At 28.6% G+C, this 115303-nt stretch carries 108 protein-coding genes, 2 rRNA genes, 1 pseudogene, 2 riboswitches and 4 other annotated features (1 of these 117 cut by a window edge); of the genes and pseudogenes, 21 read left to right on the forward strand and 90 right to left on the reverse strand.

All coding sequences use genetic code 11. The features are described 5' to 3' along the window. The 3 genes from ACUSRV_RS05285 to ACUSRV_RS05295 form a co-directional block, all read right to left on the reverse strand. Nucleotides 1-61: the 5' portion of a LemA family protein gene (locus ACUSRV_RS05285; RefSeq protein ID WP_490140882.1), read on the reverse strand. The gene continues 503 nt to the left of window position 1, outside the view; 61 of the gene's 564 nt are visible here — the first part of the coding sequence; the start codon lies at nt 59-61; the stop codon falls past the left edge of the window. Nucleotides 62-241: 180 nt separating this feature from the next. Further along, the gene (locus ACUSRV_RS05290; protein ID WP_490140883.1) at nt 242-1099 is read right to left on the reverse strand and encodes a L,D-transpeptidase family protein; all 858 of its coding nucleotides are present in this window, start codon (nt 1097-1099) and stop codon (nt 242-244) included. Nucleotides 1100-1316: 217 nt separating this feature from the next. Beyond that, a complete protein-coding gene (locus ACUSRV_RS05295) occupies nt 1317-3761 on the reverse strand; it encodes a WG repeat-containing protein (RefSeq protein ID WP_490140884.1) in 2445 nt (814 codons plus the stop codon). Nucleotides 3762-3899: 138 nt separating this feature from the next. On the opposite strand from ACUSRV_RS05295, the gene ACUSRV_RS05300 reads away from it, so the two are divergent. After that, on the forward strand, nt 3900-5417 hold the full coding sequence (locus ACUSRV_RS05300; RefSeq protein WP_490140885.1) for an FAD-dependent oxidoreductase: 1518 nt from the start codon (nt 3900-3902) through the stop codon (nt 5415-5417). Nucleotides 5418-5565: 148 nt separating this feature from the next. After that, complete coding sequence (locus ACUSRV_RS05305; RefSeq protein ID WP_490140886.1) at nt 5566-6012, forward strand: GNAT family N-acetyltransferase; 447 nt, start codon at nt 5566-5568, stop codon at nt 6010-6012. A 101-nt stretch (nt 6013-6113) separates the two neighbouring features. Here the strand turns inward: ACUSRV_RS05305 and ACUSRV_RS05310 are convergent, their stop codons facing one another. Continuing rightward, complete coding sequence (locus ACUSRV_RS05310; RefSeq protein WP_490140887.1) at nt 6114-8084, reverse strand: YgiQ family radical SAM protein; 1971 nt, start codon at nt 8082-8084, stop codon at nt 6114-6116. A 252-nt stretch (nt 8085-8336) separates the two neighbouring features. Between ACUSRV_RS05310 and ACUSRV_RS05315 the strand changes: the two genes are divergently transcribed. Beyond that, nucleotides 8337-8738, forward strand: a complete 402-nt coding sequence (locus ACUSRV_RS05315) for a DUF6762 family protein (protein WP_490140888.1) — start codon at nt 8337-8339, stop codon at nt 8736-8738. A gap of 18 nt (nt 8739-8756) precedes the next feature. On the opposite strand, the gene hisIE is transcribed toward ACUSRV_RS05315, so the two are convergent. The 12 genes from hisIE to ACUSRV_RS05375 form a co-directional block, all read right to left on the reverse strand. After that, nucleotides 8757-9377: a bifunctional phosphoribosyl-AMP cyclohydrolase/phosphoribosyl-ATP diphosphatase HisIE gene (hisIE, locus tag ACUSRV_RS05320; RefSeq protein ID WP_490140889.1), complete on the reverse strand. Its 621-nt coding sequence runs from the start codon at nt 9375-9377 to the stop codon at nt 8757-8759. Nucleotides 9378-9386: 9 nt separating this feature from the next. Continuing rightward, nucleotides 9387-10142, reverse strand: a complete 756-nt coding sequence (hisF, locus tag ACUSRV_RS05325; protein ID WP_490140890.1) for an imidazole glycerol phosphate synthase subunit HisF — start codon at nt 10140-10142, stop codon at nt 9387-9389. Further along, the gene (hisA, locus tag ACUSRV_RS05330) at nt 10124-10843 is read right to left on the reverse strand and encodes a 1-(5-phosphoribosyl)-5-[(5-phosphoribosylamino)methylideneamino]imidazole-4-carboxamide isomerase (protein WP_490140891.1); all 720 of its coding nucleotides are present in this window, start codon (nt 10841-10843) and stop codon (nt 10124-10126) included. Before hisA ends, hisF begins: the two co-directional genes overlap by 19 nt. Continuing rightward, nucleotides 10840-11442, reverse strand: a complete 603-nt coding sequence (gene hisH, locus ACUSRV_RS05335) for an imidazole glycerol phosphate synthase subunit HisH (protein WP_490140892.1) — start codon at nt 11440-11442, stop codon at nt 10840-10842. Before hisH ends, hisA begins: the two co-directional genes overlap by 4 nt. Continuing rightward, on the reverse strand, nt 11443-12021 hold the full coding sequence (gene hisB / locus ACUSRV_RS05340) for an imidazoleglycerol-phosphate dehydratase HisB (RefSeq protein ID WP_490140893.1): 579 nt from the start codon (nt 12019-12021) through the stop codon (nt 11443-11445). It abuts the gene before it with no gap. Beyond that, nucleotides 12008-13048 (reverse strand): histidinol-phosphate transaminase, encoded by a 1041-nt coding sequence (gene hisC, locus ACUSRV_RS05345; RefSeq protein WP_490140894.1) that lies wholly within the window; start codon nt 13046-13048, stop codon nt 12008-12010. Before hisC ends, hisB begins: the two co-directional genes overlap by 14 nt. 11 nt (nt 13049-13059) lie before the next feature. Next, nucleotides 13060-14340, reverse strand: a complete 1281-nt coding sequence (hisD, locus tag ACUSRV_RS05350) for a histidinol dehydrogenase (protein ID WP_490140895.1) — start codon at nt 14338-14340, stop codon at nt 13060-13062. A 1-nt stretch (nt 14341) separates the two neighbouring features. Continuing rightward, the gene (gene hisG, locus ACUSRV_RS05355; RefSeq protein ID WP_490140896.1) at nt 14342-14962 is read right to left on the reverse strand and encodes an ATP phosphoribosyltransferase; all 621 of its coding nucleotides are present in this window, start codon (nt 14960-14962) and stop codon (nt 14342-14344) included. A gap of 13 nt (nt 14963-14975) precedes the next feature. Next, entirely contained in the window at nt 14976-15923 is a 948-nt protein-coding gene (locus ACUSRV_RS05360; protein ID WP_490140897.1) for an ATP phosphoribosyltransferase regulatory subunit, read from the reverse strand. Between the two features lie 351 nt (nt 15924-16274). Next, nucleotides 16275-16637, reverse strand: a complete 363-nt coding sequence (locus tag ACUSRV_RS05365; RefSeq protein WP_490140898.1) for a hypothetical protein — start codon at nt 16635-16637, stop codon at nt 16275-16277. Nucleotides 16638-16855: 218 nt separating this feature from the next. Further along, a complete protein-coding gene (gene uraA / locus ACUSRV_RS05370; protein ID WP_490140899.1) occupies nt 16856-18160 on the reverse strand; it encodes a uracil permease in 1305 nt (434 codons plus the stop codon). Between the two features lie 295 nt (nt 18161-18455). Beyond that, on the reverse strand, nt 18456-20075 hold the full coding sequence (locus ACUSRV_RS05375; protein ID WP_490140900.1) for an ABC-F family ATP-binding cassette domain-containing protein: 1620 nt from the start codon (nt 20073-20075) through the stop codon (nt 18456-18458). A 223-nt stretch (nt 20076-20298) separates the two neighbouring features. On the opposite strand from ACUSRV_RS05375, the gene ACUSRV_RS05380 reads away from it, so the two are divergent. Further along, complete coding sequence (locus tag ACUSRV_RS05380) at nt 20299-20841, forward strand: nitroreductase family protein (protein ID WP_490140901.1); 543 nt, start codon at nt 20299-20301, stop codon at nt 20839-20841. Nucleotides 20842-20995: 154 nt separating this feature from the next. Here the strand turns inward: ACUSRV_RS05380 and ACUSRV_RS05385 are convergent, their stop codons facing one another. Further along, on the reverse strand, nt 20996-21184 hold the full coding sequence (locus ACUSRV_RS05385) for a hypothetical protein (protein ID WP_490140902.1): 189 nt from the start codon (nt 21182-21184) through the stop codon (nt 20996-20998). Nucleotides 21185-21263: 79 nt separating this feature from the next. Then, nucleotides 21264-22313, reverse strand: a complete 1050-nt coding sequence (locus tag ACUSRV_RS05390; RefSeq protein WP_490140903.1) for a lysylphosphatidylglycerol synthase transmembrane domain-containing protein — start codon at nt 22311-22313, stop codon at nt 21264-21266. A 95-nt stretch (nt 22314-22408) separates the two neighbouring features. Between ACUSRV_RS05390 and ACUSRV_RS05395 the strand changes: the two genes are divergently transcribed. Continuing rightward, complete coding sequence (locus tag ACUSRV_RS05395; RefSeq protein ID WP_490140904.1) at nt 22409-22921, forward strand: dihydrofolate reductase; 513 nt, start codon at nt 22409-22411, stop codon at nt 22919-22921. Between the two features lie 252 nt (nt 22922-23173). Here ACUSRV_RS05395 and ACUSRV_RS05400 read toward each other — a convergent pair whose 3' ends face one another. Then, a complete protein-coding gene (locus tag ACUSRV_RS05400) occupies nt 23174-24214 on the reverse strand; it encodes a lysylphosphatidylglycerol synthase transmembrane domain-containing protein (RefSeq protein WP_490140905.1) in 1041 nt (346 codons plus the stop codon). A gap of 152 nt (nt 24215-24366) precedes the next feature. Here ACUSRV_RS05400 and ACUSRV_RS05405 point away from each other — a divergent pair, with 152 nt between their 5' ends. Beyond that, nucleotides 24367-25752: an MATE family efflux transporter gene (locus ACUSRV_RS05405; protein WP_490140906.1), complete on the forward strand. Its 1386-nt coding sequence runs from the start codon at nt 24367-24369 to the stop codon at nt 25750-25752. 25 nt (nt 25753-25777) lie between these two features. On the opposite strand, the gene ACUSRV_RS05410 is transcribed toward ACUSRV_RS05405, so the two are convergent. Both ACUSRV_RS05410 and ACUSRV_RS05415 read right to left on the reverse strand, forming a co-directional pair. Then, entirely contained in the window at nt 25778-26290 is a 513-nt protein-coding gene (locus tag ACUSRV_RS05410) for an MATE family efflux transporter (RefSeq protein ID WP_490140995.1), read from the reverse strand. A 15-nt stretch (nt 26291-26305) separates the two neighbouring features. Then, the gene (locus ACUSRV_RS05415) at nt 26306-27184 is read right to left on the reverse strand and encodes an MATE family efflux transporter (RefSeq protein WP_490140907.1); all 879 of its coding nucleotides are present in this window, start codon (nt 27182-27184) and stop codon (nt 26306-26308) included. A gap of 192 nt (nt 27185-27376) precedes the next feature. On the opposite strand from ACUSRV_RS05415, the gene typA reads away from it, so the two are divergent. After that, a complete protein-coding gene (gene typA, locus ACUSRV_RS05420; protein WP_490140908.1) occupies nt 27377-29200 on the forward strand; it encodes a translational GTPase TypA in 1824 nt (607 codons plus the stop codon). Nucleotides 29201-29252: 52 nt separating this feature from the next. Here the strand turns inward: typA and ACUSRV_RS05425 are convergent, their stop codons facing one another. Both ACUSRV_RS05425 and ACUSRV_RS05430 read right to left on the reverse strand, forming a co-directional pair. After that, nucleotides 29253-30209, reverse strand: coding sequence for a magnesium transporter CorA family protein (locus tag ACUSRV_RS05425; protein ID WP_490140909.1), 957 nt, complete (start codon nt 30207-30209; stop codon nt 29253-29255). A gap of 14 nt (nt 30210-30223) precedes the next feature. After that, nucleotides 30224-31351, reverse strand: a complete 1128-nt coding sequence (locus tag ACUSRV_RS05430) for an aldo/keto reductase (protein ID WP_490140910.1) — start codon at nt 31349-31351, stop codon at nt 30224-30226. A 164-nt stretch (nt 31352-31515) separates the two neighbouring features. Here ACUSRV_RS05430 and ACUSRV_RS05435 point away from each other — a divergent pair, with 164 nt between their 5' ends. Then, nucleotides 31516-31836, forward strand: coding sequence for a hypothetical protein (locus ACUSRV_RS05435; RefSeq protein WP_490140911.1), 321 nt, complete (start codon nt 31516-31518; stop codon nt 31834-31836). A gap of 65 nt (nt 31837-31901) precedes the next feature. Beyond that, nucleotides 31902-32065, forward strand: a riboswitch (M-box (ykoK) riboswitch). A gap of 266 nt (nt 32066-32331) precedes the next feature. Next, nucleotides 32332-33264: a magnesium transporter CorA family protein gene (locus tag ACUSRV_RS05440; RefSeq protein WP_490140912.1), complete on the forward strand. Its 933-nt coding sequence runs from the start codon at nt 32332-32334 to the stop codon at nt 33262-33264. A 33-nt stretch (nt 33265-33297) separates the two neighbouring features. On the opposite strand, the gene ACUSRV_RS05445 is transcribed toward ACUSRV_RS05440, so the two are convergent. Then, nucleotides 33298-34299 (reverse strand): asparaginase, encoded by a 1002-nt coding sequence (locus ACUSRV_RS05445; protein ID WP_490140913.1) that lies wholly within the window; start codon nt 34297-34299, stop codon nt 33298-33300. Between the two features lie 117 nt (nt 34300-34416). Here ACUSRV_RS05445 and ACUSRV_RS05450 point away from each other — a divergent pair, with 117 nt between their 5' ends. Next, nucleotides 34417-34602: a hypothetical protein gene (locus ACUSRV_RS05450; RefSeq protein WP_490140914.1), complete on the forward strand. Its 186-nt coding sequence runs from the start codon at nt 34417-34419 to the stop codon at nt 34600-34602. Between the two features lie 31 nt (nt 34603-34633). On the opposite strand, the gene ACUSRV_RS05455 is transcribed toward ACUSRV_RS05450, so the two are convergent. The 3 genes from ACUSRV_RS05455 to ACUSRV_RS05465 form a co-directional block, all read right to left on the reverse strand. Continuing rightward, on the reverse strand, nt 34634-35668 hold the full coding sequence (locus ACUSRV_RS05455; protein WP_490140915.1) for a M42 family metallopeptidase: 1035 nt from the start codon (nt 35666-35668) through the stop codon (nt 34634-34636). A 67-nt stretch (nt 35669-35735) separates the two neighbouring features. After that, entirely contained in the window at nt 35736-37109 is a 1374-nt protein-coding gene (locus ACUSRV_RS05460; protein WP_490140916.1) for a YjiH family protein, read from the reverse strand. A 152-nt stretch (nt 37110-37261) separates the two neighbouring features. Then, entirely contained in the window at nt 37262-38092 is an 831-nt protein-coding gene (locus ACUSRV_RS05465) for an RMD1 family protein (protein WP_490140917.1), read from the reverse strand. A 161-nt stretch (nt 38093-38253) separates the two neighbouring features. Here ACUSRV_RS05465 and ACUSRV_RS05470 point away from each other — a divergent pair, with 161 nt between their 5' ends. Next, entirely contained in the window at nt 38254-39375 is a 1122-nt protein-coding gene (locus ACUSRV_RS05470; protein ID WP_490140918.1) for an MGDG synthase family glycosyltransferase, read from the forward strand. Nucleotides 39376-39424: 49 nt separating this feature from the next. Here ACUSRV_RS05470 and ACUSRV_RS05475 read toward each other — a convergent pair whose 3' ends face one another. Together ACUSRV_RS05475 and ACUSRV_RS05480 are read right to left on the reverse strand one after the other, a co-directional pair. Continuing rightward, nucleotides 39425-40105, reverse strand: coding sequence for a hypothetical protein (locus ACUSRV_RS05475; RefSeq protein ID WP_490140919.1), 681 nt, complete (start codon nt 40103-40105; stop codon nt 39425-39427). Nucleotides 40106-40297: 192 nt separating this feature from the next. Beyond that, entirely contained in the window at nt 40298-41074 is a 777-nt protein-coding gene (locus tag ACUSRV_RS05480; protein WP_490140920.1) for a sporulation protein, read from the reverse strand. A gap of 418 nt (nt 41075-41492) precedes the next feature. On the opposite strand from ACUSRV_RS05480, the gene ACUSRV_RS05485 reads away from it, so the two are divergent. Continuing rightward, entirely contained in the window at nt 41493-41903 is a 411-nt protein-coding gene (locus tag ACUSRV_RS05485) for a hypothetical protein (RefSeq protein WP_490140921.1), read from the forward strand. A gap of 43 nt (nt 41904-41946) precedes the next feature. Here ACUSRV_RS05485 and ACUSRV_RS05490 read toward each other — a convergent pair whose 3' ends face one another. Continuing rightward, nucleotides 41947-43845: a type I glutamate--ammonia ligase gene (locus ACUSRV_RS05490; protein WP_490140922.1), complete on the reverse strand. Its 1899-nt coding sequence runs from the start codon at nt 43843-43845 to the stop codon at nt 41947-41949. 290 nt (nt 43846-44135) lie between these two features. Here ACUSRV_RS05490 and ACUSRV_RS05495 point away from each other — a divergent pair, with 290 nt between their 5' ends. Continuing rightward, a complete protein-coding gene (locus ACUSRV_RS05495; protein ID WP_490140923.1) occupies nt 44136-44918 on the forward strand; it encodes a 3'-5' exonuclease in 783 nt (260 codons plus the stop codon). A 42-nt stretch (nt 44919-44960) separates the two neighbouring features. Here ACUSRV_RS05495 and ACUSRV_RS05500 read toward each other — a convergent pair whose 3' ends face one another. Next, the gene (locus ACUSRV_RS05500; RefSeq protein WP_490140924.1) at nt 44961-45758 is read right to left on the reverse strand and encodes an MORN repeat-containing protein; all 798 of its coding nucleotides are present in this window, start codon (nt 45756-45758) and stop codon (nt 44961-44963) included. 233 nt (nt 45759-45991) lie between these two features. Here ACUSRV_RS05500 and ACUSRV_RS05505 point away from each other — a divergent pair, with 233 nt between their 5' ends. Then, nucleotides 45992-47086, forward strand: a complete 1095-nt coding sequence (locus ACUSRV_RS05505; protein WP_490140925.1) for a YkvI family membrane protein — start codon at nt 45992-45994, stop codon at nt 47084-47086. Nucleotides 47087-47111: 25 nt separating this feature from the next. On the opposite strand, the gene ACUSRV_RS05510 is transcribed toward ACUSRV_RS05505, so the two are convergent. The 8 genes from ACUSRV_RS05510 to argB form a co-directional block, all read right to left on the reverse strand. Then, nucleotides 47112-47795, reverse strand: coding sequence for a hypothetical protein (locus ACUSRV_RS05510; RefSeq protein ID WP_490140926.1), 684 nt, complete (start codon nt 47793-47795; stop codon nt 47112-47114). Nucleotides 47796-48000: 205 nt separating this feature from the next. Next, nucleotides 48001-48660 carry a hypothetical protein gene (locus ACUSRV_RS05515; protein WP_490140927.1) on the reverse strand — a complete coding sequence of 220 codons (660 nt, stop codon included), beginning with the start codon at nt 48658-48660 and terminating at the stop codon, nt 48001-48003. Between the two features lie 87 nt (nt 48661-48747). Continuing rightward, nucleotides 48748-49614: a YitT family protein gene (locus ACUSRV_RS05520; protein ID WP_490140928.1), complete on the reverse strand. Its 867-nt coding sequence runs from the start codon at nt 49612-49614 to the stop codon at nt 48748-48750. 174 nt (nt 49615-49788) lie between these two features. After that, nucleotides 49789-52983 carry a carbamoyl-phosphate synthase (glutamine-hydrolyzing) large subunit gene (carB, locus tag ACUSRV_RS05525; RefSeq protein ID WP_490140929.1) on the reverse strand — a complete coding sequence of 1065 codons (3195 nt, stop codon included), beginning with the start codon at nt 52981-52983 and terminating at the stop codon, nt 49789-49791. Next, nucleotides 52983-54053 (reverse strand): glutamine-hydrolyzing carbamoyl-phosphate synthase small subunit, encoded by a 1071-nt coding sequence (gene carA / locus ACUSRV_RS05530; protein ID WP_490140930.1) that lies wholly within the window; start codon nt 54051-54053, stop codon nt 52983-52985. The genes carB and carA overlap by 1 nt, the downstream gene beginning before the upstream one ends. 21 nt (nt 54054-54074) lie before the next feature. Next, nucleotides 54075-55247 carry an aspartate aminotransferase family protein gene (locus tag ACUSRV_RS05535; protein ID WP_490140931.1) on the reverse strand — a complete coding sequence of 391 codons (1173 nt, stop codon included), beginning with the start codon at nt 55245-55247 and terminating at the stop codon, nt 54075-54077. A gap of 25 nt (nt 55248-55272) precedes the next feature. Then, nucleotides 55273-56271, reverse strand: a complete 999-nt coding sequence (gene argF, locus ACUSRV_RS05540) for an ornithine carbamoyltransferase (protein WP_490140932.1) — start codon at nt 56269-56271, stop codon at nt 55273-55275. Beyond that, a complete protein-coding gene (gene argB, locus ACUSRV_RS05545; RefSeq protein ID WP_490140933.1) occupies nt 56261-57145 on the reverse strand; it encodes an acetylglutamate kinase in 885 nt (294 codons plus the stop codon). Before argB ends, argF begins: the two co-directional genes overlap by 11 nt. 64 nt (nt 57146-57209) lie before the next feature. Next, nucleotides 57210-57421, reverse strand: a binding site (T-box leader). A gap of 36 nt (nt 57422-57457) precedes the next feature. Next, nucleotides 57458-57668 (reverse strand) — a binding site (T-box leader). 36 nt (nt 57669-57704) lie between these two features. Continuing rightward, nucleotides 57705-57915: a binding site (T-box leader), on the reverse strand. A 379-nt stretch (nt 57916-58294) separates the two neighbouring features. On the opposite strand from argB, the gene argC reads away from it, so the two are divergent. Further along, nucleotides 58295-59332, forward strand: coding sequence for an N-acetyl-gamma-glutamyl-phosphate reductase (gene argC / locus ACUSRV_RS05550; RefSeq protein WP_490140934.1), 1038 nt, complete (start codon nt 58295-58297; stop codon nt 59330-59332). Nucleotides 59333-59335: 3 nt separating this feature from the next. Beyond that, nucleotides 59336-59547 (forward strand) — a binding site (T-box leader). A 121-nt stretch (nt 59548-59668) separates the two neighbouring features. Continuing rightward, a complete protein-coding gene (gene argJ, locus ACUSRV_RS05555; RefSeq protein WP_490140935.1) occupies nt 59669-60883 on the forward strand; it encodes a bifunctional glutamate N-acetyltransferase/amino-acid acetyltransferase ArgJ in 1215 nt (404 codons plus the stop codon). 44 nt (nt 60884-60927) lie between these two features. Here argJ and ACUSRV_RS05560 read toward each other — a convergent pair whose 3' ends face one another. The 4 genes from ACUSRV_RS05560 to ACUSRV_RS05575 form a co-directional block, all read right to left on the reverse strand. Further along, nucleotides 60928-61125, reverse strand: coding sequence for a small, acid-soluble spore protein, H family (locus tag ACUSRV_RS05560; protein ID WP_490140936.1), 198 nt, complete (start codon nt 61123-61125; stop codon nt 60928-60930). Between the two features lie 80 nt (nt 61126-61205). Continuing rightward, nucleotides 61206-62174 carry a WG repeat-containing protein gene (locus ACUSRV_RS05565; protein ID WP_490140937.1) on the reverse strand — a complete coding sequence of 323 codons (969 nt, stop codon included), beginning with the start codon at nt 62172-62174 and terminating at the stop codon, nt 61206-61208. Between the two features lie 122 nt (nt 62175-62296). Continuing rightward, nucleotides 62297-62626, reverse strand: coding sequence for a tRNA-binding protein (locus tag ACUSRV_RS05570; protein WP_490140938.1), 330 nt, complete (start codon nt 62624-62626; stop codon nt 62297-62299). 25 nt (nt 62627-62651) lie between these two features. Next, a complete protein-coding gene (locus ACUSRV_RS05575) occupies nt 62652-64445 on the reverse strand; it encodes an ATP-dependent metallopeptidase FtsH/Yme1/Tma family protein (RefSeq protein ID WP_490140939.1) in 1794 nt (597 codons plus the stop codon). 665 nt (nt 64446-65110) lie between these two features. On the opposite strand from ACUSRV_RS05575, the gene yjeM reads away from it, so the two are divergent. Together yjeM and ACUSRV_RS05585 are read left to right on the forward strand one after the other, a co-directional pair. After that, entirely contained in the window at nt 65111-66610 is a 1500-nt protein-coding gene (gene yjeM / locus ACUSRV_RS05580; RefSeq protein WP_490140940.1) for a glutamate/gamma-aminobutyrate family transporter YjeM, read from the forward strand. Between the two features lie 159 nt (nt 66611-66769). Beyond that, nucleotides 66770-67954 (forward strand): cation diffusion facilitator family transporter, encoded by a 1185-nt coding sequence (locus ACUSRV_RS05585; RefSeq protein WP_490140941.1) that lies wholly within the window; start codon nt 66770-66772, stop codon nt 67952-67954. Between the two features lie 33 nt (nt 67955-67987). On the opposite strand, the gene ACUSRV_RS05590 is transcribed toward ACUSRV_RS05585, so the two are convergent. The 36 genes from ACUSRV_RS05590 to hpdB form a co-directional block, all read right to left on the reverse strand. Continuing rightward, nucleotides 67988-68182, reverse strand: a complete 195-nt coding sequence (locus ACUSRV_RS05590; protein WP_490140942.1) for a YuzB family protein — start codon at nt 68180-68182, stop codon at nt 67988-67990. A 14-nt stretch (nt 68183-68196) separates the two neighbouring features. After that, a complete protein-coding gene (gene ric / locus ACUSRV_RS05595) occupies nt 68197-68895 on the reverse strand; it encodes an iron-sulfur cluster repair di-iron protein (RefSeq protein WP_490140943.1) in 699 nt (232 codons plus the stop codon). A 147-nt stretch (nt 68896-69042) separates the two neighbouring features. Then, on the reverse strand, nt 69043-71688 hold the full coding sequence (locus ACUSRV_RS05600) for a calcium-translocating P-type ATPase, PMCA-type (protein WP_490140944.1): 2646 nt from the start codon (nt 71686-71688) through the stop codon (nt 69043-69045). Between the two features lie 149 nt (nt 71689-71837). After that, the gene (locus ACUSRV_RS05605; RefSeq protein ID WP_490140945.1) at nt 71838-72539 is read right to left on the reverse strand and encodes a Crp/Fnr family transcriptional regulator; all 702 of its coding nucleotides are present in this window, start codon (nt 72537-72539) and stop codon (nt 71838-71840) included. Nucleotides 72540-72706: 167 nt separating this feature from the next. Further along, the gene (locus tag ACUSRV_RS05610) at nt 72707-73918 is read right to left on the reverse strand and encodes an NAD(P)-dependent oxidoreductase (protein ID WP_490140946.1); all 1212 of its coding nucleotides are present in this window, start codon (nt 73916-73918) and stop codon (nt 72707-72709) included. A gap of 181 nt (nt 73919-74099) precedes the next feature. Then, complete coding sequence (locus ACUSRV_RS05615) at nt 74100-75014, reverse strand: DMT family transporter (RefSeq protein WP_490140947.1); 915 nt, start codon at nt 75012-75014, stop codon at nt 74100-74102. A gap of 262 nt (nt 75015-75276) precedes the next feature. Next, nucleotides 75277-75708: a flavodoxin gene (locus ACUSRV_RS05620; protein ID WP_490140948.1), complete on the reverse strand. Its 432-nt coding sequence runs from the start codon at nt 75706-75708 to the stop codon at nt 75277-75279. A 256-nt stretch (nt 75709-75964) separates the two neighbouring features. Beyond that, nucleotides 75965-76396 (reverse strand): flavodoxin, encoded by a 432-nt coding sequence (locus ACUSRV_RS05625; protein WP_490140949.1) that lies wholly within the window; start codon nt 76394-76396, stop codon nt 75965-75967. A 43-nt stretch (nt 76397-76439) separates the two neighbouring features. After that, nucleotides 76440-77036, reverse strand: a complete 597-nt coding sequence (locus ACUSRV_RS05630; RefSeq protein WP_490140950.1) for a DUF3793 family protein — start codon at nt 77034-77036, stop codon at nt 76440-76442. 211 nt (nt 77037-77247) lie between these two features. Beyond that, a complete protein-coding gene (dapD, locus tag ACUSRV_RS05635; protein WP_490140951.1) occupies nt 77248-77955 on the reverse strand; it encodes a 2,3,4,5-tetrahydropyridine-2,6-dicarboxylate N-acetyltransferase in 708 nt (235 codons plus the stop codon). A 19-nt stretch (nt 77956-77974) separates the two neighbouring features. Continuing rightward, nucleotides 77975-78724: a 4-hydroxy-tetrahydrodipicolinate reductase gene (gene dapB / locus ACUSRV_RS05640; protein WP_490140952.1), complete on the reverse strand. Its 750-nt coding sequence runs from the start codon at nt 78722-78724 to the stop codon at nt 77975-77977. 25 nt (nt 78725-78749) lie between these two features. Next, a complete protein-coding gene (dapA, locus tag ACUSRV_RS05645) occupies nt 78750-79631 on the reverse strand; it encodes a 4-hydroxy-tetrahydrodipicolinate synthase (protein WP_490140953.1) in 882 nt (293 codons plus the stop codon). A 14-nt stretch (nt 79632-79645) separates the two neighbouring features. After that, the gene (locus ACUSRV_RS05650) at nt 79646-80644 is read right to left on the reverse strand and encodes an aspartate-semialdehyde dehydrogenase (RefSeq protein ID WP_490140954.1); all 999 of its coding nucleotides are present in this window, start codon (nt 80642-80644) and stop codon (nt 79646-79648) included. Nucleotides 80645-80772: 128 nt separating this feature from the next. Then, a riboswitch (Lysine riboswitch) is annotated at nt 80773-80924 on the reverse strand. Between the two features lie 109 nt (nt 80925-81033). Then, on the reverse strand, nt 81034-81597 hold the full coding sequence (locus ACUSRV_RS05655; protein ID WP_490140955.1) for a flavodoxin family protein: 564 nt from the start codon (nt 81595-81597) through the stop codon (nt 81034-81036). Between the two features lie 11 nt (nt 81598-81608). Continuing rightward, complete coding sequence (locus ACUSRV_RS05660; RefSeq protein WP_490140956.1) at nt 81609-82058, reverse strand: MarR family winged helix-turn-helix transcriptional regulator; 450 nt, start codon at nt 82056-82058, stop codon at nt 81609-81611. Between the two features lie 183 nt (nt 82059-82241). Further along, nucleotides 82242-82403 (reverse strand): DUF1328 domain-containing protein, encoded by a 162-nt coding sequence (locus ACUSRV_RS05665; RefSeq protein ID WP_490140957.1) that lies wholly within the window; start codon nt 82401-82403, stop codon nt 82242-82244. A 179-nt stretch (nt 82404-82582) separates the two neighbouring features. Continuing rightward, nucleotides 82583-83329, reverse strand: a complete 747-nt coding sequence (locus ACUSRV_RS05670) for a DUF438 domain-containing protein (protein ID WP_490140958.1) — start codon at nt 83327-83329, stop codon at nt 82583-82585. Between the two features lie 210 nt (nt 83330-83539). Then, entirely contained in the window at nt 83540-84292 is a 753-nt protein-coding gene (locus ACUSRV_RS05675; RefSeq protein WP_490140959.1) for a 4Fe-4S binding protein, read from the reverse strand. Nucleotides 84293-84313: 21 nt separating this feature from the next. Further along, nucleotides 84314-85027, reverse strand: coding sequence for a CPBP family intramembrane glutamic endopeptidase (locus ACUSRV_RS05680; RefSeq protein WP_490140960.1), 714 nt, complete (start codon nt 85025-85027; stop codon nt 84314-84316). A gap of 208 nt (nt 85028-85235) precedes the next feature. After that, a complete protein-coding gene (locus ACUSRV_RS05685) occupies nt 85236-86144 on the reverse strand; it encodes a CobW family GTP-binding protein (protein WP_490140961.1) in 909 nt (302 codons plus the stop codon). A 45-nt stretch (nt 86145-86189) separates the two neighbouring features. Beyond that, entirely contained in the window at nt 86190-87209 is a 1020-nt protein-coding gene (locus ACUSRV_RS05690) for a methylcobamide:CoM methyltransferase MtbA (RefSeq protein WP_490140962.1), read from the reverse strand. After that, complete coding sequence (locus ACUSRV_RS05695; protein ID WP_490140963.1) at nt 87209-87883, reverse strand: corrinoid protein; 675 nt, start codon at nt 87881-87883, stop codon at nt 87209-87211. Before ACUSRV_RS05695 ends, ACUSRV_RS05690 begins: the two co-directional genes overlap by 1 nt. Nucleotides 87884-87899: 16 nt before the next feature. Then, entirely contained in the window at nt 87900-88973 is a 1074-nt protein-coding gene (locus ACUSRV_RS05700; protein ID WP_490140964.1) for a uroporphyrinogen decarboxylase family protein, read from the reverse strand. 173 nt (nt 88974-89146) lie between these two features. Further along, on the reverse strand, nt 89147-89908 hold the full coding sequence (gene allE / locus ACUSRV_RS05705) for a (S)-ureidoglycine aminohydrolase (RefSeq protein WP_490140965.1): 762 nt from the start codon (nt 89906-89908) through the stop codon (nt 89147-89149). Between the two features lie 76 nt (nt 89909-89984). Continuing rightward, the gene (locus tag ACUSRV_RS05710) at nt 89985-90665 is read right to left on the reverse strand and encodes an alpha/beta hydrolase (RefSeq protein WP_490140966.1); all 681 of its coding nucleotides are present in this window, start codon (nt 90663-90665) and stop codon (nt 89985-89987) included. Between the two features lie 171 nt (nt 90666-90836). Then, the gene (locus tag ACUSRV_RS05715; RefSeq protein WP_490140967.1) at nt 90837-93080 is read right to left on the reverse strand and encodes a PAS domain-containing sensor histidine kinase; all 2244 of its coding nucleotides are present in this window, start codon (nt 93078-93080) and stop codon (nt 90837-90839) included. Between the two features lie 121 nt (nt 93081-93201). Next, complete coding sequence (gene nagE, locus ACUSRV_RS05720; RefSeq protein WP_490140968.1) at nt 93202-94605, reverse strand: N-acetylglucosamine-specific PTS transporter subunit IIBC; 1404 nt, start codon at nt 94603-94605, stop codon at nt 93202-93204. 22 nt (nt 94606-94627) lie between these two features. After that, nucleotides 94628-95377, reverse strand: a complete 750-nt coding sequence (gene nagB, locus ACUSRV_RS05725) for a glucosamine-6-phosphate deaminase (protein ID WP_490140969.1) — start codon at nt 95375-95377, stop codon at nt 94628-94630. 16 nt (nt 95378-95393) lie between these two features. After that, nucleotides 95394-96527 (reverse strand): N-acetylglucosamine-6-phosphate deacetylase, encoded by a 1134-nt coding sequence (gene nagA / locus ACUSRV_RS05730; RefSeq protein WP_490140970.1) that lies wholly within the window; start codon nt 96525-96527, stop codon nt 95394-95396. A gap of 234 nt (nt 96528-96761) precedes the next feature. Beyond that, nucleotides 96762-97571, reverse strand: a complete 810-nt coding sequence (locus tag ACUSRV_RS05735; RefSeq protein ID WP_490140971.1) for a class II aldolase/adducin family protein — start codon at nt 97569-97571, stop codon at nt 96762-96764. A 22-nt stretch (nt 97572-97593) separates the two neighbouring features. Further along, nucleotides 97594-98667, reverse strand: coding sequence for an S-methyl-5-thioribose-1-phosphate isomerase (gene mtnA / locus ACUSRV_RS05740; protein WP_490140972.1), 1074 nt, complete (start codon nt 98665-98667; stop codon nt 97594-97596). A gap of 1 nt (nt 98668) precedes the next feature. Beyond that, nucleotides 98669-99901: an S-methyl-5-thioribose kinase gene (gene mtnK / locus ACUSRV_RS05745; RefSeq protein ID WP_490140973.1), complete on the reverse strand. Its 1233-nt coding sequence runs from the start codon at nt 99899-99901 to the stop codon at nt 98669-98671. Between the two features lie 248 nt (nt 99902-100149). Continuing rightward, nucleotides 100150-100824 carry a Crp/Fnr family transcriptional regulator gene (locus ACUSRV_RS05750; RefSeq protein WP_490140974.1) on the reverse strand — a complete coding sequence of 225 codons (675 nt, stop codon included), beginning with the start codon at nt 100822-100824 and terminating at the stop codon, nt 100150-100152. Nucleotides 100825-100928: 104 nt separating this feature from the next. Next, nucleotides 100929-101867 carry a 4-hydroxyphenylacetate decarboxylase activase gene (gene hpdA / locus ACUSRV_RS05755; protein WP_490140975.1) on the reverse strand — a complete coding sequence of 313 codons (939 nt, stop codon included), beginning with the start codon at nt 101865-101867 and terminating at the stop codon, nt 100929-100931. 4 nt (nt 101868-101871) lie between these two features. Next, nucleotides 101872-102135, reverse strand: a complete 264-nt coding sequence (hpdC, locus tag ACUSRV_RS05760; RefSeq protein ID WP_490140976.1) for a 4-hydroxyphenylacetate decarboxylase small subunit — start codon at nt 102133-102135, stop codon at nt 101872-101874. 3 nt (nt 102136-102138) lie between these two features. Next, nucleotides 102139-104850 carry a 4-hydroxyphenylacetate decarboxylase large subunit gene (gene hpdB, locus ACUSRV_RS05765; protein ID WP_490140977.1) on the reverse strand — a complete coding sequence of 904 codons (2712 nt, stop codon included), beginning with the start codon at nt 104848-104850 and terminating at the stop codon, nt 102139-102141. A 190-nt stretch (nt 104851-105040) separates the two neighbouring features. Here hpdB and ACUSRV_RS05770 point away from each other — a divergent pair, with 190 nt between their 5' ends. Together ACUSRV_RS05770 and ACUSRV_RS05775 are read left to right on the forward strand one after the other, a co-directional pair. Further along, the gene (locus tag ACUSRV_RS05770) at nt 105041-105802 is read left to right on the forward strand and encodes a hypothetical protein (RefSeq protein WP_490140978.1); all 762 of its coding nucleotides are present in this window, start codon (nt 105041-105043) and stop codon (nt 105800-105802) included. 113 nt (nt 105803-105915) lie between these two features. Beyond that, nucleotides 105916-106461: pseudogene (locus ACUSRV_RS05775) on the forward strand (DsbA family oxidoreductase); the annotation flags it as partial. Nucleotides 106462-106506: 45 nt separating this feature from the next. Here the strand turns inward: ACUSRV_RS05775 and ACUSRV_RS05780 are convergent. The 9 genes from ACUSRV_RS05780 to ACUSRV_RS05820 form a co-directional block, all read right to left on the reverse strand. Next, a complete protein-coding gene (locus tag ACUSRV_RS05780) occupies nt 106507-106869 on the reverse strand; it encodes a VOC family protein (RefSeq protein ID WP_490140979.1) in 363 nt (120 codons plus the stop codon). A 12-nt stretch (nt 106870-106881) separates the two neighbouring features. Continuing rightward, nucleotides 106882-107208, reverse strand: a complete 327-nt coding sequence (locus tag ACUSRV_RS05785) for a thioredoxin family protein (protein ID WP_490140980.1) — start codon at nt 107206-107208, stop codon at nt 106882-106884. An 18-nt stretch (nt 107209-107226) separates the two neighbouring features. Next, a complete protein-coding gene (locus ACUSRV_RS05790; RefSeq protein WP_490140981.1) occupies nt 107227-107895 on the reverse strand; it encodes a DNA alkylation repair protein in 669 nt (222 codons plus the stop codon). A gap of 163 nt (nt 107896-108058) precedes the next feature. Beyond that, nucleotides 108059-109276, reverse strand: coding sequence for a 6-phosphofructokinase (locus tag ACUSRV_RS05795; protein WP_490140982.1), 1218 nt, complete (start codon nt 109274-109276; stop codon nt 108059-108061). Nucleotides 109277-109400: 124 nt separating this feature from the next. Then, complete coding sequence (locus ACUSRV_RS05800) at nt 109401-110939, reverse strand: polyamine aminopropyltransferase (RefSeq protein WP_490140983.1); 1539 nt, start codon at nt 110937-110939, stop codon at nt 109401-109403. Between the two features lie 21 nt (nt 110940-110960). Beyond that, nucleotides 110961-111161: a DUF350 domain-containing protein gene (locus ACUSRV_RS05805; protein ID WP_490140984.1), complete on the reverse strand. Its 201-nt coding sequence runs from the start codon at nt 111159-111161 to the stop codon at nt 110961-110963. An 18-nt stretch (nt 111162-111179) separates the two neighbouring features. Beyond that, nucleotides 111180-111380, reverse strand: a complete 201-nt coding sequence (locus tag ACUSRV_RS05810; RefSeq protein ID WP_490140985.1) for a DUF350 domain-containing protein — start codon at nt 111378-111380, stop codon at nt 111180-111182. 17 nt (nt 111381-111397) lie between these two features. Then, the gene (locus ACUSRV_RS05815) at nt 111398-111958 is read right to left on the reverse strand and encodes a DUF4247 domain-containing protein (protein WP_490140986.1); all 561 of its coding nucleotides are present in this window, start codon (nt 111956-111958) and stop codon (nt 111398-111400) included. Nucleotides 111959-112088: 130 nt separating this feature from the next. Then, on the reverse strand, nt 112089-113534 hold the full coding sequence (locus ACUSRV_RS05820; protein ID WP_490140987.1) for an MDR family MFS transporter: 1446 nt from the start codon (nt 113532-113534) through the stop codon (nt 112089-112091). Nucleotides 113535-113731: 197 nt separating this feature from the next. Here ACUSRV_RS05820 and gltS point away from each other — a divergent pair, with 197 nt between their 5' ends. After that, nucleotides 113732-114961: a sodium/glutamate symporter gene (gene gltS / locus ACUSRV_RS05825; RefSeq protein WP_490140988.1), complete on the forward strand. Its 1230-nt coding sequence runs from the start codon at nt 113732-113734 to the stop codon at nt 114959-114961. Nucleotides 114962-115048: 87 nt separating this feature from the next. On the opposite strand, the gene rrf is transcribed toward gltS, so the two are convergent. Further along, nucleotides 115049-115165 (reverse strand): 5S ribosomal RNA (gene rrf, locus ACUSRV_RS05830). A 44-nt stretch (nt 115166-115209) separates the two neighbouring features. After that, a 23S ribosomal RNA gene (locus ACUSRV_RS05835) occupies nt 115210-115303 on the reverse strand; the annotation flags it as partial.

Here is a 115303-nt window from a genome sequence, read left to right on the forward strand (position 1 = left end):
GAAGGGCAATTATGCCTATTATAGCTACTATTACTATAAGTATCTTATTAGAGCCTCTCATTTATAGTTCTCCTTCCTTAAATATATATACTTAATATATATTATACATATTATGCCAAACATATATAATAATTTTGCAATATTAATATAAAAAATTATTATATATGTAATTTTTTATATTTTTAGATATCAAGATTATATATTGTTTGTATATAAAGTAAGGAACCCACAAAGGGGTTCCCTATTTTATAATTATAGTTGAATTTTCTGGTACATTATCATATATCCATTTAGCATGTTCTGTAGCAAGTCTTATACATCCATGACTTACAGAATCACCTAATGAGCCATCAACAACCTTTGTGCCTTCTTTATTATATATAACAGAATGATATAAATAGTTCCCATTAATCTGAGTAAAATATTTGGCCTGGAATCCATCATTTTGTCCAAAGGAAAGCCCTTTCATTCCAACCCTAAACTGTCCTGGCGCTGTTGGCGTACTACTAGAACCTACGCTACAATAAAATTTTTGTATAAGTGTATAGTTATTTGTAGTTCCTTTAAATACATAAGTTAGCTTATTATCTAGTGAAGTGACCATCAAATAATCAGTATAACTTCTTATTTCATTTTCATTTACAAATTTATTTATATCTGAATTGATATAAGTATAATCTATTGGATTTGGATGAATATATAGTGTTTTTTCTGTAGGTTTTTTATCTAATTCCTTTATAGTTATCATGTCAGCTATTCCTGTTTGAGTTATTCCTATTTTGTATTGAAAATCAAATATAGCTTCACGTGTTCCCCAACCAAATATACCTTCAGTACTTACATTATATCCATATTCTTTTAATCTTTCTTGTATATATTTGACATCTTCTCCCTCATCCTTATACTTTAGTTCTCTTTTTGGATAATTTTCAGGGATAGTTTGTATTGGTTTAACTACAGTCTCTTGTTTTTTTTCCTTAGTTTGAATTAAGGCTTTTGGAATTTTAATAATACCTACTATAAATAAAATAGATAAAGTCAATATAATCATTAATTTTGATTTTTTCTTTAATTTAATCTTACTTTTTTTACTTAACACGACATAACCCCCATCTATTTTACAGAATATCTTGTATTTAAATGACTAAATATATAATTAATTTGATTTTTATATACTAATTACATACAAATATTAAATGTATATAGGGAATTTTTCAAGTTAAGAAATTGTAACTTTTCATATGTAATTCTTTATATTAAATTCAAAATCAAAAAAATGACTACTAAAGTTATTCAGCAGTCATTTTTTTGATTTTTTAATTAAAGGATTTCCAAAATTCACCGTTAATATCGATTATATTAACTATATTATTGTAAGGTATCTTAAATGTAGGGAATCCTGCAGAAAAAGGTCCTATCTCATAAGGGTCAAAATAGATATATAATGCATCTTCTCCTATATAGAATTTCTGATCTTTTCTTATTCCTTCATAAGTATCTGGGAATACATATGAATATTCTTTACTGTTCTTTATTTGATCTCCTATAAGATCACTGATAACTTTTAGATAATTACTATTTTTCTTAAATAAGTCATTAAGTGTATATATTTTATCATCTTGTAAATTTATATTTGCATATATCCTAATTGGCATACCATGGGCTGCACCAAAATAATATTCATATCCATTAAGTTCTAAAACTAGTAGATTTCCTTTAAAAAATTCTACAGAAAAATCGCTGAAATAGTTATAATCTAGTTGAACATTGCTATTTATATTTTTAAGTTGAGACACCTCTTTTAATTTAGCATTAACAGCTTTTAGTGCAGAACTGTTATCCATAGAATTAATTTGTGGATAATAAACTAAATAATCTTTATTAGGTTTATATTTTTCTTCTATAACTTCATATATATTATTCAAAGGAATTGTTTTGTTTTGTTCGTATATTATACTGCCATTTCTATCTAAATAAGATAGTCTAAAATCAACAAAAGCCTTTATTAAATTATCTTCAATATCTAGAGTTCCACTACCGCTAACTATAGGTAAATCTCTTACTACACTTCCGTTTTTATCAATAAAAAATGTGCTTTTATCGTCATAAACAGACGCTAGGTTGTTCTCATAACTTGAAACACCATAGTAAATAAAGTCTGTAAGAAATTTGCCTTCGCTTGTGGCAATGGCATATTTAGATCCCATATAAGATTTATTTTCATCAAGTGCCTTACCTACAGCTACTCTATCTTCATCTAAAAAGAATATATCATTATATTTAGGTTCTAATATAAAATTACCTTTATTATCTATAACTCCATACTTATTATTACTAAAATCCTCTGAAACATTAACACTAGTTATACCGTTATTAAAAATTTGAACTCCAATATATTTTGGTTGTATAACAATATTTCCATTTTCATCAATAAATCCAAATTTGCCATCGGGGTCTTTTTTAAAAGCTAAAAGTCCATCTCCTATGTCTCCTACAAAGTTATAGTTATAGGTGTTCAATATTTTTCCATTAGGATCTATAAGGGCATGTTCATTTTCTCTAATTCTAACAATTGCTTTATTGTCTTTAAAATTACTACCATATTCATATCTTAAAGGTATTACTTCGCTACCAGCTGTATCTAAATATCCATAAAGGTAATTATTTTGTGGTCCTATTCCACTAAATAAAGCCCTACTGTTTTGGAATACACTAACATAATCATAGGTTTTAGATGTTATTTCATTTCCTTTTTCATCTATTACTTTAAATCCATTTTCAGTCAAAACTACAGCGCGATTTTCTGAAAAATCATTAATATACTGGTATTTTGGCTTTAGTATATAACTTCCTGACTCATCAATAATTCCATATAATCCATCTTTTTCAACAGAGGCAAGACCGTTATCTTGGAAATCTAAGGCGTTAGAAAATTGTGGTTGTATAATAAACTCACCTTGATTATTTATATACCCCCATCTTATTCCATTAACAGTTTTTATTGATACTGGATACAACTGTGTGACTCTATTTTTTAAACTATATATTATACTTTCTCTTAATCTAATTAACTCATCTTTAGATGGATAGGGATAATTTAGCTTCATATTTATATCTATAGATTTCAATGCTTCATATGGCATTTTTGATTTTATTTGAGCATCTGCTAAATAGTACCAATAAAATCCATAGTCGGGATTTTCTTTAATCTTTTGCTTATAGTATAGAACTACCTTTTTAAAGTAATGTGGATAAACATCTTTTGCAATAACTAACTGCTCATTACTATATCTATAAACAGATATTTTATAAGAATCTCCTGTATCATGGATCCATAATGCTATTTCTACTCTTTTATCTTTTTTAGTTTTTGAGGGCATATCATAAATTTCTACTTTACTATAGACTATATTGTCATCTATTATCCTTTTAAATTTTTTGCCAGTCCATTCTAAAATATCTAACTGCGCCCAAATTCCTCCTACTTGCCATCCTATAATTAAATTATTTTTATTTTTTTCTTTAACTGGAGCTACATTTATATAATTTATATTATATCCAGGGCCCTTAATATTGTCTAAAACATACCACATATTATTATAACTTTTTAGTACTATAACATAACATATACCTTGCCATTTATATCCTAATATTATTTCATAAGTATTATCATTATCTACATCTCCAATAAATATTGACAAAACAGTAGCAGTAGAAGGTAAAAAACCTCTTACAAAATTAAATTGATAAGCATTGTTCATATTAATACTCCTTATATTTTTATTCTTATAGGATATTATATAAAAATGTATTTTTATCGTTACTATTCCTATAATCTTAGTACATTAATTTAAATAAAATGGAGAAATTATGTATATATAAACAGTTGGAGGTATTATATGAGTAAAATTTTGCCTAAATATCCAGAGCCATATTGGTTAGATTCAATAAACCAGAAGTCATTTCAAAAATGTAAGGAAGACATAAAAGTTGATGTAGCTATAATAGGTGGTGGAATCACAGGAATAACAACAGCATATTTACTAATAAAAGAAGGACTAAAAGTTGCAGTATTAGAAGCTGATAAGATATTTAGCGGTACAACAGGTCATACAACTGCTAAAACAACAGTTCAACATGATTTAATTTATGATGAATTAATAAATAACTTAGGAGAAGAAAGAGCTAAACTTTACTATGAATCTAATAACGAGGCTTTAAACTTTATTAGAAATACCATTAAGAGTAATAAAATTGAATGTGACTTTTTAGAAGAAAATGCTTATATATATGCAAATTCTGATAAATATATCAACAAAATAATAGATGAATTAGAAGCTTATAAAAAACTTGGTATAAATGGGGAATATTTAGAGAACCTCCCTATACCAGTTAAGTTAAAAGCAGCCTTAGTTGTAAAAAATCAAGGGCAATTTCATCCCCTTAAATACTTAAATAATTTAGTACAATACATTGAAAAGCAAAATGGAATAATTTATGAAAATACCCAAGCAATAGATATTGAAAAAGAAGATGGATTAAAAGTTATAACTAAGGATGGATATAAAATTACCTGTGAAAATTTAGTTATATGTACTCATTTTCCTTTTTATGATGGCATGGGTTATTTTGCAAGAATGTATCCTGAAAGATCATATGTGCTTGGATCTAAAATAGATGGAGAATATCCAGGAGGAATGTATTTAAGTGCAGACGACCCTACAAGATCGCTTAGATACACTCCTCTTCCAAATGGAGAAAAATTAATTCTTATTGGCGGTGAAAGTCATAAAACAGGTCAAAGCAAATCAACTTTAAATCATTATGAAGCTTTGAAAAGTTTTGGTGAAACAATATTTAATATAAAGGATATACCTTATAGATGGTCTACTCAAGATTTAATTACATTAGATAAGGTGCCTTATGTAGGACACATAAATTCAAAATATAATAATATTTATGTAGCAACAGGATATAGAAAATGGGGTATGACTAATGGAACCTCAGCAGCTCTGTTAATAAAAGATATGATTATGGAAAAGAAAAATCCTTATACGGAGCTTTATACTCCATCGAGATTTGATGCTGATCCTGACATTAAAAACTTTGCATTAATAAATGCTGATGTTGCAAAGAATTTAGTTAAAGGTAAACTAGATATAACATTAAGAAGAGCTGAAGATTTAGATTTAGATGAAGGAGATATTGTTTTAATTAAAGGTATGAGAGCTGGTGCATATAAGGATTCAGATGGAAAACTCCATATTGTAAATAATACCTGTACTCATCTAGGCTGTGAGTTACAGTGGAATAATGGAGAAAGAACATGGGATTGTCCTTGTCATGGTTCAAGATTTTCCATAGATGGTAAGGTAATTGAAGGCCCTGCACAAAACCCCTTAGAAATAATTGAGTAAAAATGATATAATAAAGACTTAAGGTTATAAATTATCTTATAGCTTTAGTCTTTTTATTTTTGAATTATACACTATACAAATTTAGTAAAAGTAGGTAAAATTTATATATAAGTATATTCTTAGCATTATTCACCAGGGGGGAATTACATTGAATTGTCAAATAAAAAAGTTTAGTGAATTAACATCAGATGAAATCTATAAAATTTTAAAATCGAGAAATGAAGTATTTATTGTAGAACAAAACTGTGCTTTTCAAGACTGTGATGACAAAGATGAAAATTCATATCATTTATTAATAAAAGATGATGAATTTTTAGCTGGATATTTAAGGATTTTAGAAAAAGGTGTTTCATATAATGAAATTTCCATAGGAAGAGTATTGGTAACAAAAGAATATCGTAAAAAGGGTATAGCAAGAGATATGATGCTAAAAGCAATTGATTATATACATAATAGTTTAAATGACAAATCAATTAGAATATCAGCTCAATCATATTTAGTTGACTTTTATAAAAGCATTGGGTTTAAAGAGGTATCAGATATATACTATGAAGACAATATCCCTCATGTAGAGATGTTATATATTAAAAAATAAAAAATTCGCCATGCTCATGTCGCCAACGATCAGGTGGGACTTTGCTCAAGTTTATAAGTAGGAAATTTAAAAATGCTTGTGGATATCCACAAGCATTTTTATTATCTTTTCTTTCTTTTCGTTATTCTACCTTTATTATCATTTTTATTTTTAGTATCTCTATCTTTATTATCTTTATTTTTAGTATTACCTTTTTTATTGATATCTTGTTTAGGTTTATCTTTTCCTCTTACGCTTTTTGATTTACCTTTACTATATCCTGTGTTATTTCTATTTTCTCTAGGTTTTATTAAACACTTTGGACCAAATCCAATAAGATCTACTCTATTCTCTTGCATTAAGGCTGCATATACTAAATCATAGTTTTTAGGGTTTCTATATTGAAGTAAAGCCCTTTGCATAGCTTTTTCAGTCTTAGTCTTTGGTACATAAACTTTTTCCATAGTTAAAGGATCTAAACCCGTGTAATACATAGTTGTTGACAATGTTCCTGGTGTTGGATAAAAGTCTTGAACTTGTTCTGGCTGATAGTGAATGTCTCTTAGGTATTCTGCTAATTCTATTGCTGATTCTAATGTACATCCAGGATGACTAGACATTAGATATGGTATAATATATTGTTTTTTACCTACCTGCTCATTCGTTTTATAGAACTTATCCATAAACTTATCATAGGTTTTTCCTGCTGGTTTCCCCATATACTTTAATACTTCAGGAGCAACATGTTCAGGAGCTACTTTTAATTGTCCACTTACATGATGTTCAATAAGTTCTTTGAAAAATGTATCTTTTTTATCTGCCATAATATAATCATATCTAAGACCTGAACGTACAAATACCTTTTTAACATTAGGCACTTTTCTTACTTTTTTCAATACTCCTAGGTACTCCATATGGTCTACATCTAAATGTTTACATGGGCTAGGATATAAACATTGTCTATCTTTACAAGCTCCAACTTTTAATTGTTTTTTACAAGCAGGTTTTCTAAAGTTTGCAGTAGGACCACCTACATCGTGAATATATCCTTTAAAATCATTAAACTTAGTAATTTCTTCTGCCTCATTCACTATAGCTTCTTCACTTCTACTTTGTACTATCCTACCCTGATGGAATGTTATAGAACAAAAAGAACAACTTCCAAAACAACCTCTTGAACTTGTTATACTAAATTTAACTTCTTCAATAGCTGGTATTCCTCCGGCTTTTTCATAAATAGGATGATAATTTTTTTGATAAGGTAATGAATAAACCTTATCTAATTCTTCCCTATTTAATGGTACTTCAGGTTTGTTTTGTACTAAATATTTATTTGTATGCTTTTGTACTAATGTTTTGCCTCTAATAGGGTCTTGTTCATCATATTGAAGTTTAAAGGCTTGGGCATATTTAACTTTATCTTCACATATTTCTTTATAAGATGGTATTTCAATATAGTCATATACATTTTCTAAATCGTCTGCAATATAGCATGTTCCGTTTATATGCCTAATATACTTTATATCTAATCCGCTGTTTAAATTGTCTGCAACTTCGACAATTTGTTTTTCTGCCATTCCATATATTAATAGGTCTGCACCACTATCAATTAACATTGATTTTCTTACTTTATCACTCCAATAATCATAGTGAGCAAATCTTCTTAAACTTGCTTCTACTCCACCAATTACAATAGGAATGTTTTTATATACTTCTCTTATTTTATTACAGTATACAATAGTTGGTCTATCCGGTCTTAAGCCCATTTGGCCACCAGGAGAATAAGCATCTTTTTCTCTTAGCCTTTTACTTACAGTATAGTGATTCACCATTGAATCCATATTCCCTGCAGCTACTAAAAAACCTAATCTTGGTCTACCAAGCTTCATAAAGTCATCTGTATTTTTCCAGTCTGGCTGAGCTATTATACCTACTTTGTATCCAGCATTTTCTAAAACCCTAGACATTATTGCTGTTCCAAAACTATGATGGTCTACATAGGCATCTCCAGAAACTATAATGAAGTCTAATTCATCCCATCCTCTATCTAGCATATCTTGTTTACTAATTGGTAAAAATCCATTTTTTGTCATACTACCACCTACTTATATTGTTATAATTAATCTAAACTACAATTATATCACACTTAAATATTTCCTTATACAATAAAGTTTTACTATACTATAGTTTGTATATTTTTGCCTCTATATAAACTATAAATATTGATAAATATTACATTAAATTTAATCTAATGGAGAAATTATATATACAAAAGTTATAAAAAACTATAAAATCTAATTATGGATAAATTTGTTATATTATAAAATTAAGAGGTGTAAACAATTATGGAATCTTTATCAGTATTAATTATGGAAAAAAATAAAGAAACTGGTTACTTGGAAAGAGAATTAGGAAGTTATACTATTTCTAATAACGGAAATCTAATAGATAGTATTTATATGATACGTGAAAATGATAAAGATACTGTTCATTTAAGACTAACAACAGAAAAAGATGTTGAAGACTGGGAGTTCTCAGAGATATTAGATTATTATGATGAGGATGTATTAAAAGATATTGTATTATCATGGGAAGAAGTTGAGGATGCTTATAACCCAATGTGGGAAGTTACTTTCCAATTTATTGACTCTCAACATAAAATGGAAAATATACTACAAGATATATTAAATAAACATAAAAAAGAATTAGATGCAATATATAATGAAATCAAAAAAGAAGAAGAGTAAATACTCTTCTTTTTTGATTTATTTACTTCTTTTTTCAAGTTCTTCTTTTATATCATTGATACTAACACCTTCATTTACCATAAGCACTAATAGATGGTACACTAAGTCACTTATTTCATAAATCATTTCTTCTTTGTCTTTGTTTTTTGCTCCTATTATTACTTCACTAGTTTCTTCTCCAACTTTCTTCAATATTTTATCTAATCCTTTTTCAAATAAATAATTTGTATAGGAACCTTCTACAGGGGTATTTTTTCTATTCTCTATAAGTAAATATAAATCTTTTAAAACATTGATTTTATTATCATATCCAATTATTTCATTAAAAAAACATGAATAATTTCCTGTATGACATGCTACACCTACTTGATCTACTAAAATAAGAATAGAATCTTTATCACAGTCATAATAAAATCCCTTTAACCTTTGGATATTTCCTGATGTTTCTCCTTTTTTCCAAAGTTCTTTTCTACTTCTACTATAATAACAAGCTATTTTTTCTTGCAATGTTTTTCTTATAGATTCTGCATTCATATACGCAAGCATTAATACCTTATTAGTATTTATATCTTGTACTATTGTTGGTACTAATCCATTATCATCAAATTTTATATCTTCTATTAATTTATCTATATTCATAACTGCCTCCTAAAGTCTAATTTCTACATCTTTTTCTTTCAAGTATTTTTTTAAATCTTGTATTTTTATCTCTCCAAAGTGGAATACAGAAGCTGCTAGTACGCCATCTACATTTGCACGATTTATAGCATTGTAAAAATCATCCATAACCCCAGCTCCTCCAGATGCAATTACAGGTACATTTACTGAACTACATATTTCTTTTAATAAATCTATGTCATATCCATTTTTCATACCATCTTCATCTATACTATTTACAACTATTTCACCAGCTCCAAGTTCAACACCTTTTATAGCCCATTTTACTGCATCTAATCCTGTATTTTCCCTGCCACCCTTTATATATACATTCCAAGAGTCTCCATTTTTTTTGGCATCTATAGATAAAACTACACATTGAGCTCCAAACTTTAACGAAGCTTCTTTTATTAAATCAGGGTCTTTAACTGCAGAAGAGTTTATAGATACTTTGTCGGCCCCTCTTCTTAAAATATCTGTAAAATCATCAATTGAATTTACCCCTCCACCTACACAAAATGGAATGTTAATATTTTGTGCAACCTTAGATACAAATTCCAAAGACGTTTTTCTTTCCTCATTTGATGCAGTTATATCATAAAATACAAGTTCATCTGCCCCACAGTCACTATAGTATTTTCCTAAAACATCTGGACTATCTACATCTACTATATCTTTAAATTGCTTTCCTTTAACAACTCTTCCATTTCTAACATCTAAGCAAGGTATTATTCTTCTTGTAAGCATTTCAATGCCTCCTTTAATTCTAATTTATTATCATATAAGGCCTTTCCTACTATTGCGCCATATATATTCATATCTTTAAGCCTTTTTATATCATCTATAGAACTTATACCTCCAGAAGCTATTATATTTAAAGAAGTTTTTTCTGATAATATTTTATATATATCAAAATTAGGACCCTCAAGCATTCCATCTTTTGATATATCTGTATATACTATTGTCTTTATTCCTATTTCCTCAAGTTCTTTGCATAAATCTATTGAATCTACTTCACTTATAACTTCCCAACCTCTAAGAGCTACTTTTCCATCTTTAGCGTCTATTGAAACTATTAATTTTTCTTTATATTTTGAAGCTAATTCTTTTAAAAGGTCTTTATTTTCAACAGCAATGGTCCCAATTATAACTCTTGTTACTCCCATATCAATAAAATTTTTAATTTTTTCTTCGCTTCTTATACCTCCACCTACTTGAATAGGTAAACCTATATTCTTTGCTATTTTCTCTATTGATTCTTTATTTATTATTTCTTCACTTCTAGCTCCATCTAAATCTACTATATGTAAGAAAGAAGCTCCTTCATTTTTCCATTTAATGGCCATATCAAAAGGTTCATTAGAATATGTCTTTACTTTATTAAAGTCTCCTTGAGAAAGTCTTACACATTTATTATCCTTTATGTCTATTGCTGGAAATACTATCATTTTATCATCTCCCCATAAGCTTTTAATATATTAAGTCCTACTTGAGAACTTTTTTCTGGATGAAATTGAATACCATAAATATTACCTTTTCTAACTATTGCAGGAACTATCTCTTCATAATTAGTATAAGCAACAAGTTCCTTATTTGAAGAATTTATATAATATGAGTGTACAAAATATACATAATCATCTTCTTTGATATATTTTAATATTTCATCATCTTTATTAAATTTAAGGTTATTCCACCCCATATGAGGAACTTTTAAATCTATATCTAATTTTTTTACACTTCCTTCTATAAGACCTAATCCCTCGTATTCACCATTTTCATAGCTTTTTTCATAAAGTAATTGCATTCCTAAACATATCCCTATTAAAAATTTACCTTTTTCTACATGTTCCTTTATTACAGGTACTAAATTCATATTATTTAATGAATTTATAGCATCTCTGAATGCACCAACTCCAGGTAAAATAAGTGAATTAGCATTTTTAATTTCATCTATATTACCTGAAATTTTTGTTTGTATACCTACCTTCTCAAAAGCTCTTGATACTGAAGCTATATTACCTAATCCATAATCTACTATTATGTTCATTTATAAAACCCCCTTTGAGGATGATATTTTATCAGAAGTTATTTGTATTCCTTCTTTTAATGCTCTTGCAAATGATTTGAAAACAGCTTCAATTTTGTGATGATCGTTATCTCCATATAAAAGATTAATGTGAAGTGTTATTTTAGATTCATTTACAAATGCTCTAAAAAACTCATTGAAGTTTTGAGTATCCATACTGCCAACTTTTTCTCTATCGAAGTTCATATTAAATATTAAATAAGGGCGATTACTTATATCTAAAACTGTGTTACATAAAGCTTCATCCATAGGTATAGAAACATTTGAATATCTTCTTATCCCTTTTTTATCCCCTAACGCTTTATAAAAGGCTTCCCCTAATGTTATTCCAATATCTTCTACTGTATGATGTTCATCTACATATAAATCTCCATTACAATTTACTTTCAAATCAAAACTTCCATGAAAAGCCATTAATGCAAGCATGTGGTCTAGGAAACCTATACCTGTATTAATTTTGCTATTTCCATTTCCATCTAAATTTATTTCTACTGAAATTTCAGTTTCAAGAGTTTTTCTTTCTATTTTAGCTATTCTCATTTGAAATTATCTCCTTTAAGGTATTTAGAAATGCTTTGTTTTCATTACTTTCTCCTATAGTAACTCTATAATAATTTTTAAATTCTTCTGAAAATTTTCTTATTAATATACCCCTATCCACAAGCTTTTCAAATAAGTTATCTACATTACAATTAAAAAATATAAAGTTTCCATAGGATTTATAAGCTTTTATCCCTATTTTATTTAACTTTCTGTATAAAAAATCTCTTTCTATTTTTATATTTTCAACGTAGCTAAAAACTCTATTTTTATTTTTCAATGCATTTGTAGCTATAAATTGAGACATAGCATTTAAATTGTATGGAGATTTAACTTTTTCTATTATACTTATTATAGATTCATTGGCTATCATATATCCAACTCTTATAGCTGCTAAGCTAAATGCCTTTGAAAATGTTCTTAATACTATTAAATTATTATAATTATTAATCTCATCAATCATAGATTCTTCTGCAAATTCCATATATGCTTCATCTACAACTACTATTGAGTTAGTATTATCCAAAACCTGTTTAATATCTGTTTTAGTTAATAAGTAGCCAGTTGGATTATTAGGATTGCAAAGAAATATAACTTTTGGCTTTATCTCCTTTGATTTTTTAATCAATTTCTCTATGCTAACGGAAAAATCTTCATTACATTCAATACCTACAAATTTTGCTGAATGCATTTGGCTATATACTGAATACATACTAAATGTTGGAATAAAACTTAAAACAAACTCGTCTTTATCTGCAAATGTCTTAATTACAATGTCTATCATTTCACTAGACCCATTTCCGACCACTATATTAGAAGAATCTACACCTAAGTAGCTTTTTATTTCTTCTTTTAAATTACATGCCTCATTATCCGGGTAAAGATTCATATCTAAATTAGCAAAGTCTTTATATATATCTTGAAATAATAAACCTTGACCTTCATTTGCATCCAACTTTATTTTATATTGGATTTTACTTGTATTATACTTCTTTAAGTTTTTTATGCTATCTTTTACCAAATCCATATTTATCCCCCTTATTCAAATCTGACTTTTATTGAGTTAGCATGACCTGTTAATCCCTCATCATTTGCAATTCTTACAATAGAGTCCTTAGCATCCATAAGTGCTTCCTTGCTGTAATAAAGTAATGAAGTCTTTTTCTGAAAATCATCTACTGATAATGGTGATGAAAACTTTGAAGTTGAACTTGTAGGTAATGTGTGATTAGTCCCTGCAAAATAATCTCCCACTGGTTCAGGGCAATACTCTCCTAAAAATATAGCTCCAGCATTCTTTATTTCTTTGTATATATCAAAAGGATTTTGTATAAGCAATTCTAAGTGTTCTGGAGCTATTTCATTAGCTATTTCTATAGATTTACTCAAAGAACTAGTTATTATTATTGCTCCATAATCCTGTAGCGACTTTTTAATAATTTTTTTTCTTTCTAATATTTCAATTTGTATTTCTAGCTCTTTTACTACATTTTTTGCTAAAATTTCACAATCAGTAAGTAATATAGATGCTGCCATTTCATCATGTTCTGCTTGTGATATTAAATCTGCTGCTATAAACTTTGGATTTGCAGATTTATCCGCTATTATTAAGATTTCACTAGGACCAGCTATCATATCTATTCCAACATAGCCTGATACTCTCTTTTTAGCCATTGCAACGTATATATTTCCTGGACCTACTATTTTATATACCTTAGGAATACTTTCTGTTCCATAGGTTAATGCTCCTATTCCCTGAGCTCCCCCTATCTTATATATTTTGTCTACTCCTGCTATGGAAGCAGCTACAAGTATAGAATCTTTTATTTTACCTTCTTTATTCGGAGGTGTTATCATAACTAATTCTTCTACTCCTGCTATTTTTGCAGGTACTGCATTCATTAATACAGTTGATGGATATGATGCACTTCCACCAGGAACATATATACCAACTTTTTCTATAGGACTAACTATTTGGCCTAAAACTATGTCCTCACCATCATTTAGAGTATAAGATGTCTTTAATTGCTTAATGTGGTATTTCTCAATATTTTCTTTGGCTTTTATAAGATCTTGCTTTAGATTTTCATCTATACTTTCAAAGGCACTATCTATTTCATCTTTAGATACTAAGAAGTCTTTTATCTCCACATTATCAAACTTTAATGTATATTCTCTTAATGCTTCATCTTTTCTAGTTTTCACATCATATAAAATCTTATCTACTACTTTATTTACTTCATCATATTCGAATTGGCTTCTATCTAAAAGGTTATTTAAAAATTCATTATCTTTTATAAAATCTATTATTTTTAACATATTAATCCTCCTTAAATAATTTTGCTATACTTTGGATTCTATCAAATTTAAATCTATAACTTACCCTATTTGATATTAGTCTAGAACTTATATCAAACATATCTTCTATTATTTCAAGGCCATTTGCTTTTAAAGTATTCCCTGTTTCAACTAAATCTACTATTACATCAGAAAGACCAACTAATGGAGCTAATTCTACAGACCCATTTAATTTTATTATTTCAATTTTTTGTTCTCTTTCTTTAAAATACTTTTTAGCTATTTCAGGATATTTAGTAGCTACTTTTAATACTTCATCTTTTCTATAAATACTTTGACCCTTTATTCCTGCTATTGAAAATTTACATTTACCAAAACCTAAATCAAGTATTTCATATACATCTTGTTCACTTTCCAAGAGAGTATCTTTACCAACTACGCCTAAATCAGCAACTCCTTTTTCTACGTATGTCACTACATCTGATGGTTTAACATTTATATAAATAACTTTATTCTTTTCATCTTTAAAAATAAGTTTTCTTGAATCTAAGTCAATAGAGTCTCCCAATCCCATTTTTTTTAACTTTTTACAAACTTCATTGCCAATTCTTCCTTTTGATAGTGCTATAGTTATATAACTCAATTTTGTCACCTCCCTATAAAATAACTCTCATTAGTTCGTCTAAATTTATTGAAAAACCTATAGCAGGAATTTCTTTACCAAATACTTTCGTTAAAGAATCATATCTTCCACCACCTATAATCTCCTTATAAGAATTAGGATAATAACCTCTAAATATTACACCTTTGTAGTAGTCCAATACAGTAATCATTGATAAATCAAAATGTATATATTTTATATATCCAGATTCTTCTATAAATTCTTTTAATAATATAAGTTCCTCTATAGATTTTTTCATATCGTCATTCATGTAAAGAAGTTTAGCTTTATTTATAACATGTTCTAAGTTTCCTTCAAGATCTAAAATATTCATAAGTAGCTCATTTTTTTCTTTTTCTAAATTTAAATTTTGTAAGAAATTAATTAATTCACACTTGCTTTTTTTATATATTAATTCTTTTATTTGTTTTTCTATATTTTCTTTTAAATTAAGTTCTTTTAAAAAGCTATCGATATATTTACTACTTCCAATTTCTAAAATAAAATTATTACTATATCTCTTTAATATTCTTAAAACTAATCCTAAAATTTCTTTATCTGAATCTAAAGAAGGCTCACCTAAGCATTCACATCCTATTTGCCTAAATTCCTTAATATTTGAATTTGGCTTATTTTTATAAATCGTAGAGTTGTAGAAAAGTTTAAGTTTGAGATTCTCTTCCCATCTTGGAATTAAATTTCTTATTATATTTATTGTAATATCAGGTCTTAAAATAAGTACTTTTCCACTTCCATCTAAAACTTTTACCATAGATTCTCTTGGCATTTTTTCGTTAACAGACGTAAAGTTATTATAGTCATCAAATATTGATGGTTCTACTTGAAGATATCCTTCACCTGTAAACATATCTTCCATATCTCTTTTGATTTCATATCTTTTTCTTGCATAATTCATTTCATCTTTAATTTTTAAAAATTCCATTTCTTCACCCACCTTTAAATTTATATAAAAAAAAGCCATATAGGTGCTTGCACCTATATGGCTTAATCATTTAGTAAGTAACATTTGATTAATCTTTAAACCATCATAGATACAATCCCCAATTTTTCCAATGGAATTAGGGATTGTATCTATGAACTAAAATTCGTTCACGTTACAACCCCTTGGATCTATGATGATGGTGATTTAATTGTGTGTTTAATTTTATCGTAACTAAAGTCACCATTATAAATTCTCCTCTCAAATTTAGAATTTTAGTAGTTTATATATTGTTTTATATTATAAGGTCCCTTTGAAATTTTTGCAAGTTTTTTTATTTTTCTTTTATTCCTACTAGAAATTGTTTAATTTGTTCATTTCCAACTTCACTATGTTATCGATATAATTTTCTAGTTCATTATTTATTGATTCGTATAATACATGAATCATCCTATATTTGCCATCAATGCTTTCATTTATCATTTCTTTTTTTACTAAATTTTTTAATGGGCATTCTACCACTATCCATTTAGAAACTTTATTATTTTTAAATTTTGGATTCTCATATTTGTGAGTTTTAAAATCATGTATATCTTTTATCTCCTTTATTCCTCTGTCTTCCCAAAATACTACAATCCTTGTTCCAGTATACTCTTTTGTATTTGTATAATATTGATGAATAAAATGAACATGAGAGCGTCTTCTATTAGAATACATTAGTATCTTTCCTTTTTTAAAAATCTTTACTTTATATAAATATAATTTACTAAATATAAAGTATATATACATATTATAATGCTTCTTATTCTTAATAAATTATGTCACAAAAAAATATCCTTTTAATTTTTAGGATTAAAAGGATATTTAAAATAATTAATTTATTAAATTGGATAATTGTCTATAGTCTAAGGTAATTATTCTCTAAAAATCATATTTTATTCATTCATTAATCCTAATTTTTCAAATACCATAAATGATATACTTAATATAATTGCTACAATTGTGGCTAATCCCATTCCTGTGATCTCAACTGGTCCAACTGCAACTTTTATACCACTTAATCCAACAATCATTATAACAGATGTCATTATTAGGTTCTTTGATTTTGCAAAATCTACCTTTTCTTCAATAAATGTTCTTAATCCTGATGTAGCTATTGTTCCGAATAAAAGTAATGATATTCCACCTATAACTGGAGTAGGTATGCTTCTTATAAAAGCTGCTAGTGTACCTGAAAATCCAAGAACTATTGAAAGTATTGCAGCTCCTGCTATTACATAAACACTATATACTTTAGTTAATGCCAATACTCCTATATTTTCTCCATATGTTGTAGTTGGAACTGATCCAAAGAAACCAGAAAGTGTAGTTGATAAACCATCCCCTAAAAGAGATCTGTGTAGACCTGGGTCTTCAGATAAATCCTTTCCTACAATATTACTTGTAACTGCTAAATGTCCAATATGTTCTGCAATTACAACGAATGTAGCTGGTAATATTGTTATTATTGCATTAAGATTAAATTTTGCAAGCTGGATGTGTGGTGCTGCCAATATACTTGCTTTACTAACTTCACTGAAGTTTACTAATCCTAAAGTTAGTGCACATATATATCCAACAATTACACCCATTAGTATTGGAATAATCTTCATGAATCCTCTACCTAATACCGAAAATAATACTACTGTTAACATAGTTACCATTGAAACTGTTACCCAAGTTAAGTTTAATTGAACTGAATTTGCTCCACCTACTGGAAATCCTGCCATATCAGCTGCAACTGGTGCAAGTTCTAATCCTATTATTGTAACTATAGCTCCCATTGCTGCTGGAGGAAATAATTTTTTAATCCAACCCGTTCCTGTATATCCTATTATTATTGCAACTATACTAAAAACAAGTCCTGATGCAACAAATCCACCTTGAATATATTCAAAACTATAACCCGAATCCATTAAGAAAAATGCGGGAGCTATGAATGCAAAGCTGGACCCTAAGTATGCTGGTATTTTTCCTTTTGTTAAAAAGAAGTATAGCAATGTTCCGATTCCGTTAAAAAATAATACTGTTGCTGGATCAATGTTAAACAATATTGGCACTAATACAGATGCACCAAACATTGCAAATAAATGTTGGAGGCTTAGTAAGATTGATTTTCTAAAAGGTAATTTTTCATTTACCTCTATTACCCTAGATGTAGGCTCATTGTTTAAATTTTGGTTTAATACTTTAACTTCCATTAATTTTTCCTCCTTTTTTAGTCTCACTGGACTAATTTAAAAGATACCTTTAAACCAACAAAAAAGGCTTCTTACAAACTGTAAGAAGCCTAAGATTACATATCTCAGCTTTGGTCCTTACAGCCTCACTGGACTGATTTAAAGGTTCTGATTATATTATACTAGGTAGATAAATATAAATCAACATATATTTATTTTTAAAAAGTAGTATGTATATTACACCTTGTATAAGCATAAAAAAATATCCTTTTAATTTTAAAAGGATATTTTTTATAATTAATGACTAAGCCTTAACTTAAGCTTTATACATTTCTTGTAATTGTTTTTGTATTGCAGAGTCTTCTAAATACTCATCGAAGTCCATTTTTCTATCCATTATACCACTTGGAGTTATCTCTATTATTCTATTTGCAATAGTTCTAATAAACTCATGGTCATGTGATGCAAATAAAATTACATCTTTAAAGTTTTCTAAACCTTTATTTACAGATGTTATAGATTCAAGGTCTAAGTGGTTAGTTGGGTCATCAAGTACTAATACGTTAGCATTTGATAACATAAGCTTAGATAACATACATCTAACCTTTTCTCCTCCAGATAATACAGACGCTTCTTTTAATGCTTCTTCTCCAGAGAATAACATCCTTCCTAAGAATCCTCTTATAAATGTCTCTGATTTTTCTTCAGAATATTGTCTTAACCAGTCTATTAATGAATAGTGTACACCGTCAAAATATTGGTTATGGTTTTTAGGTAGATATGATTGAGAAGTTGTTACACCCCACTTGAAGCTTCCTTCATCAGCATCCATCTCGCCCATTATAATATTAAACAGTGTAGTTACAGCTATTTCATCACCCATAAATGCTACTTTATCGTCTTTGTCTAATCTAAAACTTACATTATCTAAAACTTTAACACCATCTATTGTTTTGCTTAAGTTTTGTACTTCTAAAACTTCATTACCTATTTCTCTCTCAGGAGTAAATCCAACAAATGGATATCTTCTTCTAGAAGGTTGTATATCTTCTAAAGTAAGTTTTTCCAATTGTTTTTTTCTAGAAGTAGCTTGTTTAGCTTTAGATGCATTAGAGCTAAATCTAGCTATGAATTCTTTTAATTGTTTTGCTTTTTCTTCAGTTTTCTTATTTTGATCTTTCATCAATTGCATAGCTAATTGACTTGATTCATACCAGAAATCGTAGTTACCTACATATAATTGTATTTTACCAAAATCAACGTCTACCATATTAGTACACACTTTATTTAAGAAGTGTCTATCATGTGATACAACTATAACTATAGAATTCTCTAAGTTCATTATAAAGTTTTCTAACCAGTTTATTGATTTAAAATCTAAGTGGTTAGTAGGTTCGTCAAGAAGTAATATCTCTGGTTTTCCAAATAAAGCTTGTGCTAATAAAACCTTAACTTTTTCTCCACCTGTTAATTCTTTCATTTGTTTATAGTGTAAATCTTTTAATATACCTAATCCCATTAACAATACTTCTGCATTAGTTTCTGCGTCCCAACCATCTAAATCTGCAAATTCACCTTCAAGTTCTGCAGCTTTTATTCCATCTTCTTCAGTAAAATCTTCTTTTGCGTATAGAGCATCTTTTTCTGCCATTATTTCATAAAGTCTTTTGTGACCTATTATAACAGTATTTAAAACCGTCTCCTCATCATATTTGAAGTGATTTTGCTCAAGAACAGATAATCTTTCGTTTTCTGTTATAGATACATTTCCTTCATTTGCTTCTATTTCTCCAGATACTATCTTTAGAAAAGTAGATTTTCCTGCACCGTTAGCACCTATAACCCCATAACAATTTCCCTTTGTAAATTTTATATTAACATCTTTAAATAGTTGTTTATCTCCGAACCTTAATCCTACTCCATTAACTTGTAACATATATATATCTTCCTTTCGTCTTATATTAAGCATCACTTATATATTACATTTTTCAACGTTTATTTTCAATACAAATACTAAATTTTTAAGATAAATATATTATATTAATCAAATTTTAATGTAATATAACAAGAAAGATGATTAAATTCATGAAAAAGTGCAAGAATAAGAATTTTTTTTTCTGCTAATAATATTATCAAGAGAATACAAGGAGTGTGAATTTATGCATTTTTACGATATTATCAAAAAAAGAGACTCTATAAAAAATTTCACTAATAGCCCTGTCGATAATTCAAAAGTTCAGAGAATAATAAATTCATTTTTAAATTCTCCATCATGGAAAAACAACATGTCTCCTAAAATAATATTAGTTGATAATATACAACAAAAGCAATATTTATCTAGTTGTGTTATGAATGATGTTAACAGTGCAGCTGACTCTTTAAATCAAGCCCCTCTAGTTGCCATTGTTGTTGCTGACCCAATTCAATCTGGAGTTATAGATGACAAAGAATTCTACTTAGTAGATAGCGCTATAGCTATGGAACATTTAGTATTAGCTGCTACTAATGAAGGTTATGGAACCTGTTGGATAGCTTCTATTGATGAAAATAGAATAAAACAAATTTTACGTATCCCACAAAACTATAGAGTTGTAGCTATGACTCCTATAGGAGAAATAGGTTCCTACCCTACTCACGATATTCGTAAATCACAAGATCAAAATCATGTATTTTGGAATAATTGGAATAATTCTATAAAGTAGATTATTTGAATTTATTTTTTTATTTTCAGTAGTTTATCCTACTAGGAATATATTATTACCACGTGATGTGTTTTGTTTAACTTAATTATTTCACTTCTCTTTAACAATTTAAAAGCACTTCAAAAGAAGTGCTTTTAAATAATGTATAACATATTTAAAAATGTCTTACCTCTGCTTTATCTTTTAGTTCCATTTCTCTTTTTCTTTGTATTTTATGAATTTGATCTTCATTTAAGTTTGTTTTATCCATTATTTCCAACATTCCTACTCTTTTATTTAATAAATCTTTTGCATATTCTACTGCATTTTCATACTCACCTTTTCTGAATCTATTATCTTTCATTATTGTCACTCTCCCTTCTTACTAAATATGTTTTCCACATAAAAATCTTTTACACTTATTAAAATATAGCAAAAAATAATTAGTAAGAAAATTTGCCTTTATCTTTAGAGTGAAATAATATGGTTATTAATCCGCTAAACACTAAACTAAAGTAATACACTAATAAACTATAAAGTATTATTGCATAACCTACTATGTTTTGTGAGAATATAGTTCCAAATATAGTATAAAATCCCAACTCATTAGCTCCTAAATTTCCTGGAGTAGGTGCTAATGATACAAACATATATAAAAACGATTGCAGTGTAATTATATATATATAAGAAACTTCACTTAATCCTAAAGCTCTGTACACGCAATAAGATGCACTAAATAACACAGTAATTTGAATAGTTGTTAACAGAATGTTTTTTATTATAAAAGATTTATCATCGATAACCAACTTAGCAGAAGTATTGTATTCATCTATAAATTTTTCTGTTTTTTTTACTTTTTCTTCTACATCTTTAAAAATTTTAAATTTTAACAAATATCTACTACTTTTCATTACAATATTTTTTAATAAATGAGGATTGTATACTACCAGCATCATAGATAAGAATATTGTAAAATTTATAGTTATGCCTCCTAGAATTAAGCCTGATACATTATAAAACTTTGTAAAAAGTATTTTAAAGTTTAAAATAGCAAGTATTAAAGAATACAATGTAATAGTTATATGGAAAAGCAGAAATTTATTTACTACTATGGATGATGCTTTACCAATAGGTATTTTTTCTTTTTCTAACATATATAATTGGACTGCCTGCCCTCCAGACGAAAATGGTGTTATAAGATTGTAATATATTGCCATTATAGTTATTTTATAAGGTATTAACTTGTTTTTAATTTTATATATTTTGTCTATTACATTTTTCATTACTAAAGATTCTAGTACTGAATCTAAGATTATCAATAACATTCCTAGTATCATATAATTTTTATTTACATTTTGTATAGCTTTTGATAGATCATTTATATTTATGGTGGTTATTACTAAATATAATGTTATTCCCATAATTATGGCTAAAAAAATATATCTAAAATATTTTGATGATAAAACATTTTTAATTCTTTCTATACTTTTCAATTTTGTCATCCTCCTTATATGATTTATGTTTTGCAAACATCTCTTTTATAATTACAAAATATATAATTTATTTTTATAGAAAGGAATTGATTGGTATGAAAAAATCTACTTATCTCAACATAATAGTTGCTGTTGATAAAAAATGGGGTATAGGAAAAAACAATAACCTTTTAACTTATCTAAAAGGAGATATGGAGTATTTTAGAAATATTACACAAAATAGTATTGTTGTTATGGGATATAATACGTACTTATCTCTACCTAAAAAGCCTTTATCTAATAGATTAAATATAGTTTTAACAAAGAAAGATATAACTTTACAAAAGTGTTATGTTGTTAATAATATAGATGATTTGTTTAGATTATTAGCAAATATAAATAAAGATAATAAAAGAAAAGTTTTTATTATTGGAGGTTCTAATATATATAAACAACTTATAAATTACTGTGATCGATTATACATTACACATATAGATAATGTTTTTAATGCTGATACATTTTTCCCAGAAATAGATGAAAAAGAATGGAAAATAGAAACTGTGTACCCTAATGTAGATAATACGAATGATAGTTATGATTATGTGTTTAAGGTATACAAAAGAAAGTAGGGGCATCTGCCCCTACTTTCTTTTATAGATTAGTTTTATCTTTTTTACTACCTATTTTTTCATCGTATATAACATAAATTCCTAGTAATACAATAGAACCTAATAAAACCCACAATATTGCTGATACAAACATAAGCTACCTCCTTTAATATTTATTATGTGTAGCTATTTGGTGTCATGGGTAATTATGTTTTATATATTATATTATTAATATCTCTATAATGTCACTATTTGCTTTTTTATTTTTATTAGCTAAGAAATTTTATCTCTTTTTTTTATTCTCCAATGAAATATTATAGTAGCTATACCATTTACTATTAAAACAAAGTAGTAAATTAGCCCACTATACAAAAGTATAGAATATCCTATCATATCTTTAGGAAATACAGAGCTAAATATAGTATAAAATGCTAGTTCATTTGCTCCAATGTTTCCAGGAGTTGGAACAGCAGATATTGCCATATATAAAAAAGATTGTAGTTTTAATAAATATATATATGTATATCCAGTAAGTTCAAATGATTTGTATATAAAATAAGGTATACTAAAATAAACAGTTAATTGAATTATAGTTAAGACTATACTATAAACCATGGCTCTTCTATCTTTTAACATTAATTTTACTGCAAAATTATAATCATCTATAAACTTATCAAATTTGACTCCTCTATATTGTAATTTTTTAAATATTTTTATTTTTACTATGAAATTTTCTATAATTCTGATAATACTCCTCATTTTTTCAGGGCTATACAATACAAAAACGGTAGTTACCAATATAATCACATTCATCGTTATACCTGTAATAATAAATGGCAAGACAGTTTTTAAACTAGAAGTTAAGAGATTTATACTTAACAAAGCTGTTATCCCACAGTAAAGTGTTACTACTATTTGAAATAATATGGTTTTATTTATTATTAACGCGGTAGATTTACTTACAGGAACATCATACCTTGAAAGCATATAAATTTGTACTGGTTGGCCACCAGTTGCAAAAGGAGTAACCAAATTATAATAAAGCCCTATCATAGCTATTTTTATACTAAGTGATTTATTTTTGGTTTTATGTACTGTATTCAATATAATGTTTAGTATATTAGCTTCTATAATTATATAAAAAATCATAGCCATAATTCCTAAAACAATATATTTTTTATCTGCTAATTCTATTATTTTAGATAAAGCTTTTATATCTAAGGTAGTAGAAACCAAATAAAAGGTCAATGCTATTAAGAAAATCAAAAATCCATATTTAAGGAAATTGTTTTGAGAATTGCTTAATTTTTTCATCTATATTCTCCTTAACTTATATAAATAATCATAATCTTTCTAATTATACTACAAAATATTGCATTTTTTTCAATACATTGGATAAATATTTTATTTTTCTTATCAAACACTATTACTAAACTACTTTTTAATTACAAAGGAGTTAATAAAATATGAACATAAATATTAGATCAAATAAAAGTAGTGTTTTCCTAAATCAATATTCTCAGAACAAATCTTTAATTTCATCTATATTAAAAATTTCTATTCCTGCAATAATAGAAATGAGTTTAAATACATTAGTTGGAATAGTAGATACAATTATGATTGGTAGGCTTTTAGGAACAGAAGGTTTAGTTGCTGCAGGTTTTTCAAATCAACTTATATTTACTATAATATTTATATTTTCTTCCTTTAATATAGGTGCCACTGCACTAATTTCAAGATTTCATGGAGAACACGATAGTGATAAGGTGAATTTTGTTGCATCACATAATCTATGTATAAATATATTAATTTCTATTGTAATAGGATTAATATCTATAATATTTGCTAAAAACTTACTAAATATTTACGATATGAATTCAAGTACCTTAAATATGAGTATAACTTATTTCAAAATAGTATCTTATAGTACACTATTTTCATTTATATCTTTTGCTGCATCAGCACAACTTAGGGGTGTTGAAAATACTAAAACGCCTATGTATATAACACTTTTAGCAAATATTATAAATATAATAGGAAACTATCTACTAATAACTGGTATCGGTATTTTCCCTGCTATGGGAATGGATGGAGCGGCCTGGTCTACTTCTATTTCTAGATTTGTAAGTGGTATACTTTTTATATACGTATTATTTAAAGGAAAAAATGAACTTGGCTTAAATCTAAAGTATTTTAAATTTAAAAAGGACATATTTAAACCTCTGTGGAAAATAAGCTATCCTGGGGCTATAGAACAGCTTTTTATAAGAACAGCTATTTTAGTATCTGGTGTTATTGTAAGTAAGTTAGATATAATACAAGAGGCTGCATTTAGAATAATAATAAGTATAGATTCTATATCTTTTATGCCTGCGCTTGGAATATCTATAGCTACGTCTGCATTAGTGGGAAAATCGCTAGGAGAAAAGGATGTAGATAAAAGTTTATTTACAGGATATTTGTCTTTGATTATAGGAGTTTCATGGGCTATTTTAATAGGAATATTATTTGTAATCTTTGGTAAATATATAGCATCTGGATTTACCAAAGATTTAGATGTAATCAATACTACTTGCTCTGCTCTATTAGCTGTCGCCATAACTCAAGTGCCATTAAATCTACTAACTATAGTATCTTCTGCACTTAGAGGTGCAGGAGATACTAAAACTGTAATGTATCTCTCTATTGCTAGGTTATGGATATTAAAAATTCCTTTATGTTATTTATTTATAATAACTTTAAATACAGGTGTTATCGGAATTTGGTATTCTGAATTTATAGCCTATACATTGTTTGGTACATTATTGTTTATTAGATTTAAAAATAAGAAATGGGCTAATATTAAAGTATAAAAGCCCTTGATTAAATACAAGGGCTTTAACTAATATTTTTACTTATGCTGTCGTTATTGTATAAATCCTTTTTAGAATATAATATATAGCTTGTAATAAATCTAAAACATAAGTCTACTCCCATTGCAACCCACACCCAAGTAATATCTAGGTTAGTATAGTAAACAATAATTATCGTTAAAGGTATCCTTATTCCCCATATACCTGCTGCTGAAACTCCCATAGGCACCTTTGTATATCCAGCACCTCTTAAAGCTCCATTAATTACCCCAGATAAATTTCCTGGCAATTGAACAAATCCCATAACTAATAAGTATATAGCTGCTATATTTATTAAATCTCGATCGTTAGTTAAAAGCAGCATCAATTGACGTGGGAATAATATAAGTGGTATAGATGTTATAATAGTTATAAGTATTGTACCCCTTACAAGTTCTTTTATATAAAACTTTCCTAATTTTTCATTTCTAGCTCCAACAGTTTGACCTACAAAGGCAGTGGAAGCTATTGCAAATCCCATGGACGGCATATATGAAATAGATTCAGCTTGTAGTCAAAGTTGATATGCAGCAAGTGATGTCTCCCCATAGGTAAGTACAGCTCTAGTGAGTATTATAGTTGCTATTTGCCAAAAAGAATTTTCAAAAAAGCTGGGAAGTCCTACCTTAAATATATTTATTATTTGTTTTATATCAGGTTTTATATTTTTAAGAATTGATGTTATTTCTTCATCGTGTTCTTCAAAATATACTACACCTTTTTTCTTATTAAATAATATATACAGTCCTATATATGCCGATACAAGATAACCTAATATCATACCTATAGGGGCACCTTGTACTCCTAAGTTTGGCAGTCCAAAATTCCCAAATATAAATAAATATCCAGCAAATACGCTTACGCAGTTCATAAGCAATGTTATTTTCATAGGAGTTTTAGAATTACTCATAGACTGTAATGTAGATGTGACTGTAACCATTATTCCTAAAAAATACAAAGACCAAGAAGCTGTTTTTAAACATCTAATTCCCATTTCCATGAGTTGTGGTTCTGGATTAAATATTCTTAAAATTGAGTTAGCATTCCAAAATATAAGCTGTTGAATTATAAATATAACAACTAATAATAATATTATTGTTTGAATTACTACATGTTTAATGTTTTGTGTGTTTTTTGATCCGTATGCTTGAGCTACATATACAGACGTTCCAACTGTTACCCCTTTTATCATAGCCCATACTATATTTATAATCCTATTGCTTATACCAAATGAACTTATAGAAATGGGATCTAATCTTCCTATCATTCCCATTAAGAAAAATCCCGCTGTCATCTGAAGAATACTTTCTATGACTACAGGTATGACCATGGAATTTATACTTTTTTTAACTTCTTTTTTATCTATAGTATCATGTTTTAATATAATTTCCATTTTTAATCCCTACCTTATATACTATGTAATTTTAGCATCACAATTATATCATATTTATTCCATATCTAGAATGTTACAAAATATATATTAAAATTTGAATTCCTTTGCCAATTCAGTTAAATTTATCAATTTACTTTCATCATGGGTTATGTTATACTTAGTAAGTTATTCACAAACGAGAGGAGATTTTAAATGACAACAAACGAAAAAAAAATAATAAATATAGCAGTTATAGCCCACGTAGATGCAGGTAAATCAACATTAGTTGATGCTTTCTTAGGCCAATCTAATGTTTTTAGGGAAAATGAAGTAGTTCAAGACTGTGTTATGGATAGTAATGACCTTGAAAGAGAAAGAGGTATAACTATATATTCTAAAAACTGTTCAATAAACCACAATGGCTACAAAATAAACATAGTAGACACTCCAGGTCACTCTGATTTCTCATCAGAAGTGGAACGTGTTATAAAAACAGTTGATACCGTTGTATTACTAGTAGATGCATCTGAAGGTCCTATGCCTCAAACTAGATTCGTATTACAAAAATCATTAGAATTAGGTTTAAGACCTATATTATTTATAAATAAAATTGATAAAAAAGATCAAAGAGCTGAAGACGTAGTAGATATGGCATTTGATTTATTTGTAGATTTAAATGCTAACGATGAGCAGCTAGACTTCCCTATAATATACGGTATAGCTAAACAAGGTATAGCTAAACGTGAATTAGAAGATGAAAGTTCTGACCTTTCTCCATTATTTGATACTATAATAGAACATGTAAATGCTTATCCTGATTATGATAATGAACCTCTTCAAATGCAAGTATCTGCATTGGCTTATGACGATTATATAGGAAGATTAGGTTTAGGTAGAGTTTATAAAGGTACTATTAAAGAAGGCGATACAGTTTCTATATGTACAACTGAAGGTACAGTAGAAAGAGGTAAAATATCTAAACTATTTATATATGAAGGATTAAGACAAGTTAATGTAAAAGAAGCAGGTAGTGGTGAAATAGTTGTTATATCTGGTATACCAAATATATCTATAGGTGAAACAATATGTAATATTGATAACCCAATGCCTATGGAGCTTATAAAAATCGAAGAACCTACACTATCTATGAACTTCTTAGTTAACGACTCACCTTTTGTTGGTAGAAGCGGTAAGTTTGTAACAACTAGACATTTAAAGGATAGACTAGAAAAAGAACTTGAAGTTAACGTAGGACTTAAAGTTGAACCACTAGACACAACTGACGGATACAAGGTTTCTGGCCGTGGAGAGCTTCATTTATCTATACTATTAGAAAATATGAGACGTGAAGGATATGAAATAGGAGTATCAAAGCCAGAGGTTTTAATGCATAGAGAAAATGGAAAATTAATGGAACCAGTTGAGAGAGTTATAGCAAATGTTCCAGAAACTTATTCAGGAACTGTTATATCTAAGCTTAATGTAAGAAAAGGCCTTATGGAAGCTATGGAAATTGAAGGCGATTATGTTAAGATGGAATTTATAGTGCCTACTAGAGGTTTGCTTGGATTTAGAAGCGAGTTTATAAATGATACTAGAGGTGAAGGTACTCTTGTTCGTTCATTTGAAAGATTTGAAGAACATAAAGGTGAGATACCACAAAGAACTAACGGCGTTTTAATATCTCAAGAAAATGGTGTTGCTATGGCTTATGCTCTTGACAACCTAAGTGACAGAGCAACTATGTTCATAGAGCCTACTACTGAAGTTTATGCAGGTATGGTAATAGGTATGAACTCAAGAAAAGATGATATGACTGTTAACCCATGTAAAAATAAGAAGTTAACAAACGTTCGTGCATCTGGTTCAGATGATGCTGTAAAATTAGCTCCTCCGAGAGTATTTACTTTAGAAGAAGCTCTTGAATTTATAAATGATGATGAACTAGTAGAAATAACTCCAGATTCTATAAGACTTAGAAAGAAAATGTTAAATGAACACGATAGATTAAGATACAATAAATCTAGACAACAGTAATTTTTATATACTAAAAGCGAGCTGACTGCTCGCTTTTTTGATTATAAGAATATTATAGCCATTTTTTCTTTTTAAATAGAATAAAAGCTCCTATAGCTATAAATGCCATAATTAGAAGTATTAAAGGATATCCGTATTCCCAACTTAATTCCGGCATATTATCAAAATTCATTCCATATATCCCTGTTATAACTGTCATAGACCCTATTATACCTGTAAATAGTGCAATCTTAGTTGCAATATCATTTGTTTTTGATGTTATACCAGAATCATATAACGATAAAAGTTTATCGGAATAGTCTTTTAAAGATACGGAAAAATCATATAGCTTGTTTATTCTAATATCTATACTGTGCAGACTATTTAAATTAGATCGACTCAACTTACCTTCGTTTAAGTATCTTAAATTTTCTTCAGCAAATTGATCTCCTATATACAAAAGAGGTCTTATGTATTTTACTATTTTTCTGGTTATATGTCTCATATCATTTATTGAGGCAAATTGTTCTTTATTAGTATTTTTTATTATTTCATCTTCTATTTTTTGTATATCATCTTCTATTCTATCTAATATATCGAAAGTATTTATTATGATTGAGTTAAATAATAAGTAATATAATCTACTTAAAGTCTTTTTTGGTGTTGCTTGTATATGTAACTTGTTTTCTAGTATATTTTTCATACTTTGACTTAAACAATTACTTTCATCAAGTACTAATATTATAAAATTATATCCTATATAAAAATTTATTTCTTCTATTTCTAATTTATTGCTCTCAAGCTTAAAGTTGTTCAAACTTATGAAGTCATACTCATCAAAATTTTCAAATCTAACTATATCATCAAAGTTTAAACAGTCATCTATTGTAGAACTATCTAAATTTAAATCCTTTTGAAAAAATTGTATTTCGTCAGGATTACATAATATGAAATAATATAAACTTTCTTCATACCAATTTTCTAATTTTTCCTCTATAATCTCTTTTTTATCTATATTGTATATATACATTTTTATCACGCCTTTTAAGTTTCAAATATACTCACTACTTCTTTTAGCTTCTCTCTTATTTTTATTTGTTGAGGGCAATTATTTTTACATTTACCACATTCTACACACTTAGATGCCTTACTTTTTTCACCTAAAGACATACTATATTGTTTTTTTATATTTTCTCTATCATTAAACATAGAATCATTATTTAAATGTGTGAAGCAATTTGGGATATTAACTCCTGCTGGACATGGCATACAATATTTACATTCTGTGCAATCTACCTTTATTTTTTGTTTAAACTTATCTTTAAGTTCATTTATAAATTGCTTTTCTTCAGAAGTTAGAGTATTAGGCATAGCTTCATTTACTATTTTTAAATTTTCTTTTACTTGGTCTATATTTCCCATACCACTTAACACTACACTTACTTCAGGTTTATCTAATACAAACCTAAGAGCCCATTCTGCAGCAGTTCTTTTTGTTGGTGCACTACTTAGCGTTCCTATTATATCATTAGGTAGATTATTTACTAATTTTCCACCTCTTAATGGTTCCATTATAACTACACCTAAATTTTTATTTGCAGCATATTCAAGTCCTTCTAGCCCTGCTTGATAGTACTCATCTAAATAATTATATTGTATTTGTGCAAAAGACCAGTCATATGAATCTACTATTTTTTTGAATAAATCTAACTTATCATGAAATGAAAATCCTACGTGCTTTACTCTTCCATCTTTTTTTATTGAGTCTAAAAACTCAAATAAATCTAAGTTAGTTAAGTTATCCCAGTACTTTTCATTTAGAGAATGAACTAAATAAAAATCTATATGGTCTGTTTGAAGTTTCTCTAATTGTTCATTTAAATATTTATCCATATCTTCTCTAGACTTTATAAGCCATGATGGAAGTTTTGTAGCTAAATATACACTATCTCTATAGCCATCTTGCAATGCCTTCCCTACAAAAGGTTCACTTTCTCCATCGTGATAAATATACGCTGTATCTATGTAATTTACGCCATTATCTATTGCATATCTTATCATTTCTATAGATTTTTCTTCATCTATTTTCCCATCTAATTGAGGAAATCTCATACATCCAAAACCTAATTCAGAAACCTTCTCCCCTGTAGCTCCAAATTCCCTATATAACATATTTTTCCTCCTTTTATAAAATTTTATATTTATTATATCACAGAAAAGATAAATTTATGAAATTGAGTTGTACTAAATATTTGTATGCATTAATCATATTTATGACAATACTTGCATATCCTACATATAGAAATCTTAAGTAAAGTTAGTTAGGAGGAATTATTATGGCTTACACAAAAAGTGTTGAAGAGCTAGCTAAAGATTTATCTATTATGTTTCATGATCATAATTTTGATATGGCATGCACATATATGGATTATGGAATGAGAGGAAATATAAATATAGAGGATACTCTGAATTTAGTTTTTGATATATGTTATAAACATAATGCTGCAGATAAAAAATTTATATCTATTGAACAACTGGACGGTTGTACTAAGGTAAAGTGTTTAGAAAAAGCTATATTGCAAAAATTTGCCGATAAATTTAATAATACCGATATAAAAGAAATAACATATAATAATAATATAACCAATTTATTGTAAATGCCTTCTTTTATGAAGGCCTTTCATTTTTTATACACATATGTTATTATTAATACGATAGTTTAATATTTTCTCGTTAGGCGAGGCTCCTATATAGATATACGCTACTACCCTGAAACATCGAGAGATGCCAAAGGGTTAACAGGCACTGCCGAAATCAAGGCTTTATCTAACGTAGCTGGTTAATCCAAAGCTATATAGTGTTAAAACTCAACGAGTGAAGAATTTTAGTGGTTAATTTGGTCCTAAAACTCTCACTTGTTGTGGGAGTTTTTATTTATTTATTTAAACGAAATTTATATAATTACGAGGTGATTTGTGTGGATTATGGTCCTAGGTGGATTAAATTTTCTATGACTCATCTTATATTGTTTAATTGCTAAGTTATTCTTTTGATTATATGTTTTAAAACATAATAACTTAGTATATAAAAATAATATAAGTATAAGTTTTTTAGTTATTGTGTTTTAAAACTGCATAAAGGATGTGATAGCGATGATAAGATATTACAAGACTATAGATGATAAACTAGAAAAACTGACTGATTTTGAATCAGGATGTTGGGTAAATTTAGTTGAACCATCGCAAAATGAAATAAGAGAAATAGCTAATAACTTTTCTATAGATATAGACAGTATAAAATCTGCCCTTGACGAAGAAGAACGTTCAAGAATAGATGTTGAGGAAGATCATACCCTTATTTTAATAGATATTCCAGTAGATGAAAGTGATATAAAATCTACTCACTACTCTACTATTCCTTTAGGTATAATACTTGCTAAAGAATGTATTATAACAGTATGTACTACTCAAACTAAGGTATTAAATGACTTTATAGCGGGGCATGTTAAGCATTTTTATACTTCTAAAAGAACTAGATTTATATTACAAATTTTATATAAAAATGCCAGTTATTATTTACAATACTTAAGAAGAATAAGTAAGATGACAAATGCTATTGAAACTCAAATTTATAAATCTATGAGAAATAAAGAGCTTATACAGCTTCTTGAACTTGAAAAATCACTAGTTTACTTTTCAACTTCACTAAAAGCAAATGAAGTTGTACTTAAAAAGATGCTTAGAACAGAATCTATACGTAAATATGCAGATGATGAAGATTTATTAGAAGATGTTATAATTGAAAATAGACAGGCTATTGAAATGGCTCAGATATACGGAGATATATTAAGTAGAATCATGGATGCATTTAGTGCTATAGTTTCTAATAATCAAAATAATGTTATGAAGGTTTTAACTTCTGTTACTATAATATTGTCTGTTCCTACTATGATATCAGGTTTATTTGGAATGAATGTTTCGGTTCCACTAGCAAATCATCCTTATGGGTTCTGGATAGTCGTTGGTTTAGTATGTGGAATTTCCATACTAGCTACATTATTTATGTCTAGAAAGAAATTGCTATAAAAGCCTTCTTCAAATAATAGAAGAAGGCTTTTTTTATTTATTTAACTTAAAATTTGGTATCACTTCCCCTACTTCTTCTTTTCTTGCATTTAATATTTTAGGATTATAATAATTTATAAGTTTTTCTAATTCTCCATGTGTTATCATTTTTAGTTGTTTTAAAACTTCAAGGACTACACAATATATTATAGACATATCTCCATCTTCAATTTTGATTGCTATACCAATTCCTTTTTCTTTTATTCCTACTAGGTAAACTCCTTCTGCTCCTACCTTCCCGAACATTTTATCCCCACATACTTTCATAAAGTCAGTACAAAATCTTTTCGTTCCTGCAACCATTTCTGGATATGTAGTCATAGAATTAGTTATTCTTTGTACAGCTACTTTTCTTACTTCCCCTAAAAGCTCTGGTTTTGACAACCTGGCAAATCCATATGCTAATCTTTCAAGAGGTAGTGCATGAACAGGTGCTCCACATCCATCTACTCCAATTATTATATTATCTTTATTATAATCACAAATGTTTGATAACACTTCCACTATTCTTTGTTGTACAGGATGATTTATATCTAAGTATGTATCTATATCTTCATTCATATGTTTTGCAGTTATTAACATACCACAGTGTTTTCCTGAACAGTTACTATACTCAGATGTTAAATCTCTCCCACTTAATATTAAATCTTTATAGGCGTTTATTGATAGTGGTATATGAGTTCCACATTGTAGTTTATCTAAACCAATGTTAGCCTTTTTAAGTATTTCTCTGGTACACTGTGCATGAAATTCTTCACTATTATGAGATGAACACATAAGAGATATTTCTCTATCTTCTATATGAAATTCATCTACTGCATTTGTTTCAACTACAGGTATTGCTTGAATTGGTTTAATAGATGATCTTGCATAAGTAATTCTATATGGATCTCCATAAAAATATAATAAGTTTCCTTCACTATCTACTACTGCTATATGTCCGTAATGAGAACTTTCTACTAAGTTTCCTCTATAAATCTCAACTAATTTATTCATGTAATCCCCCAACCTTTATTTTATATTAGAAATATATAAACTCATTAATTATATTTAGTAAATTTTTTATCAATTATTAATAATATAATATATAATATATTTTAAGAGGTGTATATTATGAATATTATTAGTTTATTAATACTTATATTTTTATTAGGTTTAGCTTGGAACATTTTTAAATTTTTAACTAGTATTGCACTTAGAATAGGTTTAGTAATTGTAGTAATTTTATTAGTAATGAATTTACTAAATGGAAATATTTTTTCTTTAGGTAATAGTTTACAACTATTAAACCTAATTTAAATAAGAGGTATGAATTTCATACCTCTTATTGCTATTCTTGGCAATACTTAATTATTAAATCAGTTGTAGCCATTATAGAATCCATATGTGTTCTCTCATACCCATGAGATGCAAATATACCAGGACCGATTAATGCTGTTTTTATATCCCAGCCAGCTTTTAATGCAGCTGAAGCATCAGAACCATAAAACGGATATATATCTAGTTTATACTCTATATTATTATCTTTACATATATTTACTAGTTTGTTAGTTAAATCATAGTCATAAGGTCCTGAAGAATCTTTTGTACATATACAACATGCATACTCAGTTGAATTTTGTCCTTGTCCTGGGCATCCCATATCTACAGCTATAAACTCTTTTGTGTTTTCTGGTATGGACGCAGATGAACCATGTCCCACTTCTTCATAATTACTTATAAAAAAATTTATAGTATCATTTAATTTAACTTTATTTTGTGATAAATATCTTATAACATATAATAAAATTCCAACAGAAGATTTATCATCTAGATATCTAGATTTTATAAATCCACTGTCTGTTATTTTAGTTCTAGTATCAAATGATATAAAATCTCCTATGTTTACACCTAAACTTTCTACATCTTCTTTAGAATCTACCTTTTCATCTAAAATCACTTCGTAATTTTGTGTAAGTCTTGGTAAGTTTCTTGCTTCATCTCCATGTATATGAACAGATGGTTTTATAGTTTGTACAGTTCCTTCTATTATGTTGTTATCTCTAGTATGTATATTACAATTTTCTCCTTCAATGGAATTCATCATAAATCCACCTATTTGAGTTAATTCTATTTTGCCACTAGCTTTTATATTTTTCACCATAGCTCCTAGGGTATCTACATGAGCTGATAGTGTCTTTTGATAATCACTGTTATTACCATCTAAAGTAATTATAAGAGCTCCTTTATTAGTTTCTCTATATTTAACATTTAAAATATCTAATTCTTTTTTTATGTAATTCATTATATTTTTTGTATAGCCTGTTGGACTTGGTATATTCAATATGTCATAAATATATTTTTCAGCTAATTTTTTGTTATTCATATAAATCACCCCGTCAAGTATTATATATTTTATGATATTTAATAAAATTATATATCATTTTTACAATTTATACCATCTTATATCCTATTGATATATAAAATAATAATGAAGCTATTATTAAACTAAGTACCACTCTTTGAGTCCATATAATTATTAGTTCCTTTAAATTAATACTTATATTTGAACAAAATATTAATGGAATTATATTAGAAAATGAGATAAGAGAAGCTACCGATACTACACCTATTATAGATCTAGTGAATATACTTGTAACTCCTGAAATTTCATTTGGTATTAAAAACACATCTATACTACTCAGTATGCTCCCCTTAGACACTAAAACATAATCAGGTATTTTTAACATAAGATTTATCGGATAAAAAACAAGTGCCATAATATCCAATAAAAATGTATAATTAAAAATAATATATCCTATAAATATAAACATAATTACATTAGGTATAAAATTCATACTTACAACTAATGAATCTTCTAAATTACTTGCTATATTCTTTATTAAGGATTGAGAATTCGAAGATGTTTTTATGGCTTCTTTTAATGCATTTTTAAATCTTTTTTTTCTAGCACCTTTTTCTTTTGTTTTTTTGTCTTTCATATAAACTGATTTTTTTGCGTTTAATGGCCAAATCCGAGATGATATAACGGTTACACCTAAAGTTATAAGTATAGATACCATTATGTATATATTTAAATAGTTATTTAATTTTAACTCATCTGCTAATGTAATTATATAGCTTATAGGCATTATGCAAAAACCTGTAGATATTATACACGCTTCTTTTTGTGTATATTTTCCTTGTTTATATAGTTTATTTGTCATTAAAAACCCACTATAATATCCACTGAAAATGTATAGTAACAAATTTACAATTGATTTTCCATTTGTATTAAATAATAATTTCATTGTGTTCTTTGAATACACAGCTACAAATTCTAGTAAACCATAATCTGTTAGAAAAACTAGAAATATCGATGTCAAAGGGATTAAAATACTTGCTTTTATAATTATTTCATAAATATAAGGGATAATATCTTCTTTATATAAAAAATCTGGACCTAGATTATATACGGCCATAAATACAATAAAAATGCTAACAGCTCTAAGTATATAGTAAAACTTTTTTATCTTATTTTTCTCATGTCCTTTATTTATAAAAGGAGATATACTGCCAGCTATTGTTATAATTATAAGATATATATCTGTAAAATTTCCTAAGTTTTGCTTAATAAATTTATATGAATGATTTATAAGTACATGTTTTTCGTTATTTATAGGAAATGGTATGAAAAATATTAATATACCTATTGCTGAATAAATTATAGTCTTAAGAATTGATATATTATTATTTAAATTGCTTTCCTTATTTAATTCTTTTTGTTTTTTAGAAGTTGGTTTTTCCAATTCTTTAACTAGTTCCAAAATTTTCACCCCCTTTTAAAACTATATATATTAATTTACTGTAAATTTATCTTATATCCTCTATTATTCGTACTGCTTATAATTACAAAATACTGCTAGATATTACATTTCCAAAAAAAAGAGCACAAATAAAATATGTACTCTTCCGTTAATTAATGGGGTATAAAACTTAATATTATTTCAAATATAAATAATGCAATAATCCACCATTCTAACATAGTAGATCTATGTGCATGAACTAAATTTGTAAAGTTATCAAGTACTGTCATTAGTATATCTATTTTATGTATTACACTTTCATATCTGTCGTTTAAGTCGAAAAATTTAGATAGTTTGTTATAAAGTTCCCCTAATTCACTGTTTTCCCATGCTAAGTCAGGTGTCTCATCTATCATTATGTAGGATACTGTAGCATACTTAAAATTTAATATGCTAGCTGCTTGTTTTGCTAAATATTTATCTCTTATATTAAGTTTCCCACTTTCTAGCACATCTAATGTAGGTTCAAATTTATCAAATATTTTAAATATCTCGTGTTCTACTCTTTCAAGAGCGACGGATTTAGCCAGCACAATGGATATTATATCTAAATAGTTATCTTTTAGTTCTGATATGATTATCTTTTCATCCAGTATAACGTCTTTTTCTTTTTCATTTATTTCTAAACTAAAATCATCATGAAATTTTTCTATATATGATCTATTTACTCTTATATATTCTCCATTTTTATTTTCTTCTTCTATATATTCTATAAATCTTTTTATTTCATTATCATTCATATTTATAAAAACACAGCTTCCAAAAGAAAACATATAAATATATTTTTCATTCCCCATATCTTCTATTATTCCATTTAAATCACTACTTTTTAATATAAAAGGATCTTCCCATTTATATTTTTTAAATATATTAAATTGATTAGCTATTTTATTTATATTAATTTCTTTTGAAAAAACTACAGTTCTAAAATCATAGACTCTCAATTTCATCTCTCCTCATTTAATTTTTCATTAAATAGTATAACCAATTTTTAACTCTAAAATCACAATTTTGTATATAATAGTATATAATTGATAAAGATAGGCATTAGGTGTATAATACATCTATATAACTAGTAATATTTTAATCTCAAAGAGGTGAACTAATGTTTGACTTGACTTCTAACAAAACTATTTTAGTGCTTACTGCAAACTTCGGAGCTGGCCATATAAGTGTTGCAACTGCAGTGAAAGAACATATATTAGCTATAGATAGTTCATATAATGTAGTTATAGAAAATTTTATCCAAGCTAGTATTCCTAAAATAGATAAACCTTTAATAAAGTTGTATGAAACTCAGACTAAATACACTCCTGCTTTATACAACTACTATTATTATATAAAAAAATCTCATAACCCAAAATACGATATAACTTATAAAGTATATATAAATAAACTTGTTGATTATATAAAACAATTAGATCCAATACTTATAGTTTCTACATTTCCTGTTGCCTCTGAATGCGTTTTTAGATTCAAAAATAAACAAAACAATGATATTCCTTTAGTAACTGTAATAACAGATGTAGTTGACAGTATGGAATGGTTATTTCCTAACACAGATATGTATTTAGTTCCGTCAAAAGAAATAAAAAATAGACTTTTACATAAAGGTATAAATCATAATACACTAAAAGTTACTGGAATCCCCGTTAGGAAAAACTTTTTATTTACAGAATCCTTAAAAAAAGATTTGGATAAAAATGGAATTTTGATAATGGGTGGTGGAAGAGGAGCTTTTGATGTAGATAAAGATTTTGTATATTGGCTTGATGACTTTATAGGAGAAAACAATTATAAGTCTAAGGTTACTATAGTAACTGGTAGAAATGAAAAAACTTATAAATCACTCACAAATAAAAAACCGCTAAAAAATATAAATGTTAAGGGTTTTGTAGAGGATATGGCATCGCTAATGTGTTCTCACAATATAATAATAACTAAACCAGGTGGAGCAACTTTATTCGAGGCTATAAATTGCGAGATACCTGTTATAGCGAAACTTCCGAAAGTTGGCCAAGAAATAGAAAATGCAAAATTTATTATAGATAAAGGTATAGGTATTGTTTATCAAGATGAATTTGAATTACAACAACATCTTATAAGTCTTATACAGGGCAAGTTAGATGATAAAATTGAATTTATGAAAGAAAATATAATCGATTTCAAAAACAATATAAATCCTTATAGTGTAGGTGAATATATTCTAGAATTAATTGAAAAATAAAGTCTTCGCAATTGCGGTAGTTACTAGTTTACCTCAATTGCGAAGACTTTTAATTTGCTTTTTTTGTGTTTTTATATTTATTAAAATATACTACTCTCGAATTTTTATAGCTTATAATACTATTAAATTTTAGTGCTAGCCTTACTCTATTTACCATTAATGTAGACAATATAATTTCCGTGGCAATAAATATAAAACCTATGAAACTAGATAAAGATTGCGATTGAACAGCTCCATTTAATCCATACATTAGTATAAAATGTACTTTTATAAAAGATACAATAAGTAAATGCACAATAACTAAAGATGTAAAAGAATTAAAGTATGAATCCAATTCATTTTTCCCGAAGATATTGTCAATATTAGACCTTGGATATCCTAATATCTCTAATATATCTTTGAAAATTTGCATAATAACATTTTTCTTAAATATTATAGAAGCTGCAATTAAAATAGATAAAGTTATTAAAAAATATATTTCTTTGATAATTAAATCGTACTGGGTTTTTGAAAATAAATTTAAAGTCATATTTATAACTAAAAGTGATAACATTATTATCCCTGATGAATTACAAGCTTTATTTTTAATTTTATTTATACAGGTATATATTATCCCCCCCAATATTGATAATACAATAGCATAGTGAATAAGTGATTTTTCTAGCATATTCCCTAGTACTATAGGTAATATAATATATATACCTAACTCTAATGCCAGTCTTTTTTTCATATTAATCTCCCCCTACATTAAATAAAAACAAATATAATCATAATTTTCTGTGTTTTGTACTTTTCTATGTTTGTAATGGATTTTCCTTTAAATTTATATTGTTTTCGTGTATTAAAATCTGACAAAAAACTTACATGTTTTATATACATTACATTAGTAATAATAAAAAAGCTATCCATTTTGGATAGCCTTTTAACAATATCTTTTTATTATTTGAGTTAATTCGTTGTATATATACTTTTCGTGTAATAATTCCTCATAAGTAAATTTGACTCTTACATCAGTTTCATCTATCTCTAATGCTTCAGATAACCAGCCTGCAATTCCTTTTGCTCTTCTATCTATTTGAAATATTATATCTATTCCATCTACTTTAGGTATAAATATAACTTCTAATTCGTCAAGTTTTCCTCTAAACTCTCCGCTTCTTGGCACAAATTCAAATTCTTGAACAAATGGAAATTTATTATACGAGTATTTAGTATAAGTGTTTTCGACTTCTCTCAAATGAAATCCCATACTGTTTATAACTTGAAGAACATTATTCATATATTTACTACATTTTACTGTTATTGCATCTCCATCAGTACTATCTACTCCCCCTATTATATCAAGCCTTGTCGATATCCATACTCTACATTTTCCAACTGATATCGGAGTTCTAGGATCTAATACAAAAGAAAATGGTATTTTTATATCCTCACCTGGAGATATGACTCTATTTATAGCTATAGGAACTGTTTGTACAGTAGATATTAGTTTTATTTTTTTATCATCATGTTCCTTCTCATACTGAGTTTTAACTTCTAACTGTAGCTCTTCTAATTGTTGTTCTACACTTCCTCCATATACATAAACTATTCCTTCTATTTTTTCACCAGCAACTATATGACCCGATATTATTTGGGTATCTATCTTAGTACCTCCTATGCCTAACATACTCGCCATAGCCTTTTTTATAAAACTCATGTAGTTTCCTCCTAATTTTTTAATTTAAATTAAATTGTATTCTAGCACTCACAAAATTACATTGACTTTAATATCATATTATTATCTATATCTAAAGGGGGGACTGTTATGACAATTTCTCGTGGGATAATAAATATTTTCGGTATCATAAGCATTATATCTATGCTTTTATCACTATCATTATACTTATTTAGAAATCTATATATTTATGTATTGAAAATGGAATATAAAAGTGACTTTCATATTCAAATTCAAAAGAATATAAATAATATTCTTCCTTTTTTAACTAAATATCATAATTTATTTTGGTTTATATACACTCTTTCATCTTGTATATGGATATTATATATTTAAATTTAGTCCCATTTTATAATATTTAACATATATTATAGTAACAAGTTTATAGAGGAGGGATTTTATGAATACTAACTTAAGATGGTTTGAATTTATATATCTAATAACTTTAATACCTTTCATTATTAATACCCTAAAGGACTTAACTATATCTAAAAAGTGCTATGAAAATAACATGTATTGTAATCTAAAAGAAATTGAGTATATGGATAAACATACTTTCTCTTTATCTTATAAAGGCTTCTTATATAATACATTATATCTGTTGCCATTCTTTGTTATAAGTGCAATAATAGTAAACACTCCACTTGCTATGGTTCTAAGCTTTATTCTAGTAATAGATAAGATAAATGCAATATACTTATATATTAAAAAGTCATTCTACTCAAAGAAAACTCTTTATTACAATAACAAAATAATAAGCTTATTATCTTTATACTTTATTGGTTATATAATATTTAGTATTTTTATTTAAAATTTAAAACAAGAGGTATCGAAATTCGATACCTCTTTATTTTTTAATATAAGTTTTTCTTGTATTGAATATATAGTCTTTGTATTTCTTTCATTTTAGATTTCATTTCTAATTGTAAATTAGACGCCAACTCAAAATCTTTATTTTCCAAAGCATCTTTTATTTGAGTAAATAAAGATTTTTTTGTTAAAGTATCTTTCATAAGGTAATATCTAAGTTCCTCTACTTTGTTCCATAGTACTTCATCAATAACATCCATAGAGTCATTTATATGAAGTTTTCTACATTCTCTTATTATCTGCATATTATCTTCTATTATTCTATCTCTAAGTTCTTTAGTCCATTTATCTATCGACCCTTTTTTGAAAGAATTAATTATCTTATCAGTAAACACATCGCCAGATTTTAGAGAGTCTAATTTATAATCATACTTGTCTAAATTACTCATATTTTCATAAACTGTTGCTGGTGGTCTACCGTATCTTAAGTTTCTCTCTTCCATATTATAATGTTCAAATACATCATTCTCATCTCTATAAGCTCTATTAGTTTCTAAATAAAAACTTTCTTCTCCGATATCTTTGGAAATTTCTTTTTCTAGTTCTTTAGTATTTAAGCCACTCTTTGCTGCAGCCTCTATACCATGTAGCATAACTTGATACATACCTGCTATTACTAGATAAGTATTAGATAGTGGATTTGGAGCTCTTAATTCAAATCTTGTAGCAAGTGGGTTTTCAGTATCTCTTATTAATCCTACTAATATAGATCTATTTCTTGATGGCAATTCATACGTATGTCCTAAACACGTTACTATACAAACTGGCGCTTCAAATCCAGGAACTAATCTATTAAATGCATCATTTGAAGAAGTTACAAATGGATTTAATACTTCATAATTATATAACATTCCCATTAAGGCACCATATCCTATTTCACTTGTATAATCTTTAGTCATTTCTATAGGTGAAAATAGATTTTTTATTTTTCCGTCTTTAAGTTTGACACTTACACCTACATGTGTATGTTCCCCACTTCCTGCAACTCCGTCTAGTGGTTTAGCCTTAAATATTACCTCAAGACCATGTCTTGTAAATACATCTTCTACTATTTCTCTTATTACTATTTCATTATCAGCACATTGCATTGGATTAGAATATTTCCAGTCTATTTCTAACTGTTCCATAGCATGATTAGTGCTTCCATCTATACTAATTGAACTTGTTATACCACCAACCTCTTTGTGACCCATTTCTGGTTCTACACCTAGTTCTTGAAGCATTCTTAAGCTTTTTTCAAGTGCCGTTCTTATAATTCCATGAGTTCTTTTCCAATATTGTTCTTTTAAACTTTGAGAAACATATAATCTTTCTAAATCAGCTTTATCTTCTGGAGTTTTTACCCAAAATTCAAGTTCTGTAGCAGATGTTAACATTATATTATCTATGTCTTCTACACTATTTATCCCTATACTGTTTATCATATGAGGATGTTCTTTAAATATGTTCATTAAACTACTTTTAAAATTTAATACTGCTTTCTCTAAAATACCCCTTGAACAAACTTTTTTACCTTCGTGAACTAAAAATGCAGGTATTTTAAGTGTTCCTACTGGAAGATTAGTTTCTTCATCTATATAATCAAAATTATAATCTATAAACCAGTTAGCACTAGTATCCGGAAGCAAATCTACCCTTGCATTGTTTAATGTAGCTATTTCGTGAAGTTCAACACTAGAGCCATCAGTTTGTATTCCAGATTTTATAAACTTATCTATATCATCTAAAAATACTTCCATTGGTATTTTCTCATCTGTGGCATTTCCTCCTAAATCTATGCCCATAAGAGATATGAATCTTATCTGCGGATTTTCACCTAATATTTTCTTCAAATTTATACTATCATGATTATTAGGCTCTATTACATATAATAGATTTTTCATTCTGTCTTCCCCCTCATTTGATATTTTATAATTTTTATATTTATCTTTTATTCGCTATAGATACGTATGTTTAAAATTAATTTTCAATAAATATACGTATTAGTAGTGAATATTATTCTATTTTTATTTAATTATGAATATTATTATATATTTTATTGCGAATATCTACAATAGTTTTGTATAAAAAAACATATAATAATATTTAATATAATAGATAATCTGTACAAAAAACCAATTTATAGGGTATACTAAGTAAAGATACAAGGAAAATATATCTAGGAGAGATTTATATGGAATATATAGTATTTGACTTAGAATTTAATCAAGGATTTGACGAGAAAACTAATAAAACTATCCCAAATGAAAAATGTCCTTTTGAAATACTTCAAATAGGTGCTTTAAAGTTAGATAAAGATTTAAATGTAATAGATACTTTTAATAGCTATGTAAAACCTAAAATATACAATAGAGTTCACCCTTTTATCACTAATATGACTGGAATTAAAAATAAGATGGTAAAAGATGCGCCTTACTTTCCTGATGTTTATAAAAGCTTCAAAAAATTTATAGGTAGAAAAGATAATATTCTTTGCGTATGGGGCAGCGGAGATTTAAAAGAATTGTATAGAAATATATACTATTACGGACTTCCACATAAAACAATACCTACGCTGTACATAAATATTCAACACTATGCATCAGCTTATTTTAAAAATCCAACAGGAAAAAGTATTGGTCTTCAAAATGCTATACAACTGTTAGAGATAGAACAACAAAAGTCTTATCACGACGCATTTAACGATGCCTATTATACAACAAAAGTATTCAAAGCTATTTATTCTGATGAAATAGTTCCAGATACTTATATATATACTCCTTATAGACCAAGAAATGCTACTCCTAGAGTTGCAAAAAAAATAGATTATACTTCTCTATTTAGGGAATTTGAAAAAATATTATCTAGATCTTTAACGGAAGAAGAAGCGAAAATCATAGATTTAGCTTATAAAATGGGTAAAACTAGACAATTTTTAATAGATGATGAGTCTAAACAAAAGAAAAATAAAGACTAAAAAAGGTTATCTTTTAAATGATAACCTTTTAATATTTAATGTCTATTCTGTAATATAAGCCGTTTTTAATTCATCTATTGTTTTATCAAATATACAAGGTTTATCAAATCTCCATTCACCTTTGTACATTACTTCACCATCTATATAAAAAGTTCCCGTACCATGTTTTTTGCCATATAAAAACTCACCTACATACTTTCTATGTTCATCCCATATATAAATGCCTTTACCGTGGCTTAAATTATTTTTCCATTCACCTTTATATATAACTTTACCAAATCTATCGTAACATGTACCTTTTCCTTCCATTTTACTATTTCTAAATTGCCCTACATATACACTACCTTCATCCCATTTGTAAATTCCCATACCTTGTTTTTGACCTTCATCCCATTCTCCTAAGTATTCATCCTTGCTTTGATATACCATTTTTCCAATGCCATGAATTTTATCTTTATTCCACTCCCCTATATACATTGACCCGTTTGGGAAAGTACACATACCTTTTCCGCTTTTCATATCTTCAGCAAAACTTCCTACATATTCCTGTCCTGCCCAGCTTCCCTCAGAAAACATATAAACGCCTTTTCCATTCATTTTTCCATTTAGCATTTTGCCTATATATACGTCTCCGTTGTAAAATGTATATGATCTCTTTTTATTATTTTTGGATACATCTGTCATATTTCCTTCTATAGCTAATACCTCTTGCTCACAAGATAATTCTTTTTTAATAGTAAACTTGCTCAATATCTTTATTACCTTTATATCAAAACTCGCCTTTTTTATACTATTCATATATTTATCATATATATGCTTATGCTTTTCTGATAATTTCATCTCAAACAACCCCCGATATTTATATATGTAAATTGAAAATAATAAACATTATATTCTTTACTAATTATTATATATTAAAGTATATGTTTTTTACTATATATTTCTATATTTTTTAAATAAAAAAGTCGTTTTATATCATATTTTATTTTCAACACATACACTAAATTGTACATTTATACTTTGATATATACATAAGTATAAATATAGATATATTTAAATTGGGAGGTGTTAATTTGAAAGATAACAAGCTATCTACTTTTCAAATAGCTGGAGCTTACATAGGAACTGTTATAGGAGCTGGATTTGCATCTGGACAAGAGATATTTCAATTTTTTGTTTTATTTGGTAAAAAAGGACTTATGGGTCTTATATTAGTAACTTTTATGTTTGCACTATTTGGATACATAATAATGGATATAGGTAAAAAACTTAATTCACAATCACATTTTTCTATAATAAATGAAATAAGCGGCAAATATCTAGGTAGTATAATTGATTTTCTAGTTACTTTCTTCATCTTTTGTGGATTAGTTACAATGTTTGCAGGAAGCGGTGCATTATTTAATGAATTCTTTAATTTACCTATATTAACAGGAAGTATTTTTATGGCTATTATAACAGCTATTACAGTATTTTTCGGTATAGGTGGAGTTGTAAATGGAATAGGTGTTTTAGTTCCTTTTCTAATACTAACATCAGTTGTAATAAGTGTTTTATCTATAGGTTTTGTTCCAGGAGACTTAGCTCCTATAGAAATGCCCTCTAATAGTGAACTTATAAAAAACTGGACCTGGGGTTCTCTGCTTTATATTTCTTATAATATAGTATTGGCTATTGCTATTTTAGGGCCATTAGGTGCAAACTCAAAAAGTCAAAGGTCTATAAAAAATGGTGCGATTTTAGGAGCACTGGGCCTTGGAATTAGTGCTGTATGTATGTATTTCGCATTATATACTCATATAAATGATGTAGCCGGACTTAGAGTTCCTATGATATATATAGCTGGAAAAATCAACAGTTCTCTCCCTATAATTTACTCAGTTATGTTACTAGCTGGAATATATACTACGGCTGTTGCTAGTTTATATGGATTTGTTGCAAATATAATAGATGTAAATAACAAGAAAAAATACTATAGTTTAATACTATTATCTACACTTATTGCTCTTATAGCAAGTCAGTTTGGCTTTTCTAACTTAGTTAGATATTTATATCCTGCAATTGGGTACTGCGGGCTAGTCCTTTTATTAGCGCTGTTAATATATAAATGCAAAAAAGTTTTAGATGGCTTTAGAATTAAAAATTTATCTTATAGAAAACATAATTAAAAGTGTGCAAAGTTTGCACACTTTTTTAAATATCCATTTCATCTTCTATTATATTTATACATTCCTGATGCTTATCATCTTTTTTTCCATCTAAGTGGCGTGTTGAGTTTCTAAAATGCAAATCTACATGTCCGTCCATTCCGTTATTTTTTACTGTATCGTAGTTTATCCCGTCACCATATCCATCACTTCTATTTTCAATCCACTCCATTGCAGGTTTATCGTCTCTACCTGCATGAGGCATGTTACTCATACTTGCAGCTAATATTTTTCCGTTTATATTAACTAGTACCGGTCTTCTTTCCCAGCTAAATCCGTTCCATACACTCTTCATAATTTTAGCATCTTCTATGTTAAGTGCTTCTATATCCGCGTGATTAGTCCCGCCCATTCTTTTTACTTTGAACTTTTTTCCCGTATAAAAGTCTTCTACTTCAAATACGCAGTTTATAGGTATTAAGTATTGAGCCTCATCCCACCAGTCTAAAACCTCAACATCGTTTGAAGCTCTAGATACTATTTTTTCCAGGTTGATCGTTAAGATATTTGACATTATATTATTATAATAAATTCCTTCTTTAAACGATTTTACTATAAAGTCTATTTTATCGTTTATTATGTAAGATGAGGAGCTAGCCTCTATATCTTTATAGTTTCCGAAAAAAATAACCGCTGATATAGTAGCTATTATCAATCCTTTTTCTATCATAATTTCCTCCTTCGTGAATTTAATAACACCTTATTAAACTCACATTAATTATATTTTCAAATTTCTTTAAAAATATACACAAAAAATAAAAAAATTCGCTTTGCTCATGTCGCCAACGACCTTAAATAGCAGGTCCGTTGCTCAAGTTTATAGGATGGAAATTATAATTTCCTTAAATAAAAAATAGAATATGATTAATCATATTCTATTTCTTGTTTACATTGTCTTTTATATAGTTTATACATTCTTGATGTCTAGGGTCTTGTTTCCCATCTAAATGACGTGTTGAATTTATGAAGTGTAGGTCTACATGTCCATCCATACCATTTTCTTTAACAGAATCATAGTTTATGCCACTACCGTAGCCATTACTTCTGTCTTCTACCCAAGCTAAAGCTTTTTCATTATCTTTTCCTGCATGAGGCATATTAGTCATAGAAGCGGCATATACTTTATCTTCTACATACAGTAAAACTGGTCTTCTATCCCAGCTAAATCCTCCCCATACTTCTTTCATTATATTAGTATCTTCAGTGGTTAAAGCTTCTACATCTGCATGGTTAGTTCCGCCAGTTCTTTTTATTTTAAATATCTTTTTTGTTTTATAATCTTGAACAACAATAACAGTTTCCTTTGGCATAGATCCACTAGCTTCGCTCCACCAGTCAGGAAATATAATATCATCTGCATCTACATTGTAGTTTTCATTTTCAGATCTATTTAAATATGTATTACCTCTAGAAACAGGTAATGCTCCCTTAGATTTTATATTCATCATAATTTGTGTCATTGTTTTGTTTAAATACTTATCCATATTTAATTCTTGTCCATATGATATACTTAGGCTTCCTAAAAATACGCCCATTGATACCAGTATACCTAATCTTTTGATTGAAATCGCCCCCTTATAGCATGAATAAATGTTACAAACTTGTAACTTTTTCATTATACACTATAAATACTTTTCTTTAAACCCTTTTCCCTTAACTTCATCAATGTTATTTACCGAAATAAATGCCTTTTTGTCATATTTTAAGGTAATTTCCTTGATTTTAGGTATTTCATTTGATGCAACTATACAATAGATAATTTTTTTCTTTTCCTTAGTATAAGCACCTTCAGCTTCTATAAAAGTTACACCCCTAATAAGTCTTGCCATTATTTCTTTTGAGATTTCTTCACTTTTTTCAGAAATAACCATTACTTGTTTTTGCTCATTAAGAGCATCTTTAGCAATATTCATAGTAGATGCATTTAAATACATATCTACTAAAGTATATAAAGCAATATTTAACCCAAATAAAGAACCACCTAATAAAACTATAAAAAGATTTATACCAAGTCCTGTGTTTTTTATAGGTATATTCTTTTTAAATTTAAGTATAGCTCCTATTATATCTGTTCCTCCAAGGGATGATTTAGTTCTAAATACTATTCCTGCACCAATACCTGAAAGTACTCCACCATATATTGTTTGTAAAAATAAATCATTTATAACAAAAATATGACCTAATTGTTGAGTTATCCCAAGTATAAAGGAAAATAGTATCATATTTATTAAACTAGTTATACAAAACTCTTTTTCTAAGTATATAAATCCTATAATAAATATAGGTATATTAATTAAAAATGTAAGCAATCCTACATTTAATCCTGTTAAATAGTTTATTGCAACTGCAAGTCCGGGAACTCCACCGCTAAGTAAATGAGCCGGTCTTAAAAATACATTAGTTCCTAAAGAACTTATAAACATACCTATTATTATAACTGTATATCTTAAAAATATATTATCTTCTAGAATAGTATTTACTTTGGCCATTTATATAGCCTCCTCTCAATTTAACTATAATATTAAATATTGCCTCTAAAATAGTAATTCTTTTGAGTACTTTTGTCAACTTTTATTATGTTAAAATATTTTTAGCATAATAAAAAAACATCGTATTATTTTTTACCAATTAAAGATAGCAAACAATACAATGTTTATTAAAATTTATATATTATTAAAGTAATTTTGTAAAGGTATATAGTCTATTTTTTCATTGCTTTTCTTTATATTAATTGCTTTTAAAAATAGCTTTGCTGTGTCAATACATGTAAATATAGGTATTTTTCTTTCTGTTGCTTTTCTTCTTAACTTAAACCCTTGTGTTTTTGTATCGTTTCCATTTGTAGGTGTATTTAATACTATATCTATATTACCTTCATATATAAATTGATCTAATTTATCTAAATCTATATTTTTGCAGCAAATTCCTTTATCATTTAAAAAATCACTGGTTCCCTCTGATGCATATATATTAAATCCTAAATTATAATATTCATTTATAACATCATATCCTTCTTCTTTATCTATGTCTTTTAAAGATACATATATTCCTCCCTTTATAGGAATATTTATATTTACTGAACTAAATCCCTTGTATATTGCTTTATCTAAATCTTTATCAATTCCTAGTACTTCTCCTGTTGACTTCATCTCTGGGCCAAGATAAATATCTACATCTGTAAGCTTTTCACTAGAAAAAATAGGTATCTTTATGGCATATAAATCTTTATTTTTCAAAAGTCCTGTTCCATACTCAAGCTCTCTTAATTTTTTGCCTAACATAACTTCTACTGCAATTTTAACCATTGGAGTTGATGTTATTTTACTAAGTATAGGTACTGTTCTTGAAGCTCTCGGATTTACTTCTATTACATATATATCTTTTCCATCATATACATATTGAATATTGACAAGACCTACTATTTTTAATTCTTTAGATATTTTCTTTGTATAATCTACCAATGTATCTATCGTTTGTTTACTTAGGTTTATAGTAGGATAAACAGTTATGCTATCGCCAGAATGAACTCCTGTTTTTTCAACATGTTCCATAATTCCAGGTATTAATATATCATCACCATCACATAGTGCATCAACTTCTATCTCTATGCCTCTTACATATTTGTCTACAAGTACAGGATATTCATTGGACAAGCTTACTGCTTCATTTATATATTTTGTAAGTGCATTATCATTATAAACTACCTGCATAGCACGCCCGCCTATTACATATGAAGGTCTAACTATTACAGGGTATTTTAGATCATTAGCTACAACTATAGCATCTTTTAATGTTGTTACAGCTTTTCCAGTTGGAGCTGGAATATCTAATTTTTTTAAGAATTTTCCAAACTTATCTCTATCTTCGGCTAAATCTATAGAATTAAATGATGATCCTATTATTTTTACTCCTTTTTCATGGAGTTCTTTAGCAAGATTTATAGAAGTTTGCCCTCCAAACTGAACTATGACCCCTTTAGGATTTTCTTTATTTATAACATTCATAACATCGTCTATATATAAAGACTCAAAGTACAGTTTATCTGCAGTATCAAAATCTGTACTTACAGTTTCTGGATTATTGTTTATAATAATAGATTCATATCCTAATTCTTTTATTGCCCAAACACCATGAACACAACAATAATCAAATTCTATACCTTGACCTATTCTTATAGGCCCTGATCCTATAACTAAAATCTTATCCTTATTAGATACTATACTTTCATCTTCTTCATCATAAGTAGAATAGTAATACGGAGTGTTTGAATCAAATTCACAACTACAAGTATCTACCATTTTGTATGACGGGTATATGTTATTGTTAATTCTAATTTTATCTAGTTGTGAAGAACTAAGTCCACAAATCTCACATATTTCTTTATCTGTAAAACCAAGTGATTGTGCTTCGTATATTAATTTTTCATCAGTAGTTTGTTTTTGTAGTTTATTTTCCATATCTACAATATTGTATATACAATGTAAAAACCACTTATCTATTTTTGTTAATTCATAAATTTCATCTATTGTTATATTAAGTCTAATAGCTTGTGCTATAGCAAATATTCTCTCATCGTCACACATTTGTATTTTTTCAATAATTTCACTTTTATCCATATTTATTAAATTCGGCATTCTAAGTCCTGTAAATTTTGTTTCAAGTGAGCCTATTGCTTTTAAAATAGCACTTTCAAAACTTCTACTTATTGCCATAACTTCCCCTGTTGCCTTCATTTGAGTTCCTAATTTTCTTGTAGCTTTACTAAATTTATCAAAAGGCCACTTAGGTATTTTTACTACTACATAATCTAATGTTGGCTCAAAAAAGGCACTTGAATTCTTTGTTACATAATTTTTAAGTTCATCAAGACTATATCCAATAGCAATTTTAGCTGATATTTTTGCAATAGGATAACCTGCTGCTTTTGATGCTAGAGCACTAGATCTACTTACTCTCGGATTGACCTCAATTACGACATAATTATTACTAAATGGATCAAGGGCAAATTGAACATTACACCCACCTTCAATTTTTAAACTTCTTATTATGTCTATAGAAGCTTTTCTAAGCATTTGATATTCTTTATCTCTTAGTGTTTGAGATGGAGCAACAACTATACTGTCTCCAGTGTGTACTCCTACTGGGTCAATATTTTCCATATTACATACTATAATACAATTATCTTTTTTATCTCTTATTACTTCATACTCTATTTCTTTCCATCCCGCTACACTTTGCTCTAAAAGTATTTGACCTATAGGGCTACTTTTAATACCATTTTCACATATTTTTATAAGTTCATCGTGGTTATTTGCTATACCTCCCCCAGTTCCACCTAAGGTATATGCTGGTCTAATAATTACAGGATAATCATATTTTTGAATAAACTCTATGCACTCATTTATATTATTTGCTATTACGCTCATAGGAACTGGCTGATTAATTTCTGTCATAAGATTTTTGAATAATTCTCTGTCTTCTGCATTTTTTATAGTATCACTGTCTGTTCCCAAAAGTCTTACATTATATTTTTTAAGAATTCCCTTATCTTCTAAATCCATAGCCAAATTAAGGGCTGTTTGACCACCAAAACCAGCCAAAATTCCATCTGGTTTTTCTTTTTCAATGATTTGTTCTAAAGCTTCTATATTAAGAGGCTCTATATATACCTTGCTAGCAATATTGATATCAGTCATTATTGTTGCAGGGTTACTATTTACAAGAATAGTTTCTATTCCCTCTTCCATAATTGCTCTGCAAGCTTGAGTACCTGAATAATCAAACTCTGCTGCCTGACCAATAATTATCGGCCCTGATCCTATAATTAAAACTTTTTTGATACTTTTATCTACTGACATTACTTAACCCCCTTCATTATAGCCATAAAGTTATCGAATAAATATGAAGAATCTTGCGGCCCAGGAGCTCCTTCTGGATGATACTGAACTGAAAAAACAGGAAGATATTTATGTTTCATTCCTTCTACTGTATTATCATTTAAATTTAAATGTGTAACTACCATATCTTTATCTTTAATACTATCAATGTCTACTGAATACCCGTGGTTTTGAGAAGTTATATACGATTTATCTCTTTCTATATCGTATACTCCGTGATTACCTCCTCTATGGCCGTACTTCATTTTATAAGTATCTCCACCGACAGCTAATGCAAGTATTTGATGACCTAAACAAATTCCAAAGACAGGCACATTTTTCATAAGTTCTTTTGTAGTTTTTATGGCCTCTGTTGCTTCTTTTGGATCTCCAGGCCCATTACTCAATAAAACTCCATTAGGTCTTATCCTCATAATATCTTCATATTTAGCATTATGAGGAAATATAGTTATATCGCAATCTCTTAATTTCAAATTATTAACAATGTTTGCTTTCACTCCAAAATCTACTAAAGCTACTTTTTGACCATTTCCTTTTATATGAATTATTTCATTGGTGCTTACATCTTTCATCATATCGCCTTTAGATTCATATTCATTTAAAGTGCTTTTTAAATAATCTATAGATAAACCTTCATTAGATATTACACATTTTAATACCCCTGAATTCCTAATCTTTTTAGTTAGACTTCTTGTATCTATACCGTAAATTCCCACAATATCCATATTTTTAAGCATTTCATCAATGCTTGTTTCACTCATATAATTTGAAGGATTTTTGGATATGTTTTTCACTATTAAGCCCTTAGCATATATTTTCGATGATTCACTTTCAATTTCATTTATGCCATAATTTCCTATAAGTGGATATGTCATATTTATTATTTGCCCAGCATATGAAGGGTCTGTTAGTATTTCTTGATATCCTGTCATAGATGTATTAAATACAAGTTCACCAAATGTTGTTCCAATTTTCCCAAATCCCTTGCCCTCATATATACTTCCGTCTTCTAAATATAAAATTGCTTTCATTGTTAATCACCTCTCTCCATGTTAATTAGATAATTGATATAAAACTTCATCTAGTATATCCAAACCTTTATCTATTTCTTCCTTAGTAATATTTAAAGCCGGAACTATTCTAACTACATCTTCCCCTGCACCTACTAATAGAAGTCCTTTTTCAAGACATTTATTAATTAGTTTGCTTTTATCTATTGTAAGTTTTATTCCCAGCATTAACCCCATGCCTTGAATTTTATCTATAAGGTTATATTTATTTTTTAATTCTAAAATCTTATTTATAATGTACTTGTTTTTTTCATTTACTTCATTTACTACCCCTTTATCCATCAATTCTTCTAAAATTGCCAATGCTACTGAGCACCCAAGAGGATTTCCACCAAATGTGCTGCCATGATCCCCAGGAACAAATGCGTTAGCTACTTTTTGCGTTGCAACAATAGCTCCAATGGGAAATCCCCCACCTAATCCTTTTGCCATACATATTATATCTGGAATAACATCAAACTTTTTATATGCAAATAAGCTCCCAGTTCTACCCATACCACACTGTATCTCATCAAATATTAAAATAGCATTGTACTTTTTACATAAATCTTTAACTTCTTTTAAGAAGTCTATTTGTGCAACTATTATTCCTCCTTCACCTTGAATAGGCTCAACTATAACAGCACAAGTATTTTCATTTATTTTATTTTTTATATCTTTTATATCATTAAATTTGGCGCTTTTTACACCTTTCATAAGTGGCATAAAATCTTTTTGATATTTTCCCTGTCCTGTAACAGCAAGTGCCCCAAGTGTTCTTCCATGAAATGAATTTTCCATATATATTATTTCATTTTTTTGATCTCCACCATTTTGTTTGCCATACTTTCTACCTAACTTCAAAGCCGCTTCTACTGCTTCTGTACCACTATTACAGAAAAAAACTTTGTCATGATCACTATAATCACATAGTTTTTTTGCAAGTTCCAATTGCTTTGTATTCCAATATAAATTTGATATATGCATTAAATTATTACTTTGGTTATTTATAGCCTTTATTATAGCTTTGTTAGAATGACCTAAGCAATTTACTGCAACTCCAGAAACAAAATCAATATATTCTTTATTATTCGTATCATAAACTTTACTACCTAAACCTTTTTCAAATATTACATCAAATCTTGAATAAGTCTCCATTAAATTAGTATTTACCATTTGTATTCCCCCTTTATTGTCAAATTTAAATATTTCCTATAGTAGCAACCATTATAGCTTTTATTGCATGCATTCTATTTTCAGCTTCATCAAATACAACTGAATGTTTAGATCTGAAAACTTCATCTGTAACTTCCATCTCTTTAATTCCAAATTCCTCGTATATTTCCATACCAACTTTCGTATTTAAATCATGGAATGCTGGTAAACAGTGCATAAATATAACATTCTTATTTTCAGTTTTATTTATCATATCCATATTTACTTGATATGGCATTAATAGCTTTATTCTTTCTCCAAACATATCTTCTTCACCCATAGACACCCAAACATCTGTATATATTACATCTGCACCTTTAACCTCATTTATATCCTCAGTTAAAGTTATTTTAGCTCCTGTTGCATTTGCAACCTCTTGCATTTCATCTACTAATTCTTCGCTTGGCCATAATGATTTTGGAGCTAGAGCAACAAAATTCATTCCCATTTTAGAAGCACCTATTAATAAAGAATTGCCCATATTATTTCTAGCATCTCCGGCATAAACAAACTTAACTTCATTAAGAGGTTTATTTACATGTTCCATAATTGTTAGAAAGTCTGCTAGTATTTGAGTTGGATGATACATATCTGTTAATCCATTCCATACTGGTACTCCAGCATTTTGTGCTAATATCTCAACAGTTTCTTGTTTAAAACCTCTGAACTCTATACCATCATAAAATCTTCCAAGTACCTTAGCTGTATCTTCTATTGATTCCTTCTTTTCCATTTGACTATCATTGGACCCTAAAAATGTTACATGACCACCTTCATCTAGTGCAGCAACTTCAAAGGAACATCTAGTTCTTGTCGACGTTTTTTCAAATAATAAAACTATATTTTTCCCTTCCAACAGATTACCTTTTATCCCTGCTCTTTTTTTTGTTTTTAAATCCTTTGATAGATTTAAAAGATACTTTATCTCCTCTGGTTTAAAATGTTTTAATGTTAAAAAGCTTCTTCCCTTTAAATTAACTGGCATATTTAACTCCTCCTTTTATCATTGTACCTATCCCTGTATTTGTAAATATCTCTAAAAGCAAACTATGTTCTTGTCTCCCATCTATTAGGTGGATATTTTTTGTACCACCACTTATAGCATCGACACAACACTCCATTTTTGGTATCATTCCTCCTTTTATAACCCCTGAGTTTATATATTCTTTTATATCGTTAACTTTTAAGCTTGATATAAAAGTCGATTCATCACTTAAGTCTTTATAAATCCCCTTTACATCTGTTAAGAGAATTAATTTTTCTGCTTTTAAACACGAACTTACGGCAGATGCTACATAATCAGCGTTAATATTATACATATTGCCTTCTGAATCACACCCAATAGGAGATATTACTGGCAAGTTATTTTTTTCAAGTAAATCCATAAGTAGTTTTTTATTTATATTTTTAACTTCTCCTACATAGCCAATATCTATTTTTTTCTCACCTTCAAGAATATATTTTTTCTCAGATTGAATTAAGCTTCCATCTCTTCCACTAATTCCAATAGCACTTATATTGTGCATACATAATTTCGAGGTTATATCTTTATTTACTTTGGATGATAATACCATCTCTACTGCTTCCATGGCATCTTTGTCTGTGACTCTTAGACCATTTATAAAGTTATTCTTTATATTTAACTTATTTAAGAAATTAGAAATATCTGGCCCTCCACCATGTACAATTACTATATTTATTCCTACAAGTTTAAGTAAAACCACATCTTCAATAAATGCCTTTTTAGAATTTTCATTTTGCATTATACTTCCGCCATATTTTATTACAAAGGTTTTGCCTTTAAAATTTTTAATATATGGCAATGCCTCCATTAGGATTGATATCTTTTCACAATTCATTTAATTACCTCCTTTTTGCCTCCTCTTAAATTATTTAAATATAAAAAACCCCCGTCTCTTAAAAATAAGAGACGAGAGTTATCCCGCGTTACCACTCTTGTTGACATAATAAATTTATATCCACTCGATTCCTTTAACGGGGAAACCGGATTTTCCTACTTAGGTTCAGAAAATCTCCTCCAGAGCTCTCTTCAATATAGCTATGTTGCTAGACTCACACCAACTCTAGCTCGCTGTAACAATTACTATACTTACTTTCTCCTTCACTGGATTTACTATTTTATTGTATTAAAAAAACTCCCATCTCTTAAAATAAGAGACGAGAGTTATCCCGCGTTACCACTCTTGTTGATATAAAAAATTATATCCACTCAATTCTTTTAACGGAGAAACCGGATTTTCCTACTTAGGTTCAGAAAATCTCCTCTAGAGCTCTCTTCAATATAGCTATGTTGCTAGACTCACACCAACTCTAGCTCGCTGTAACAATCACTGTATTTACTTTCTCCTTCACTGGATTTACTATTTTATTGTATTAAAAAAACTCCCATCTCTTAAAATAAGAGACGAGAGTTATCCCGCGTTACCACTCTTGTTGATATAAAAAATTATATCCACTCAATTCTTTTAACGGAGAAACCGGATTTTCCTATTTAGGTTCAGAAAATCTCCTCTAGAGCTCTCTTCAATATAGCTATGTTGCTAGACTCACACCAACTCTAGCTCGCTGTAACAATCACTGTATTTACTTTCTCTTTCACTGGATTTGTATTTGTATTTGTATTTGTATTAAATGTAATATATCAAAATATTTTAAAACTTGCAATATGTTTTTTGAAAATTTTATTGTAGATTTAATTTTTAATTTTAAATCTACACTTTCACCAAATTATATGTTTTATTTATAGGTAATATAGCAAACTATTTTAAAATCTGCAATATATTTTTTTATTATTTCATTTCAATAAATTTTTTATCTTCTTTGAAAGCTACTAATTGCAAAACTTAAGGCTTAATTTATATATTAAATATATATTTCAAAAATATTTTTGTGTTGCATTTATAAAATTCATTTTGTATAATCAATCTTAAAATATTTTGAATATTTAAATGCATTTAAAATTCAATAACTAGAAAGAAGGTGTAATTATGATAAAAGTAGGTGTAATAGGAGCTACTGGATATGCTGGCCAGCAACTAGTTTGGCTTTTATATAGACATCCTAATGTTACAATTTCTTATTTATCTTCTAATAGTTATATAGATAATTTATTCTCTAGTGTCTATGGAAATTACTGTAATAATTTAGATATGTTGTGCATAGATATGAAAGAAGCTGAAGATAGACTTAATGAAATTGATATTGTTTTTATAGCTCTACCTCATGGAAAATCATTTAACATAGTTAAAAAAGCTCTTAGTTTAGGAGTCAAAGTTGTAGATTTAGGAGCTGATTTTAGAATAAAAAATGCAGATTTATATAAAGAGTGGTACAATCTTGATCATGAAGCAACTGACTTATTATCATGTTCTGTATATGGATTACCTGAACTAAATAGAGATTCTATAAGAACTTCTAGTTTAATAGCGAATCCAGGTTGTTATCCAACTGCAAGTATATTAGCTCTAACACCTTTGTTAAAAAATAATCTTATTGAAACATCGTCTATAATCATAGATGCTAAATCAGGAGTATCGGGAGCTGGGAGATTTTTAAATGTATCTACCCTTTATAGCGAATGTAATGAATCAATAAAAGCCTATTCTATATCTTCACATAGACATACTCCTGAAATAGAACAAATATTATCTGATGTATCAAATAAGGATATTTACTTATCTTTTACACCTCATTTAGTTCCAATGAACAGAGGTATATTGGCTACATGTTACGCTAATCTAGTAAAGGATATAACAGAGGAAGAACTTTATGAAATTTATAATTCGTTTTATAAAAATGAATTCTTTGTAAGAATTGTTAAAAATTTACCAGAAACAAGATGGGTTAAAAATTCGAATATATGTGATATTGGTATAAGAATTGATCAAAGAACAAAAAGAGTTGTAGTTGTATCAGCTATAGATAACTTAGTAAAAGGTGCAGCAGGCCAAGCAGTACAAAATATGAATATTATGTTTGGATTAAATGAAACAACAGGATTAGATTTATTATCTATGTTTCCATAAAATGTAAATCCTATGATAGGGATAGTAGATATAGTAATTGTTTCAGCGAGCTAGAGTTGGTGTGAGTCTAGTAACATAGCTATATTGAAGAGAGCCCTGGAGGAGATTTTCTGAACCTAAGTAGGAAAATCCGGTTTCCCCGTTAAAGGAATCGAGTGGATATAAATTTATTATATCAACAAGAGTGGTAACGCGGGATAACTCTCGTCTCTTATTTTTAAGAGATGGGAGTTTTTTGTATTTCCAACCGATAAATTTGAGCAATGGACCTGCTTCCCAAGGTCGTTGGCGACATGATTAAAGCGAATTTTTTATTTCAAAGAAAGGGTGATTATTGTGAAAATATTAGAAAACAAAACTATTACAGATATTCCTTATTTTAAGGCGATAGGTATACATTGTGGTATAAAGAAAAAGAAAAAAGATTTATGTATAATATACAGCGAAAAAAAATCTGTAGCTGCTGCTACTTTTACTACAAATAAGGTTAAAGCAGCACCCGTTATCTTAAATATGGATAATATAAAATCAAGTAATACACAAGCTATAGTTGTTAATAGCGGAAATGCAAATGCTTGTACTGGTGATGAAGGTTTGACTAATGCTTATAATATGGCTAAAAGTGCAGCTGATTCTCTAGGATTATCTCCTAAAGAAGTATTAATAGCATCTACTGGAATAATAGGAGTTCCTCTTCCAATGGATATTGTTATTCCTGGAATTAAAAAAGCATGTGATTTATTATCCTATTCAGGTGGTGAATCTGCAGCTGAAGCTATAATGACTACAGATACTTTTACTAAAAAAATAACTGTAGAAATAGAAATAGATGGGAAAAGTGTGTTGATAGGTGGTATTGCAAAAGGTTCTGGAATGATACATCCTAACATGGCAACTATGTTAAGTTTCATAGTTAGCAATGTAAATATATCCAAAGAAATGCTTTCTATGGCATTAAAAGATAGTGTTGAAAATTCATATAATATGATATCTGTAGATGGAGATACTAGCACTAACGATATGGTTATAGCTATGGCAAATGGTTCTGCTGAAAACTCTTTAATATATAATAACAGTAGTGACTTTATTAAATTTAAAGAAGCATTAGATTTTGTAAATAAAGAGCTTTCTAAAATGATCGCCATGGATGGTGAAGGAGCTACAAAGTTAATAGAAGTTTCTTTGTATAATGCAAAAACTTTAAAAGATGCAAGATCATGTGCTAAGTCAGTTGTTTCATCTAGTTTGGTAAAATCAGCATTCTTTGGAAGTGATGCAAACTGGGGAAGAATTCTTTGTGCTTTAGGTTATTCAAATGGAGAGTTTTCTCCTGAAAAAATAGATATATCTTTCAATAATGATGCTGGAACAGTTCAACTTGTTAAAAATGGCAAAGGGATTTGTTTCAATGAAGAATTAGCTAAAAATATATTAGATAAAAAGAATATAAATATAACAATAGATTTAAAAGATGGGAACTATAATGCAACAGCTTGGGGCTGTGATTTAACATACGATTATGTAAAAATAAATGGTTCTTATAGATCTTAAAAATAAATCTAAAAAAATGCTCCCTTTGAATAGGGAGCATTTTCTTATGATTCCATACGTTCATGTAATTGTTCTAAATTAACTTCTAATCTCGCATTGTCATCTAAAGTTCTAATATAAGCTGCTTTCATTTCTCCATCTTGTTCTATACTTTCTATTGTTACAGGTCTATCATTATAATATACAACTGTATTTTCTTTATTATTAGAGTTCATTATTTCAACAGCTCTTCTTAATTGCATAGTAATACCTCCATATATTGTTTTTATAGTAAATATGATAACCTTATGGAGAATTTTTATGCAAATAATTTAAGTCTAATTTATTCTAAAAAACAAGTGCCTTCTCTATTTATATAATTATTGTTATTTCCCTCTATTATCTGTGCATATCCATTTTCAAAGTCAGAGACTGCTCTAAACTGTGGTAATATAACTATATCTCCGTGTGTATCTATAAATCCCCATACTCCACCTTTCGGATGTGCTAATCCTCTACTTAAATTTGAAGATCCTATATTGAATTTAGCTAAGCCTTCATTAAATGAACAAGCATAATCAAATACAGGTTTTATAACTAATTCTCCATTTTTATCTATGTAGCCCCACTTATTGTTTATACATACAGGAGCCAAACCTTCTTTAAAATCTCCCACTCTATCAAATAATATGTCTATGACTAATTCTCCATTTTTATTTACATATCCCCATTTATCATTAAATCTAACTCCTGCTAAATCTTCAGAAAAGCTAGTTGCTAAATCAAAATTAGGCTCAATAACAAAATTTCCATATTTATCTATGTACCCATATCTATTTTTATACTCTACTAAAGCTAAACCATCTTTAAAAGATGATACATAACTATATGCTGGAGTTACAACAATGTTACCTTTCTTATTTATATACCCCCACTTTTTATCCAATCTTATAGCTGCTAAACCCTCGCTAAAACTACAAGCTAATTCATATTTAGGTTCTATTACTTGTTCAAGGTTTGTATCTATATATCCATATTTCCCGTCTATTTTTATAAGACCTAGACCTTCACTAAAATCATTTGCATCTTCCCAATGAAGAAATATATGTATACCCCCAGCTTTATCTATATATCCAAATACCCACCTTATAGAATTTGTTAACTTCTTTATATAAACTATTTTACTATATCCGTATGCAAACTTACTTGAAACTTGCTTAAATCTTGGATTTATAACAGTTTTTCCTTCTTTATTTATAAACCCATATTTTCCATTTTTAAGTATAGGTAAAAATAGATTTTTTTTATGCATAACACCACCCCAGAATAATAAAAATAATATAATCAAAAATACCCTATAGTATATATTTATTATTCTGGCATAAAATTTAGACATAAAATTTTCTAAAAAATAGAGTTGCCTTAAAGACAACTCTATCCTAATTTATCTCCCTTATTCACTTTTTGATCAGGTTGAATTAAAACAACTCCTTGATCTGAATATACACCTAAAACTAGAAATTCAGATATAAAGTTCGCAACTTGTTTAGGTGGAAAGTTTACAACTCCTAAAACTTGCTTCCCTATAAGTTGTTCAATCTCATAACACTCTGTAATCTGGGCACTTGTCTTCTTTACCCCTAATTCATTTCCAAAATCTACCCATATCTTATATGCTGGTTTTTTTGCTTTTTCAAATACTTCTGCCTTTGTAATTTCTCCTACTCTAATGTCTAGTTTCATAAAATCATCAAAATTAGCCATGTATTCCTCCATCTGTATAAATATACTAACAATTCAAGCTAGTTATGCCCATTAAATCATCAATTTCATCCCCTGATAATGTCTCTTTTTCAATTAGAGCTTTTGCAATACTGTCTAATATACTTTTGTTCTCTTTTAAAATTTTTATACTATCTTCATATAAATTTGTAGCAATTTTTTTCCTTAATTCAAATAATTTTTCTTTATCAGTATTATGGTCAAATTTAATGGGTCCTATATCGCTCATTCCATAATAACATATTATATTATCTATTATTGTAGTTGCTTTTTCTATATCATTTATAGCCCCTGTTGTTACTTTTTCTTCATCTTCGTTAAACAGTATGTATTCTGCCGCTCTTCCCCCATATAATATCTTAACTTCATTGTATAGCTCCTTTTTAGATAATAACCCCATTTTCTTTGGAGTTATGGCAGTTAATCCTCCAGCTCCATTAGTTGTTCCAATTATAGTAACTTTATGAACATCATTTTTTGTCAACAATTTAGCTAAAATAGCATGACCTGCCTCATGATAGGATACAAGTTCCTTATCTTCTATATTTTTGTTTTTATTTTTTACTAAATTTGCTTTAGTTATCATTTTTAGATATGATTCTTCAATATCGACTTTTGAGATTGAATTTTTATCTTTTATAGTTGCTATAATTGCAGCTTCATTTAATAAAGCTTTTATATCAGCTCCAGAAAAGCCTATTGTTAGTTTTGAAAGTTCGTTAAAATCAACATCTAAAGATAGAACTTTATCCTTAGAGTGTAGTTTTAATATATTTTCTCTATCTTTTATATCAGGAAGTCTTATTGCTATATGTTTATCAAATCTCCCTGCACGTACTAAAGCAGAATCTAACATATCAACTCTATTAGTTGCCGCTATAACAACTATTTGATCACTTCCATTAAATCCATCTAATTCTGTTAGTAATTGATTTAGAGTTTGATCTTTCTCATTATTGTTAGACATTCCTCTATTACCACCTACAGCGTCTATTTCATCTATAAATATTATACAAGGAGAACTTTTTCTAGCTTTATTGAATAATTCTCTTACTCTTTTAGCTCCTACCCCTACATACATTTCCACAAAATCAGAACCACTAGCATAAAAAAACGGAACGTTAGCTTCTCCTGCTATTGCTTTAGCCATTAATGTTTTCCCTGTTCCTGGTTCACCATAAAATATAACACCTTTTGGTATTTCAGCTCCCATTTTATTATATTTCTCAGGATTTTTTAAAAAATCAACTAAGAACATCATTTCTTCCTTTGCTTCTTCATTTCCTGCGATATTGCAAAACTTAATAGATATAGATTCATCATTATTGGTATTTACTTTATTATCTAGATTATATGAATTAATATCTTGCTTTCTTAAAACAAATTTATATAATATAAATAAAAGTATACCTATAAATAAAAACCCAAAAAAATTACTTCCTGATGATTTTTGTGAATTATCACTTATTTGTTCAAACACTTGAATATTTTGTTTTAATAAATAATATTTAAAATCTTGATTTTGAGGGTTGAATGTTCTATATCCAAAAACAGCATTTTTGCTTTCTTTTAATCTATTTTCATTTGTTTTTTCTTCAACTGTTTTTTGTAAATTATCACCTTTATAATCCACTTGTACTACATTTGCATTATCTTTTACAGTAAAAAATATATTTTCGTAATTTTTATCATAATATACAACATCTATATATCCTGACTCGCAGAGCTTTTCAAAATAATTAAAAGGAGTTATTTTTTTACTATCTTTTAAAACTAATATACTTCCTTTATAATACTTCATTCTATCATCTACTTTTTCCTCTTTAGATGTAGTTTCATAAGTTATACCATATGAATAATTATTAAAGCTAAAACTTATAAAAAGCAAAAAAATCAATAAAATTTTAGTTATATTTTTCAAATATACTCTGACTATATAAATATATAGTCAGATTCACCCCCCTTAAAAGATAAAATAAAAAAATAAAATAAATATTTATATAGAATTAAACAACAGTAATGTTATATCCTTCTATAAATTTTATTGTCTATCGAATGAAAAAAATGGAAAATATATCAAAATATTTTCCATTTTTATTATAAATTTAAATTAACAATGTTCAAAATAATTTTCATAAAGTTTTCTTATTAAAATAATCTCTTATTTAAAAATGGACTATTGTTTAATTTCTCTATATTATATGTTCATTAATTATTGTATTATGCTTAATGCTTATTATTAAATATTGATAAAACATGTAAATTTATTAAAATAAAATTTTATTCTCAATTTTCGTTCAAACATAGTTTTAGAATAATACTAATTAAAATTGTAATACTAACTAATATGTACGTTAAGAATTAATATAAATTATCTGATATTAACATCAAATATTGTTCATATCAGATATAAAGTTTTTATGTAACAATGTAAGCAACATAAGAAATATAATTAGGAGGTAAAAAATGGGTGCTAATACAAACAATTCAAAAAAGTTATCAATGTCTGCTTTAATATTGATGATTTTTACTTCAGTATTTGGTTTTGCTAATATGCCTAGGTCATTTTACTTAACAGGTTATGCTGCAATACCATGGTACGTAATATCTGGACTTACATTCTTTATACCTTATGCATTTATGATGTCTGAGTACGGTGCAGCTTTTAAAGAAGAAAAAGGTGGTATATACTCATGGATGGAAAAATCTGTTGGGCCTAGATACGCATTTATAGGAACATTTATGTGGTATGCATCTTATATAATATGGATGGTTAACGTAGGTTCAGCTATTATGATACCTTTATCAAATGCTATATTTGGATCAGATACAACAGCAACCTGGTCATTGTTTGGATTAAGTTCAACTCAAACACTAGGTTTAATAGGTGTATTATGGATAACACTTGTAACATTTACAGCTACTAAAGGTTTAGAAAAAATATCTAAAATAACATCTGCAGGTGGTACTGCTGTTGCACTACTTAATATAGTTTTAATAGTAGGTGCTATAGTTGTATTGATAGCAAATGGCGGAGAATTAGCTCAACCAATAACTTCTGGTCAAGCATTTACAAGCGCACCAAATCCAGCTTACCAGTCACCACTTGCTATGTTGTCATTCCTAGTATTTGCAATATTTGCTTATGGTGGTATAGAAGTTGTTGGAGGATTAGTTGACCAAACTGAAAATGCTGAACAAACTTTCCCTAGAGGGGTTACAATAGCTGCCATAATAATAGCAATAGGATATTCAGTAGGTATATTTATGTGTGGTATATTTATTAACTGGGCAAATGTATTATCTTCAGAAAATGTACATATGGGTAACGTTGCATATGTAGTTATGGCTAACTTAGGATATTCATTAGGACAGGGATTTGGAATGACTGAAGTTGCTTCATTAGCATTTGGAGCATGGGTAGCTAGATTTGTTGGATTATCAATGTTCTTAGCATTGAGTGGTGCATTCTTCACATTAACATATGCCCCACTTAAGCAAATAATAGAAGGTACTCCAAAAGAATTATGGCCAGGTAAACTAGGCGTATTAAAAGATGGAATGCCTATAAATGCTATGTGGATTCAATGTATAATTGTTGCAGTTATGATGATACTAGTATCATTTGGTGGAGAGGCTGCTGCTGCATTCTTCACAAAACTGGTATTAATGACTAACGTTGCTATGACATTGCCGTATATGTTCTTATCAGGTGCATTTGCTAAATTTAAAAAGAATGATAGTATCAAAAAACCATTTGAAGTTTATAAGTCCTATGGAAGCGCTTTATTTGCTACTGTTATAGTTACATTTACTGTAGGATTTGCTAACTTTTTTACAATAATAGAGCCTGCAACAAGAGGAGATATATCCTCTACACTTTGGATGGTTGCAGGGCCATTATTCTTTACAATAGTTGCATGGTTAATGTACTCTAGATACGAAAGTAGAACAAAGGCACAATAAATAAAATTTAAATAAATGATAAAAATAATAGCTGACATGAAAATTTGTCAGCTATTATTTTTTCAATTAGAAAATCACATATTTATAAATCTTATGTTGTATTTCTAATGATCATATTATATATTATAACTTGTACATAATAACTAAAGAGGTGACTTAATGATTTCTAAATTTTTAATTAAATCCTTTATAAAAGACTATGAAAATATCGATAACCCAGATATAAGAGAAAGGTACGGATATCTAGGTGGTGTAGTTGGTATATTTTCGAATATATTATTATTTATAGTAAAGTTTTTTGTTGGTACAGTTACAAATAGTATTGCAGTAAGTGCAGATGCATTTAATAATCTTTCTGACGTTTTATCATCTGTAATAACGGTCTTAGGCTTTAAGCTTGCTAGTAAACCAGCTGATGAAGAACACCCATATGGACATGGTAGAATTGAATATATATCTGCTCTTATAATTGCTTCTCTTGTTTTATTAGTTGGCTTTAGTTTTCTCAAAGCATCTATAGACAAAATTAGAAACCCTGAACCAGTTAACTTTGAGATTATACCTTTTTCTCTTTTACTTATTTCTGTAGGAATTAAGTTTTGGTTGTCTAGATTTAATATGTATGTTGGAAAATCCATTAATTCCTCTGCATTAAAAGCTTCATCAGTAGATGCTCTAAGTGATGTATTTAGTTCTGCTACTGTAGCACTTTCCCTTTTAGTATCCACATGGATAGATTTTCCGATTGATGGAATTATGGGTATCTTAGTTTCAGGATTCATACTTTATTCTGGATACAATATATTAAAGGAAACTATAGATGATCTTTTAGGAACAAGACCTAGTGATGAATTGGTTAAAAATATTGAGCAAGAATTACTAAAATACAATCCTATAATAGATGTACATGATCTAATTATTCATACTTATGGGCCAAACAAGTATATGGCATCTATTCATGTTGAAGTTCCATCTAATTCTTCTATTGTTGAAATACACGACGTTATAGATCAAGCTGAAAGAGAAGTATCCAATAAATTTAATGTTTTACTTGTTATTCATATGGATCCTGTTGTAACAGATGATAAGGAAGTCGCTGCTATAAGACATGTTACCGAAGAAATTTTAAAGAAATTTGATGTTATTGAGTCATATCACGATTTTAGAGTTGTTGAAAGTGGCGACCATAAAAATGTTATATTTGATGCTGTAATAAAAGCTTCTAAAAGCTATTCTAGGAAAGATAAAGAGAATCTTGAAAAGGCTATTGATTCTTATTTAAAAGACTACGATTCTAACTTAAATGGTATAATAACAATAGAACAAAATTTTAATAAAGATTAAAATAAGGAAGATCATTGACCTTCCTTATTTTAATTAATCTATTTTTTCAATTAACTCATCTATTGTATCTGCTTCTACTACCTCACCATCTACTAATATAACAGGTGTAGTTACTCCACATTGACCTGTACATATTGTATCTAGCGTATACCCCTTTTTATTTAGTTTCTCTTCAAATTCCTCAATAAATTCTGCATTACATGCTGGGCACATTTCTATAGTTTTCATAATTTCATCCTTTCCTATATGTTTTTTATTTTTTCAAATAATATATTATTTTCTAAGTGTATATGGTGGAATAAATCTGATTCTATTGCTTCAATTTTTTCATATGTTATTTCAAATGTCCTACATACATTTTCTGGTAGCTTAAATCCTTCTGTTATTCTTCTCATTTCTTTTATAATATCACCTGCTGCATCATGTTCACTTTCTGTTTCATTCATAACTTTTATTGCTTTTTCTAAAGTCTCTTTTGATGGTTTTTTTTCATATTCCTTTATTAATGGGAATAACAATACTTCTTCTTTTACTAAATGTTCTTCAAGTTCTACTTTTAAAGCATTAAATAGCTTATTTAGTTTAGAAAGAAGTTCTCCATTGTGCTCATAATGAACTTGTAGTATTTTATTTAAATATTTAGCTGTAATAGGTAATTCTTCTTTTAAAAATGCATGATGTTTATTAATTACAAAATCTATTAAATCTGACATTTTTTCATTTCTCCAGTCAATTTCATTTCCCATAGTTTCTTTAAATTTCTCGTATTCATTGTTTATTTCATCTATTATTTTATTTTCATCTATCCCTTGTTTTTTCAATGCTTCTTCTAATGGTCTATCTCCACCACAACAAAAATCTATTTCATATTTCATAAATATATTTGTTGCTTTTGGGAATATTGTAGCTATTTCACCTATTTTATTCTTTTTATTAAACATATATATTACCTCCTTAGGATATTGTTATTATTTACTTTCTTTTGATGATTTAATTATATGATACTATTGTTATTAATTCTGTGACTCAAATCAAATTGCAAAAATTTAAAATGACATTATTATAATTTATAATAATGCCATTTTGGTTTATTTATCTTCTTTTTTGTTAAAACTCTTTTCAAATTCAACAATTAATATAGGAAGTAGTGATAATATAATTACTTCTAACCAGTGTTCCCATCTTAAGGAAGTTATTTTAAATATATTTCTTGTAAATTCTGTAGATATTACACTGTATTGTAATAATGCCGATATACCAACTGCCCCTACTAGGTATTTGTTCTTGAAAAATCCTAAATCAAATAATGAAGTTCTATCTGATCTTGTATTAAACGAATGAACAAGCTGCGAAAAGCTTAATGTCATAAATGCCATTGTTTGAGCTATAACTGGATATCCATTTACAAATCCATCTTTATAGTCATATGGAAGTCCTAATAAAAATGCGTTAAATGCTAATGCGCCTATCATAAATCCTTGATAACCTATTTTAAATCCTAAACCATCGCTAAACACAGAGGCCTTTGCCCTTCTTGGCGGTCTATTCATAATATCTTTTTCTGGAGGGTCTATACCTAATGCAAGTGCTGTCAATCCATCCGTTACTAAGTTTACCCATAATATATGAATAGGTAAAAGTGGACTTGGCATACCTATAAGTGTAGCAATAAAAATTAAAGCTATTTCACCTATGTTACAACTTAATAAGAAATGTATACTTTTTCTAATGTTTGCAAATATAGTTCTTCCCTCTTCTACTGCAGATACAATAGTTGCAAAGTTATCATCTGCCAAAACCATATCTGCTGCACCTTTTGCAACTTCGGTTCCAGTGATACCCATTGCAGCCCCTATATCTGCTGTTTTTAGTGCTGGTGCATCATTTACACCATCTCCAGTCATAGCGACTATTTCTCCATTATTTTGCCATGCTTTTACAATTCTTACCTTGTGCTCTGGAGAAACTCTAGCATATGTAGAGTATTTTTTTACGTTTTTAACTAATTCGTCATCACTCATTTTTTCAAGTTCTACCCCAGTAATACACTCTTTTTCATCTTTTAAAATATCTAGTTGTTTTGCTATAGCAATTGCAGTATTTTTATGATCTCCCGTTATCATTACTGTTTTTATTCCAGCACTTTTACATTTTTTAACTGCTTCTTTTGCTTCTTCTCTTGGAGGATCTATCATTCCGTATAGTCCTAAGAAGTTCAGATCTTTTTCAAGATCAGAAATATCACATGGCATACAGTCTATGTCCTTATATCCTATTGCTAATACCCTTAGTGCATCATTTGCCATATTGTCATTGGCTTCGTTTATAATTCTCATGTGCATATCATTAATATCTTTATATTCATTATTTGATAAAATTTTACTACATTTATTTATTAATATATCAGGAGCTCCTTTTGTTATAGAAACTAATCTTCCATTTATATTATTTACTGTGGTCATTAGCTTTCTATTAGAATCAAACGGTATTTCTGCACACCTTTCGTGTTTTGACACTATGTCTATTGGATTATGCCCTGTTTCTATTGCTAAATCTATTATTGAAACTTCAGTTGGGTCTCCTATTTTTGTCCAATTTCCGTCTATGTATTGTGCTTTCGTATCATTACAAAGTACACCGTATTCCACTAGTATCTTTTCTTCTTTTGAAATTGCATCTAAATTTTTAACAGATACTATACTATTGTTACAGTATACCCTTTCAATTGTCATCTTGTTTTGGGTTAATGTTCCAGTTTTATCAGAACATATAACACGAGCTGCTCCTAATGTTTCTACCGCTGGAAGTTTTCTTATTATGGCATTTCTTTTAATCATTTTTTGAACCCCTAATGCAAGTACAATAGTAACTATAGATGGAAGCCCTTCTGGTATAGCAGCAACAGCTAAACTTATTGCTGTCATAAACATTTCAAACATTTCATGACCTCTTAGCATGCCTACAGCAAAAATCAATCCACATATACCTAACGCTAAAATACCAAGTATTTTTCCTAACTCTTCAAGTTTATTTTGTAGGGGTGTTTGTTGTTCCTCGGCAGTATTAATCATCTGTGCTATTTTTCCTATTTCAGTATTCATTGCTGTTTCTACTACAATAGCACGTCCTCTTCCATAGGTTGCTAAGCTTCCCATAAATGCCATATTCTTTCTATCACCTAAAGATAGATTTTCATCATTTAGAGTATTACATATTTTATCTACTGGAATAGATTCTCCAGTCAATGAAGACTCTTCTACTTTTAAATTTACAGATTCTACAATTCTCACATCTGCAGGTATATAATCTCCAGCTTCAATTAGCACAACATCTCCAGGAACTAATTCTTCAACAGAAATGACACTTTGAACTCCAAATCTTATAACATTCGCATGGGGAGATGAGAGTTTTTTTAGTGCCTCAAGCGATTTTTCTGCTTTACTTTCTTGTATTACACCAAGGGTTGCATTTAAAATTACAATAGCTATAATTATCATTGAATCTGTTGTTTCACCTAAAAAGAAAGATATTATAGCTGCAACAATTAGTATGATAACCATAAAATCTTTTAGTTGGTCTATAAATTTTTGTACAATATTTTTTGATTTTTTTTCCTTTAACTTGTTATATCCATATTCATTTAGTTTTATTGAATATTCGTCTTTACTAAGTCCAGTTTGGATATTTGTTCTCAAGTTATTCTCAATTTCTTTTACACTTTTGTTGTACCACATTATATTAAATTCCCCCTTAAAAATCTTTTGTTAATAACTAAAATTGAAATAGTTTGTCCTTTTAATATTTATAAATGTATATGATAATATAATCTCTTTTATTACTTATTTTCACAAAAAAATAGAGCTTATTTTCAATAAGCTCTATTTTATATATAGTCTTGTAGACTTTCTTCATTTAAAATTAATATTTTTTTAATTCCTATAAGCTTTATGAGCCCTTCTTCTTCAAATTTCTTTAGCTTTCTACTTATTGTCTCTCTAGCAACCCCAGTATAGTTAGACATATCTTCTCTATTTATAGGAAGTTCTATTTCTATCCCCTTTGAAGTTTCTTTTCCGTATTTCTCTCTTAAATCCATTATTAAATAAGCTAACCTAGATTCAACATCATTAGTTGCTAGATGTTGTGCAAGATTTTCCACCTCTGACAATCTATTTCCTACAACTTCTAATATTTTTATTCCTATTTCAGGCCTTTGAAGTATTATATTTTTCATTTTTTCTTTTGTAAGTGTACATAGCTTAGTTTTTGTTATAGCTTCTGCATTAAAATGATATTCACCTTTGTTAAATAAATTTAATTCTCCAAAGAACTCTCCATCAGAAAGTATATGTAGTATTTGTTGCTTACCATCTTTTGTATATTTATAAAGTTTTATTTTTCCCTCATTTATAAGATATAACTTATCAGCTTCATTACCTTCTAAAAATATAGTGTCACCCTTACTATAATCAGTATGACCAGTCATTTTAATAATTTCTAATAGCTCCTCTTCATTTAAATTAGAAAATATAGAAACTTTACTAGCACATAATTTATTTTTACATCTATCACAAGAACAGTTCATTAATCTCACTCCTTCATGTTTATTATACCCCTATTTTATAAGGTAAAACTATATCATACGTTACATAGTATAGTAACAATATGAAAATCTAAAAAATAAGCAGTCTATCTTCATGACTAAAGTCATAGGTCTTAGACTGCTTATTTTTATGAAATTTTGTGAGTGACTTAGATTGATGAGCGTTTTTGTAATACATATTCATGAATTGCTTCAGCTACATCTTTTGAGTATCTAACTGCCTGTACTACTGTTCTAGCCCCAGTAACTACATCACCAGATGCAAATACTCCTTCTTTTGTAGTTCTTCCATATTCATCAGTAATAACAAGACCATATTCATTTAACTCTATACCTTTTGTTGTCGATACTATATTTGATCTTGGCCCTTGGCTTACAGCAATAATTACTGAATCGCATTCAAATAACCCTTGAGGATTTTCTTCATTTTGAGTATCCTTATATATAATGCCTTCATTTGTAATTTCAACAGGTGATTTATAAAGTTCAAACTTAACTCCATCGATTCTAGCACTATCTATTTCATGTTTTCTTGCGGACATGTTTTCGATACCTTTTCTGTACATAATATATGTCTCTTTCGACCCTTTTCTCAAAGCTGTTCTAGCTACGTCCATAGCAACATTTCCAGCACCTATTACACATACTTTATTACCTAATCTATAAACTTCTGGATTCTTTAGGTAGTCCATAGCATAATGAACATGTCCTAATGATTCTCCCTTTATATTAAGTTTATTAGGTTTCCATACACCAGTTCCTATAAATAGTGCATCAAATCCATCTCTAAATAATTCTTCAATTGTTATTATATTACCTATTCGTGTATTAGGTCTTATTGTAACTCCTAGATTTATAAGTTTCTTTTTTAGCCTATCTAATGTACTTTTAGGTAGTCTAAATTCCGGTATTCCATATCTTAATACTCCACCTATTTTATCGTGAGCTTCAAAGATTGTTATTTTATATCCTTTTAAGGCTAAAATAAGTGCAATAGTTAGTCCCGCTGGACCAGAACCTATTATACCTATATTTCCCTTTAATTTTTGTTCTGGCTTTTGATCTAATACATCTAAGTAATAATCAGATATATAATTTTCTATATTACCTATATTAATAGGATTTGATTTTATTCCCATTACACAATTTCCCTCACATTGTTTTTCGTGAGGACAAACTAATGAACATACTACAGATAACGGATTATTTTCAAATAAAGTTTTACCTGCTTCTTGTATTTTTCCATCTAAAAACAATTCGATAACCTCTGGTACAGATGTACTTACAGGACATGCTTGCTTACATCTTGGATTTTTACATTTAAGACATCTTTGTGCTTCTTTTAATATATGGTTTGACATAATACCACTCCTATGACGATAATTATACCTATTGCAACTATATAGTGTTGCATATAATTACTATTTAGTATAACAAATAAGTACTTATTACAAATATATAGTATCATAAATATTAACAGTTTCATATATTAAATAAATAAATAACAAAAACCACTTAGTTAATTATTAAGAGTTTTTTTATTTATTCTATTATTGTATCTAACTCAACAATTGGTTTTTTCTTTATAAATTCCCATCGTGTTTCAGCAGTTATTATGGCAAGGAATATAGCTATACAACCTAAAATCATTCTAAAAGTTAATACTTCTTTAAGAAAAATAACAGAGAATATTATACCAAATACAGCTTCCATACTTATTATTATAGCTGCATGGGTAGAATATGTATACTTTTGAGCAAGTGTTTGAAGAAAAAAAGCAATACAAGTAGCAAATATACCCATATAAAAAATAGATATCCAACTGCTAGTAGGTATACTAGATGGTAATTGCTCATAGGGTATAGCTGTTAATGTACATAATAAAGCTACTACTCCAAATTGAACTGCTGTTAGTATCATTATGTCAATTTTTTTGGCATAGTAACCTGTTATAACTATATGGCAAGCATAAAATAATGCACATAAAAGTGTTAACCCTTCTCCTATACCTATTGAACCTATTTTTTCATTTAAAGTTAATATTGCAATTCCTATAAAACAAATTATTGTTGCCATAAGCGAAAATTTATCAGGTTTTTCTTTAGACAATGCCCAGAAAATATAAGGAACCATTACTACGTTCGTGCCTGTTAAAAAAGCAGTTTTGCCTACACTTGTATATTGCATTCCTATTGTTTGAGTAGCAAATGCTATATAAAGAATAAGCCCCACAATTGCTGCACCTTTTATTTCCTTTAAACTAATATTTTTTAATTTCTTAATAGATATTATTCCTATTATAAAAAAAGCTATCCAAAAACGCATTGCTGATAAGTATAATGGCGGAATATAATCAAGTGTATTTTTAGTAGCTATATATCCGCTACCCCATATTATAGTAACAATAAGCAGAGCTAAATCAGCATATAGTATTTTCTTCTTTTTTGTAACTTCCATTTAATCACCTCCTACTATAAATATATACTAAAGACTTTATTCCATCCATACTTTAAGCTATATTTTTTATTATCTGAGACTACATATAATTATTGAACTCGATAATTGTAATGAAACTTTAAAAATAACTTATAAACCACAATAAAGAGAGTAGTCATTTTAAATAGACTACTCTCTTATTTTTTGTTCTTTTAAATCTTCAATTAATTCTGTTTTCGGCATTATTTTAATATATTTCATCTTAACTATCTTATAGAATTATTCAAGCATTAGCTAGCTTCTCACCTAATTTTTTGCATAAACTTACTCTCTTATCATCAGATGTTCGATGAATTATTAATCCATCGTCTACTAATCTTGCTCCATAATATGTCATTCTACTTTGCCAATCTCTCATCCATTTACCATCACCCCCACCATATGATCCGAATAAGGCAATGGCTTTATCAGTATAATCTATATCAATAAGAGATTCTATAAATGGTTCCATAAATTCTTCATCTAAACTTTCATCTCCCATAGCAGGGCAACCAAGCGCAATTAAATCTGAATTTATAATATCTTCTTTAGTAGCCTCTTCTACTGTAAGAATTTTAACTAGATCTCCGTTAACTTTAGCTCCTTCAGCTATAGAATTAGCCATAATCTCTGTTTTACCTGTACCACTCCAGAAAATAACTGTAATATTTTTCATATTATCCCTCCTAAACTAAATATTAAAATAACTTTATGTAAAATTAAATTAAACCTAATACTTTCTCAGTCGCATATTAACTTTATCTATTGATAATAATTATCATTGTTATCAATAGATAATATCACATTATTTTTCATATGTAAATATTTTTTCAATATAAAAAGAGATGCGAAATTAAGTTTTGCATCTCTTTTTATATTGAAAAAATATAGATTTTATTCCTAATTTTATTTTAACTATATTATGTAGTTATTTAAGCATTAGCTAACTTTTCGCCTAACTTTTTGCATAAACTTAATCCCTCATCATTAGGCGTTAAATTAATTATTAACCCATCATCAACTAAGTTTGCCCCATAACCAATCATTCTACTTTGCCAATCCCTCATCCATTCACCATCACCCCAATCATATGACCCAAATAAGGCAATGGCTTTATCAGTATAATCTATATCAATAAGAGATTCTATAAATGGTTCCATAAGATCATCTTCTAAAACTTCAGCTCCCATGGATGGGCAACCAAGTGCAATTAAGTCAGAATTTATAACATCTTCTTTAGTAGCTTCTTCTACAGTAAGAACTTTTACTACGTCTCCATTAACTTTAGCACCTTCTGCTATGGCATTAGCCATAATTTCTGTGTTGCCTGTACCACTCCAGAAAATAACTGTAATATTTTTCATATTATCCCTCCTAAATTTAATATTAAAATAACTTTGTATAAAATTAAATTAAAGCTAATACTTTTTCAGGTGCATATTGACTTAATAAATTCCTTATTTTATTCTTTGCATCTAAAAATTCATTAAATTTTCTATCCGATACCCTGGGATCGCCATACACTCTCCAACCATTAACTTTAGTAAGTTTAAGAGAAGGATGTCCTATAAATCCTATTATATCTTTTAATGGATAACCTAAGAAAACGCCTATCTCACTTGGTATACACCCATTTTCAATTTTATCTATAAGAAACTTTAGATAATCCTGAAACTTATACTCATTTGGATACCCAACAGACTTAAGAAACTTTATATTCCTGTTTTCAACTAAATGGCTCTCAAGAGATATTGGATTATAAAATAATACTTTTATACTGGTGTTTTTATATGTAATTATTCTATATGAAATCCTATGACAATTACCTATGTATTTTTCTATTTTTTCAACTTTTTTTATTAATTTACTATCATATTTTGGTAAGCTAATTAATTCTGCCGGTTTTGATCCAATAAGAACAGGTCCTAGTATTTCAACTAGCCAAGTTAAAAAATCATCTTCATTTTTCTCTCTGAAAATACAAGAATTAGATTTATAAGACATTTTCTCCCCTCCTATTTTTAAAATTATACAAAGCATATGATAATTTTTATTTATTGATAATAATTATCATTATCTTTAATGAAATAATATCACATTTATTACCATATGTAAATACTTTTTGTTTATAATATTTTTTTCCCAAACAAAAAAGAGGTGCAAAATTTAGTTTCGCACCTCTTTTTTAACTCACTATAAATATAGATTTCTATTTCTAGCCTCTTAAGTCTTCCATTAATTTAGTTTTTTCCGCTGTTTTAGCATCTTTCATCTTAATTATCTTAGCAGGAGATCCCGCTACTACAGCTCCTTCAGGAACATCTTCAGTTACAACAGCTCCTGCTGCTACAACTGCTCCTTTCCCTATTTTTACACCTTCTAATATAACTGCATTAGCTCCTATTAAAACTTCATCTTCTACAATAACTGGACTAGCTGAAGGGGGTTCAAGTACACCTGCAACAACAGCACCTGCACCAAGGTGAACATTCTTACCTAAAGTTCCTCTTGCACCCACTACTGCATTCATATCAACCATAGTTCCTTCGCCTATTTCAGCCCCTATATTAAGTACTGCTCCCATCATTATAACAGCATTCTTTCCTATTGATACCATATCTCTTATAATTGCACCAGGTTCAATTCTAGCATTTTCATTAAGGTAATTATACATAGGTATAGCTGAATTTCTTCTATCAAACTCTATATGATAATCTACTATACTATCTTTATTTTCTTCTAACACTACTGTTATATCCTCGTGACCTCCAATTAATACATAAGAACCTTCAACTCCAAATATTTTTACATTTTCATAATTCTCATCTTTTAATTCTCCATTTAAGTACACTTTAACAGGTGTTTTTTTTGTAGATTCTTTTATAAACTTTGCTATTTCATATGGATCTGTCATTTTCATCATTAGTCGATACCCTCCAAAATTATAAACTTACTATATCTTTCATATTGTAATATCCATTTTCTTTATTTACAATAAACTTTGCAGCTTTCATTGAACCTTGCGCAAATATCTCCTTTGATGAAGCTATATGATTTATTTCTACAACCTCATCTTTCCCAGCAAATATAACAGAGTGGTCCCCTACTATTGTTCCACCTCTTACAGCATGAATTCCTATTTCGCCTTCTTTTCTTTTTGCATCTACTCCATGTCTTCCATAATTAAACTCAGCGCTTGATAAAACATTTTTAATTTCATTAGCTATCATTAAAGCAGTACCACTAGGAGCATCTACTTTTTTATTATGGTGTTTTTCAACTATTTCTATGTCAAAATTAGTTAAGGCCTTAGCAGCTACTTCAACTAATTTTAACAATAAATTAACTCCAAGTGACATGTTAGAGCTGTGAAATATAGGAACTTCATTAGAAGTTTCTTTTATCATATCAAGTTCTTCATCGCTGTATCCAGTTGTTGCAATTACCATAGGAGTTTTTGTATTTTTAGAATAAGTTAACAAATCTTTTAGACTTTCAGGATTTGAAAAGTCAATAATAACGTCTGCTTTTTCTTTAATATCTAATATACTTGAATATATAGGATAAGTTATATTTTCAGCTTGAAACTTAGATACTCCTGCAAGTAATTCAAAATCTTTGTCTTCATTTATTGAGTCTGTTAAGACTTTTCCCATTTTTCCAAGGGAACCATTAACGATAACTTTAATCATATGTTTCTCCTAACTATACAATAATTTATACTAGTTTAAATCCATAATTAATTAATTCTTTTTTTAGAACCTCTAAGTTACATTCACTCATTTCAACAAGAGGAAGTCTAAGCTCACCCATTTCAAATTCTAATAAATTCATAGCTGTTTTAACTGGAATAGGGTTTACTTCTATAAATAAAGCATCTATTAAAGGTTTCATATCAAGTTGTAACTTTCTAGAACCTTCAATATCACCTTCAAAATACTTAGAGACTAAATCATGTGTATCTTTAGGGCATATATTTGCAACTACTGAAATCACTCCAACTCCACCTAAAGATAAAAGAGGTAAAATCATATCGTCATTTCCTGAGTATATTGCAAAACCTTCTGGAACTAATCTTCCCATTTCAGCAACTTGTGCTATATCTCCACTAGCTTCTTTTATTGCTATTATATTTTTTATCTTAGCTAGTTCAACAAGAGTTGATGGTTGTATATTAACTCCTGTTCTACCTGGTACATTATAAGCTATTATAGGTATATTTACTGAGCTTGCAATAGCTTCAAAGTGAGCTATTACGCCCCTTTGAGTGGACTTGTTATAATATGGTGTTATTACTAAAAGACCATCAACTCCATATTCTTCCGCTTTTTGACTTAAGTGTATTGAATGAGCAGTATTATTTGAACCTGTTCCTGCTATTACAGGAATTCTTTTATTAGTTTTTTCAACTACATATTTTATTACTTGAAGTTGTTCTTCGTCACTCATTGTAGATGCTTCTCCAGTAGTGCCACAAACGATTAAAGCATCTGTATTGTTTTCTATATGATATTCTACAACTTCTCCAAGCTTTTCAAAATTTACCTTACCATCCTTAAAAGGAGTAACTAAAGCAACCCCAGATCCTTTAAATAACATAAAAATCATCCCTTCTATACTAAATTATATTTTAATAAAAGCTCAGCTATTTGAACTGTATTAGTTGCAGCACCTTTTCTTATGTTGTCAGCAACTACCCACATATTAATACCATTATCTAAACTAAAATCTCTTCTAATTCTTCCAACATATACCTCATCTTTTCCTTCAACATTCAATGCTAGTGGATACTCATTTTTATCTAGATTATCAACTACTACTACTCCTTCAGTATTTCTTAAAATGTTGAATACTTCTTCAATTTCAAATTCTTTTTCAAACTCTACATTTATAGATTCACTATGTCCATAAAATACTGGAACCCTTACTGTTGTAGCTGTTACTTTAAGATCGTAATCGTTTAATATTTTTTTAGTTTCTTCTATCATTTTCATTTCTTCTTTAGTATAGCCATTGTCCATGAATACATCTATATGAGGTATACAGTTATAAGCTATCGGATGAGGATACAGTTTATTTTCATTTCCTTTTACCCCTTCTTGTAGATCTGTAATACCTTTAACTCCAGATCCAGCAACTGCTTGATATGTTGAATACACTATTCTTTTGATTTTAAATCTATCATGCAAAGCCTTTAGTGGAACTACTGCTTGAATAGTTGAGCAGTTAGGATTAGCTATTATTCCATTGTGGTTTTTTACTTCCTCTGGGTTAACCTCAGGAACTACTAGAGGAATATCCTTATCCATTCTCCAAGCACTACTATTGTCTACAGCAATAACTCCTTTTTCTCTAGCAATAGGTGCATATTTTTTACTAATATCTCCCCCTGCTGAAAATAGAGCAATGTCGATCCCCTTATCAAATGAATTTTCATTTAGTTCTTCAATTATGTAGTCCTTACCCTTAAATTGAACAGTTTCCCCAGCGGATTTTTTTGATGCAAGTAAATATAAATTTTCTATAGGAAAATCTCTTTCTTCTAGAACTTTTAAAAATGTTCTTCCTACCATACCAGTGGCACCTACTATTGCTACATTTACTTTTTTCATACCAATCACCTCAACAAATTTTTTAAAATTACTTTTTGATATTAAAAAACAGCCATGAGCAAAAGGTTCTCATGACTGTTTTATATAAAAAAATACAATTTTATACAAAGCAAATCCCTTTTGCCCCAACATGATATAGCGCGCGTTTAGAAAACTGGGCGGTAATCTAAAAACAGTACTATGCTTATTAAACATAGTCCCAACACATAAAATTTATGCATTTCGGCGGTTGCACCTTTCCTATACAGTACTCTTTACTCCCGCGGCCTCTATATCATATTGTTTATATTATTAACTTGTTTTTCTATTATTAATAGCAATCTTAACAAGTATTACAGTAATAGTCAATAATATTTCTCAAAATAATATTAATTTATTATTTTATAATTTTAGTCTTCTATATTTTCCCCTATATTATAAGCTTTTCTAAGTAATTTATCATTATGTCTAGTAGAATCTTTTTCAAATGCCTTAGTAGATATAATAGTCTTATGTATTTCAAGTCCCATACCTTTTAAGTGCTTAGCTGTATATCTAAAATAATTTCCAAATATAAAAGAAAATGGAGCTGCTTGTGAATATACCATTATAAGCTTTTTCTTTCCAAACCTTGGAGTATGACTTACTTTATCTATTTCTGTTAAAGGGTAAAATCTATCTAATAATAACTTTGTTTGCGCTGATACTTGGCAGATATATACAGGTGAACCTATTATAATATAATCCGCATTTTTTACATCTTCATAAACTTCAGTCATATCATCTTTGATAATACAACTATTGTGTTTTCTACAATAAAGACATCCCTGACACCCTTTTATATTCATATCATTTAAATAATAAATTTTACTTTTTACATTATTTTTAGCAGACCCATTTATTACTTCTTGAACTAATGTATCTATATTTCCATTTTTTCTCGGGCTTCCTACAAAAGCCACTACATTTGCCATATATATTCCCCCTACTTCATGTCTTTATTAAAATATTCTAAGTTTGAATATACTCTCTTTAAATAAGATTCAAATTTAACTATCTCTTCATTAGTAAATCCTTTGTAATATATATTTCCCATAGTTTTTACTACTTCTTCATATTCAGAAACTATATCGTCAGACTTCTTATTAAGAGAAATCAATGTCTTTCTTTTATCCTCAGTACTTATTTCTTTATTTATATATCCACCCTCTTCTAACCTATCTAACATACTTGTAAGAGTTGATTTTCCTAGTGATAACTCATTTCCTAAATCATTTATAGCTATCTGTCCTTTTTTATTTAATACAAATAATATTTTGCCCTGAGCATTATTTATCTCTTTTACTTTTTTAGATTTTAATAACCTGGTGAACAATCTTCCAGACAAGAAGTTTATTTTACTTATTAATAACCCACCTAATCTACCTTCAGTCAATATTATCACCCTTTCTAACTTATTATATAGTACTATATAGTACCATCTTAGTCAAATTCATTTTATCTTCTAAATATAACAAATGAATCTGCAAGATTATAAATCTACAAAAAATAAAAGTACTTATGAATTTTTATACTCATAAGTACTTTTCATAACTTCATATATCAAATTATAAAACAACTAAAATAAACTACGTCCGAAAATAACTAATAAAACAACTATAGCTATAATTATAAAGAATATAAATTTTGAAATATTACCTGATACATTTGATATTTTACCAAAGCCGAATAATCCAGCTATTACTGAGATTACTAAAAAAATCAAAGCCCATTTAAGCATTAAAATCACTCCTTTATTTGATGATTTGTTAACTTCTTAATGGTATATTTGTATTTATTTTTAACTATAAATAATATTTTTAGTCTAAAATTTTATAATAATATTTTGAATTTAGACACACAAAAAGCCTGCCTCTTAAATGATCTTAAAAATCATTTTGAGACAGACCAAATATTTATCTATTTATTTGGAGTGAATGTGCAGTATCCAACTTTATCACAATCGTCTTTCATTTTTTCCCATGCTTCTTTTTCAGTTATAGATTCCATAGCTGTTGGATAAAGTATATAGTTTTCTTTAAATATATGATCTCTTAAGTGGAATACTATATACTTAGCTGCTTCATCTAATTTTTCTTTAAACTCAGCAAAGTCCATTTCTGAAACTTTTTCTGCCAATTCTTTTATTGTATGTTTTCTTTCTCTTAAATCATCATGTTCCATTCTCATTATTCTAGTTGGTCCTGTTATTTGTCTATTTTCCATTGCTATAAACAATACATCTTCTTCTCTTTTGTGATGTGGCTCTGCACCTAGTAAGTTTTCTGCTAATTCTCCTAATCTATTAAATATAGGATCTTCTTTGTATGAATCCATTTTTTGAATGTGTATATTTGCTTCATCAAGTTCTGATAGGAATTTTAGTATTTCATCATGTTCAATTATTAATGTATGAAGAACGTGACCTTCTTCAACTTGAGCTCTAAGTTTTTCAAGTTCATCTTTTAATACTTCCATGTGTATATCACATAAATGTCTTAAATCTTCAGGTTTCATGCCTTCTTCAATTAGCTTTTGCTCAGCCATTGATAATTCTAGTGGATTTATGTCAGCTACTAATTCAAGTGCTATTTTTCTGTTTTCTTCAGTTGCACCTTCAATGTTTAATTTTTTTAATATTGCTGCTAATTTATCTATTTTTTTCATATAAAACACCCCTTATTTTTATATTTTAAATTTATTTAAATTTGATAATTTTATTATACAAATAATTTGCTTTTAATTCTGTGACTGAAATCAAACTGTGTAAATTTATTTGTATTAATGTTGTGACCTTATCTATAATCAAATTATAATAAAATCAAAAAATAAAAGGCGTATCCTACGTTACATAATAAAATACTAGACAAAATACCATTAAATATCACTTATTACTTTATGACAACTTCTTTTGTTATATTCCCTAGTTATAGCCTTGGAGTTGCAAGTTTTAACACATTCTCCGCATAATATACATTCAATGTTTTCCATATTATCTGTTTTAACCATCGTTGATACATCTAAACTCATAGGACATACCTTGTTACATTTTTTACATCCTATACAATTATCTTTGTGTGAATACATGTTTAATGAGGTTAGATTTATTTTGTTTTTTATCTTAGTCCCTAATATATTTAAAATAGACATAGGACAAATATATCTACATGTTGCTCTTTTTCCTAAAAATATAGGAAGTATTGAAAGTAATACTACAATTACCAAATATCCTATAAACTTTTGTACATTATCTACTGAAATAAACTTTTCTGTTAAATAAAGTAAATCTATATTAAAGTTGCCTATATTTTTAGCAAATATAATTACTATTGTACCTAACCACACTATCCCAATTACATGTTTGGTTTTTTTAAGCCAATAAACTTCTTTTAGTGGCTTTTTTTCACAGAAATCTATTATCATTTGTAGCCCTCCATATGGACATACATAAGAACAAAATGCCCTTCCCATAAACAAGGAACTAACAAGCATAAACATCCAAAGGAAAAAAGCTCCCCCTAAAACATTATTTACTAAACCATCTATTATCAAATAAGGTGAAAAGTAATTAAGTGTAACTATCAGTGTCAAAAACATAATAAACAAACACATTTTTCTATAATTTTTCATATAAATCTCCCCAATTTATTTTTATAATAATATCATAGGTAAAAATGCTACAAGGTTATTTAACATATGCGCTACTATTGGAGCTGATAACTTACCAGTATAATCATAAGCAAATGCAAAAACTGCCCCTAACATAGTATATACTGGAAGCAATACTATATCTTGAGATAATGAACCTTGAAAAACACTCATTATTAAATGTACGCTTCCAAATATTAATGATGATACCACATAAGCTAGTATTCTATTTTTATGAAATACACTTCTAAATATAACAAATCTAAATATAATCTCTTCCATAATAGGAGCAAATATTACTACTGCAATAAATTGAGTATACGGAGAATCTTGTATCATATTATTAATGGCTTCTTGATTGGCTCCTTGTTCAGTAATAAATAACCCCATTATAATATTGAATACCATTATTACTAAATATAGCTTTAAGGCCAATGTATATATTTTTATGTCCTTAAATCCTTCTAGTAGTTTTGGCATATGTTTTCTCAATATAAATAACATAATAGACATTGTAATAAGTGTAACTACCGTATCTATTCCGTAAGAAAGAACATCTGGGATGTTCATACCTAATACTACATCAATAATTATAAAATATACTAAATACAAAATCTGAGGAAATAAAAGATATGTTATTATTAACCAAGAAGTTTGTTTTTTCCCTAAGCTTAAATCAATATCATTTTTATTAAATAACAAATTTGATTTTGTCATAATTATAATCCTTTCAATTTTAAAAATTATTTTACTTATATTCAAAATATACTTATAATCTTATATATTATACCAAAATAAAATATGTTACAAAACAAAAAATTCGCTTCGCTCATGTCGCCAACGACCTTGAAAAACAGGTCCGTTGCTCAAATTTATCAGTTGGAAATTAAAATACCGTACTTTCTCAGTACGGTATTTATATAAACTATTTAAAAATAATTTTTATATTATCTTTATTTAAATTACTACCTATAATACAAAGTTTCCCGCAATCTTGGATTGTACTTTTATTTATAGTGTAATAACCATTTGTATAATTAAATTCTAAGTTGCCGTCATTGCTTTTTAGGAAACCTTTAGCTCTTAGTATTTTCCCATCGTTTCCTTTACTAAGAGAGTCTAGTACATTTTCTATTTCTTCCTTAGTGTATGTTTTAGATGTCTTTATAGATATACTACTTATGTTTTTTGGTGTTTTAAAAATATCTTTTGTATAACAAATATCTTCTAAATCAACAAGTATATCTCCTTGAAGCAATTTCAGTATTTGATTTGAAGATAAGTTATTCCAGTCTTCACTTATTATATAGGCCTTAGGGTTTAATTCTCTTAAAGAATTTATTATATCATTTGTATTTTTATCATCGACATGTTGAGTCTTACTTAATATTAATGTTGCAGCATTTACGATTTGATCTTCAAAGAAATACCCAAAACTATCTAGATAGTCAAAATAATTAATACTGTCTACAACAGTAACTAAAGAAGTGACAATACATTTTTCTTTTAAATAAGGCTTATTCATTATTTCTATTATCTCACTTAACATACCTATTCCAGTTGGCTCAATTATAATACGTTCTGGATTTAAATCTTCAATTATATTAGAAATGGTATCTGTAAAACTCAATTTTATACTGCAACATATACATCCATTTTGAAGTTCTATTACTTCATATCCATCACCTTTTATAATTTCTCCATCTATTCCTATTTCTCCAAACTCATTTTCTATTATAATTACCTTTTCATCACTGTATGACTTTAATAGTTTTCTTATTAATGTTGTTTTTCCTGAACCTAAAAACCCTGAAATTATGTCTACTTTTATCACTTATGTCACCTCGCTTAATATTGAGTTATATACTTATTAATACATCTATTTTTTATAATTCTTAGCACAATCAACTAAAATTTTTATATTTTCTAATTTAGTTCTTGGTCCTATTCCACAAGCAGGAGATAATATATCTACCCCACTGTCTAAGCAAGAATTTGATATGGACTTTATATTTTCTTTATTATTTTCTAGTGCAAAGGTACTTACATTTCCCATAATAACCTTATTATGAACATTTTCAACTACTTGTCTAGCACTAGTTATTGAATCAAAACTAATTGCATCACTATTTAAAGCATTTAAATCATCGTATATTGTTTTTAACTTTCCACATATGTGTATTATAGTACCACCAGGTGCATGGTCCTTTAAGCTATCAATAATCATATTTAAATATGGAGTAGCAAATTCTCTAAATGATTTTGAACCTAGTATTTCACCTGTTCCACTTGGATCTGAAATAGTAAGAACATCAGCTCCTGCATCTAATTGTGCTTTTCCAAATACTATAAGATTTTCTGTTACGAATTTCATAAATTCATGAGATTCTTCATTTTTCTTTCTTAATTGTTTATAAAAAATCATAGGTTCCATTAGTGATGATGCTAAACTTATTGGGCCAGTTAAGTTTGCTATTATAGGAACATCATTGTTGTTTTCTTTTAATATTTTTATTGAATCTAAAACAACCTTAGATCTTCCTTTATTTATATCTATATATTTTAATTTGTTCCAATCTTCTACAGTTTCAATTGGATATTCTGTAACCCTAGGTTCAGTAGTTTTAGTACCCATATAAACTCCTGCTCCCATAGCCTCAGCTTCTACAGTCATACAAAATGGAACTCCAAAGTTCTCAAATCCTCCATTTTCATATATTCCCTGTGTTAGCTTTGCCATCATTGAAGGATCGTTATGCGCCTCTGGCCACTTAACATCTACTATATCCATAACATCTTCTATTATCATATTCATCATTCCACCAGGACATATACATGGTGGACGGTCTACTTTTTCTCCTTTAAGAACTTTATATAATCTATCTTTTGGTGTAAACATTAAATCACTTCCTTAGAAGACTTTATTTTTTCAACTAAATCCTTGGCAAGTTTTACTCCCTTTGATGCTTCTGATGCATATCCATCTGCGCCTATTTTATCTGCAAAACTTTGAGATATAGGTCCGCCACCTACCATTACAGCTATTTCATCCTTTATATTTTCCTTTTTCAATATATCAACAACAGCTTCCATATTTTCCATTGTAGTTGTCATAAGTGTAGATAATCCTATAAGATTTGCCCCTACTTCCTTTGCCTTATTTACAAAATCTACTGGAGGTACGTCTCTACCTAAGTCATATACTTCAAATCCTGAAGTTTCTAACATTATTTTAAATAAGTTCTTACCTATATCGTGAGTATCCCCTTCTACAACGCCAACAACTGCCTTATAAGTTTCTTTATCAGAGTCAATTTTTAGGTGTGGTTTTAATACATCTATACCTGCATACATAGCATCTGAACACACTAAAAGCTCAGGTATAAAATACTCTTCTTCTTCATATAGTTTGCCCGCTTTTTCCATACCATGAGCTAAGCCCTTAGATATTCCTTCATATGCATCAAAATCATTATCTATATATTCTTTAGCAACTTCTTCTACTCTTTCATCTTCCATTTCTACAACACATTCTGATAGCTCTTGTAATAAGTTTAGTTTTAAATTATCCATGATTATCCTCCTAAATTTATAATTCACTTATGTTAATTGGGTAAGTACCGTATATTCTTGCAGCATCCATAAGAGCTATTATTTTATCTGGATGAGTCCCTATTGGAACATCACAACCTGTACTTAAAATAAATCCTTTTGGGCTATCATAAGCTTTTGATATACATATTCTAGCTGCTTCATATATATCTTCTATTGATCCCCTCATTATTGTATCAACAGGGTCTACATTCCCTATTAAACGTACCTTATGTCCATAAGCTTCTTTAAGTTCTCCTATATCATCTACATTGTCTAAACTTAAATTTGCTATTCCTACATCAACCATGTGTCCCCATACTTTTTTTGTTTTACCACATATATGTAATGTTGTTCCTCCACCAGTTCTTTCTATAATTCTATCCATACATCTTTTTAGGTATGGCTTAGCAAACTCAACAAAATTTTTCTCACTTATCATAGTAGAAGATGCATTTGGCTCTGCAATACCTGGAGCTAACCCTATATCGCAAGCTGCATCTATATAATTTAAAACACTTTGTGTAGAAATTTCTAAAAGTTTATGAGCCATTTCAGGATTTTTATTCAAGTCCCTTAAGAAGTTATCTGTCCCTCTCAAAAAAGATGCAGTAGTAAAAGGTCCTCCCATAGTTGTTCCTACACCAATTACAGAACTTAATTTTTCCTTAGTTATTTTAAGTGCTTCTAGAAAATAATGTATTCTTCCATCTCTGTATGGATCTATTGCTCTTAATTTATCTATTTCACTATAATCATTTATTGCAGGAGCACTAATAAATGGAGTGCTGTTTTCTGTAAAAGTAACTTTACTTCCCATCGCCTCTGGTATACCTTGAAGCCCTGGACCAAATCCTACACTATCAGGACGAAACTTTTCATAACTTCCTACAGCAACATTAACAAGAGCATCTACCGAATGATTATATTCATATATTGAATGTCCAAATATAGGTGCAACACTTTCCCCTAGAAATGGAGAACATGGAATTCTATCTATCTCTTTTCCACTTGCAAAAGCCTCCATTCTTTCCTTTGGAGTCATTTGATCTTTTTTAATTATGTAATCCATGAATAACACTCCTTTTTCAATTAAATACAGTCTTAATCAAAATTTTACATTATAATGAGTCATCCGACTAATTGGAAAAATCAATAGCTAGTTATTTGTGTATTGATTTTATTTATAAATAAAAGCCTTTCTTAGTTTTAAAACTAAGAAAGGCTTAAAATCAAATTATTAATTTATATCTGTATATCTCTATTACAGTCCTTTGAATAAATATATGATAATTTATCTCTGCCTACTGCATATACTGCCTGAGGTACATAGGGTCCAAACCATATGTAGTCTTCTTTTTTAACTGGTATCCATTCATTATCTAAATTGTATAATCCTTCGCCCGATAACAAGTAAGCTCCATGTTCTTGTACATGTGTTTCAATAAAAGGATGATTTCCTGATGGATAAAAAGTTAGAATATGCATATTCATATCAAAATCTAAATCAGCAGGAAGAAGATCTATTATTGTAACGTTTTCCATATTATCGTAATCTTTTTCTTCTATATCATTTACATTTCCTACTACTACCCAAGGTCTATGTCCCTCTAATTTTTCATATCTTTGCTTATATAGTATAAGTTTCGACCCTTCTTCACTTATATTTTCAAGATACATTTTCTTATCAGGAGGGCAATACATATAACCTCCATTTTCAAGAATATGTTCATCTTCACCTGCTTTTACCTTTACTTCTCCTTCAACGCAAAATACGAATGTTTCTATTCCATCTCCACCAAATCCTTTATTATTTATTCCATACTTATTCATTATTACTAGATAATGAACAAAACTTGCTCCTAATTTTGGAGATGCTAATATAGATATTTTGCAATTTTCAAATCCTGGGACTACATTATTAACAAGTCCTTCTGGTGGTATAATTGCATATTTCCCGTGTTTAATTACTGCCCTACTAGTAAGTAGGTCTTTTGGATATCCCATAAGTATATGCCCCTTTCTATCAGTACATTTCAAATTCATTATATCATGAATACTGTAAAATATATCCAAATGGAATTTATAATTTCTTTATAAAATTATATGTCTCTTTTGCTACATCTCTACTTGTATCACTACATAAAATTTCATGGCCGCCTTCTTCAAAATACTTTATGTCTTTTATGTCTCCACATACATTATCGTATATATATTTACCACTAATATTTCTAACAGTATCGTCATCCATGGCTTGTATAACTAGTGTTGGACATTTAATATCCTTTACTATAGGCTTAGTTCTATAAAGTAATACCCTAAAGTTTATAAGAGCTGATATAGGAAACTTAAAGGTAGAGTTTATATATTTTTCAATATTTTTATGTTCTTTATTTTTTATATCACTTATTATATTTGATGATATTTTCTTTATATCCCAGTAATATATAGGCGAATTTATTGTGACCAATCCTCTAATATTGTGCTTTAACGCTAGGTTGATGCAAATAAGTCCTCCCATAGAAAAACCTATTAAAAATATATCATCACATTTTTTTTTAAGTTCAATCAATCCTTCTTCAGCTGAATTTATCCACTCATGATAATTTACTTTGCCTAAATCTTTTCTTTTCCCTGTATGGCCTTTTAGTATAGGACTTTCTACATAATATCCTTTGTTTTCTAGATCATTCTTAAGATATTCTATTTCATATAAATGGCCTCCAAAGCCGTGAATTATTAAGAATCCTTGATTGTTTTTCATATTTTAATTCCTTTATATAGTTTTTAGTTAGTATATTCCATAAATAGCATAACTATCCTTTTTTATAAACTTATTTAGTTATATATTCTGAAAATGATTTCCTGGGAAAAGATAACATGAGTAATTTTCTTGTAAATACAAATAGCTCCCATTAACGGGAGCTATTTGTATTTATATAGTAAGTCCATAAATATCAGAAAATTCTATTTGTACTCTTTCAACTCTAGAATTGCTTTTAATTTGATTTTTACACACATTTTCGTTACACTCATTTAATATAGTATCTGGTAATTTGACTATAAACTCAGTGCCCTTACCAAAATCACTTTTTATCTCAATAGTACCGCCCTGCATTTCAACTAGAGATTTAACTAAAGATAATCCTATTCCACTTCCCTCACTTACCTTAGTTAATCTATTATTTACTTGTCTAAATCTTTCAAAAACATAAGAAACCTTATCTTGAGCTATGCCTATGCCCGAATCTTTAACATGAATTTCAACAAAATTTTCTCTAGGAACTATAGAAACCTCTATCTTCCCATTTGGAATATTAAATTTAATGGCATTAGATATTAAATTTAATATTATTCTCTCCATTTTATCTAAATCAAAAGATATTATCTTTTCTTCTATTTCTGAATTAAATACAAGTTCTATATCCTTTTCCATTGCAAATCCAGTTACTGAATTACATATGCTTTTAACATAACTAACTATATCATGGTTTTGACGGCAACATTCAACATATCCTGCATCCATTTTTGTCGAATCGATAAGATTATTGACAAGCCTTAAAAGTCTAAAACTATTTTGTTTAATTATATTTGTATATCTTTCAAAACTAAATTTATTCTCACAAGGGCACTTACTCAGCTTAAGCTCTATCATTTGAAGTGAGCTAAACATTAAGTTTAGAGGCGTTCTAAACTCGTGGGATAAATTTGCAAAAAATTCAGTTCTTAGTCTTTCAATTTCCATTTCAGCTTCCTTTATAGCTGTAATATCTTGTCCAATACCTGCTTTTCTAACTAATTGTCCACTTTCATCCTTTATTGGGAAGGATTTTCCCCATATCCATTTTATAGTTCCATCTGGCTTTATTATTCTAAAGGTTTCATCTATAAATTCATTACTTATAGCATCCATAAATAACTCTCTATCTTCCTCATGAATATAATTTAATATAGACATAGGATCTTCATGTAAACCTTCTTGGCTTCTTCCCAATACCTTTTCATAACCTGGACTTATGTAAATTAATTTGCCATCTTCTATCATCAAAAATACACCATCAATATTTTCTGCAAGCTGACGGAACTTTTCTTCACTTTCTCTTATTTTTTGTTCTGTAATTTTTCTATGAGTTATGTCTCTAGAAATACCTATAATTCCAACTACCTCATTATTTTCATCGAAAAAAGGTGACTTAATGGTTTCATACTGTCTAACACTTCCATCAAGTAATTTAAGAGTTTCTTCATATAACTTAACTTCGCCTTCTTTAATCAATTCTTCATCTTGAACTTTAAAACTATCTAACCGTTCACTATCATGTATTATTTCTGTATCTCTTTCTCCAATAAGATCCTCTGCATTTGTCCCAAAATATTCTCTTGCAAGACTTTGATTTAATGCCATATATTTTCCATCTAAATCTTTATAAAAAATAAAGTCCGGTATACAATCTATTAAAGTTTGTAAAAGCTTATTGTTTTTTTCTATTTCACCTTTTATTTTTTTTTCTTCATTTATATTTATTGAAAAACCTACAGTTCCAATTGTATTTCCTTTTTCGTCATTTACAGCAGATTTATAACTTTCATACCATTCATTGTTAACACCAAATTTATATACTTGTTTTACATTTTTATTAAGTATTGCCATATTATCTTCTTCTTTAAATTGATTTGCTATATCAATAGGCCAAATCTCAAAATCAGTTTTTCCTCTTATTTCTTCTGATAATAATCCAATATCTTCTTCGTATTTTCTATTAACAATAATATTTCTACCTTCTTCATCTTTAGCCCAAGCACAAAATGGCAAACTATCCATTAAAGTCTTTATAAATGGGTCTTCTTTGTAGGTCTCCACTATTTGTACAACAATATATTCTCCATCATTGGAAATAACACTTACTTTAAACCATCCATTTAAAAATTTTATAAATTTATCTGTAGAATTAAAATTAAATAAATTACAATTTTCATTATTAATAGAAGGTATAATATCTAAAATATTTTTTCCTATAATATCTTCTTCTTTTAAATTAACTATATTTTCAAATTTTGTATTTATATCTAATATTCTAACATCAATCGCATTACCCTGATTATCTTTAATTAGTTGGCCATAAAAATAACCGCATGGAGATTGTTTTATAATCTCTTTATAAAAATTTTCATTCATCATAAGTAATCTCACCCCACTTACATATATTGTAAGCTAATTTTACAGATTATTCAATAAAATATAGTATTTGTCTATAATTTGACAAAGAATAAGCTCTCTTTATGAAAAGAGAGCTTTTCTATTATTTTATAATTTTCTTAATGCCATCTGAAACAAATTCAACATTTGAACCAACTATTACTTGAACATTAGTTTTATTTAGCTTAACCACACCTCTAGCTCCTAAAGATTTTAAAGATTTTTCGTTTACTTTATCACAATCTATTACTTCTAATCTTAAACGAGTTGCACAGTTGTCTACCTTAACTATATTTTCTTTACCACCTAAAGCTTCAATATAACTTATAGCTAAGGCCTCATCATCAGATTTTATATTAGAATTAACTGTAAATTCATCTTCATCTTCTTCTCTACCCGGAGTCGGTAAATTTAGCTTAACTATTAATGTGTAGAATACAAAGAAGTATAGAGTTGCTATACCTAAACCTATAGGTATTATTAACCATGGGTTAGTAGCAAGTTTGTAGTTTAACACATAGTCTATTAATCCTGCTGAAAATCCAAATCCATGAAGTACTCCTAATGAATTTGTAATAAACATTGATAATGCAGTTAATAAAGCATGCGCTACTAATAAAACAGGTGATAAGAATATAAACAAGAATTCTAATGGTTCAGTTATCCCAGTTACCATTGTAGTAAGGGCTAAAGAAATTAACATCCCACCAACTGCTTTTCTTTTTTCTTTCTTTGCTGCAAGATAAATTGAAAGTGCTATAGCAGGTAGTCCAAACATCATAACTGGGAAGAATCCAGCCATATATATACCCGCAGTTGGGTCTCCTGCAAAGAATCTATTTAAATCCCCTGTTACAACCCCTTTTGGACCTGTAAATTCTCCAAGAGCAAACCAGAAATAACTGTTAAATACATGGTGTAGACCAAAAGGTATTAATAAACGATTAAAGAATCCATATATTGCAGAACCTATTGCACCTAATGCAACTAATTGACGTGCAAATCCATCTAGTACATCTTGAATATAAGGCCATGCTTCTCCAGCTATAATTGCTACAACTATCATTATTAACGAAGTTATTATAGGAACGAATCTTCTTCCTCCAAAGAAACCTAGCCACTCAGGTAATTTAACGCTTTTGAACCTGTTATAACTAAGCCCTGCTATTGTACCTGCTATAAGTCCACCAAAGAATGACATCTTCAAAGCTTCGGCAGCTTCAGCACCTAAGCTTTGAGCCCAATATGCTTTAGTTGCAAAATCAAGAACAAGATAAGCTATTGCACCAGTAAGTGCTGCTGCACCATTTTGATCATCTGACAATCCATTTGCAACTCCTATTGCAAATAACAAAGGTAGGTTTGCAAATAATGCATCTCCTGCCGAAGATATAAATGGCATGTTTAATAAGTCTGGTTGCCCAATTCTAAGCAATATAGCAGCTACTGGAAGTGCTGCTATAGGTAACATAAGTGACTTACCTATACGTTGTAAAAATTTTAACATAACTACTCCCTCCAATCTTAAGTTAAACTATTTTATAATCATCTGCGTTTAATTTACTTGCAGCTTCTTTATCAAGTATTAATACTACATCATTATGAAACTGTAATATAGATGCAGGAACCTCAGGAGCTACCTTCCCATAAACTGTGTTGTAAATAGCATCTGCCTTACTTTTTCCATAAGCTAAAAGCATTATCTTTTTTGCTCTAAATATAGATCCAGTTCCCATTGTTATAGCCTTTTTAGGAACATCATCTACATTATCAAAGAATCTTGAATTTGCCTCTATAGTAGAGCTTCTCAAATTTACTACATGAGTTTCCTTTTCAAAACTTATAGTAGGTTCATTAAATCCTATATGAGCATTATGACCTATTCCAAGAACTTGAATATCTATCCCTCCATATTCTTTTATAGACTCATCATAGTTTTCACATTCTTTATCTATTTCTAAAGCCATGCCATTTGGTATGTGTATATTTTCATGGCTTATATTAATATGATTAAATAAATTATCATACATGAAATAATAATAACTTTGTTTATTATCTTTAGGTAAATTGTAATATTCATCTAAGTTAAATGTTATAACTTCTGAAAAATCTATAACTCCATTTTTATACATTTTAACTAAATTCTTATACATACCTATTGGTGTACTTCCTGTAGCAAGGCCTAAAACAGAATTTGGCTTTAGTGTAACTTGGCTTAATACCATTTGAGCAGCTTTTTTGCTCATTTCATCGTAATTTTCGCAAACTAGTATTCTCATATATGTCTCCTTTGCATTACATTTTGTTAAAAACTACTTTTCCTTCAACTATAGTCATATAACAATTTAAATTCTCGTCAAATATAGCTATATCAGCATCTTTTCCTACATTCAAGCTACCTTTTTTATTATCTATATTTATAGATCTAGCTGGATTTAATGAAGCTAGATTTATAACACGATTTAAATTTAAGTTTGTATTTTTATAAAAATTATAAACTGCTTTATTTAATGTTAATACACTTCCAGCTAATGTATTGTCTTTAAGTCTAGCACTGTTATCTTTAACAAATACATTCTGGCCACCTAAGTCGTATTTTCCATCTTTTAGGCAGCCGGCTCTCATTGAGTCAGTAATTAGTATTATCTTGTCTTTTCCCTTATTATTTAATACAAATTGAAATATATCTTTGTGTACGTGGATTTCATCACAAATTAATTCACAGTAAGTATCTGTAAGCATTGCTGCTCCAACTACACCAGGATTTCTGTGGTTTAGAGGAGCCATTGCATTGAAAATATGAGTTATATTAGTTATTCCTAAATTTATAGCTTCTTTTGCTAATCTATAATCTGCATCACTATGACAAATAGATAAGGTTATATCTGTATTTTTCCTAACATCTTTTATAAACTTAAAATTTTCGTCTACTTCTGGTGCCAAAGATATTATTTTTATAACATCTATATAATTTTTTATAAAATTAAAATATGGTTTAATTATATACTTCTTATTTTGAGCACCTTTATATTTTTCATTTATAAATGGCCCTTCCATATGAGCACCTAATACCTTAGCGCCATTAGTTTTCATATTCATAGCAACCTTTATAACCTCAAAAGCATCATATATATCTTCTTTATCCATAGTCATAGTAGTTGGAAGATATGATGTTACACCATTTTTACATATTGTAGAGCTTATTGTATTTATTGAATTTATTGAACTGTCCATAGTATCAGATCCACCGCTACCATGTATATGAATATCTATAAGTCCAGGGGATATGTACATTCCTCTTGCATCTATAACGTTTATCCCTACTGGGATATTTGTTGTTATATCTAATATTTTTTCATTAAACACTATTACTTTATCTTCAACTATTTCATCTTTTAATAATATTTTTCCATTTTTTATTGCCTTCATATAGTAATCTCCTATTTAGTTAATAACAACCTATATTTATACTTACTCTTATTAATATTTAAATAAATATCCATACTATGTGTATTCACATTAATATATCATTTTATGCATTAAAAAATGACCTCATTTAGGTCATTTTTTAAAAACTCCTTGTATCTATAATCAAATGGATTTATTCGATTTAAAATTGAAAGCTATCTTTGAGTAGGAGGCTCAGTATATTTAATTCTTATTTTATAATCCCTCTATATTTAGTCTTTTTATAACCTCTTTAGTAACTCTAGCTGTAATCTCATTAATAAGCTCTTCTTTAAAGTTATCTATATCATTAACTTTATTATCTTGCTTTTCATTATCTATTGAACAATTCGGAACGCCTCCTGTTTTTATTCCAAGGTTTGTTCTTATTTCAATTAAATCTGATACCTGACTGGTGTTTAGTTCATTTGCCTTTTTAATAATATTTCCTGTATACATAAGCATTAAGGCATAGTGCTCTAAAGATTCCAATCTGTAATATGCTTCTATAATGTCTTTTCCCCATGTAAGTGCCCCATGATTTGCAAGTAATACTGCGTTATATTCCTTACAATAAGGTGCAATAGACTCTGGTACTTCATTAGTTCCAGGTGTTGCATAAGGAGCAACAGGTACTTTTCCAAGTAGCACTACAGCCTCTGGTAATACAGGTTTATCTAAATCTATACCTGCAATTGCAAATGAAGTTGAAACAGGAGGATGTGCATGAACAACAGATTTAACTTCAGGATTTTCTTTATATACCCTAAGGTGCATTTTAACCTCAGATGAGGGTTTATTTTCTCCCTCAATAATATTTCCATCTAAATCTAATTTAACCATCATATCTGGTGTCATAAATCCCTTACTTACACCTGTAGGTGTTACCCAAATACTATTAGTTCCTGTTTTTATAGATATATTTCCATCGTTTGCTGCAACAAAGCCTTTTAAATAAATTCTTTGTCCTATTTCACAAAGCATCTTTTTAGCTTCAAAATCTGAGCAGTATTCTTTTTCTATCATAATGCTACCTCCTCAATATTTTTTACTTAAACATCTTAGGAAGATTTTCTGTATAAGGAGGATAAGCTATTCCATTTTCAGTAACAATAGCAATTATCAAACTATTGTCTGTTACATCAAAACATGGATTATATGCATTTACACCCTCTGGTGCCATAGGTTTTTCATACCATTTGCCAATTATTTCGTCATTAGGTCTTAATTCTATTTCTATATCGTCTCCATTTTCGCATTTTAAGTCTATTGTTGAAGTAGGCGCACATACATAAAATGGTATATTATAGTGTTTTGCAAGAATTGCCACACCAGAAGTACCTATTTTGTTTGCTGTGTCTCCATTTTGTGCAACTCTATCACATCCAACTAAAACTGCTTGTATCTTTCCTTCCTTCATAACTATAGATGCCATATTATCACATATTAAAGTTACATCTATTCCTGATTCATGAAGCTCCCATGCTGTTAGTCTTGACCCTTGAAGTAATGGTCTTGTTTCATCTGCATATACCTTAAAGTCGTACCCCCTTTGTGCACCAAGATATATAGGTGCTAAAGCCGTTCCATACTTAGCAGTTGCAATAGCTCCTGCGTTACAATGGGTTAATATTCCAATGTTTGGTTTTAGTAATGAAAGAGCGTTTTCTCCAATAGACTCACAAACTCTTTCATCTTCTTCTCTTATCAATTCTGCTTCTTCTCTTAATGCATTTTTAATTTCTTCTATAGATTTTTCTTTTTCTCTTATTAATCTATCTTCCATTTTATTTAAAGCCCAAAATAAGTTTACAGCAGTTGGCCTTGAACTAGATAAATAGTCTTTTACTTTTTTAAAATCATTATATAGTTCTTCATAGTTAGATGCATTTGAAGATTTTGTTCCTAGATAAACTCCATATGCAGCCGCAATTCCTATAGCAGGAGCCCCACGAACTTTAAGCATATATATAGCATCCCAAACATCTTCCATTTTTTTTAATTCCAAAAACTTTTTTTCATTTGGAAGTAATGTTTGATCTAAAATTATTAATGCATCCTTTTCATCATCTAGTCTTACTGATTGTATTATAGAAATTCCTGATATGTCTTTTTCAATCATGTTATGCCTCCATCAAAATTTGTTTTTCAGATTTTTTTATAATTTTTATATAGTCTTGTCCATTAATTATAGATTCTCTTTCCATAATTAATTTTTTACCTAGCAATACACATGTTTTTTCTGCAATTGCTCTTTTATCTAAATCTTCTATTGAAGTTAAATCCTTTACATGTGCAAGACCTACAGTTCTTCTACAAAGTTCAAGCCCTGCAACAGCACTTGTGTCTTTAATTATATTTTCTAAATAAAATTCTTTGAAGCCCTTGTACTTTGCAACTCTTTCAGTAACTTTTTCATCCCAAAGTTTATTAAATTTATCTTTAAATATATCTACAACATCTTTTATAGTATTTAAAATCCAATTTTTATAATCTTCTTTCTCAATAAGATCTTCTATTGTTGCATCTGCATTAAAATAAGCAAATATTAAATTTGCTACTACATTTCCGATATCGTATCCAGCAGGTCCATAAAATGCAAATTCAGGATCTATAATTTTAGTTGAATCTTCTTTTACGAATATAGAGCCTGTGTGTAAATCTCCATGTATAAGAGATTGAGCATTATTCATAAACTCAAATTTCAACTTTGCTGTTTCAAGAAGTAGAGCATCGTCTTCCCAAAGTGTTTTTGCAACAAATTCTTTTATTGGTTCAAATAGATTATTTCTTTCGCAGTTATAAAATGGTTCCGTATAAACTAAATCCTCAGTTATTTCACAAAGCTCTGGATTTATAAAGTTTTTTACCAAATCTTTTTTTGCCTTATGATCCATAACTACGTCAGTTGTTAAGAAAAGAGAGTTAATCATAAATGTAGTTATATGATCTACAAATAATGGGAACTTTTTGTGTTTTAAAAGAGCAGTTCTCATTATTTCGTGATCTGATAAATCCTCCATTGCACAACAGTTCATTATACTGTCATAGTTGTATACCTTAGGGACAAGGCTTGGGGCTAATTCATATTGAAGTTTTAGTATTTCACTTTCTATTCTATTTCTATCTGTAGATAATACGAATTCATCCGAAATTCTAGCTACAGGACCAGCTTGTTTAATAATAATAGACTTGCCTGATTTATTATCTACAACTCTAAATACGTAATTTAAGTTTCCATCCCCTATTTCTTTACATGTTAATACTGCATCTTCATCAAAGAAATTTAGTATAGTTTTTGCATACTCTACAGCATCATTTTCTTTCATTGTAAAATACTTAGTTTTGAAATCCATAACCTAGCCTCCTAAATTTATTCTTTTAATAAGTTAAAGCTAGAGCAAATGCTAATACACTACCTTTTAGCATTTGCAACGGCATCTTTATTATTATGAATCAATTTAATAAACCTGATACTAAACATAGGGATAATGTTAATATTACTGCAAAAATTGTATTTTGTGAATACGAATAATGCATTCTTGTCCATATGTAAAAAAAGGTCTTCTTTACAAGAAAGTAAAGAAGACTTACAAAATTCTATTTATATATTAAATTTAAAATCATTTTTTTCTACTTCGTTGAATTCTCTTATATACATAGATATTTTATGTAAATATTCTTTTTCTAAAATTGTAACTAAATTTCTATCCTTTTTTATATAGCCTTTTTCTATAAACTTATTTATTACATTGTATAAACCCTTTCTGCTTACTGATAATGATTTGCAAAGATTATACATGCTTTTATATTCAAATTTATCGTTATTACAGTTGTTTAAAATATGAAAAGCAATAATTTCTTCTAATGTAAATAAATCTTTCATTAATAGTTTCTTATATATGCAGTATATTCTTTTACTTGTTTTAAAGAAGAATATTTTTAAAAACTCAGTGTTTTTCTCTAATTTTTTCAATGTACGCTTACTTATCTTAAGCAATAATACTTCTGTTTTGGCTATAATATCGCAGAAAAGGTTTTCATCATACATATAACTTATTTTACCTACAAATTCATTTTCCCATAAATCATCTACTAAGAAACTTCTTCCATTTTTAGTTGTGTATTCTACCTTAACATTTCCATCTAATATAAAAAAAATTTCTTGTAAATTTTGATTTGAATGAGTTATATAATCCCCTTTTTTATATTTTACTATTTCAATTTCATCTAAATAGTCTTTTATATGTTCATATATGTATATATTTTCTAAATTCATATTACACCCCTTATGAATAATTATTTATGTCTATCCCTTATTCTATTATATAAGGAAAAAACTAGTAATTCTATATTAGAACTACTAGTTTTTTAAATTTTATATTAAAATAATGTATCGTGTGCAATATAACAAGCTATATCAGCTTCTAAAAACATATCTTGTATTTCTTCTAGTCTAGTATAATCAATATCTCCATTATCAGCATAATCGTATTTCTTTCCAAGCTGTTCCCACTTAGATTCACCTAGTCTGTGGAAAGGAAGAATGTTTATTTCAAAAAGGTTATTACTGTGCATAAAATCAATTAAATCTTGTATGTTTTCATTACAGTCATTAAAGTCACCTATAACAGGTAATCTAAGGACGATTCTTCCATTCCAGTTAGATTTTTTTAGAGATGATATATTGTTTAATATTAAATCGTTATTAACCCCTGTTTTTTCCTTATGTTTTTCTCTATCCATATGTTTTATATCTATAAATGCAAAATCTATAAATTTCATGGCTTCTAGGAATATATCTTCACTAGTATATCCACTTGTTTCAATTGCAGTATGAAAATCATATTTCTTACATTCTTTTAGTGTCCTTATTAAAAATTCACTTTGCATATATGGCTCTCCACCGCTAAAGGTCACTCCCCCATCACTTCTCCAGTTATTAGAGTCCCTTTTCAAAACATTTATCAATTCATCTAAATTGTATTCTTTAGAACATACTTTTAGAGCATTGTAATAACATGCATTGCTACACTCAAAAGTATTACAATCCTTGCATATATCCCAGTTTAGAACTGGTTTGTTTTCATTATCAAAGTTAAGTCCTCCTTTAGTGCACTTATCCTTGCATATAGAACAACCTTTTTTGTATCTACAAGATAATTCACTAAACATAACTTGAGGCTTTTTGCTCCAACTTTCAGGATTTGCACACCATTTACAACTTAATGGGCATCCGCTCATAAATACAGTAGTTCTACACCCTGGTCCGTCATGAACTGAAAAACTTTGTATATCAAATATATTTCCTTTAATATCCATAAGTTTACTCCTTATCTAGAAATTCATGACCTTCGCAAGTTATAGTACTTAATTCTCCAAAAGTCCAGTCTTCATGTTCTAGCCCTTTACATATACCCATTCCTTTTTCATCAGGTTCATGAAAGTTTTTGCAGTTATTACACTTTGGTGTCAACGCTAAGCATTCACATATATCACTATCTATATTTACAAATCCTTTTGTAAGTCTACATATTCCCTTAGCAGCATCTATACTACAAAAATTTAAACAATCATTATGTTTTAACATATATTACACCCCTTTGTACTCAGTTCTTGATATAACTTCATCTTGTATAGGTTTACCTAATTCACACCAATATTGAGTAAATCCAGCTACCCTTACCATTAAATCTCTATTTTCATCAGGCTTCTTTTGAGCTTCCTTTAGTGTTTTAGAGTCTATTATATTGTATTGAACATGGAATCCACCTTTTCTCATATATGAACGTGTTAAATCTAAAAGTTTTTTACTTCCCTGCATACCAACAAGTGCTGTTGGATGTAGTTTAAGATTTAACTGTGAGTTTTGAGATGTGGTTTGATCCCATATAGTAGCTGATTCAAATAATGCATATACTCCATTTTTATCTGTTCCTGGATAAGCCGAAACTGATCCGTCTGAATAAGTCGTTCCACTTAATCTTCCATCTGGAGTAGCCAAAGTGGCAGCCCCTTGAGGTCCATGTGTAGATACAGATATTTGACAAGCATATAATTTCTTACCGTATAATGATTCATATTTTTTACAAGCTTCAGTGAACCACTCTTCATAATCTCTTAACACAACATCTGCATAAAAATCGTTGTTTCCGTACTTAGGTGCTCTTAAACAGTCTCCATACATATCATCATATTTTCCACTATTATCTACTCTAACTTGGTCTACTAATGAATAACTACCAACTTCTGAGGCATTTTTAAATCCAAAGTTATTTAACATAGCATCTTTTACTTCTTCAAGAGAATATAACTTTTTATCGTATACTATATTTTTAAGTGATACTAATGAATTTACCATAGTAATAGTTCCGCAACTTTCAACGTTAAACGTAGCATTGTATCTATAACCCATATTTCCTATATGTTGACCTCTATCTAGACAATCAGGCTTTAGGAATGAGTTTATTATAGCCATATTTTGCTTTCTCCAAATATCATGTTCTATATTATTTGTCTTACATAATACATCAATAGTCTCTTCATAATATTCTTTAAAAGTATCAAATAATTCTTCAAATGTTTCTAACTTTCTATTGTGAGGTTTGTATATTTGTAACCCTGTTCTGTGGTCTTTTCCGTTTGTAAGAACAAGTTCAAGTACTTTAGGGTTTGCTATAAAGTGAACCCCTACGCTAGTTGGTTGACCTGCTCCACCAGGTATTTCATACTTTTTACCATTTAGGTTAAGTTCTTTCCAACAACATGGAGAAGTTTCTAGACACCCACCTATTGCAATAGCTCTAGCTTCTTCTATAGTCATTCCTTCATCGCTAAATTGATTCATCAAAAATTCCATAGAGTTTCTATTGTTAACCCAAGCTGGATAACCAGATCCAACCTTATTACTTTCTACCCCTTTTAATAAAAATTCTTCTGATAGCTTTTCATCATATAATATAGTTAAAGTTGGCTGTGGTGTTTTGCAAGTTATACCAGCCTCTAATATTAAAAGTTCTAATTCATTAGATGCAGATTGCCCTTGTCTAGTAAGACCACCCATACTTAAATTGTTAAATGTATTTCCAGATAAAACTCCACCGTTTACCCCAGCAGAGGCAAAACAGTCAATACAAGTTATTTTTATTCTATAAAGCTCCATAAGCTCTAATACTTCTTCTTTAGTAATTCTTCCGCTTTCAATATCTTGTTCATACCAAGGATATAATACTTGGCCTAGTCTTCCTATAGACATTCCAGATATGGCATCTTCATTTACTGAAGCTATATGTAATGTATATGTAAGTTGAAGTGCTTCTCTAAATGTACGTGGCTTATTGTGTGCTATCCACTCAAGACATGATGCTATTTCATTGTATTCTTTTTTCTCACTATCTATAGTTTCAATTTCTTCTAAGAATCTAGCATGTCTTGCGTAGTTTAGTATCCATGTTTGAAGTCCTTCAATAGCATGTATTACCCCTTCGTAGAAATAAAGTCTATCCATACCTATTATTCCATCCCCGCCTGCACATCCAGCTACTTCATCTCTACATTCTTTAGCCATTTTAATAAGATTATCAAATCCATGTTCAAGAGGATAATAGTAGTTTATAACCTCTCTACCTTGAGGTATTGTATATCCTGAGTCAAACATACAAACCAAACTTCTCATTATTTTTTCTTTTGTGTCATACCCTGGAACCATTTTTTCATATCTCAATCCTACATCTTCTACTGATTTGTTTACCCATTCTTTTGCAACTTTTAAAAGTGCTGGAATTTCTTCTTTCCTCATTCCAAACTTTCCTGCAATAGAAACTATGTTCCCAAAGCTTTTAGTAACATTTCCTCCACCTTGCCCAATTTGACTTAATTCGTCTGCACTACTACTAGCTGTTTTTGAAGCTTCTTTTGAAATCTCATCACCTTGTGCAACGAAAAAGCTTTCACTAAGCCATGGCATTGGGAAAGATCCTCTGTAATTACGTGTTTTTTGCATTACTAATTTTTCACCTGGAATGATATTTGGAGTCATATGTGAAAAAGCTGATTTTAAAGCCTTAGCTCTTCTTACTACTAATACATCTCCATCTAATGCTTTCCATGCTCTATTATACCAATAAGGAAACTCCATATCTGCCGTAGCTAAAGTGTTATAAAAAACATCTCTCAATGCATTTGCCCTTGGTGTTGGCTCTTTTTTTATTTCCTCATAGTTCTTATTTTCATCAAAATTATTATTTGTATTTATTCCCCTTGAACTCAAAATACTCTTAATCTTATCTTCTTTTAATTTTTCCATGTACGTATCCCCCTTACGTTAAATCTATATACATTATACTATTTATAAATCACAATAAAGTAGTGTAATGTACACAGTTTTTATTTCAATTTTACTTGTGATATAATTAGTTGTACTATCACTATATAAAATTTAAATTCATATATTATAAGTATTGTAATATTGATAAATTTAATAAAGGGGGATAAAAATGAATAGCTTAAATGAGTTTATAACTAATGAAATAAAAAATATAGTAAGATCATCTAATTTATCAACTAAATATAGAACACCTTTAGTATGTTTTGGGGATGCAAATAATCCTTTGTTTAATGATTTAAAAAACATTATTGATGAAGAGCACTACTTGCCATCTGATTTGTTAGAAGATGCAAAAACTGTTGTTTCTTTTTTTATTCCTTTTAGCGAAGATATTTTATATGATAATTTAAAAAGCGATATTATTACAAAGGAATGGGCCTATGCAAAAAAAGATACAGAATGTGTAATTAATGAAATTATTGAAGAAATGAAGATAAGACTTTCTGATATTGGGATTAAAGTTTCTAATAACCCAAGCAAAGCTCCTTATACTAGTGATAATTTCATCCATAAATGGTCTCAAAGACATGTCGGTTATATATGCGGCCTTGGTAACTTTGGACTTAATCACTTACTAATTACCGAAAGTGGATGTGCTGGTAGATATGGAAGCTTTGTTATAGATGCTGAGACTGATTATGATTCTGTAGTATCTGAAGAATATTGTTTATATAAAATTAATAAGTCATGTGGTGCTTGTGTTAAAAACTGTCCATCTAATGCCCTAACTTATGATGGAATTGACAAGACTAAATGTAGCAGTAGTATGGATGTTATTAATAAAGAATATTATGGTGGCATAAAATCACTTAAATCTTGTGGCAAGTGTATAGCTCTACCATGTGCTCTAAAAAGACCTCTAAAAAAATAAATCATATTATACCTTAAGCTTAAAAGCAATATTACAGGGTATAATATATCCGAGGTGATTTTATGAGTCTTAAAATTAAAGTATATTCAGATTATGTATGACCATTTTGTTTTTTAGCGGAAGTTCCGCTTAATAATGCAATTAAAGGAAAAGATGTAGAAGTTGAATGGATGCCATTTGAACTTTATCCCTATCCCAATAAATTATCATTGACAAAAGAATATATAAAAGAAGCCTGGGAAAATTCAATCTCTCCACTTGCAAATAAATTTGGAGTAGAAATACACATGCCAGATTTCTCTAAACAAACTTATACAAACCTTGCATTTGAAGGTTATCAATATGCTAAGGAAAATAACAAGGGAAATGAATACAATCATCGTATTTTAAATGCGTATTTCCAAGATGGTATGAATATTGGAGATATAGATGTTTTGACAAAGTTAGCAGGCGAAGTAGGCTTAAATGAACAAGAATGCAGAGAAGTTCTTGAAAATGGTAAGTATGAAAATGTTCACAAGGAAATGTTACAACATGCATATTATGAAATGAAAGTAGAAGTTGTTCCTACATTTATAATTGGTGATACTAGATTAGAAGGTGTCGTTAGCGAAGAAACTCTAAAAAATGCAATAGATAATGAGTTAAATAAACAATAAAACAACTTAGGTATAGACTTTCTATACCTAAGCTATTTTTCTTAATTATCCTATTTCTACATATTCTAATTTTTCTCCATCTTGTCCCTCAAAGAAGAATATTTTATCATTTTCAAAACTTCCAGGTACTTCAGAAATTAGCTTTATGTTTTCATCTTTTAGCTTTTGAACTGCTTCTTCCATATTAGGAACTGTATAAGCAATATGATCAATTCCTATTTTCTTCTTTTCATTTTCTTTTAGATACTCAATAAATTCAACTACTCCTGTGCCTGAATTTACAAATATAATGTTTACTCTTTCATCAAGATGACAGCGAGTTATTTTGGCACCAAAGTTTTTTACATGAAATTGGGCAGATTTTTCTGCATCCTTTACAATTACACCAATATGATTTATTTCATACATTACTATTCCCCCTTAATTATAAAATAATTCATAGTATCTTTTTATTTTGTTCTCAAAATCTTTCATACTTAAATATCTAGCTTCTCTTATATTTTCTTTTCCTTCAATGAATACAAGAATAGCAGGTATAGTAAAAATATTGAATTGTGAAGATATTTCTATAGACTTTTCTACATCAACTTCTATACTTTCTATTTTAGGATAATTATTTAGCATTTTTTCTACCTTTGGTCTTAAAACATTACATACATCACAAGTTTTATTTCCAAAATATATTAATACAATTTCATTTTCTTTTATTAGGCTTTCAATGCTTTTATTTTCATACAACTTATCCATTATATCAACCACCTATACTTATTCCTTATTAATATGCTTTAAACCTTCTCTACGGCTTAATGGTTTTAATTCGTTGTTGTTTATAAATTCGATCACTGAACTTTGATTAGTTTTGCTATATTCTCTAAGAGCCCATCCTATAGCCTTTTGAATAAAAAACTCACTTGATGAAGTAAATCTTCTAATAATTTCATAAAGAAGCTTTTCATCTGTATCATTTTTATATTTTAATTGAAACAATATTGCTGTACGATTTAACCATATATTATCACATTCTAGCCATTTATTTATGTAAGTATTAATAACACTAGTATTGTCTTTTAATATGTATCCTATTAAATTTACTGCAAGTATATCTACAGTATCCCACCAGGATTTTGTTACAACTAACTTTTCTAAAAGCTCTAAATCATTAATATCCAAAAGCTTTTTGTATTTTAATAGTAAATCCATAGCAACATGTTGAAATTCTCTGGCTTCCTTACTCCATAGATCTTCTGCTGTTTTAATTAATTCTTCTTTTGATAATTTTGTATTATTAAGAATTTCTTTTAAAAGTACTCTTCTTTGTGGGGATTTTATTCCTAGAAATTCAAAGTTATTCTTCATATATTTTTTCATAGGAATAGCAGTTTCTTCATCGGCATTTTGTTTAAATATGTTTATAATTAACTCAGTATTATTCAACGAAATTTCACCTACTTAAATTTACTATATTTATTTAATTATTTTACTACTACTACCATATTATTTCACCATTATATGTAAACTTTATAAATAATGGTGAAATAATATGGTACATTGCTCAAAAATACTGCACCTTTCACAGTGCAGTATTAGAAACTTAATATTATTTCTTAAATATCTTTTCTACTTTCGGAGCTCTTAATCTATGGGGCATTTGTAAGTCTGAACCAATTAAAGGTCTTACATAATTTTTAAACTTTTCAGTAACATCGTTACCTCTAATATTTATAAATTCACTAGACATTTCTTTTGCCTTGCCTGCAACTTTATTAAGATTTGTAAGTTTATAATCAACTGAATAATCTCCAGTTCTGTGTATTGTTACAGAACCACTACTATTGTGGTAAATTGAAAATTGAACTGCCTTTTCTCCTACTTCCCTTGCTTCTCTTTGATCTACATCAGATGTACACTCTACAAAACATCTTTGAATATAACCAAAAGTATCACTTCTAACGCGTTTTATATTTAGATTTTTCTTTATATAATTAGCCAACATATCTCCTAAAGCACCGTTACCTGAAAGTTGCATATTTCCATGAGCATCTGTTTCTAATTTTTCAACTAGTTTTTTTATAATTAGCACTCCAGCTTCATCTCTTATTCCTTCTGAGACAGCTATTACACATCTTCCATACTTTTTGTATACATTGTTTACATCACTTAAAAAGTTTTCCATATTAAAAGCTCTCTCCGGTAAATATATTAAATGTGGTCCATCATCAGCATATTTTTTTGCTATTACTGACGATGCAGTTAAAAACCCTGAGTCTCTTCCCATAACAACTCCTATATAAACTCCTGGCAATGCTCTATTATCAAGGTTTGCACCAGCAAAAGCATTTACTACAAAACGAGCCGCAGAACCATACCCAGGTGTATGATCATTTACCATAATATCATTATCTATAGTTTTTGGTATGTGTACAGCTTTTAAATTATATAATTCTTTTTGTGCATATTCATTTACAATTCTCATTGTATCTGCAGAATCATTTCCACCTATATAGAAAAAATATCTAGCGTCATGAGCCTTCAAAACCTTAAGTATCTCCATACAGTATTTTTCATCTGGTTTATCCCTTGTAGAAAATAATGCCGATGAAGGAGTCTTGGCCACTTGTTCTAAATTATTTGTAGTCTCATAAGTTAAATTTAAAAATTCCTCATTTATTATTCCTTCAACCCCGTTAACAGCACCGTATACATTGCAATTATTTAAAAACTTTCTAGCTTCAAGTACTACTCCTACTAAAGATTGATTTATAACAGCGGTAGGCCCACCACCTTGGGCTACAATAATATTCCCCTCACATTTCATATATTTACCTCCAAACAAGTATAGTTATATATGGTCTATATATTTATATACTTTTATTCTAAGTCTCGACTTTTTAGAACTATACTTATTTGGCTATTTAAATCCCTTTGCCTAATATTATATTCTAGTAATTATACCAAGCTTTTTGATAATATCTAAGTAAAACAGGATTAGTCAGTGTGTTTATCTCGACTTTATCTAGATTAAGTTTTTCATCTTTTCCAAAGTCGAACATAGCTTTTGTTATATTATCATCTAGATATTTTGTACTTACCGTAATTTTTATATTATCCTTTGAAAATTTTTGTTTAGATGCAATAACAAATCCCCAGTCTCCAAATGAAGGTACATTTAAATGATATCCCGATGTATTAAATCCTTCAGATGAAACAGTTTTTAATATACTCCAATAAGCTTCTTTTGCATAATAAGGACTTGTAGATTGAACTACTACCATGCCGCTATCTGTTACATGATTGTAGATTAGTCTATAAAATAAGTTTGTATACAACTTATTTAATGCTTCATTGTTAGGATCTGGTAAATCTACTATAATTAAATCGTATTTATCTTTACTTTCTTCAAGATATTTATAAGCATCTTTATTTATAACTTGTAGCTTTTCATTTTCAAGAGAATTCATATTTAATTTTTTTATAGTTGGATTAGTTTTGCATAAATTTACAACAGCAGGATCTAAATCAACAAGTTTTATACTCTTAACTTCGTCATATTTTAGTATTTCTCTAGCTGCTAACCCATCTCCCCCACCTAAAATAAGTATATTCTCTTTTTGGGGAGCAAGACTCATAGCAGGGTGTATAAGTGCTTCATGATATCTATACTCATCATAGGAACTAAACTGAATATTCCCATCTAGAAACATTCTCAAATCATCTCTGTCTGTAGTAAGGACTATTTTTTGGTACTTTGATTGTTCTTTGTAAATTATATTATCTCTATACAATTTATCTTCAATAGAATTTCCTAAAGTATCTCCTTTAATAAATCCAAAAAGTAAAACTATTAAAAATAAAATAGATAAAAATTTCATTAATTTATGATTTTTTATAAAATTGTCATACTTAAACACAATCCAAATTGCTACAACAATATTAATAAGTCCTACAAAGAATGAAGTTTTAATTGGACCAAAACTAGGCAGTAAAATAAGCGGAAATGCTAATGAACCAAGTAACGCTCCTATGTAGTCAAAACTTAAGACATTAGCAATAGTAATTCTCAAGTCTTTTTCATTTTCCTCTATAATTCTAGTAATAATAGGAATTTCTAATCCTACTGAAATACCTATTATTGCTATAATTGAATACATAATAACAGCATAGGATTGTGTAAATATATAAGAGTAAAACAATAAAATTCCAGACAGTCCACCAATTAAACCTATTATTAATTCTATAATAATAAATGAGTCAAAAAGATTTTGTTTTAGTCTTTTAGTTAAATATGAACCTATACCCATAGCACTCATAAAACAGCCTATGGTAATAGAGTATTGCATAGTACTATCCCCTAATAAAAGAGAACTAATATTTCCTATAATTAACTCATAAATAATTCCACAAATTGAAATTATAAAAACGGATACTAACAAAGGTGTTGCATTAAATTCATTTTCTTTTGTCTTAAGTTGACTATCCATTTTATCTTATCCTTTCAAAAACTATGCAATAGCCGCACTTATTGCAATAGCAATACCTATAAACATCCCTGCCACTGATAAGCCTGCTGCCATATTATGCTTATCTATTTCCTCGTTTAAGTTAATTGGAAGGATCAAATCAAATAACTTATATCCCAAAGTACATAATAATATTCCAATTAAAAAATATGCTAGAATTGAAAATATAATATTAATATCCATAAAAACTCCTCCTATTTATTAAATAATAACTGCTCTAATTAAAATTCCAATTGCAATAAATATACCACCTATAATTGCTCCAATTGCGGGATTTCCCTCTTTAATTTCTTCTAAAAAGTTATAAGGCATTATAAAATCAATTATTTTATATCCTGTAAACATCAGCCCTAGTGCTAAAAAACCATATATTAAAGTTAAAACATATTCATTATTAAGCATTAATTAATTCTCCCTTCTTATTTTCCAAAACTCGTTCCACCGCCGAGATTTGATTTAGACTTTGTACTTCCACTTCTAATAGAATTTGAGCCATTAATGTTTCCGTATTTTTTAATATCATCTTTATAGTGCTTGCTAGACTTATACGTTTTATCGAAAAAACTCTTTGTGTTTTTACTATATGCCCTATATATTCCGCCATAACCACTCCTATGGACATATTGCCTTGATGAAACTTGTACTAATGTACCTCCATCTTCCCCTTTATAAACCAAAACATATTCATCTTCATAAAAAAGTTGAATATTATTTCGATCATTTAAATCAGTATGATTTAGAGGTGTAACTAAAGAAATTATATAATTTGCTGTTTCTGGAACACTCATATGTGTCTTATAAACATCTGCATCATCATCTATTCCTGTAATACTAGTTACATATTGAAAAGTGTAGTCTTCATTGATTGCATCTCTAACATATGAATCATCAAGTGCAGAAAGTATAATAGTTGCTATAACTATTATAGTAAACCCAATAATTTTAATCCCTGTGCTATATGTTTTTTTTGAATTCCCCATTATTCCCCTCCTTTCTTATTTATCTAATACTTAACTTTTTACATTTAGGTATATTTTACCATACTTCTAAAATTCTTTAGTTATAAAATTTATATATTATCTACCTAAAATAAGCTCCCATATTGGGAGCTTATTTTTCTTTTAATCCACTAGAAAGTGTAAATGAAAGTATAAAACATAATAAAGATATTAAAACAGTTCCTAAAAATACTATATGAAGCGATGAAGTAAAAGAACCTTTAATAAACTCTGTAGTTATTCCATTTGCAAAATTTGATGAAGAATATAAAGTACTTGGATCTATTCCCTCAATTCCTAGTTTATTAAAATACTTTATAATATTTATATTAAAAATACTTCCGAAAATACTTATACCTATTGTTTGCCCTAATGTACGAAGAAGTGAATTTGAAGCTGTTGCAGCTCCTCTTTTACTGTAGTCTACAGATGACTGAATTACTATTGTCAAAGTTGTAAAGCTTCCTCCGAATCCAAATCCCATTATAAAAATATACAATATAACTAAAGCAATAGGAGAATTAATACTTAGTGTAGATACAAGGAAAGTACTTAATAATAGCACTAGCGTAGATGCTGCTATTACTATTTTTTCTCCATATCTAGGTATTGCTTTTCCTAAGATAAATGAAGACAAAAACCATGCAACAGACATAGGCCCCATAGCAAGTCCAGAAACTGTTGCACCATATCCTAGAACATTTTGCATATATAAAGTTAAATAAACGTTAATAACTATTAAAATAGCTGATCCTAAAAAGCTAATTGAATTAACAATTGTATTTATTTTTGTAAAAATTTCAAATGGAACAACAGGTTCCTTTGCCTTTAGTTCTATAAAGTAAAATGATATAAATAATACAATTGTAGTAACTAAACAGATTACTGTTTCTATTGAAAAACTATTATTTTTTTCCCATAACATTACGCCATATAAGAGAAGTAAAATTGCAGATGACAATACTATAATCCCTGGGAAGTCCATACTATGTTTCTTTTTTTCAAAACTTTCTTTAAGACTTGTTTGAAGAAGTATTATAGAACCTATTCCAAATGGAATATTTATAAAGAAAATCCAATGCCATGAAAGATAATCAATAAAAAAACCACCTAAAAACGGACCTATCAAACTAGATATTCCCCAGACTGAACTTACCCAGCCTTGAACTTTTGTTCTTTCAGATAAACTAAATACATCTCCAATTATAGTGTATGTAATTGTAAATATAGCCCCTGCTCCAAGTCCTTGTATTGCACGGAATACTATAAGTTGATACATATTTTGAGATAATCCACAAAGAGAACTCCCTATTAAGAAAATTATAATTCCAACAAATAAAGTATTTTTTCTTCCATATAAATCAGATAATTTCCCATAGATAGGCGTAGAAATAGCTGATGTTAATAAATATGCTGAAAATACCCAGCTTATAAGTTCGAATCCGCTTAATTCCTTAACAATTGTAGGTATAGCAGTTGTTACAACTGTACCTTCAACAGCGCCTAAAAACATTGCAACCATTATTGCGATAACTATTTTCTTTTTTCTTATATCCATTTTATGTCTCACTTCCTTTGTAGCTTAATTTTATTTTTTTGCAATCAAATTATATAATACCATACTTTCTCATGAAATTAATTTTCTAGAATATTAAGATAATTAAGTCAATGTATCTATTCTGTATTATATAGGACTTACACTTAATATATCGGCTTACATATTATTACTGTAAGATTATATAAGGGGGGATTGTTTTGAACTTTACAATTGAAAATGGTGTAACAACACTAAATTTAGACATGATATCAACTTTATGTCTAGCGCTATTATTATTACTTCTTGGAAATTTCATAAAGAAAAGAATTAATTTTCTTGAAAAGTTTTGCATACCTTCTCCAGTTATAGGCGGACTTTTATTTTCATTATTAGCATTTGGATTAAGACAAACAAAAGTTATAAACATATCTATGGATATAACTTTTCAATCACCTTTTATGATAGCATTTTTTACAACAGTTGGACTTGGAGCTAGCTTTGCTATATTAAGAAAAGGTGGATATCAATTAGTAGCTTACTGGCTATTAGCTGGGGTTTTGGCAATAGCTCAAAATGTAGTAGGAGTTGGTGTAGCTGAATCTGTAGGTATACATCCAGTTCTTGGAGTTATGGCTGGAGCCGTGTCTTTAGAAGGTGGAATGGGAGCCGCTGCTGCATTTGGGCCTACTGCAGAGTCTATGGGAGTTAACGGAGCTACTGCTGTCGCTATAGCATCTGCAACTTTTGGACTTATAAGTGGTGGTATAATTGGTGGTCCTTTAGCTAGATACCTCATTGTAAAATATAAACTTTCACCTGATTTATCTGTAACAACTGAAGACTTAGAATTAGAAGATAAAATAGAAACAAACTCTAATAAAATTACAGCTGATGAAATTTTAATTCATATGGCAGCTATAACAGTTTGTATGGCTCTTGGTTCTTTAGCTAGTTCTTGGTTTAGCAACGTGACTAAACTTGTCCTTCCAGGATATGTTGGAGCAATGTTTACAGCAGTTATTTTAAGAAATATAAATGATAAGGCTAAATTTGTAGAACTCAAAACAAATGTAGTTAATTTAATTGGAGATGTATGTCTTTCAGTGTTCCTATCAATAGCTTTAATGAATCTTAAATTATGGGATTTAGCAGATTTGGCACTTCCATTATTTATAATTTTATTTACTCAAGTAATATTTATGATACTATACTGTATATTTATATGTTTCAAAGTTTTGGGAAAAAATTTCGATGCAGCTATTATGTGTGCTGGTATGATAGGACATGGACTTGGCGCTACTCCTAATGCCATAGCTAATATGAGAACTGTTACTGATAAATACGGTCCATCCCCAAGATCATTCTTAATAGTTCCTATAGTAGGGGCATTTTTAATTGACTTATTTGGTATACCTGCTATAGTATGGTTTATGAATGCCTTTAGTTAAAATAAATACTTTTTATTCATTTTATTCATATGAAAATAAAGCTAGAGATTATCTCTAGCTTTATTTATTTCAAAAAATAAAAAAACTACGCGGCTACGTCCTACTCTCCCAGGCAGCTTCCCACCAAGTACCATCGGCGCTAAAGAGCTTAACTTCTGTGTTCGGAATGGGAACAGGTGTATCCTCTTTGCTATTGTAACCACATAGTTTGAAATTTGCTAGCAATTTCAAAACTAAACAGCATATTAATGGTCAAGTCCTCGACCTATTAGTATTCATAAGCTAAATCCATTACTGAACTTACACCTTGAACCTATCAACCAGATAGTCTTTCTGGGGTCT

The organism is Sporacetigenium sp. TC11, assembly GCF_058146105.1.

Excerpts from the sequence above, each read along its gene's own strand:
- ACUSRV_RS05295 (WP_490140884.1), bottom strand. The coding sequence starts at position 3,761 with ATGAACAATGCTTATCAATTTAATTTTGTAAGAGGTTTTTTACCTTCT.
- ACUSRV_RS05300 (WP_490140885.1), top strand. The coding sequence starts at position 3,900 with ATGAGTAAAATTTTGCCTAAATATCCAGAGCCATATTGGTTAGATTCA.
- ACUSRV_RS05310 (WP_490140887.1), bottom strand. The coding sequence starts at position 8,084 with ATGACAAAAAATGGATTTTTACCAATTAGTAAACAAGATATGCTAGAT.
- ACUSRV_RS05315 (WP_490140888.1), top strand. The coding sequence starts at position 8,337 with ATGGAATCTTTATCAGTATTAATTATGGAAAAAAATAAAGAAACTGGT.
- hisIE (WP_490140889.1), bottom strand. The coding sequence starts at position 9,377 with ATGAATATAGATAAATTAATAGAAGATATAAAATTTGATGATAATGGA.
- hisF (WP_490140890.1), bottom strand. The coding sequence starts at position 10,142 with ATGCTTACAAGAAGAATAATACCTTGCTTAGATGTTAGAAATGGAAGA.
- hisA (WP_490140891.1), bottom strand. The coding sequence starts at position 10,843 with ATGATAGTATTTCCAGCAATAGACATAAAGGATAATAAATGTGTAAGA.
- hisH (WP_490140892.1), bottom strand. The coding sequence starts at position 11,442 with ATGAACATAATAGTAGATTATGGATTAGGTAATATAGCTTCAGTATCA.
- hisB (WP_490140893.1), bottom strand. The coding sequence starts at position 12,021 with ATGAGAATAGCTAAAATAGAAAGAAAAACTCTTGAAACTGAAATTTCA.
- hisC (WP_490140894.1), bottom strand. The coding sequence starts at position 13,048 with ATGGATTTGGTAAAAGATAGCATAAAAAACTTAAAGAAGTATAATACA.
- hisD (WP_490140895.1), bottom strand. The coding sequence starts at position 14,340 with ATGTTAAAAATAATAGATTTTATAAAAGATAATGAATTTTTAAATAAC.
- ACUSRV_RS05360 (WP_490140897.1), bottom strand. The coding sequence starts at position 15,923 with ATGGAATTTTTAAAAATTAAAGATGAAATGAATTATGCAAGAAAAAGA.
- ACUSRV_RS05365 (WP_490140898.1), bottom strand. The coding sequence starts at position 16,637 with ATGTATTCTAATAGAAGACGCTCTCATGTTCATTTTATTCATCAATAT.
- uraA (WP_490140899.1), bottom strand. The coding sequence starts at position 18,160 with ATGGAAGTTAAAGTATTAAACCAAAATTTAAACAATGAGCCTACATCT.
- ACUSRV_RS05375 (WP_490140900.1), bottom strand. The coding sequence starts at position 20,075 with ATGTTACAAGTTAATGGAGTAGGATTAAGGTTCGGAGATAAACAACTA.
- ACUSRV_RS05380 (WP_490140901.1), top strand. The coding sequence starts at position 20,299 with ATGCATTTTTACGATATTATCAAAAAAAGAGACTCTATAAAAAATTTC.
- ACUSRV_RS05385 (WP_490140902.1), bottom strand. The coding sequence starts at position 21,184 with ATGAAAGATAATAGATTCAGAAAAGGTGAGTATGAAAATGCAGTAGAA.
- ACUSRV_RS05395 (WP_490140904.1), top strand. The coding sequence starts at position 22,409 with ATGAAAAAATCTACTTATCTCAACATAATAGTTGCTGTTGATAAAAAA.
- ACUSRV_RS05400 (WP_490140905.1), bottom strand. The coding sequence starts at position 24,214 with ATGAAAAAATTAAGCAATTCTCAAAACAATTTCCTTAAATATGGATTT.
- ACUSRV_RS05405 (WP_490140906.1), top strand. The coding sequence starts at position 24,367 with ATGAACATAAATATTAGATCAAATAAAAGTAGTGTTTTCCTAAATCAA.
- ACUSRV_RS05415 (WP_490140907.1), bottom strand. The coding sequence starts at position 27,184 with ATGGAAATTATATTAAAACATGATACTATAGATAAAAAAGAAGTTAAA.
- typA (WP_490140908.1), top strand. The coding sequence starts at position 27,377 with ATGACAACAAACGAAAAAAAAATAATAAATATAGCAGTTATAGCCCAC.
- ACUSRV_RS05425 (WP_490140909.1), bottom strand. The coding sequence starts at position 30,209 with ATGTATATATACAATATAGATAAAAAAGAGATTATAGAGGAAAAATTA.
- ACUSRV_RS05430 (WP_490140910.1), bottom strand. The coding sequence starts at position 31,351 with ATGTTATATAGGGAATTTGGAGCTACAGGGGAGAAGGTTTCTGAATTA.
- ACUSRV_RS05435 (WP_490140911.1), top strand. The coding sequence starts at position 31,516 with ATGGCTTACACAAAAAGTGTTGAAGAGCTAGCTAAAGATTTATCTATT.
- ACUSRV_RS05440 (WP_490140912.1), top strand. The coding sequence starts at position 32,332 with ATGATAAGATATTACAAGACTATAGATGATAAACTAGAAAAACTGACT.
- ACUSRV_RS05445 (WP_490140913.1), bottom strand. The coding sequence starts at position 34,299 with ATGAATAAATTAGTTGAGATTTATAGAGGAAACTTAGTAGAAAGTTCT.
- ACUSRV_RS05450 (WP_490140914.1), top strand. The coding sequence starts at position 34,417 with ATGAATATTATTAGTTTATTAATACTTATATTTTTATTAGGTTTAGCT.
- ACUSRV_RS05455 (WP_490140915.1), bottom strand. The coding sequence starts at position 35,668 with ATGAATAACAAAAAATTAGCTGAAAAATATATTTATGACATATTGAAT.
- ACUSRV_RS05470 (WP_490140918.1), top strand. The coding sequence starts at position 38,254 with ATGTTTGACTTGACTTCTAACAAAACTATTTTAGTGCTTACTGCAAAC.
- ACUSRV_RS05475 (WP_490140919.1), bottom strand. The coding sequence starts at position 40,105 with ATGAAAAAAAGACTGGCATTAGAGTTAGGTATATATATTATATTACCT.
- ACUSRV_RS05480 (WP_490140920.1), bottom strand. The coding sequence starts at position 41,074 with ATGAGTTTTATAAAAAAGGCTATGGCGAGTATGTTAGGCATAGGAGGT.
- ACUSRV_RS05485 (WP_490140921.1), top strand. The coding sequence starts at position 41,493 with ATGAATACTAACTTAAGATGGTTTGAATTTATATATCTAATAACTTTA.
- ACUSRV_RS05490 (WP_490140922.1), bottom strand. The coding sequence starts at position 43,845 with ATGAAAAATCTATTATATGTAATAGAGCCTAATAATCATGATAGTATA.
- ACUSRV_RS05495 (WP_490140923.1), top strand. The coding sequence starts at position 44,136 with ATGGAATATATAGTATTTGACTTAGAATTTAATCAAGGATTTGACGAG.
- ACUSRV_RS05500 (WP_490140924.1), bottom strand. The coding sequence starts at position 45,758 with ATGAAATTATCAGAAAAGCATAAGCATATATATGATAAATATATGAAT.
- ACUSRV_RS05510 (WP_490140926.1), bottom strand. The coding sequence starts at position 47,795 with ATGATAGAAAAAGGATTGATAATAGCTACTATATCAGCGGTTATTTTT.
- ACUSRV_RS05515 (WP_490140927.1), bottom strand. The coding sequence starts at position 48,660 with ATGGGCGTATTTTTAGGAAGCCTAAGTATATCATATGGACAAGAATTA.
- ACUSRV_RS05520 (WP_490140928.1), bottom strand. The coding sequence starts at position 49,614 with ATGGCCAAAGTAAATACTATTCTAGAAGATAATATATTTTTAAGATAT.
- carB (WP_490140929.1), bottom strand. The coding sequence starts at position 52,983 with ATGTCAGTAGATAAAAGTATCAAAAAAGTTTTAATTATAGGATCAGGG.
- carA (WP_490140930.1), bottom strand. The coding sequence starts at position 54,053 with ATGAAAGCAATTTTATATTTAGAAGACGGAAGTATATATGAGGGCAAG.
- ACUSRV_RS05535 (WP_490140931.1), bottom strand. The coding sequence starts at position 55,247 with ATGGTAAATACTAATTTAATGGAGACTTATTCAAGATTTGATGTAATA.
- argF (WP_490140932.1), bottom strand. The coding sequence starts at position 56,271 with ATGCCAGTTAATTTAAAGGGAAGAAGCTTTTTAACATTAAAACATTTT.
- argB (WP_490140933.1), bottom strand. The coding sequence starts at position 57,145 with ATGAATTGTGAAAAGATATCAATCCTAATGGAGGCATTGCCATATATT.
- argC (WP_490140934.1), top strand. The coding sequence starts at position 58,295 with ATGATAAAAGTAGGTGTAATAGGAGCTACTGGATATGCTGGCCAGCAA.
- ACUSRV_RS05560 (WP_490140936.1), bottom strand. The coding sequence starts at position 61,125 with ATGCAATTAAGAAGAGCTGTTGAAATAATGAACTCTAATAATAAAGAA.
- ACUSRV_RS05565 (WP_490140937.1), bottom strand. The coding sequence starts at position 62,174 with ATGCATAAAAAAAATCTATTTTTACCTATACTTAAAAATGGAAAATAT.
- ACUSRV_RS05570 (WP_490140938.1), bottom strand. The coding sequence starts at position 62,626 with ATGGCTAATTTTGATGATTTTATGAAACTAGACATTAGAGTAGGAGAA.
- ACUSRV_RS05575 (WP_490140939.1), bottom strand. The coding sequence starts at position 64,445 with ATGAAGTATTATAAAGGAAGTATATTAGTTTTAAAAGATAGTAAAAAA.
- yjeM (WP_490140940.1), top strand. The coding sequence starts at position 65,111 with ATGGGTGCTAATACAAACAATTCAAAAAAGTTATCAATGTCTGCTTTA.
- ACUSRV_RS05585 (WP_490140941.1), top strand. The coding sequence starts at position 66,770 with ATGATTTCTAAATTTTTAATTAAATCCTTTATAAAAGACTATGAAAAT.
- ACUSRV_RS05590 (WP_490140942.1), bottom strand. The coding sequence starts at position 68,182 with ATGAAAACTATAGAAATGTGCCCAGCATGTAATGCAGAATTTATTGAG.
- ric (WP_490140943.1), bottom strand. The coding sequence starts at position 68,895 with ATGTTTAATAAAAAGAATAAAATAGGTGAAATAGCTACAATATTCCCA.
- ACUSRV_RS05600 (WP_490140944.1), bottom strand. The coding sequence starts at position 71,688 with ATGTGGTACAACAAAAGTGTAAAAGAAATTGAGAATAACTTGAGAACA.
- ACUSRV_RS05605 (WP_490140945.1), bottom strand. The coding sequence starts at position 72,539 with ATGAACTGTTCTTGTGATAGATGTAAAAATAAATTATGTGCTAGTAAA.
- ACUSRV_RS05610 (WP_490140946.1), bottom strand. The coding sequence starts at position 73,918 with ATGTCAAACCATATATTAAAAGAAGCACAAAGATGTCTTAAATGTAAA.
- ACUSRV_RS05615 (WP_490140947.1), bottom strand. The coding sequence starts at position 75,014 with ATGGAAGTTACAAAAAAGAAGAAAATACTATATGCTGATTTAGCTCTG.
- ACUSRV_RS05620 (WP_490140948.1), bottom strand. The coding sequence starts at position 75,708 with ATGAAAAATATTACAGTTATTTTCTGGAGTGGTACAGGTAAAACAGAG.
- ACUSRV_RS05625 (WP_490140949.1), bottom strand. The coding sequence starts at position 76,396 with ATGAAAAATATTACAGTTATTTTCTGGAGTGGTACAGGCAACACAGAA.
- ACUSRV_RS05630 (WP_490140950.1), bottom strand. The coding sequence starts at position 77,036 with ATGTCTTATAAATCTAATTCTTGTATTTTCAGAGAGAAAAATGAAGAT.
- dapD (WP_490140951.1), bottom strand. The coding sequence starts at position 77,955 with ATGATGAAAATGACAGATCCATATGAAATAGCAAAGTTTATAAAAGAA.
- dapB (WP_490140952.1), bottom strand. The coding sequence starts at position 78,724 with ATGATTAAAGTTATCGTTAATGGTTCCCTTGGAAAAATGGGAAAAGTC.
- dapA (WP_490140953.1), bottom strand. The coding sequence starts at position 79,631 with ATGTTATTTAAAGGATCTGGGGTTGCTTTAGTTACTCCTTTTAAGGAT.
- ACUSRV_RS05650 (WP_490140954.1), bottom strand. The coding sequence starts at position 80,644 with ATGAAAAAAGTAAATGTAGCAATAGTAGGTGCCACTGGTATGGTAGGA.
- ACUSRV_RS05655 (WP_490140955.1), bottom strand. The coding sequence starts at position 81,597 with ATGGCAAATGTAGTGGCTTTTGTAGGAAGCCCGAGAAAAAATGGAAAT.
- ACUSRV_RS05665 (WP_490140957.1), bottom strand. The coding sequence starts at position 82,403 with ATGCTTAAATGGGCTTTGATTTTTTTAGTAATCTCAGTAATAGCTGGA.
- ACUSRV_RS05670 (WP_490140958.1), bottom strand. The coding sequence starts at position 83,329 with ATGAAAAAAATAGATAAATTAGCAGCAATATTAAAAAAATTAAACATT.
- ACUSRV_RS05675 (WP_490140959.1), bottom strand. The coding sequence starts at position 84,292 with ATGAAAAATTATAGAAAAATGTGTTTGTTTATTATGTTTTTGACACTG.
- ACUSRV_RS05680 (WP_490140960.1), bottom strand. The coding sequence starts at position 85,027 with ATGACAAAATCAAATTTGTTATTTAATAAAAATGATATTGATTTAAGC.
- ACUSRV_RS05690 (WP_490140962.1), bottom strand. The coding sequence starts at position 87,209 with ATGTTTACACCAAAAGATAGATTATATAAAGTTCTTAAAGGAGAAAAA.
- ACUSRV_RS05695 (WP_490140963.1), bottom strand. The coding sequence starts at position 87,883 with ATGGATAATTTAAAACTAAACTTATTACAAGAGCTATCAGAATGTGTT.
- ACUSRV_RS05700 (WP_490140964.1), bottom strand. The coding sequence starts at position 88,973 with ATGGATTACATAATTAAAAAAGATCAAATGACTCCAAAGGAAAGAATG.
- allE (WP_490140965.1), bottom strand. The coding sequence starts at position 89,908 with ATGGGATATCCAAAAGACCTACTTACTAGTAGGGCAGTAATTAAACAC.
- ACUSRV_RS05710 (WP_490140966.1), bottom strand. The coding sequence starts at position 90,665 with ATGAAAAACAATCAAGGATTCTTAATAATTCACGGCTTTGGAGGCCAT.
- ACUSRV_RS05715 (WP_490140967.1), bottom strand. The coding sequence starts at position 93,080 with ATGATGAATGAAAATTTTTATAAAGAGATTATAAAACAATCTCCATGC.
- nagE (WP_490140968.1), bottom strand. The coding sequence starts at position 94,605 with ATGTTAAAATTTTTACAACGTATAGGTAAGTCACTTATGTTACCTATA.
- nagB (WP_490140969.1), bottom strand. The coding sequence starts at position 95,377 with ATGAGAATACTAGTTTGCGAAAATTACGATGAAATGAGCAAAAAAGCT.
- nagA (WP_490140970.1), bottom strand. The coding sequence starts at position 96,527 with ATGAAGGCAATAAAAAATGGAAAAATATTATTAAAAGATGAAATAGTT.
- ACUSRV_RS05735 (WP_490140971.1), bottom strand. The coding sequence starts at position 97,571 with ATGATAGAAAAAGAATACTGCTCAGATTTTGAAGCTAAAAAGATGCTT.
- mtnA (WP_490140972.1), bottom strand. The coding sequence starts at position 98,667 with ATGATTGAAAAAGACATATCAGGAATTTCTATAATACAATCAGTAAGA.
- mtnK (WP_490140973.1), bottom strand. The coding sequence starts at position 99,901 with ATGGATTTCAAAACTAAGTATTTTACAATGAAAGAAAATGATGCTGTA.
- ACUSRV_RS05750 (WP_490140974.1), bottom strand. The coding sequence starts at position 100,824 with ATGAATTTAGAAAATATATACATATATGAACATATAAAAGACTATTTA.
- hpdA (WP_490140975.1), bottom strand. The coding sequence starts at position 101,867 with ATGGATATTAAAGGAAATATATTTGATATACAAAGTTTTTCAGTTCAT.
- hpdC (WP_490140976.1), bottom strand. The coding sequence starts at position 102,135 with ATGTTAAAACATAATGATTGTTTAAATTTTTGTAGTATAGATGCTGCT.
- hpdB (WP_490140977.1), bottom strand. The coding sequence starts at position 104,850 with ATGGAAAAATTAAAAGAAGATAAGATTAAGAGTATTTTGAGTTCAAGG.
- ACUSRV_RS05770 (WP_490140978.1), top strand. The coding sequence starts at position 105,041 with ATGAATAGCTTAAATGAGTTTATAACTAATGAAATAAAAAATATAGTA.
- ACUSRV_RS05780 (WP_490140979.1), bottom strand. The coding sequence starts at position 106,869 with ATGTATGAAATAAATCATATTGGTGTAATTGTAAAGGATGCAGAAAAA.
- ACUSRV_RS05785 (WP_490140980.1), bottom strand. The coding sequence starts at position 107,208 with ATGGATAAGTTGTATGAAAATAAAAGCATTGAAAGCCTAATAAAAGAA.
- ACUSRV_RS05795 (WP_490140982.1), bottom strand. The coding sequence starts at position 109,276 with ATGAAATGTGAGGGGAATATTATTGTAGCCCAAGGTGGTGGGCCTACC.
- ACUSRV_RS05800 (WP_490140983.1), bottom strand. The coding sequence starts at position 110,939 with ATGGATAGTCAACTTAAGACAAAAGAAAATGAATTTAATGCAACACCT.
- ACUSRV_RS05805 (WP_490140984.1), bottom strand. The coding sequence starts at position 111,161 with ATGGATATTAATATTATATTTTCAATTCTAGCATATTTTTTAATTGGA.
- ACUSRV_RS05810 (WP_490140985.1), bottom strand. The coding sequence starts at position 111,380 with ATGCTTAATAATGAATATGTTTTAACTTTAATATATGGTTTTTTAGCA.
- ACUSRV_RS05815 (WP_490140986.1), bottom strand. The coding sequence starts at position 111,958 with ATGGGGAATTCAAAAAAAACATATAGCACAGGGATTAAAATTATTGGG.
- ACUSRV_RS05820 (WP_490140987.1), bottom strand. The coding sequence starts at position 113,534 with ATGGATATAAGAAAAAAGAAAATAGTTATCGCAATAATGGTTGCAATG.